The 115,343-nt window shown below is 33.0% G+C and carries 110 protein-coding genes, 2 tRNA genes, 2 pseudogenes, 1 riboswitch and 2 other annotated features (1 of these 117 only partly in view); of the genes and pseudogenes, 58 read left to right on the top strand and 56 right to left on the bottom strand.

What is annotated here, in order from left to right; translation table 11 throughout:
* Positions 1 to 85: 85 nt before the first annotated feature.
* The 24 genes and pseudogenes from ACZ267_RS06740 to hutH all read right to left on the bottom strand — a co-directional run bounded on the left by ACZ267_RS06740 (position 86) and on the right by hutH (position 26,477).
* On the bottom strand, positions 86 to 1,729 hold the full coding sequence (locus ACZ267_RS06740; RefSeq protein ID WP_079449219.1) for a DUF5906 domain-containing protein: 1,644 nt from the start codon (positions 1,727 to 1,729) through the stop codon (positions 86 to 88).
* Positions 1,726 to 2,097, bottom strand: a complete 372-nt coding sequence (locus ACZ267_RS06735; protein WP_060545223.1) for a hypothetical protein — start codon at positions 2,095 to 2,097, stop codon at positions 1,726 to 1,728. The genes ACZ267_RS06740 and ACZ267_RS06735 overlap by 4 nt, the downstream gene beginning before the upstream one ends.
* Positions 2,090 to 3,190 (bottom strand): DNA polymerase family A protein, encoded by a 1,101-nt coding sequence (locus ACZ267_RS06730; protein WP_060545225.1) that lies wholly within the window; start codon positions 3,188 to 3,190, stop codon positions 2,090 to 2,092. Before ACZ267_RS06730 ends, ACZ267_RS06735 begins: the two co-directional genes overlap by 8 nt.
* A 227-nt stretch (positions 3,191 to 3,417) precedes the next feature.
* The gene (locus ACZ267_RS06725; RefSeq protein WP_060546705.1) at positions 3,418 to 4,893 is read right to left on the bottom strand and encodes a DUF6038 family protein; all 1,476 of its coding nucleotides are present in this window, start codon (positions 4,891 to 4,893) and stop codon (positions 3,418 to 3,420) included.
* Positions 4,894 to 4,978: 85 nt separating this feature from the next.
* A pseudogene (locus tag ACZ267_RS06720) lies at positions 4,979 to 5,842 on the bottom strand (LEM-3-like GIY-YIG domain-containing protein).
* Between the two features lie 197 nt (positions 5,843 to 6,039).
* Positions 6,040 to 6,345 carry a hypothetical protein gene (locus ACZ267_RS06715; RefSeq protein WP_000677988.1) on the bottom strand — a complete coding sequence of 102 codons (306 nt, stop codon included), beginning with the start codon at positions 6,343 to 6,345 and terminating at the stop codon, positions 6,040 to 6,042.
* Positions 6,346 to 6,590: 245 nt separating this feature from the next.
* The gene (gene rlmH / locus ACZ267_RS06710; RefSeq protein ID WP_047210580.1) at positions 6,591 to 7,070 is read right to left on the bottom strand and encodes a 23S rRNA (pseudouridine(1915)-N(3))-methyltransferase RlmH; all 480 of its coding nucleotides are present in this window, start codon (positions 7,068 to 7,070) and stop codon (positions 6,591 to 6,593) included.
* 365 nt (positions 7,071 to 7,435) lie between these two features.
* Entirely contained in the window at positions 7,436 to 8,236 is an 801-nt protein-coding gene (locus ACZ267_RS06705) for an MBL fold metallo-hydrolase (RefSeq protein WP_047210721.1), read from the bottom strand.
* A gap of 474 nt (positions 8,237 to 8,710) precedes the next feature.
* Positions 8,711 to 9,502 (bottom strand): two-component system regulatory protein YycI, encoded by a 792-nt coding sequence (locus ACZ267_RS06700; protein WP_047210581.1) that lies wholly within the window; start codon positions 9,500 to 9,502, stop codon positions 8,711 to 8,713.
* Positions 9,503 to 10,840: a two-component system activity regulator YycH gene (gene yycH, locus ACZ267_RS06695; RefSeq protein ID WP_002466408.1), complete on the bottom strand. Its 1,338-nt coding sequence runs from the start codon at positions 10,838 to 10,840 to the stop codon at positions 9,503 to 9,505. It abuts the gene before it with no gap.
* Positions 10,833 to 12,659, bottom strand: coding sequence for a cell wall metabolism sensor histidine kinase WalK (gene walK, locus ACZ267_RS06690; protein ID WP_047210583.1), 1,827 nt, complete (start codon positions 12,657 to 12,659; stop codon positions 10,833 to 10,835). The genes yycH and walK overlap by 8 nt, the downstream gene beginning before the upstream one ends.
* Before the next feature lie 12 nt (positions 12,660 to 12,671).
* Positions 12,672 to 13,373 (bottom strand): response regulator YycF, encoded by a 702-nt coding sequence (gene yycF / locus ACZ267_RS06685; protein WP_002451565.1) that lies wholly within the window; start codon positions 13,371 to 13,373, stop codon positions 12,672 to 12,674.
* A gap of 470 nt (positions 13,374 to 13,843) precedes the next feature.
* Positions 13,844 to 13,916: transfer RNA gene (locus ACZ267_RS06680), tRNA-Asp, on the bottom strand.
* A gap of 7 nt (positions 13,917 to 13,923) precedes the next feature.
* Positions 13,924 to 13,998 (bottom strand) — tRNA-Glu (locus ACZ267_RS06675).
* A gap of 219 nt (positions 13,999 to 14,217) precedes the next feature.
* Positions 14,218 to 15,501 (bottom strand): adenylosuccinate synthase, encoded by a 1,284-nt coding sequence (locus tag ACZ267_RS06670; protein ID WP_002451564.1) that lies wholly within the window; start codon positions 15,499 to 15,501, stop codon positions 14,218 to 14,220.
* Positions 15,502 to 15,786: 285 nt separating this feature from the next.
* Entirely contained in the window at positions 15,787 to 17,187 is a 1,401-nt protein-coding gene (gene dnaB / locus ACZ267_RS06665) for a replicative DNA helicase (RefSeq protein WP_047210585.1), read from the bottom strand.
* 31 nt (positions 17,188 to 17,218) lie between these two features.
* Complete coding sequence (rplI, locus tag ACZ267_RS06660) at positions 17,219 to 17,665, bottom strand: 50S ribosomal protein L9 (protein ID WP_047210586.1); 447 nt, start codon at positions 17,663 to 17,665, stop codon at positions 17,219 to 17,221.
* Positions 17,662 to 19,629, bottom strand: coding sequence for a DHH family phosphoesterase (locus tag ACZ267_RS06655; RefSeq protein WP_047210587.1), 1,968 nt, complete (start codon positions 19,627 to 19,629; stop codon positions 17,662 to 17,664). Before ACZ267_RS06655 ends, rplI begins: the two co-directional genes overlap by 4 nt.
* A gap of 14 nt (positions 19,630 to 19,643) precedes the next feature.
* Positions 19,644 to 20,582 carry a YybS family protein gene (locus tag ACZ267_RS06650; RefSeq protein ID WP_015364553.1) on the bottom strand — a complete coding sequence of 313 codons (939 nt, stop codon included), beginning with the start codon at positions 20,580 to 20,582 and terminating at the stop codon, positions 19,644 to 19,646.
* A gap of 137 nt (positions 20,583 to 20,719) precedes the next feature.
* Positions 20,720 to 21,685: a homoserine O-acetyltransferase MetX gene (metX, locus tag ACZ267_RS06645; protein WP_047210588.1), complete on the bottom strand. Its 966-nt coding sequence runs from the start codon at positions 21,683 to 21,685 to the stop codon at positions 20,720 to 20,722.
* Between the two features lie 65 nt (positions 21,686 to 21,750).
* Positions 21,751 to 21,856, bottom strand: a riboswitch (SAM riboswitch).
* Between the two features lie 102 nt (positions 21,857 to 21,958).
* Positions 21,959 to 22,288, bottom strand: a complete 330-nt coding sequence (locus tag ACZ267_RS06640; RefSeq protein WP_002466396.1) for an AzlD domain-containing protein — start codon at positions 22,286 to 22,288, stop codon at positions 21,959 to 21,961.
* Entirely contained in the window at positions 22,285 to 22,977 is a 693-nt protein-coding gene (locus ACZ267_RS06635) for an AzlC family ABC transporter permease (RefSeq protein ID WP_047210589.1), read from the bottom strand. Before ACZ267_RS06635 ends, ACZ267_RS06640 begins: the two co-directional genes overlap by 4 nt.
* Before the next feature lie 331 nt (positions 22,978 to 23,308).
* On the bottom strand, positions 23,309 to 24,595 hold the full coding sequence (gene serS, locus ACZ267_RS06630) for a serine--tRNA ligase (protein ID WP_002466417.1): 1,287 nt from the start codon (positions 24,593 to 24,595) through the stop codon (positions 23,309 to 23,311).
* Between the two features lie 83 nt (positions 24,596 to 24,678).
* Positions 24,679 to 24,894 (bottom strand) — a binding site (T-box leader).
* Between the two features lie 83 nt (positions 24,895 to 24,977).
* On the bottom strand, positions 24,978 to 26,477 hold the full coding sequence (hutH, locus tag ACZ267_RS06625) for a histidine ammonia-lyase (protein WP_002466382.1): 1,500 nt from the start codon (positions 26,475 to 26,477) through the stop codon (positions 24,978 to 24,980).
* Positions 26,478 to 26,810: 333 nt separating this feature from the next.
* On the opposite strand from hutH, the gene ACZ267_RS06620 reads away from it, so the two are divergent.
* Positions 26,811 to 27,623 carry an NAD(P)H-hydrate dehydratase gene (locus ACZ267_RS06620; RefSeq protein WP_047210591.1) on the top strand — a complete coding sequence of 271 codons (813 nt, stop codon included), beginning with the start codon at positions 26,811 to 26,813 and terminating at the stop codon, positions 27,621 to 27,623.
* Between the two features lie 111 nt (positions 27,624 to 27,734).
* Here ACZ267_RS06620 and gyrA read toward each other — a convergent pair whose 3' ends face one another.
* From gyrA to dnaA, 6 genes are all read right to left on the bottom strand, one after another.
* Positions 27,735 to 30,413: a DNA gyrase subunit A gene (gene gyrA, locus ACZ267_RS06615; protein ID WP_079449095.1), complete on the bottom strand. Its 2,679-nt coding sequence runs from the start codon at positions 30,411 to 30,413 to the stop codon at positions 27,735 to 27,737.
* A gap of 36 nt (positions 30,414 to 30,449) precedes the next feature.
* A complete protein-coding gene (gyrB, locus tag ACZ267_RS06610) occupies positions 30,450 to 32,384 on the bottom strand; it encodes a DNA topoisomerase (ATP-hydrolyzing) subunit B (RefSeq protein WP_047210593.1) in 1,935 nt (644 codons plus the stop codon).
* 9 nt (positions 32,385 to 32,393) lie between these two features.
* Complete coding sequence (gene recF, locus ACZ267_RS06605; RefSeq protein WP_047210594.1) at positions 32,394 to 33,509, bottom strand: DNA replication/repair protein RecF; 1,116 nt, start codon at positions 33,507 to 33,509, stop codon at positions 32,394 to 32,396.
* The gene (gene yaaA / locus ACZ267_RS06600; RefSeq protein ID WP_015364547.1) at positions 33,506 to 33,751 is read right to left on the bottom strand and encodes a S4 domain-containing protein YaaA; all 246 of its coding nucleotides are present in this window, start codon (positions 33,749 to 33,751) and stop codon (positions 33,506 to 33,508) included. The genes recF and yaaA overlap by 4 nt, the downstream gene beginning before the upstream one ends.
* Positions 33,752 to 34,081: 330 nt before the next feature.
* On the bottom strand, positions 34,082 to 35,215 hold the full coding sequence (gene dnaN / locus ACZ267_RS06595) for a DNA polymerase III subunit beta (protein ID WP_079449094.1): 1,134 nt from the start codon (positions 35,213 to 35,215) through the stop codon (positions 34,082 to 34,084).
* Positions 35,216 to 35,536: 321 nt separating this feature from the next.
* Positions 35,537 to 36,901 carry a chromosomal replication initiator protein DnaA gene (gene dnaA, locus ACZ267_RS06590; protein WP_079449093.1) on the bottom strand — a complete coding sequence of 455 codons (1,365 nt, stop codon included), beginning with the start codon at positions 36,899 to 36,901 and terminating at the stop codon, positions 35,537 to 35,539.
* Positions 36,902 to 37,632: 731 nt separating this feature from the next.
* Between dnaA and rpmH the strand changes: the two genes are divergently transcribed.
* The 11 genes from rpmH to ACZ267_RS06535 all read left to right on the top strand — a co-directional run bounded on the left by rpmH (position 37,633) and on the right by ACZ267_RS06535 (position 46,370).
* Positions 37,633 to 37,770 carry a 50S ribosomal protein L34 gene (rpmH, locus tag ACZ267_RS06585; RefSeq protein WP_047210597.1) on the top strand — a complete coding sequence of 46 codons (138 nt, stop codon included), beginning with the start codon at positions 37,633 to 37,635 and terminating at the stop codon, positions 37,768 to 37,770.
* Positions 37,771 to 37,991: 221 nt separating this feature from the next.
* Entirely contained in the window at positions 37,992 to 38,339 is a 348-nt protein-coding gene (rnpA, locus tag ACZ267_RS06580) for a ribonuclease P protein component (protein ID WP_002466372.1), read from the top strand.
* A gap of 152 nt (positions 38,340 to 38,491) precedes the next feature.
* Positions 38,492 to 39,871: a tRNA uridine-5-carboxymethylaminomethyl(34) synthesis GTPase MnmE gene (gene mnmE, locus ACZ267_RS06575; RefSeq protein ID WP_002466383.1), complete on the top strand. Its 1,380-nt coding sequence runs from the start codon at positions 38,492 to 38,494 to the stop codon at positions 39,869 to 39,871.
* An 81-nt stretch (positions 39,872 to 39,952) separates the two neighbouring features.
* Entirely contained in the window at positions 39,953 to 41,830 is a 1,878-nt protein-coding gene (gene mnmG, locus ACZ267_RS06570; RefSeq protein WP_015365426.1) for a tRNA uridine-5-carboxymethylaminomethyl(34) synthesis enzyme MnmG, read from the top strand.
* Positions 41,830 to 42,549, top strand: coding sequence for a 16S rRNA (guanine(527)-N(7))-methyltransferase RsmG (gene rsmG, locus ACZ267_RS06565; protein WP_047210598.1), 720 nt, complete (start codon positions 41,830 to 41,832; stop codon positions 42,547 to 42,549). The genes mnmG and rsmG overlap by 1 nt, the downstream gene beginning before the upstream one ends.
* A gap of 42 nt (positions 42,550 to 42,591) precedes the next feature.
* Positions 42,592 to 43,431, top strand: a complete 840-nt coding sequence (gene noc / locus ACZ267_RS06560; RefSeq protein WP_002451543.1) for a nucleoid occlusion protein — start codon at positions 42,592 to 42,594, stop codon at positions 43,429 to 43,431.
* A 190-nt stretch (positions 43,432 to 43,621) separates the two neighbouring features.
* Positions 43,622 to 43,981 carry a DUF3147 family protein gene (locus tag ACZ267_RS06555; RefSeq protein ID WP_002451542.1) on the top strand — a complete coding sequence of 120 codons (360 nt, stop codon included), beginning with the start codon at positions 43,622 to 43,624 and terminating at the stop codon, positions 43,979 to 43,981.
* A 16-nt stretch (positions 43,982 to 43,997) separates the two neighbouring features.
* On the top strand, positions 43,998 to 44,393 hold the full coding sequence (locus tag ACZ267_RS06550; protein WP_002466371.1) for a DUF3147 family protein: 396 nt from the start codon (positions 43,998 to 44,000) through the stop codon (positions 44,391 to 44,393).
* On the top strand, positions 44,359 to 44,898 hold the full coding sequence (locus tag ACZ267_RS06545; RefSeq protein ID WP_047210599.1) for a TetR/AcrR family transcriptional regulator: 540 nt from the start codon (positions 44,359 to 44,361) through the stop codon (positions 44,896 to 44,898). Before ACZ267_RS06550 ends, ACZ267_RS06545 begins: the two co-directional genes overlap by 35 nt.
* 240 nt (positions 44,899 to 45,138) lie before the next feature.
* The gene (locus ACZ267_RS06540) at positions 45,139 to 45,708 is read left to right on the top strand and encodes a helix-turn-helix transcriptional regulator (RefSeq protein WP_047210600.1); all 570 of its coding nucleotides are present in this window, start codon (positions 45,139 to 45,141) and stop codon (positions 45,706 to 45,708) included.
* A gap of 83 nt (positions 45,709 to 45,791) precedes the next feature.
* Positions 45,792 to 46,370, top strand: a complete 579-nt coding sequence (locus tag ACZ267_RS06535; RefSeq protein ID WP_047210601.1) for an NDxxF motif lipoprotein — start codon at positions 45,792 to 45,794, stop codon at positions 46,368 to 46,370.
* A gap of 59 nt (positions 46,371 to 46,429) precedes the next feature.
* On the opposite strand, the gene ACZ267_RS06530 is transcribed toward ACZ267_RS06535, so the two are convergent.
* On the bottom strand, positions 46,430 to 47,086 hold the full coding sequence (locus ACZ267_RS06530; RefSeq protein WP_047210602.1) for a YIP1 family protein: 657 nt from the start codon (positions 47,084 to 47,086) through the stop codon (positions 46,430 to 46,432).
* A 233-nt stretch (positions 47,087 to 47,319) separates the two neighbouring features.
* Here ACZ267_RS06530 and ACZ267_RS06525 point away from each other — a divergent pair, with 233 nt between their 5' ends.
* From ACZ267_RS06525 to ACZ267_RS06480, 10 genes are all read left to right on the top strand, one after another.
* Complete coding sequence (locus tag ACZ267_RS06525) at positions 47,320 to 48,450, top strand: efflux RND transporter periplasmic adaptor subunit (protein ID WP_079449092.1); 1,131 nt, start codon at positions 47,320 to 47,322, stop codon at positions 48,448 to 48,450.
* Positions 48,447 to 49,133, top strand: a complete 687-nt coding sequence (locus ACZ267_RS06520; protein WP_002466413.1) for an ABC transporter ATP-binding protein — start codon at positions 48,447 to 48,449, stop codon at positions 49,131 to 49,133. The genes ACZ267_RS06525 and ACZ267_RS06520 overlap by 4 nt, the downstream gene beginning before the upstream one ends.
* The gene (locus tag ACZ267_RS06515; RefSeq protein ID WP_047210604.1) at positions 49,126 to 50,328 is read left to right on the top strand and encodes an ABC transporter permease; all 1,203 of its coding nucleotides are present in this window, start codon (positions 49,126 to 49,128) and stop codon (positions 50,326 to 50,328) included. Before ACZ267_RS06520 ends, ACZ267_RS06515 begins: the two co-directional genes overlap by 8 nt.
* 178 nt (positions 50,329 to 50,506) lie before the next feature.
* Entirely contained in the window at positions 50,507 to 50,575 is a 69-nt protein-coding gene (locus ACZ267_RS06510) for a type I toxin-antitoxin system Fst family toxin (RefSeq protein ID WP_107529205.1), read from the top strand.
* A gap of 411 nt (positions 50,576 to 50,986) precedes the next feature.
* Complete coding sequence (locus ACZ267_RS06505; RefSeq protein WP_047210605.1) at positions 50,987 to 52,024, top strand: 2,3-butanediol dehydrogenase; 1,038 nt, start codon at positions 50,987 to 50,989, stop codon at positions 52,022 to 52,024.
* Between the two features lie 490 nt (positions 52,025 to 52,514).
* Complete coding sequence (gene isaB / locus ACZ267_RS06500; protein ID WP_047210722.1) at positions 52,515 to 52,952, top strand: immunodominant staphylococcal antigen IsaB family protein; 438 nt, start codon at positions 52,515 to 52,517, stop codon at positions 52,950 to 52,952.
* A 152-nt stretch (positions 52,953 to 53,104) separates the two neighbouring features.
* The gene (locus tag ACZ267_RS06495) at positions 53,105 to 54,349 is read left to right on the top strand and encodes an aminoacyltransferase (protein WP_079449091.1); all 1,245 of its coding nucleotides are present in this window, start codon (positions 53,105 to 53,107) and stop codon (positions 54,347 to 54,349) included.
* A 26-nt stretch (positions 54,350 to 54,375) separates the two neighbouring features.
* Positions 54,376 to 55,176, top strand: coding sequence for a CPBP family intramembrane glutamic endopeptidase (locus tag ACZ267_RS06490; RefSeq protein WP_047210607.1), 801 nt, complete (start codon positions 54,376 to 54,378; stop codon positions 55,174 to 55,176).
* Positions 55,177 to 55,533: 357 nt separating this feature from the next.
* Complete coding sequence (locus tag ACZ267_RS06485) at positions 55,534 to 56,562, top strand: DJ-1/PfpI family protein (RefSeq protein ID WP_047210608.1); 1,029 nt, start codon at positions 55,534 to 55,536, stop codon at positions 56,560 to 56,562.
* 136 nt (positions 56,563 to 56,698) lie between these two features.
* Positions 56,699 to 57,301 carry a short chain dehydrogenase gene (locus ACZ267_RS06480; protein WP_047210609.1) on the top strand — a complete coding sequence of 201 codons (603 nt, stop codon included), beginning with the start codon at positions 56,699 to 56,701 and terminating at the stop codon, positions 57,299 to 57,301.
* 146 nt (positions 57,302 to 57,447) lie between these two features.
* Here the strand turns inward: ACZ267_RS06480 and ACZ267_RS06475 are convergent, their stop codons facing one another.
* A complete protein-coding gene (locus tag ACZ267_RS06475) occupies positions 57,448 to 57,783 on the bottom strand; it encodes an antibiotic biosynthesis monooxygenase family protein (RefSeq protein ID WP_002466328.1) in 336 nt (111 codons plus the stop codon).
* Between the two features lie 185 nt (positions 57,784 to 57,968).
* Between ACZ267_RS06475 and ACZ267_RS06470 the strand changes: the two genes are divergently transcribed.
* Positions 57,969 to 58,676 (top strand): SDR family NAD(P)-dependent oxidoreductase, encoded by a 708-nt coding sequence (locus ACZ267_RS06470; RefSeq protein ID WP_047210610.1) that lies wholly within the window; start codon positions 57,969 to 57,971, stop codon positions 58,674 to 58,676.
* A 31-nt stretch (positions 58,677 to 58,707) separates the two neighbouring features.
* Here ACZ267_RS06470 and ACZ267_RS06465 read toward each other — a convergent pair whose 3' ends face one another.
* Positions 58,708 to 58,920 carry a hypothetical protein gene (locus ACZ267_RS06465; RefSeq protein ID WP_047210611.1) on the bottom strand — a complete coding sequence of 71 codons (213 nt, stop codon included), beginning with the start codon at positions 58,918 to 58,920 and terminating at the stop codon, positions 58,708 to 58,710.
* Between the two features lie 214 nt (positions 58,921 to 59,134).
* Between ACZ267_RS06465 and lip the strand changes: the two genes are divergently transcribed.
* Complete coding sequence (gene lip / locus ACZ267_RS06460) at positions 59,135 to 61,201, top strand: YSIRK-targeted triacylglycerol lipase (RefSeq protein ID WP_047210612.1); 2,067 nt, start codon at positions 59,135 to 59,137, stop codon at positions 61,199 to 61,201.
* Positions 61,202 to 61,247: 46 nt separating this feature from the next.
* Here the strand turns inward: lip and ACZ267_RS06455 are convergent, their stop codons facing one another.
* The 3 genes from ACZ267_RS06455 to ACZ267_RS06445 are packed head-to-tail and all read right to left on the bottom strand — an operon-like array spanning position 61,248 to position 64,102.
* Positions 61,248 to 61,436, bottom strand: a complete 189-nt coding sequence (locus ACZ267_RS06455) for a VraH family peptide resistance protein (protein WP_002451605.1) — start codon at positions 61,434 to 61,436, stop codon at positions 61,248 to 61,250.
* Between the two features lie 37 nt (positions 61,437 to 61,473).
* On the bottom strand, positions 61,474 to 63,354 hold the full coding sequence (locus ACZ267_RS06450; protein WP_058714825.1) for an FtsX-like permease family protein: 1,881 nt from the start codon (positions 63,352 to 63,354) through the stop codon (positions 61,474 to 61,476).
* Entirely contained in the window at positions 63,344 to 64,102 is a 759-nt protein-coding gene (locus ACZ267_RS06445) for an ABC transporter ATP-binding protein (RefSeq protein WP_047210614.1), read from the bottom strand. Before ACZ267_RS06445 ends, ACZ267_RS06450 begins: the two co-directional genes overlap by 11 nt.
* Before the next feature lie 268 nt (positions 64,103 to 64,370).
* On the opposite strand from ACZ267_RS06445, the gene ACZ267_RS06440 reads away from it, so the two are divergent.
* The 4 genes from ACZ267_RS06440 to ACZ267_RS06425 all read left to right on the top strand — a co-directional run bounded on the left by ACZ267_RS06440 (position 64,371) and on the right by ACZ267_RS06425 (position 66,783).
* Positions 64,371 to 64,751: a hypothetical protein gene (locus tag ACZ267_RS06440; protein WP_002466315.1), complete on the top strand. Its 381-nt coding sequence runs from the start codon at positions 64,371 to 64,373 to the stop codon at positions 64,749 to 64,751.
* A 14-nt stretch (positions 64,752 to 64,765) separates the two neighbouring features.
* Positions 64,766 to 65,404 (top strand): hypothetical protein, encoded by a 639-nt coding sequence (locus ACZ267_RS06435; RefSeq protein ID WP_047210615.1) that lies wholly within the window; start codon positions 64,766 to 64,768, stop codon positions 65,402 to 65,404.
* Positions 65,405 to 65,431: 27 nt separating this feature from the next.
* A complete protein-coding gene (gene lepB, locus ACZ267_RS06430; RefSeq protein WP_047210616.1) occupies positions 65,432 to 66,010 on the top strand; it encodes a signal peptidase I in 579 nt (192 codons plus the stop codon).
* A 230-nt stretch (positions 66,011 to 66,240) separates the two neighbouring features.
* Positions 66,241 to 66,783: a GNAT family N-acetyltransferase gene (locus ACZ267_RS06425; RefSeq protein ID WP_047210617.1), complete on the top strand. Its 543-nt coding sequence runs from the start codon at positions 66,241 to 66,243 to the stop codon at positions 66,781 to 66,783.
* 121 nt (positions 66,784 to 66,904) lie between these two features.
* On the opposite strand, the gene ACZ267_RS06420 is transcribed toward ACZ267_RS06425, so the two are convergent.
* The 5 genes from ACZ267_RS06420 to ACZ267_RS06400 all read right to left on the bottom strand — a co-directional run bounded on the left by ACZ267_RS06420 (position 66,905) and on the right by ACZ267_RS06400 (position 72,828).
* Positions 66,905 to 70,072, bottom strand: coding sequence for a YSIRK-type signal peptide-containing protein (locus ACZ267_RS06420; protein ID WP_463680296.1), 3,168 nt, complete (start codon positions 70,070 to 70,072; stop codon positions 66,905 to 66,907).
* Between the two features lie 313 nt (positions 70,073 to 70,385).
* Positions 70,386 to 71,021, bottom strand: a complete 636-nt coding sequence (locus ACZ267_RS06415; RefSeq protein ID WP_002466347.1) for an ABC-2 transporter permease — start codon at positions 71,019 to 71,021, stop codon at positions 70,386 to 70,388.
* Positions 71,021 to 71,860: an ABC transporter ATP-binding protein gene (locus ACZ267_RS06410; protein WP_002466312.1), complete on the bottom strand. Its 840-nt coding sequence runs from the start codon at positions 71,858 to 71,860 to the stop codon at positions 71,021 to 71,023. Before ACZ267_RS06410 ends, ACZ267_RS06415 begins: the two co-directional genes overlap by 1 nt.
* 45 nt (positions 71,861 to 71,905) lie before the next feature.
* Positions 71,906 to 72,628 carry a DUF3169 family protein gene (locus ACZ267_RS06405; protein WP_002466345.1) on the bottom strand — a complete coding sequence of 241 codons (723 nt, stop codon included), beginning with the start codon at positions 72,626 to 72,628 and terminating at the stop codon, positions 71,906 to 71,908.
* Positions 72,625 to 72,828: a helix-turn-helix transcriptional regulator gene (locus ACZ267_RS06400; RefSeq protein ID WP_002466337.1), complete on the bottom strand. Its 204-nt coding sequence runs from the start codon at positions 72,826 to 72,828 to the stop codon at positions 72,625 to 72,627. The genes ACZ267_RS06405 and ACZ267_RS06400 overlap by 4 nt, the downstream gene beginning before the upstream one ends.
* A gap of 129 nt (positions 72,829 to 72,957) precedes the next feature.
* Here ACZ267_RS06400 and ACZ267_RS06395 point away from each other — a divergent pair, with 129 nt between their 5' ends.
* The 6 genes from ACZ267_RS06395 to ACZ267_RS06370 all read left to right on the top strand — a co-directional run bounded on the left by ACZ267_RS06395 (position 72,958) and on the right by ACZ267_RS06370 (position 77,807).
* Positions 72,958 to 73,485 carry a DUF3267 domain-containing protein gene (locus tag ACZ267_RS06395; protein WP_002466340.1) on the top strand — a complete coding sequence of 176 codons (528 nt, stop codon included), beginning with the start codon at positions 72,958 to 72,960 and terminating at the stop codon, positions 73,483 to 73,485.
* 25 nt (positions 73,486 to 73,510) lie between these two features.
* The gene (locus tag ACZ267_RS06390; RefSeq protein WP_015365415.1) at positions 73,511 to 73,711 is read left to right on the top strand and encodes a hypothetical protein; all 201 of its coding nucleotides are present in this window, start codon (positions 73,511 to 73,513) and stop codon (positions 73,709 to 73,711) included.
* Positions 73,695 to 74,216, top strand: coding sequence for a MepB family protein (locus ACZ267_RS06385; RefSeq protein WP_002466336.1), 522 nt, complete (start codon positions 73,695 to 73,697; stop codon positions 74,214 to 74,216). The genes ACZ267_RS06390 and ACZ267_RS06385 overlap by 17 nt, the downstream gene beginning before the upstream one ends.
* A 203-nt stretch (positions 74,217 to 74,419) precedes the next feature.
* Entirely contained in the window at positions 74,420 to 75,529 is a 1,110-nt protein-coding gene (locus ACZ267_RS06380) for an NAD(P)/FAD-dependent oxidoreductase (RefSeq protein WP_079449089.1), read from the top strand.
* Complete coding sequence (locus ACZ267_RS06375; protein ID WP_002466338.1) at positions 75,523 to 76,863, top strand: nucleoside recognition domain-containing protein; 1,341 nt, start codon at positions 75,523 to 75,525, stop codon at positions 76,861 to 76,863. Before ACZ267_RS06380 ends, ACZ267_RS06375 begins: the two co-directional genes overlap by 7 nt.
* 14 nt (positions 76,864 to 76,877) lie before the next feature.
* Entirely contained in the window at positions 76,878 to 77,807 is a 930-nt protein-coding gene (locus ACZ267_RS06370; RefSeq protein ID WP_015365414.1) for a CobW family GTP-binding protein, read from the top strand.
* Between the two features lie 62 nt (positions 77,808 to 77,869).
* Here the strand turns inward: ACZ267_RS06370 and ACZ267_RS06365 are convergent, their stop codons facing one another.
* The gene (locus ACZ267_RS06365; protein WP_002466326.1) at positions 77,870 to 79,594 is read right to left on the bottom strand and encodes a glycoside hydrolase family 3 N-terminal domain-containing protein; all 1,725 of its coding nucleotides are present in this window, start codon (positions 79,592 to 79,594) and stop codon (positions 77,870 to 77,872) included.
* Positions 79,595 to 79,609: 15 nt separating this feature from the next.
* The gene (locus tag ACZ267_RS06360; protein WP_015365412.1) at positions 79,610 to 80,446 is read right to left on the bottom strand and encodes an HAD family hydrolase; all 837 of its coding nucleotides are present in this window, start codon (positions 80,444 to 80,446) and stop codon (positions 79,610 to 79,612) included.
* Positions 80,447 to 80,497: 51 nt separating this feature from the next.
* On the opposite strand from ACZ267_RS06360, the pseudogene ACZ267_RS06355 reads away from it, so the two are divergent.
* The 10 genes and pseudogenes from ACZ267_RS06355 (at position 80,498) to ACZ267_RS06310 (ending at position 92,601) form a co-directional block, all read left to right on the top strand.
* Positions 80,498 to 81,675 (top strand): annotated as a pseudogene (locus tag ACZ267_RS06355) (AraC family transcriptional regulator).
* A gap of 407 nt (positions 81,676 to 82,082) precedes the next feature.
* On the top strand, positions 82,083 to 82,724 hold the full coding sequence (locus ACZ267_RS06350; protein ID WP_002466311.1) for a bifunctional 2-keto-4-hydroxyglutarate aldolase/2-keto-3-deoxy-6-phosphogluconate aldolase: 642 nt from the start codon (positions 82,083 to 82,085) through the stop codon (positions 82,722 to 82,724).
* 4 nt (positions 82,725 to 82,728) lie between these two features.
* The gene (locus tag ACZ267_RS06345) at positions 82,729 to 83,739 is read left to right on the top strand and encodes a sugar kinase (RefSeq protein WP_015365411.1); all 1,011 of its coding nucleotides are present in this window, start codon (positions 82,729 to 82,731) and stop codon (positions 83,737 to 83,739) included.
* A gap of 15 nt (positions 83,740 to 83,754) precedes the next feature.
* Positions 83,755 to 85,158: a glycoside-pentoside-hexuronide (GPH):cation symporter gene (locus ACZ267_RS06340; protein WP_015365410.1), complete on the top strand. Its 1,404-nt coding sequence runs from the start codon at positions 83,755 to 83,757 to the stop codon at positions 85,156 to 85,158.
* 15 nt (positions 85,159 to 85,173) lie between these two features.
* On the top strand, positions 85,174 to 86,586 hold the full coding sequence (gene uxaC / locus ACZ267_RS06335) for a glucuronate isomerase (RefSeq protein ID WP_002466319.1): 1,413 nt from the start codon (positions 85,174 to 85,176) through the stop codon (positions 86,584 to 86,586).
* Between the two features lie 3 nt (positions 86,587 to 86,589).
* Positions 86,590 to 87,636 (top strand): mannonate dehydratase, encoded by a 1,047-nt coding sequence (gene uxuA, locus ACZ267_RS06330; RefSeq protein ID WP_002451583.1) that lies wholly within the window; start codon positions 86,590 to 86,592, stop codon positions 87,634 to 87,636.
* 21 nt (positions 87,637 to 87,657) lie between these two features.
* Positions 87,658 to 88,500, top strand: a complete 843-nt coding sequence (locus ACZ267_RS06325; RefSeq protein ID WP_002466329.1) for an SDR family oxidoreductase — start codon at positions 87,658 to 87,660, stop codon at positions 88,498 to 88,500.
* A gap of 18 nt (positions 88,501 to 88,518) precedes the next feature.
* A complete protein-coding gene (uidA, locus tag ACZ267_RS06320; protein WP_015365409.1) occupies positions 88,519 to 90,324 on the top strand; it encodes a beta-glucuronidase in 1,806 nt (601 codons plus the stop codon).
* 371 nt (positions 90,325 to 90,695) lie between these two features.
* Positions 90,696 to 91,880 (top strand): acetyl-CoA C-acetyltransferase, encoded by a 1,185-nt coding sequence (locus tag ACZ267_RS06315; RefSeq protein WP_079449086.1) that lies wholly within the window; start codon positions 90,696 to 90,698, stop codon positions 91,878 to 91,880.
* 58 nt (positions 91,881 to 91,938) lie between these two features.
* Positions 91,939 to 92,601, top strand: a complete 663-nt coding sequence (locus ACZ267_RS06310; protein WP_019235755.1) for a putative quinol monooxygenase — start codon at positions 91,939 to 91,941, stop codon at positions 92,599 to 92,601.
* Positions 92,602 to 93,170: 569 nt separating this feature from the next.
* On the opposite strand, the gene ACZ267_RS06305 is transcribed toward ACZ267_RS06310, so the two are convergent.
* Together ACZ267_RS06305 and ACZ267_RS06300 are read right to left on the bottom strand one after the other, a co-directional pair.
* On the bottom strand, positions 93,171 to 93,887 hold the full coding sequence (locus tag ACZ267_RS06305; protein ID WP_002466540.1) for a CHAP domain-containing protein: 717 nt from the start codon (positions 93,885 to 93,887) through the stop codon (positions 93,171 to 93,173).
* 382 nt (positions 93,888 to 94,269) lie between these two features.
* Positions 94,270 to 94,572, bottom strand: coding sequence for a hypothetical protein (locus ACZ267_RS06300; protein WP_015365406.1), 303 nt, complete (start codon positions 94,570 to 94,572; stop codon positions 94,270 to 94,272).
* A gap of 139 nt (positions 94,573 to 94,711) precedes the next feature.
* Between ACZ267_RS06300 and ACZ267_RS06295 the strand changes: the two genes are divergently transcribed.
* The gene (locus ACZ267_RS06295; RefSeq protein WP_002466538.1) at positions 94,712 to 94,918 is read left to right on the top strand and encodes a DUF6440 family protein; all 207 of its coding nucleotides are present in this window, start codon (positions 94,712 to 94,714) and stop codon (positions 94,916 to 94,918) included.
* A gap of 263 nt (positions 94,919 to 95,181) precedes the next feature.
* Here the strand turns inward: ACZ267_RS06295 and ACZ267_RS06290 are convergent, their stop codons facing one another.
* Genes ACZ267_RS06290 through ACZ267_RS06270 form a run of 5 tightly spaced genes read right to left on the bottom strand, consistent with a single transcriptional unit; the run spans position 95,182 to position 102,257 of the window.
* On the bottom strand, positions 95,182 to 95,925 hold the full coding sequence (locus ACZ267_RS06290) for a cyclase family protein (RefSeq protein ID WP_002466542.1): 744 nt from the start codon (positions 95,923 to 95,925) through the stop codon (positions 95,182 to 95,184).
* Positions 95,926 to 95,946: 21 nt separating this feature from the next.
* Positions 95,947 to 98,193, bottom strand: coding sequence for a 5-methyltetrahydropteroyltriglutamate--homocysteine S-methyltransferase (gene metE, locus ACZ267_RS06285; protein ID WP_079449085.1), 2,247 nt, complete (start codon positions 98,191 to 98,193; stop codon positions 95,947 to 95,949).
* Positions 98,190 to 100,028, bottom strand: coding sequence for a bifunctional homocysteine S-methyltransferase/methylenetetrahydrofolate reductase (locus ACZ267_RS06280; RefSeq protein ID WP_079449084.1), 1,839 nt, complete (start codon positions 100,026 to 100,028; stop codon positions 98,190 to 98,192). Before ACZ267_RS06280 ends, metE begins: the two co-directional genes overlap by 4 nt.
* The gene (gene metC / locus ACZ267_RS06275) at positions 99,982 to 101,157 is read right to left on the bottom strand and encodes a cystathionine beta-lyase MetC (RefSeq protein WP_002466548.1); all 1,176 of its coding nucleotides are present in this window, start codon (positions 101,155 to 101,157) and stop codon (positions 99,982 to 99,984) included. The genes ACZ267_RS06280 and metC overlap by 47 nt, the downstream gene beginning before the upstream one ends.
* The gene (locus tag ACZ267_RS06270) at positions 101,154 to 102,257 is read right to left on the bottom strand and encodes a PLP-dependent transferase (RefSeq protein WP_002466535.1); all 1,104 of its coding nucleotides are present in this window, start codon (positions 102,255 to 102,257) and stop codon (positions 101,154 to 101,156) included. The genes metC and ACZ267_RS06270 overlap by 4 nt, the downstream gene beginning before the upstream one ends.
* 60 nt (positions 102,258 to 102,317) lie before the next feature.
* Positions 102,318 to 102,694: a binding site (T-box leader), on the bottom strand.
* 266 nt (positions 102,695 to 102,960) lie between these two features.
* Here ACZ267_RS06270 and ACZ267_RS06265 point away from each other — a divergent pair.
* The 4 genes from ACZ267_RS06265 (at position 102,961) to ychF (ending at position 106,174) form a co-directional block, all read left to right on the top strand.
* Positions 102,961 to 103,800, top strand: coding sequence for a ParB/RepB/Spo0J family partition protein (locus tag ACZ267_RS06265; RefSeq protein WP_002466534.1), 840 nt, complete (start codon positions 102,961 to 102,963; stop codon positions 103,798 to 103,800).
* A 147-nt stretch (positions 103,801 to 103,947) separates the two neighbouring features.
* A complete protein-coding gene (locus ACZ267_RS06260; RefSeq protein ID WP_079449083.1) occupies positions 103,948 to 104,841 on the top strand; it encodes a mechanosensitive ion channel family protein in 894 nt (297 codons plus the stop codon).
* Between the two features lie 20 nt (positions 104,842 to 104,861).
* Entirely contained in the window at positions 104,862 to 105,065 is a 204-nt protein-coding gene (locus ACZ267_RS06255; protein ID WP_002451525.1) for a DUF951 domain-containing protein, read from the top strand.
* Positions 105,066 to 105,076: 11 nt separating this feature from the next.
* Positions 105,077 to 106,174: a redox-regulated ATPase YchF gene (gene ychF, locus ACZ267_RS06250; protein WP_002451524.1), complete on the top strand. Its 1,098-nt coding sequence runs from the start codon at positions 105,077 to 105,079 to the stop codon at positions 106,172 to 106,174.
* Between the two features lie 165 nt (positions 106,175 to 106,339).
* Here ychF and ACZ267_RS06245 read toward each other — a convergent pair whose 3' ends face one another.
* Together ACZ267_RS06245 and ACZ267_RS06240 are read right to left on the bottom strand one after the other, a co-directional pair.
* Positions 106,340 to 106,531 carry a hypothetical protein gene (locus tag ACZ267_RS06245; RefSeq protein WP_002451523.1) on the bottom strand — a complete coding sequence of 64 codons (192 nt, stop codon included), beginning with the start codon at positions 106,529 to 106,531 and terminating at the stop codon, positions 106,340 to 106,342.
* A 61-nt stretch (positions 106,532 to 106,592) separates the two neighbouring features.
* The gene (locus ACZ267_RS06240) at positions 106,593 to 107,414 is read right to left on the bottom strand and encodes a GH25 family lysozyme (RefSeq protein WP_002466546.1); all 822 of its coding nucleotides are present in this window, start codon (positions 107,412 to 107,414) and stop codon (positions 106,593 to 106,595) included.
* Between the two features lie 375 nt (positions 107,415 to 107,789).
* Between ACZ267_RS06240 and rpsF the strand changes: the two genes are divergently transcribed.
* The 3 genes from rpsF to rpsR are packed head-to-tail and all read left to right on the top strand — an operon-like array spanning position 107,790 to position 108,910.
* Complete coding sequence (gene rpsF / locus ACZ267_RS06235; protein WP_002451521.1) at positions 107,790 to 108,086, top strand: 30S ribosomal protein S6; 297 nt, start codon at positions 107,790 to 107,792, stop codon at positions 108,084 to 108,086.
* A 21-nt stretch (positions 108,087 to 108,107) separates the two neighbouring features.
* Positions 108,108 to 108,623: a single-stranded DNA-binding protein gene (ssb, locus tag ACZ267_RS06230; protein WP_002466536.1), complete on the top strand. Its 516-nt coding sequence runs from the start codon at positions 108,108 to 108,110 to the stop codon at positions 108,621 to 108,623.
* 44 nt (positions 108,624 to 108,667) lie between these two features.
* The gene (rpsR, locus tag ACZ267_RS06225; RefSeq protein ID WP_002451519.1) at positions 108,668 to 108,910 is read left to right on the top strand and encodes a 30S ribosomal protein S18; all 243 of its coding nucleotides are present in this window, start codon (positions 108,668 to 108,670) and stop codon (positions 108,908 to 108,910) included.
* Positions 108,911 to 109,055: 145 nt separating this feature from the next.
* Here the strand turns inward: rpsR and ACZ267_RS06220 are convergent, their stop codons facing one another.
* From ACZ267_RS06220 to ACZ267_RS06205, 4 genes are all read right to left on the bottom strand, one after another.
* Positions 109,056 to 110,276 carry a tyrosine-type recombinase/integrase gene (locus tag ACZ267_RS06220; protein WP_002466541.1) on the bottom strand — a complete coding sequence of 407 codons (1,221 nt, stop codon included), beginning with the start codon at positions 110,274 to 110,276 and terminating at the stop codon, positions 109,056 to 109,058.
* A 226-nt stretch (positions 110,277 to 110,502) separates the two neighbouring features.
* Entirely contained in the window at positions 110,503 to 111,690 is a 1,188-nt protein-coding gene (locus tag ACZ267_RS06215) for a hypothetical protein (RefSeq protein ID WP_002466544.1), read from the bottom strand.
* Between the two features lie 22 nt (positions 111,691 to 111,712).
* Positions 111,713 to 111,946, bottom strand: coding sequence for a hypothetical protein (locus ACZ267_RS06210; RefSeq protein ID WP_002466547.1), 234 nt, complete (start codon positions 111,944 to 111,946; stop codon positions 111,713 to 111,715).
* A 367-nt stretch (positions 111,947 to 112,313) separates the two neighbouring features.
* Positions 112,314 to 113,234 (bottom strand): helix-turn-helix domain-containing protein, encoded by a 921-nt coding sequence (locus ACZ267_RS06205; RefSeq protein ID WP_050969315.1) that lies wholly within the window; start codon positions 113,232 to 113,234, stop codon positions 112,314 to 112,316.
* Between the two features lie 105 nt (positions 113,235 to 113,339).
* Between ACZ267_RS06205 and ACZ267_RS06200 the strand changes: the two genes are divergently transcribed.
* From ACZ267_RS06200 to ACZ267_RS06175, 6 genes are all read left to right on the top strand, one after another.
* On the top strand, positions 113,340 to 113,540 hold the full coding sequence (locus tag ACZ267_RS06200; protein ID WP_002467106.1) for a hypothetical protein: 201 nt from the start codon (positions 113,340 to 113,342) through the stop codon (positions 113,538 to 113,540).
* 38 nt (positions 113,541 to 113,578) lie between these two features.
* Positions 113,579 to 113,851 carry a hypothetical protein gene (locus ACZ267_RS06195; protein ID WP_031464128.1) on the top strand — a complete coding sequence of 91 codons (273 nt, stop codon included), beginning with the start codon at positions 113,579 to 113,581 and terminating at the stop codon, positions 113,849 to 113,851.
* A gap of 12 nt (positions 113,852 to 113,863) precedes the next feature.
* Positions 113,864 to 114,028, top strand: a complete 165-nt coding sequence (locus ACZ267_RS06190) for a hypothetical protein (protein WP_171991403.1) — start codon at positions 113,864 to 113,866, stop codon at positions 114,026 to 114,028.
* Positions 114,021 to 114,227 (top strand): TscA family type II toxin-antitoxin system antitoxin, encoded by a 207-nt coding sequence (locus ACZ267_RS06185; protein ID WP_079449082.1) that lies wholly within the window; start codon positions 114,021 to 114,023, stop codon positions 114,225 to 114,227. The genes ACZ267_RS06190 and ACZ267_RS06185 overlap by 8 nt, the downstream gene beginning before the upstream one ends.
* A 1-nt stretch (position 114,228) precedes the next feature.
* On the top strand, positions 114,229 to 114,567 hold the full coding sequence (locus ACZ267_RS06180) for a hypothetical protein (protein ID WP_002467122.1): 339 nt from the start codon (positions 114,229 to 114,231) through the stop codon (positions 114,565 to 114,567).
* 88 nt (positions 114,568 to 114,655) lie between these two features.
* Positions 114,656 to 115,343 carry the 5' portion of a primase alpha helix C-terminal domain-containing protein gene (locus ACZ267_RS06175; RefSeq protein ID WP_002467116.1) on the top strand. 182 nt of this gene lie beyond the right edge of the window, so 688 of the gene's 870 nt are visible here — the first part of the coding sequence; its start codon is at positions 114,656 to 114,658; its stop codon lies off the right edge, out of view.

Raw genomic sequence — 115,343 nt, 5'->3', positions numbered from 1 at the left:
TAGTACGTAATTAGATTACTTACCTTTATTGATACGTTCTTCTATGATAGGCACAAGCACTTCTACAAATGCTTCAATTTGTTCATTATTCATCGTCAAAGTCCTCCCAATCAAAATCCAAATTCTCTTCATCTAATGCCTCATCGTCTGTTATATTTTCATTTTTATCTAATGAAATAATATTATCTTTTTCCGAAATATCATGAATCTCTTTTTTATTGGCTTCTTTCCAACCTAAATCAATCCAATAATCGTAGCCATTGTATAGTTTGGTTTGAGTATTAAAGTTTGCTTGAATTAACTGATTAATAACCTGAGAACTCACCTTTATTTCTTCATTAATAACTTTATTTAACTCGGATACTTTGATTCGTGATCCTGATTTGATTTCTATAAGTTTTCTGAGTAAATTAATACATGCTTTCTGATTTGCAATACTTACGGACCTGCTAGAAACAAATTCATATCCAAAATTTAACCAATCGTGAGTAATTTCAGTGACACGGCTATTTTCAAGGTACTCGATATCTGCTTTTACAATCTGTTGATACACATACATCAAGTAAAGAAAGATTTCTTTCTTCTCACTCTGGAGCTTATCAATTAATGAAGTGTCCGCTTTTTCAACATAATACTCACATGGAATAATATTAATTCGACGCTCCAAAGCTTTCGCATGTTCAGGAGGAAAATTAAGTATCGCATTTGTACTAAAAATAAGTTTCAAATCCAAAATGACTTCCACTTGAGTTTTTCCTTTACGATCAACATGCATTGATTCTACAGATAATAACTTTTTGAAGTCATTTACAATCTTTTCTTGAATCCTAGATTGCCCAATTTCATGACTTGCCATTAGACTTTTGTCAATTAAACTTTCTTTGTCAAAACGACCTTCAAGCTCATTAAGTGGCTTAGACACAATATCTTTACTATAGAAAAATGATTTAACTAGTTCAATATATACAGATTTACCATTCTTAGCTCCGCCATATAATATGAGACCCCTACGGTATTTAGTATCAGCTGTAAGTAATACTGCTGTATGTTGGAAAAGAAAGTATTGTAAATCATCGTCATAATTCGCAAGTTGTAACATATATTGCTTAAAATAAGGCGGTATCTTATCAGTAATTACATCATTTGTACTTAATGATAAATTCAATCGTGTTTTTGGAAAGATATCGATTGAATTTTTAACGACTTGAAATGTATTAAGATCGAACATATTTTCACCACAACCAATATAGTGCTCATTCTCAACAAGTTCTTCTACATCTGTTGATTTTTGCAATCCATCTACGACATTTTTTAGAGTGCTTAGTGAAGGCTTATAATCTACAAGCAATACTTGTATCATTTTAGATATCAACCCTTGTAATTCATCTCCACTTATCTTTTGCCACCCGTTAGCTTTGAAAATAAACAGTTCTGAATTAAAGCGTTTGATATGAAAAACTTTTATCATCATTTCCATGAGTACGGTGTCATTAGGATTCTTCTTAATACCAAAATAACTATAGATGGTAGGTCGATAATCCGTATCTTTTGGGATATTAAGTCGTAACTGATCGATAAGTTCGTTATACACGGTTTCACCTTGAGCTGTTTCTTCTATTTCATCGTTATTATTAACAGGAATAGTTAGGATAGCAATCAGACCTTGACGGTCGATTGCCTCCTTGGCCACACTTAATAGCTTAGATAACATTTGTAATATATGATTCATGATAATACGCCTCCAAACGCATCTAACGATGCTACATCTTGTACATAATAGTTACCGCTATATTGACCTAATAGAATTAAATGTTTCTGATCAATATAAGGCTCATAGTTTTCATGACTTGCGCTATAGTTACTATGACGTTCGAGCCAGTCATTAATTGATAATTGTTGATGTGTCGCATTGACCACAACACTACGGTTCACATAGTATATTTGTTGATCTATCTCTATTTCATACGTAAATTGATGTTTTATGTCGCCTGAGTAATCTGTCTCAGTCACAGAATGTAATGTAGCAACGTATATAGATCCTTCTTTTAACAATGTACTTTGGGGAATTTGAAGACTTTTTCCTCTATCATTATTCATTGTCTATACCTCCTAAAGCTTCCACTGTCACATGTGCAAATTCACCATTAAACAGTTGATTAGCTGTATCTTTCATGAGCTGTGCTACACTTTGTGCAATCTCCTTATCATTACATTCAATCATAATCGCATCGTGTATCGGCACTATAATCTTGAACGTTTTTTGTTCGCACTGTGCTTTGTACACTTCCAACAAAATGTGCTTGAAAATATAGCTCGCTACCGTTTGTACGTAAATTGCCATAATACTACTACCTTGAAATGCGCTCATATCATGTTCAATGCCGTAGGGCATAGCCATGGTTTTATGCTCTTCGATTTGTTTCTTAAGTTCAATGACTTTTGTAAATTGGCTGATCGCATCCAACCATTGCACTTCACTTACATATTGTTTCAACTTAAATTTAGGACTATCGAAGTTGCCGCCAAATAGAAACGAACCAATAAATGCACGTTTAACGAACTTTTTCTCCTTTTTGGACAATGATAAATCTTCTAGTAATGCGTCATATAAACCTTCTTTATGATTCAAATAGTCAATCAGTTTAGAATCTTGCGTCATGTATCCAACAACCGAAGGGTCAAATGACTTGAAATCGATTGTATATACCTTTTTGAATTGTGAAGGTAAAATCATACGTTGGACTGATTTTGGTAAGCCTTGGATATTAAAATTTTTAGTTGTGATTCGATGTGTCCGTGTACCAATCAACGATAATTGCGTATATAATCGATTCGAACCATTTAATGCCTGTTCTAACCTATCAAATAGGTTTTCGATCTTATCAGAATGTTCATCAGTCTTGGCTCTTTCAAGCATTGTTGCTTTGATATCAGGTAATTTTTCAATATTAAATTTAATGGATTCTGATTCAATCTCTTCCTTTAATGCTTCCAATCCTTGATGTACTTCCACATATTGGTCTAACTTAGCTTGTTCGTCAGCTAAAAGTGCATTATATTTTTGATCTAGCAGTTGGCTGAATTGTTGTTGCAGCTGCTGAACTTCATCTTGATTTGAAAATTTGTTCATTAACCATTGCTGTGTTTTGTCACTTTGAGTCAATGACATCAGTTTGTCTCTTGTCTCCATATAAATCTGCTCCTTTATAGCAGAAAGTTGCGCGCTAACTTTTGCTTTAATTTTTTATTTGTCTTGGCCTCGACAATGTATAATTTAGCAATATTATCCTAAGATGTAATTGAGTTATTAAAAAATCACCAAAAAAAAATAAACCCAACAAACCTTGTTATATCAATGTTTGTTGGGTTTATTTTTTTATTTAAATTTATTCTTATGTTTAACTCTAAAAAACAATCTTAATCTTTTTTAGAACCAAATCTACGATTTTTAATCGCTTTTTTAAAGTCTTCTACGAAAGGTCCTACCATGAAATTATCAAAGCTGTAGCCAGACTCTTCTACCTTTGACAGTGTATTCAATGCCTGGGTTACAAAGTAGCTTCCTTGTTCTGTTATTTCGTTTCTCACTACCATTTTGGCATTTGAATAGTTTAACTTCACTTTATCGTTACTTATATATCTGTCAATTTTAATAATTGCATTATGTACATCTTCAATAGCATATCTTACGTAATCACTATTTATCTTATTAAAATATTTCGGATTAATGCTATATTTCATTAATTCACTTTCTAACCTCTCTAAATCAAACTTAGCTTGTAAAAAGAAATCTAAATAGCTCGGCTGTTTATTTGCACTCTCTAAATTAGCTTCGATAATTTTTATTTTCTTAATAATATTACTTTGATTCATTGTATGTAACCTATTCTTTTTGTAATATAAAATTCCAAAATTTTGAGAGCTACGTCTTAATGTACTATTATTCCAAAATTGTTGATTTTTATAAAATTCTGCTACGTCCCACTTTCTATTATTTTTAACTAATTCATGATCAATCAGCTTAGATATATTTTTAATGGAATCTTTATGAATATTTTTTCTCAATTTGTTTTTCTTCTCTAAACTTTCGATAAAATTACTATCAGCTCTTTGTGAACGTTTTAGCATATCTGCAATTAACCAATCAAGCTCAGTATACTCTGTTTCCTCATAGTCCCATATATCTTTTATTAGACTATCTAAGGGTAATTGATTTTTTTTATATAGGAGATGATTTAATTCATAATCATTTTTAGGATTTCTACCTTCTATTATTGCTTTTGTATATGCTTCTAATTCATTATTTTCTTCAATTTGATTATTTCTATGTTCTTTTGCGAGAAATTGAAAAATTGTTTCGTCTATAGATTTTAATACCTCATTTTGCAGTTCAACTCTTTTATGTAATGGTAAGGTTGTCATATATTGGTATAGCTCTTGTTCTTTTTTATTAATTGATTCACCAATATTTAACAATGCTTTTGTATTCTGGTACACATCTTTCATAAGTATATCAGCAATTAACCTTTTGTATTGAATTTCATTGATAGATTTCATTAACTGATAAATATATTTCATGTAACTAGAGTTATCTATATTTTCAATCATCTCTTTTTTAGATTTTCCGTTTTGTTTAAAAGCTTTGGAATTTATATCCACTGGGTAATAGTCAATACTTTTTAGTAGCACCTTTATTAATTCTTTTGCGACGCCATTAAATGTATATTGATTATTTTTATCTTGGCCTTTGTAATTGTGAAAAATTTTCATATCAATTTTAAAAAGCTTAGCAATAGTTTCCATTTTTTTATTAAACTTATGCGGAGTAAGTCCTAATTCTAATCGAATATCCTCTTTTGAGTATAGTTTTTTTACAATATCATCTGATGGCATAGCATTCTCTCCTTTAATTAACATCTATATATACGAGTATAAAATTTTCAAAGGCTAATTCAAGGAATTGGATGTTTTTATTCATTTAATCAACTTTCATTGTCCCATTATTTATATATGCTGTAGCGCTACCACTACCAAATCTTAAATCTGGTAGTGCTTTTTTGTATAAATTCAATTTTTTTAGAGTAGCATCTCTTTCTGAAAGCCCAATAAACGCATATCTCATTCTACCATTATTTGTTTCGATACTCTCCGCTTGTTCAAATGATACTTCATAAGCTGAGACAACTGCATTATTAGCACCTGTATTGATACCAATAATATATTTTATTTTATGTATTTTATCTTTTCCTATTATCCAACTACCTAATGTACGCGATTTAAGGTTATTTCTATCACGTTTACTTTCATTAATAGGATACTCTTTACTTTCATCCTTATCTAATAGAAATGCATCTCTGATTTTCACTGCTAAAATTAATTCATTCGTATTTATGTTTTCAAGATTAATTGAATCGTAGCCAAATTCATTTTCTAAATCTTCAACTAAGTATGCCTTAGATCCATGACCGTTAATCATATTTGTTAGTTTCGTTTTATTTGTTAGGTTAAGAAAGTTTATAAGAACATTTTCTGCGGAAAATGCTTAGGATTCGGTTAATCCATAACTGACTATATATCCTAAAACATTCAAATCATTGCTACAAATTTCGTTAATTCTATTAAATTTCAAGTTATCTTTATTTTCTTCTATAAATATATCTTCGTACAATACTTTTTTCTGCGCATCTTGTTTATGTTTAAATATTCTATTCCCCTTACCTTTACCAACATAAAAGCATTCATCATTTCTTGGGTCCATCAAACAGTATACATAAAATACGTGTTGTTGATCTTTTTCTAGTTGTGCTAGTGTCGATTCAGAAAATTGATTAATGTGTTTCAATAAAATCTCTCCTTCTTTGTAGACATATTCATTTTTATACTAATTAATATCATTCCCAAAAAAATTTCTATACAAAAGAGAAAAATATTATTTATCGTTTAACTTAAATCTTCAATATATAGGTGGGCCTATGTATCATTTTGTGCCAATTTGAAAAAACGGGAATCCAGTCTGTTTCTGAGTGTATTTCAACTTTCTTATAGTAAACATTGCCTTAATATGATGAACTTCAATAAAACTTTCCCTATGCCCCATAAAATTTTCTCAAAATCAAAAATAACATACCTTACAACTTTTACCGTCGATATCAATTGCTTTTTTCTTAATTTAGGATTGCTTTCAAATTTTGTACTATAACGTGAAACTACTTTTCCTTCTTTATAATTAAAATTTACTAATTCGCAATCATTTTTACTTCCATTTACAAAAACATCTACTGTTTCTAACACAAAATCTAATAAACTTCCTTTTATTAATCGTGGGCATTGTATATTTCCTTTCATTCTTTCTTGATTCCATTAGTTTAAATTTAAAATTTCATCATCAATTTCTTAATTGAATTGTAGTTCCATAATCAATATAATTTGTACAGTTATTATATATTCTAGATCATCAATAGTTGAAAAATGGTTTATTAAACACTCTATAAACATCGTATGATATTGCAAGGTATACTCCAATATTTCATATATGTAATTCCTCCACATCTCATTAAATTTTTAAATTATACACAATCTAATTTTTAGTTTTATTTATGATAAGCCTCGCCTCTCATTATCTTAAATGCTCGATATACTTGTTCTATCAATACAACGCGCATCATTTGGTGTGGGAAGGTCATCTTGCTGAATGATAGGGCGTAATTGCTGCGTTGTAAGACATCTTGATGTAGGCCGTTAGATCCGCCTATCACAAATACAAAGTCGCTTTGGCCTTGTGTCATGCGTTGATTTAGTTCTTTAGCAAGGCCTTCTGAGGACAACATTTTACCTTCAATTTCTAAAGTAATCACAGTTGCTTGTGTTTTGATTTTAGCTAATAGACGTTGTCCTTCTTTTTCTTTAACTTGTTCAATTTCTTTATCACTCATGTTTTCTGGTGCTTTTTCATCTGGCACTTCTATTATTTCAATTTTAGTATATGCACCTAATCGCTTTTCATATTCTGCGATTGCTTGTTTCCAGTATTTTTCTTTAAGTTTTCCAACTGACAGAATTGTAATTTTCATAATATCCTCCGAGATGTACTTGTTAGATTTATCCACAAGTTATCAACTTGTTCACACTATTCTCTCTTATTGTATCAGTTTATCCTCACAATTTTTATAAATTTTTATGATTTATGCACAAAATCTGTGGAATAACCTGTTATTTTGTGGATAAGTATGTGTACAATGTGGGTATTTCTGTGTGTATTGTACACAATTCTGGATAATTATGAACAATTCAGTGGATAACTTCCCGATAGTCTTAATTATTTTTATCAAGTTATCCCCTATAAATATGACTTTTAAGACTTACTTCTACCACTCTTCCACAGAAATAGCATTAAAAAAGAGCGGGATTTTCTGTCTCACTCCCGTCTAAAATTTCATTATATAGTATAAATAGGTGTCGCTTGTGCTTTATCCGTATCACATAACAATACTTCTTTTTCAGTATCTATATCATGTTGATTTAACACTTGTCCTACACTCATACGCGCTAAATCTTTCATATTATTATCTTGAGATAAATGTGAGAGATATATACGTTTGGTATTACCGGTAATCACATCAGTCATTGCTAAACCTGCATCTTCATTAGATACGTGTCCCATATCTCCTAAAATACGTTGTTTCGTCTTCCAAGGGTAACGACACATACGTAACATATCCACATCATGATTACTCTCAAAGATAAAAGCATCACTACCACGAATCATACCTTTCATTCTATCTGAAACATAACCCGTATCAGTTAAAATCGTAAATTTCTTATGATCATTATGGAAAATATAAAATTGTGGATCTATCGCATCATGAGAGACGTTAAATGACTCAATATCAAACCCAGCAATTGACTGCGTTTCATACGGATTAAAAATAAATTTCTGATCCATTGGAATACGGCTATCTTTCTTCTCAATTGCTTGCCATGTCTTTTCATTCGCATATATAGGCAAGTTATATTTACGTGCTAAGACTCCTAGACCTTTAATATGATCAATGTGCTCATGAGTCACTAATATACCGTTTAAATCTTTAATATTTCGGTCGATTTGGCCAAAGAGTTCTTCCATCTTCTTACCGGTTAGACCTACATCGACAAGGATACTTCCTTTTTCATTTTCAACAAATGTGGCATTACCAGTACTACCACTTGCTAATACACTCATGCGTATCAAGCGGCTCATCCTTTCTAATTTAAGCACTCATCCCTCTTAGTGACGTAAGAGTGCCTTCCGTATCATTTTTCTATTATTCTTTTAGTTAGTAATTAACTTTTTGAGCCGGAGACATAAACAAATGTTTCAGGCTATCATTTTGTATTGGCAGTAGTTGGCTGAATTGATTTTCACTTAACTCAAGTTTTTCAATTCTAGTCAACCTTGCCGTGGTGGAACAACGAAATCAATTTTAATAAAATGTTATTTCTGTCCCACTTCCACCCGTTCTTAAAATAGCTTATATTATACTATACCAATTCTTATATTAATCTGCCAATACTCCGTTTTTTAAACTACTCGCATAATGATAATTTTATTTTTTATCTTCACTATTTAATATTTCAAAAAAGCACAATCTTATTCATAACTTAAAAATATACATAAAAAAACTGCCGACAATGTTAAAAACGTTGTCGACAGTTTAATATTCAGTCTTGCTCCCTACTTGTCTATTACTTTTGGATTAGTGCTTGTGGCTTCGACGTAATAGGTTTGTGTGCTGTCTTTGCCGTTGTGTTTGACTTTGATTTCCCAGTTAGGTTGTAGTAGTTGCACGTTTGTTTCTTTAACGACTGAATAGTAGCCTAAACGTGCGTCCATCACTTCATCATGACGTTTGAGGTAACGGTTGTAATATAAAGCTTCTATAGCCTTTCTCGGGCCTATGACTTGGTTTTTACTACTGTTTGATCCTTTAGCCGCTTCGATGTTGTCCATCATTGTTTGTTTGTAGCTTGTTGCTTTGCCGTTATCTATATTGAAGCTAAGTCTAGCTCTACTGTTATTCATAATTGGATAACCTTGATAGGTTTGCACGAAGGTCATTGTATCTGAACCGAGTTTACTTAATTGATAATATTTACCTTTATAAACATTGTCTTTCATGTAATTCTTAATATCTTTAAGGTTTTTATCACTGACGTTAACGGTACTACCGATATCGCCATCAAGTAACTTTCCTGATTCCGATGCGCTCAAGCTTGAACGTTCTTTGGCATAACTTGAGAAATCTTTAGATTCTGCTGTGATTTGTTGCATATGCGTATCTTTCACATCTTTGTTCAAGACGTCGTCAGGGACTTTAATTTCTTCTTGTTGGAAGTTTACGCGATTATTACTTTCCGCTTCATTAATTTGTGATTTATTTACTTTATCAATATAAATCACGACGAGAAAAATATTCACAAGAATAAATACGAAAATGAATAAGGTCTTAGTCAATTTCCAGTTCATTTATTCTAGCCCCCCATCTTTATACGCATACCACTTACCGTCATATTCGACATACCAACGAGGTGTAAACTCACTATTGCGTTGTACTTCGATATCATCGTTGTTAGGTCGATCATCCATATCATAACCTACCGCGATGTTAGTCACACGCTCGAAGTCGATATTACTATTGTTTGCAAGTCCTGAACGAACAGATTCTGCACTTTCAAGTGACTTTTTATCGCCACTATTCAAGATAACATCTGTTCTTAGTAATGAGCGTCGGTAATCAAAGACACCTTTTTCACCCCAAGTAACTTGAATCTCATTTAAATCTTGTTTGTTAAACGTAGGATAACCATTTAAGAAGCGTTGATATGTTAATTCACCACTCATATTATCTGTGCTAAACAGACGGTAGTCTTCGCCTAAGAAGCCTCCATGACCATTGAGGAATTCGAATGTACCACCAATAGTATCTTCCATATTAGTTGAACTCTTCTCATCTTCTGATAAGTTTCTATAATGGTATTTCTCACTCTTATCATTGTAATTGGCTACACCTGTATTATTGTTGTAAGTTGTCACGCCACTTTGAGCACTACGGACAATCGTTGAATCATTGAATAATACGGAATTCATTTTTTCAACGTTAATAATATTGAATACCATACGATATGTCTTAATATCTTTTGGCTTTTTAGGTGCAAAAATGTGTGTGGCTTTATCAATTGTTTCTTTATTAGTAATGATTTCAGTATATTTCTCCATATCTGATTTCAGACTAGTTAATGATTGATTGACGTCTTGACCTTTAACGGATGTCTTCATTTTAACGACTTGATGTCTATCTTTACTAATTGCATATAATACGACGCGTCCTTCGTGGTCTTGATCTATTAGTAGTCGATTAAAGTTAAAATGACGCGGTGTCTTAGCATCAATATCTAAAACTTGGCTTAAATATGTTGATAACGGTAGATCATACGTAAAATCAAGAACGATAAAATTATCACTCAATTCTGGAATAATTAAATTGTGATTTCGTTTTAAATGTTGTACTGAAACAATATCTTTATCTTTTAAAGGACTAATTATTTTTGAAATTGCATGTCCTGTTGCTGGCATACCTTCTGTTTTCTCACCATTAGAATGAATAATTTGAAACGGTGTGATGGTACTATCCATTTTAGCCGTTCCTGGTTTACTAATGGGTTTAGTGTTGTCTCTCTTATTCTCCGGCGTACTATCTGCATTAGATAAGTCGGGCGAGAAATTCCAAACCATATAGGTTAAGACGATACTCATTAGTACGAGTAAGACGAGGATAATCGTTTTGATGTGCTCTTTACTATTCATCCCAATCACCGTCTTCAATGATTTCGCATGGTAGTGTTATGAAGATAGATGTACCTTGGCCTTCCACACTATTGGCCCAAATACGACCGTTATGTGCCTCAACAATTTCTTTTGAGATGGCTAGTCCAAGACCTGTACCGCCCATTTTACGTGTACGTGCTTTATCGACACGGTAGAATCTATCGAAGATTTTATCTACTTTATTAATAGGGATACCGATACCATTATCTTTAATACGAATTGTCATTCTATTGTAAAGTGCATTTTGTTTCACGTGGAACTCGACGCGTTTATCACCACGAGAATACTTCATTGCATTAGTAATGACATTATCAAATACTTGCGTCATCTTATCAGGGTCTATTTCAGCGAAAATCGTTTGTTGTGGAATTTCACGGACAAATATTGTATCTTTAGCAGCCATTTCATGTCGGTTAATAATCTTATTAATAAACATATTAAAGTCGACGATTTCTTTGGTAATTTGATCTGATTCATTATCCATTTTAGATAATTGAAGTAAGTCGTTAACAAGTCTAATCATTCGTTCTGTTTCTTCACGTGTTACGGATAAGAATTGTGGTGCTAAGTTATCATCTTTCCAAGCACCTTCTTCAAGTGCCTCAATATAACTGTTCATAGAAGTTAATGGTGTACGTAATTCATGTGATACATTAGCTACGAATTCACGACGTTCACGTTCTACTTGTTGTTGTTCTGTTACATCATGTAATACGGCAATGTAACCTGTCACAAAGCCTGTTTCTTGAACAATCGTACTGAAGTTTACACGCGCAATGATGCCTTCTTCTTCATTAATATCTAATAAGAAGCTGTCATTATTTTCTTGAATTTCATCTAATGAAAATTCTTCTTCTAAATTCAATACACTTAGCATGTAATAACCGATAAGGTCTTCTTTAGCCATGCCTAGCATTTTAAGTGCCATATCGTTAGCAATACGGACACGTCCACGTCTATCTGTCGCTAAGATACCATCACTCATATGTGTGATAACAGAGTCTAAACGACGTTTCTCACTTTCAGTATTCGCTTGTGCTTCTTGTACCCTCTTGGATAAATTATTGAATGCAAGTGCGAGTTCACCGATTTCGTCATTACCATAAATCTTAACACGCTGCGTATAGTTACCTTTAGACATCTCGACCGTCTGGTTACGCATGTCGGTAATAGGTTTGGTAATGGTTCGCGCAATGAAGAATCCGAGTATCACAGTAATAAATAATGAAATAGCGGTACCTACGATAAAGATTTGGTTAATATTGTTAAGTTGGTTATATACATCATTGATTTTCGATTCTATGTAAATATTACCTATCGTTTGTTTATCAACTTTAACTGGTATGTTATAAACCCAAACCCGTTCCTTACCATTACCATAGTCTTTTAACACCATATGGTTGTTACTTTGACCAAGTGATAATGCCTTTTGAACAGAACTATCGTTGGCTTTTTGATTGATTAAATCGCGGTTAGACTGCTTGGTTGTTGCCATAATAATTTGGTCTTTGTCTATAAAGCGGATTTCACCAATTTCTTGACGGTTGGCATACTCGCTCAAAAGATTTTGTATATCCTTTTGAGCGTTGACCGAACCTTTTTCGTTATATACTTTTTCAATGCTTACATCTAATTGTTTTGCATATTGTGTAATGTTCTTTTTAAAATTATCGAGTAATTCCTTTTCCAAACTATTAGTAAAATAGAGACCAATAATTTGCATACCAATAATAATCAGTAAGACATAGACAATGACCAGTTTCGTGTGAAGGGATTGGAGTTGTTTTAGCCACTTCATTCAACTAAACCTCTAATCATGTTGTTGGAGGAAGTATCCAACGCCTCTACGTGTCACAATGTATTCTGGGTGTGATGGATCGTCTTCGATTTTTTCACGTAAACGGCGAATCGTTACGTCTACTGTACGTACATCTCCAAAGTAATCATAACCCCACACAGTTTGTAATAAATGTTCACGTGTCATTACTTGGCCCATATGTTTAGAAAGATAATGGAACAACTCAAATTCACGGTGTGTTAACTCGATGTCATCACCACGTTTTTTAATTGAATACGCATCTGGATAAATGACGATATCTTTAATAGAAATTTCATTTGTTGCGTCATTGACTTCTTGCGCTGGTTGAGAATAATGACGACGTAAGTTTGCTTTTACACGTGCAATTAATTCGCGTGTACTAAATGGTTTCGTCACATAGTCATCTGCACCTAATTCTAATCCTAAAACTTTATCAATTTCAGAATCTTTCGCAGTTAACATGATGATAGGCATTTCGAATTTTTTACGTACTTCACGGCATACTTCCATGCCGTCTCTACCAGGTAACATAATGTCTAATAATACGATGTCTGGTTCTTCCTCATATATTAAATCTACAGCGTCGTTACCATCGTACGCGCAGAATACATCGTATCCTTCTTTTTTAAGATTAAATTCTAAAATATCAGCAATTGGTTTTTCATCGTCGACTACCACAACTTTTCTAGCCATATATATAAACCTCATTTCTCAAAGTATAATTCTACCGTTCGGCTTATCTTAATTCGTATCGCTTGAGACCTTTCACGAAGCTCAAACGCATGTGCTTATTCAACACAGTTACTACTATCTAATTTACCATTTATGAACGGTTAATTCTATTTTTGTATAAAAAATTATAGAATAATATTATATATAAGTTTACCACCAAAATTCTATATCACAAAATAAGTTGAATGCTTTCAGTAAGCTGAAAATTCAAAAGATATTAATTTCATAATTTTGTAATATTAAAATTTAGTATAAAACCGATTAATTCAATGTTTTTCATTTGCTTCTTACGATAATTAGGGAAATGTTAAGTTTCGATTGCCGAATGTCATCGACTTGTAAAATGAGGAATAATTATTAAATAAAATGGCATTGCTTTCATTGATAATAAAAGGACATAAAAAAATGCCTACCCTCTTGGGTAGGCAATACGGTCTCGACGGGAATCGAACCCGCGATCTCCTGCGTGACAGGCAGGCGTGTTAACCGCTACACTACGAGACCTAAAAAATGGTGACTCCTACGGGACTCGAACCCGTGTTACCGCCGTGAAAGGGCGGTGTCTTAACCGCTTGACCAAGGAGCCGTTCTTAAGCACAAGATAGATTATAGCACAGCCAATATTTGAATGACAAGATATTTTTTACATAATTTTAACATTATTTTTAATTAGGCCTGAGACAGTAATAATAAAGAACAACTGATTAGTTATTTTGTAGTATATTCAAGCATTTTTATCATCATATTAAATATAAAAAAAGCCGTTAAATAATTGTTATATCATTTAACGGCTTATCGGTATTAATTACCATAATTTTTCTAATAAGTTTGTTTGTTCACGATCTGGACCTACTGAGAAGATTGAAATGCGTACGCCACATAATTCAGAAATACGTTCTAAATATTTGCGTGCATTTTCAGGAAGTTCTTCTAAAGTGCGGCAACCTGTAATATCTTCTGTCCAACCTGGTAACTCTTCGAAGATTGGTTTACAACGTTGTAATTGATCTAGGTTAGCTGGATATTCAGTAATTTCTTTACCATCTAATTCATATGCTGTACAGATTTTAACTGTATCTAAGCCAGTTAACACATCAATTGAGTTGATTGATAAGTCTGTAATACCACTTACACGGCGTGAATGACGTAATACTACTGAGTCGAACCAACCTACACGACGTGGACGACCAGTTGTTGTACCGTATTCACGACCAACTTCTCTAATGTGATGACCATCTTCATCAAATAATTCTGTAGGGAATGGACCATCACCAACACGTGATGTATAAGCTTTACATACACCAATGACTTTTGATACGTATGTTGGACCTACACCAGTACCTACAGTAACGTTACCTGCTACTGGGTTACTTGAAGTGACGAATGGATATGTACCGTGGTCGATGTCTAACATCACACCTTGGGCACCTTCGAATAGTACTTTTTCATCTGCAACAATTGCGTCGTCTAAGATTTTAGGTGTATCTGTAACAAATTCTCTTAAACGTTGACCTGCAGCATAATATTCTTCAAATATATCATCAAAGCTTGGGCATGTTTCGTTAAACATACCTTTGAAATATGCATTTTTATGTTCAATATTTTGTTTTAATAGTCTTTCGAATGTTTCTTTTTCGACTAAGTCTCCCATACGGATACCAATTCGTTGTGCTTTATCTACGTATGCTGGGCCGATACCTTTTTTAGTTGTACCGATTTTATTATCACCGCGAAGACGCTCTTCATACTCGTCTTGTGCAATATGATAAGGTAAAATCACTTGAGCACGGTTAGAAATACGTAAGTTATCTGTTGAAATACCACGTTCATTTAAACCGTCTAATTCTTTAAGTAATGCAACTGGATCAACTACCACACCATTACCAATAACTGCTAATTTGTCTTTATAGAAGATACCTGATGGTACTAAATGTAATTTATATGTTTCTCCACCAAATTGGATGGTATGTCCTGCATTATTACCACCTGAAAAACGTGCAATCACGTCTGCTTGTTCTGCTAAGAAATCTGTAATTTTACCTTTACCTTCGTCTCCCCATTGTGTCCCAACTACTACGATTGATGACATAAGAGCACCTCCAAATTTTTCTCATTTAACCATGAAGTATTTTACCAATATAGATACTATAATGCAAATAAAAATCGAACATTGATTTCATACAATCAAATTCATCTATTTTTCTTTATAATGAAAGTCAAAAAGTATATAAAAGCTATCATGACGGTATTTAACATATTTATTCAAAAATTCAAGACACATACTTAGTGATTTTTAAATGCCTTTATACAAAACAAAAACCGTACAATAAAACTGTAAAGTTATTTATTGTACGTTTTTTATATTTAAAATATTTTATGACATTTCTGCATGAGCATAATCTATATCAGTAAATTTGTTGTATTGTTTCATGAAGTGTAATTTCACGGTACCTGTCGGGCCGTTACGTTGCTTAGCGATGATAATTTCAATTTCACCATTATCATCATTAGTTTGTGGTTCAAAGCTTGAATCATCATCGTCATCCTCATCTTCGCCACGATTATAATAATCATCACGATATAAGAAAGCAACAATATCAGCATCTTGCTCGATAGACCCTGATTCACGAATGTCACTCATCATCGGACGTTTATCTTGTCGTTGTTCAACACCACGAGATAACTGACTCAGTGCGATAACAGGACATTCTAGTTCACGTGCAATAGCTTTTAGCGTACGTGAAATTTCAGATACTTCTTGTTGACGGTTATCTGAGAAACGTGAACCACTACCTTGAATTAATTGTAGATAGTCAATCACAATCATATCTAAACCATGCTCTTGTTTAAGTCGACGACATTTAGAACGTAAATCATTGATTCGAATACCTGGCGTATCATCAATAAATATTTTTGTTCGAGATAGTTTACCAACTGCAATCGTGAATCGGTTCCAATCCTCTTCGGTCATTGTACCGGTTCTTAATCGGTTTGAGTCAACGTTACCTGAACTACATATCATACGTGTTGCTAATTGGTCTGCACCCATCTCAAGAGAAAAGATACCTACTGTATATAAATCTTCATGTGTTGCTACCTTTTGGGCAATATTAAGTGCGAAGGCAGTCTTACCAACAGATGGTCGTGCAGCTAAAATGATTAAGTCGTTTCGGTTAAAACCTGCTGTCATTTGGTCTAAATCTCTATAACCTGTTGGAATACCCGGTGTTTGACCACTATTTTGATCGAGTTCCTCAGCAGTTTCATACACTTGTCCTAATACATCTCGAATATCTTTAAAACCATCACTCTCACGTGTAGATGATAGTTCTAAAATACGTCGCTCTGCATCGCTCAAAATCGTATCTAATTCTAACTCATCATTGTATCCGTCATTGGCGATACTATCTGCAGTCTGAATCAGTTTACGTTTAATTGCATGTTTAAATACGATATCAGTATAATATTGAACGTTTCTTGTTGTAGGGACATTGGTAGATAATTCTGCAAGATATTGCGGGCCACCCGCTTCACTCAAGCTTCCTTCAGTCGTTAATTGATCCATTAACGTCACTACATCAATTTCTTTATTATCTTCATTTAAGTGCATCATCGCACGGAAAATATGTTGATGGGCGCCTCTATAAAATGACTCAGGAAGTAACACTTCCTGAGTTGTATTAATTAATTCCGGATCAATAATAATGGCACCTAAGACAGATTGTTCGGCTTCATTGCTATGTGGCATTTGATTTTGCTCGTACATACTATCCATTATTGATTACACCTCTATTTTCAATCCATCTTTATTGTTCTACTGTATGCACACGAATAGTACCTTCAACTTCTTTATCTAATTTAACAGGTACGTTTGTATAACCTAATGTGTGGATACCTTGTGGTAAATCCATTTTACGTTTATCTAATTTAATGTCATGTTGATCTTTAAGGGCTTGGGCAATTTGTTTCGTACTTACTGAACCAAATAATTTACCGCCTTCACCTGTTTTAGCAGATACTTCAACTTCGATGTTAGCTAATTTTTCTTTTAATGCTTTTGCATCATCAATTTCTTGTTGTCTATCTGCTTCAGCACGTTTATTTTGTTGTTCTAATTGTTTTAAGTTACCATGTGTTGCTTCTACAGCATAATTATTTTTTAATAAGAAGTTATTTGCATAACCTACTGGTACGTCTTTAACTTCGCCTTTTTTACCTTTACCTTTAACATCTTGTGTGAAAATTACTTTCATGCGTCTTCACTCCTACTCATTTGTTCTGTTATTGCTTGTTGTAATTGTACAATGGCGTCTTCGACTGAGACACCTTTTAATTGTGTCGCTGCATTCGTCAAGTGACCCCCGCCACCAAGGGCTTCCATTGTTAATTGAACATTAACTGAGCCTAATGAACGGGCTGAGATACCGACTAAATTATCTTCACGTTTGGCAACGACATATGAAGCTTCTATACCTTCTAAACTTAACAACTCATCGGCTGCTTGTGCAACTGTAACAGGATGATAAATTTTATCGTCTGAGCCATGTGCAATCGCAACACCGTTATCTTGTACTTCGACTGTTCTAATTAATTCAGAACGGTTAATGTACGTATCCACATCATCTTTTAAGAAGTGTTGTGTAAGAATAGTATCGGCACCATGTGCTCGTAAATAACTTGCGGCATCGAACGTTCTTGAACCCGTACGTAATGTGAAGTTTCTTGTATCAACAATAATACCTGCATACATAACAGTAGATTCAAGACGTGTTAAACGCTGTTCAGTTGGTTGATATTCTAGCAACTCTGTGACAAGTTCTGCTGTTGAACTTGCATAAGGTTCCATATAAACCAGTAGTGGATTGGAGATAAAGCTTTCACCACGTCTATGGTGGTCAATCACTACCTTACGATTTGCTTTATTTAAGACATTTTCATCTAGAACCATTTCTGGTTTATGCGTATCAACGACAACAACCGTTGTTTTCGATGTCATCATATCCCATGCATCGTCTGATGTAATAAATCGTTCTTTAAGTTCTGGTTTCTTATCAATTTCATCCATGACACGACGCAATGTTGGATCGATATCAGATTCATTTAAGACAACATATGCTTCTAGATTATTCATTAATGCGAATCTAGACACACCAATAGCTGCACCAATGGCATCTAAGTCAGGTCGTTTATGTCCCATCACGATGACTTTATCGCCTTCAGTTAAGATATCTTTTAATGCGTGTGAGATAACACGCGCTCTTACACGTGTACGTTTTTCCATCGGGTCAGTCTTACCACCATAGAAGCGTACGTTGCCGTTCATGTTTTTAATTGCAACTTGGTCACCACCACGACCTAGCGCTAAGTCTAGACCTGATTGCGATAATTCACCTAAGTCAATAAGATTTTCAGTACCTTCACCGACACCAATACTTAATGTCAATTGTGCTCGGTAACCAACACTTTTCTCACGTAATTGACTTAAAATGTTGAAATTTGAATCTTCGATTTCTGCTAAAATCTTTTGATTTAAATAGGCTACGAATTGATCTGAATTATAACGTTTGAAATAAATATTATATTCTGATGCCCAACGACTAATTACACGTGTAACCATTGAGTTAATTTCAGAACGCTGTGTATCGTTCATGTTTTGCGTGATTTCATCGTAGTTATCTAAGAATAATGTTGCAATAATGGGTTTTGAATCTTCATATAGTTGGTTCGTTTGTACTTCATCTGTAATATCGAAGAAGTATAAGCAATGTTCATTGCTTGAATAACGTACTCTATAATGATAATTTTCATGTTCAATTTCTACTTCTTGAACTTTCTCCAATTGCTTTAAGATATTAGGAAATATTTCGTTTACCGATTCTGAAATAACATTAGTTGTTAAATGTTCAGACATAAATTGGTTAACCCATTCAATATGGTCGTTCTCATCTAACACAATCATCCCGATCGGTAAGTGTTTAATCGCCTTATTACTACTTGTTGTAATATGACCACTTAAACCATCCACATAACTGTCCATTTTCATAAAAGCTTGTCTTAGCAAGAACCCACTAGCAATAATCATTACTAGTAATATTCCTGCAGCTATGCCTGCCACGATTTGGTTAAATATAAACCAAACGACGACTAATGCTATAGCAGTCAGTACCATTATGATAAATGGTATGAGCAAAGCTTTTTTAGTGGATTGACGGTTCATTCTTCCACCTCTCATCACTTTTTATTATTATTGTTCATTAGTTGTTTTAAATTGATACATAAATCGATGACACCTAATAACCCTACAATATGAGTCATTGGTGTTAATAATGTCCCTATAACCATTAATATGATAGTTACTACATTCGGTAGTCGCTTCGCTTTTCCGAAGAAATGTATCACGCTCATACCTTGAATGTACATCACTAATGATAACACAACTTCAAAGTTTAATACGATACTCTGGAACGTACTTGGTTGGGTTGCAAACATGACACAAAGTAAATCAATAATATAGATTGTTAATAGCGTACGATTCATTTGCCAAGCGAATAATGGTTTGAATATTGGCGTAGCTACTTTGAATTTGCGCAAGATTGGAAATGTTATGATCAGATTAATTAAAACGAAAAGAAAAACGATAATAATGAGATAACTAGGGAGTTGGACCGTCATTTGGCGGATACTTTCTTCAAGCATCTGTCTGTAATCAGCATCTGCTCCACTTGTTAATAACATGTTATGAACGGTTTCTTTAACTGGGTTAACTAATGCGGCTGCTCTTGGGATTTTTTCAAATACTTGTAATAACATGAATCCTATCAATGTCATTAAACTTAGAGATACCGTTGTTACATATAAAATTCTTTCTTTTGTTGCTCTTTCCTTAAGTAATTGTCCAATGATTAAACTCGTTAAAATCACTAAAACCATCATACTTAAGACGAATGTATTACCTAATAATGTTGTAATTATAACTGTTACTAAGGCACTAATTCCAAATGACTGAATAGATTTGTTCCATAATACGACACCTGGGATTGTTGCAAATAAACATAAAATTAAGCCGAGAATAGGTAATACATGTGTTACTAAAGCGACTATCACTAATGCTAATGTACCTATAATAGTTGCTTTAGGTTGTATTTTTGAAAACACACACGCCACTCCCATACTTTTTTTGACTATAATTACCATTTTAACCTCTTTGAAAAAAATAAACAATAAAGTACTACTGGTATTTATGTCGGTCAATTCTAGCAGTACTTTAGAGTGAAATACAACTTATTTTATGATTATAAAAATAGTCATTATCGTCGAATATGTTTCGCATTTAAAAAGTGATATAAATTAGGTGCCCAATCTTCAAAGTTAAGTAAGAAACCATCGTGCCCCACATTATCTGGTACAAAAAAGTGTCGATGATATTTAAAACGTTGTCCTGCCGCTAATACTTGATCATCTGGATATAACAAATCATCTATGAATCCCATCGTTAATACCTTTGTGTCTAATGATTTAAACACTTTATCAACATCATCTCTGCCTCTATCAATATTATGACTATCTAAGACGTCCAGCAGTGTTAAATAACATGATAAATCAAAGGATTCTTTGAACTTGTTCCCTTGATGTTGTTGATAACTAACTACCTCTTCAGGTGTGAAGCGTTGATCATAACTTTTAGAAGATCGATAGGTTAAAAATCCTAATTGTCGAGCAATACTTAAACCTTCTTTACCTCCGATATGAATCGCTTGTCTAGCAATCTCATTAAAGGCACAACTGTACGATGAGGTTTTATCTGTAGCAGCAAGTATAACCGCTTTATCTACTTGGAATCGTCGATTATAAAGTAATTCGAGCGCTTGCATACCACCTAAACTCCCACCGATTAAAATATCTATTTTATTAAACCCTAATGCTTCTATCCCCTTCTCAAGTGCACGTACGATATCTCTTAATGTTAAATGATCTGGAAAATGTGGATCATTATGCTTTGAACTTGAACCAAATGGACTCCCTATGACGTTGAATGTTAAAAATTGATAATCATTGATAGGCATATAACCACCATCAATAATTTCACGCCACCAACCTGGATGTTCATCTGTACCATATGTAAGATGATTGCCAGTTAATGCATGGCAAACTAATGCTAATGGTTGTCCAGGATAACCTACATGTTCATATTTTAATTTTAAGTTTTGTATCGTTTCTCCAGACTCTGTCGTGAATTGGCCTAATTCTAATGTATCAACTGTATAATTCGACATATATGAATCCATCCTCCTTTAAATAAAAAAGCTTCTTACTCTATGAGAAGTAAGAAGCGGTTCAGTACTTATCATTCGAGTGCTCGTTGGTTTTAGCACCGTACTCGTATTCTTTATAGCCGGTTACTGAAGCGTCTATGGGCCAAGTCCCTCAACTTCTCTGAATAAGATTTTATGATTAAGTTTTGAATAAATATATTAATTATCTAAATTTTCTAACTACTTAAATTTTAACTAACTCTATCACGAAATTCAATATGTAGACCTTGATTTCTATAGAAAGAATCTCAATAGAGCGATAAATGCAATACCGCCTAAAATGGTCCAGGTTAGGCTTCTCGTATATATGGCTAATAATACAGTTGGTATTAATGCAATAATGAATGGCACATTGAGTGTATAGCCTACACTACCTTCATGTTGTTGAATAATACCGTCCAAGACAAGTGCTGTAAAAAGTGTGATAGGTATAAAGGATAACCATTGAATAATAACATCTGGTAGATTTACTCGTGAAATCATCATAAATGGAATCACTCTGACTAAAATCGTAACAATACCACATAGAATAATAATGATTAACATATGTTGATCTGTCATCATCTGTCCATCACCACCCCTAATGTAGATGCGACAACCGCAGATATTATAATCGCTACATACGAGGGCATAACAAAGCTTAACGTTAACATCATCACAATGACGCATAGAATCAGCACAAGATAAATGTTGATCTTAGACTTTTTAACAGATTCAAATTGAGCAATACCTAAAAATACAAACATAGCTGTAATCGCAAAATCTAATCCTAACATCTCTGGATTCGAAATATATTTGCCGAATATAGCACCAACTACACAAGAAAAGGTCCAAAACAAATATGCTGTGATGTTTAAACCATGCAACCAACGATCGTTAATTGGCTCACCTTTTAAATAAGGCGTGATGGCTACACCAAATGTTTCATCGGTTACTAAAGAACCAAGTCCAATTCGATTCCATAAACCATAAGACTTAAAATTGGGTGCTAACGTCATACTTAATAAAAACATACGTGAATTAACAATAAATGTTGTTAACACTATCGCTGTTATGGGTGTTCCAGCTATAACTAACGCACATATAATAAATTGCGCCGCACCAGCATAAATAATCAAACAAAGTAATATAATTTCTAATAAACTAAACTTTTGAGATGCAGCAACGATGCCAAATGAAATACCAACACCTGCATACCCTAATAATGTTGGAATGCATTCTTTAACACCTTGTATAAATGTGAGATGGGTCATCTTGTCTCCCCCTTTCTAGTTACAAACGCATTTACGTTTAAATAATAAACTCAAGTCTAATATACAATGATGAAAACGGCAATCACTTTAGACGTCGGTATGTGTTACGTCAGACAACCCTCACTTTTAAAATTCCGTCATCACAATATTTTAAATATGACAGAATTTTCTATAAATAGTTAGACTCCCCCCCCACTATTTTGCATCTAAATTTTACTTAATGTCCCTCCCCTACCCTCATACTTTAGGTTATTGACATAAAAAAATACGCGGCAATGATGGCTCTTCATTACCGCGCATTGTATAGCTAGTCATTCGCTAACAATCTAAATTATTTAGTTGGCTTTTGAATATGAGTTTTACCACCCATGAATGGTACTAAGGCTTCAGGGATAGTTACAGTACCATCTTCATTTTGGTAGTTCTCAACAATTGCTGCGAATGTACGACCTACAGCTAAACCACTACCATTTAACGTATGCGCTAATTCAGGTTTAGCTGCATTATCACGTTTGAAACGGATATTGGCACGTCGTGCTTGGAAGTCAGTACAGTTTGAACATGAACTGATTTCTTTGTAGTCGTTATAGCTTGGTAACCATACTTCTAAGTCGTATGTTTTACTAGCACTGAAACCAATGTCTCCAGTACATAAGATAACACGACGATATGGTAATCCTAATTCTTCTAAGATTGCTTCAGCGTTTGTAGTCATTTCTTCTAAAGCATCCCAAGAATCTTCAGGTTTTTCAAAGCGTACCATTTCAACTTTGTCGAATTGGTGTAAACGAATTAAACCTCTTGTATCTCTACCAGCTGAACCCGCTTCACTACGGAAACATGCAGATTGTCCAGTGAATTTTTCAGGTAAGACACCTGGTTGGATGATTTCATCACGATAGAAGTTTGTTAAAGGTACTTCAGCAGTTGGAATTGTATATAGTCCTTCTTTTTCTACTTTAAATAAATCTTCTTCGAATTTAGGTAATTGACCAGTACCATACATTGTATCAGCGTTAACTAATTGAGGTACCATCATTTCAGTGTAACCATGTTGTGTTGTATGTTTAGTAATCATGTAGTTCATTAATGCACGTTCTAATTGTGCACCGTCTCTTGTTAGATAAACGAAACGTGCGCCAGAAATTTTAGCGGCACGATCGAAGTCAGCCATTTTAAGATCTTCTACGATATCCCAGTGTGCTTTCGCTTCGAAATCAAATTCACGAGGTGTACCCCATTTTTTAACTTCGATATTTTCTTCATCTGAAGCGCCTTGTGGTACATCATCATTGATAAGGTTTGGAATACGACATAGAATATCAGACATTTTATTATCAATTTCATTTAATTGTGTATCATATTCTTTAATGTCATCACCTAATTGACGCATTTCAGCGATAACATCATCAGCATTTTCTTTATTACGTTTTTTCTGAGCGATTTCTTCACTTACTTTATTACGTTTCGCTTTCATCTCTTCTGTCTTGCTTATTAATGTACGACGCTTTTCATCTAATTCTAATACCTCATCGACTACTTTAGGGTCGTCTCCTCTTAATTCAATTTTGCTCTTAACTTTGTCTGGCTCTGTTCTAAAAAGTTTAATATCTAACATGAAACCTTCATCCTTTCCCATAAAAAATATATATTTAGCATGCCAACTATGTATATAAAAGCATACAAAAAGACCACGCCCCGACAAGGGACGTGGTCTACGCGTTGCCACCCTATTTAACAAACAAAGCAAACATCTCAATGAAATGTAACTTCGTTTGCACTTAACTAAAATAACGGTTATTCGCCGATTGCTCACTAAATGTAGGTAGATTCATATTAAAGTGGATTACTTGTTCTCACTAACCACAAGCTCTCTGAAATCCATCAATAATACTACTTGGCCTACGAACAATGTTTTATTAACTTACTCACAATATAGCAAAGTTTTTTGTAATTTTCAAGTTATTTTAAAATTCAATCATTTTCATTTTATGAATGTATTAATGATATGCACTATCCTTTAAGTACTGTGCTACGGCTTCTATGTCCTTATGGAATTGTCTATCCTGTTTGATAGATGGCACAATGTTTCTAAATTCGTCATATTTGTCTCGTGTTTTAGGTGATAGTTGATTGACACCTTTTAACTCAACTGCTTGTAACGCAATAATACATTCAATCGCAATAACTCGTCGTGCATTTTCAATCATTTGATAACCATGTCTTGAAGCAATTGTTCCCATAGACACATGATCTTCTTGGTTAGCTGAAGATGGTATAGAATCTACACTCGCTGGATGTGCAAGTGTTTTATTCTCAGAAACTAGGCTCGCAGCCGCATATTGCATAATCATCGCACCACTTTGTAAACCAGGTTCTGGACTTAAGAATGCAGGTAGACCGTTATTCAATTGCGGATTCACTAGTCGTTCCACACGTCGTTCTGAAACATTCGCTAATTCACTGACACCTAATTTCAAATGATCAAGCGCAAAGGCGATAGGTTGTCCATGGAAGTTACCACCAGATATGACTGTTGTTTCACCGTCTTCATCAAAGATAAGCGGATTATCATTTGAAGCATTCATTTCAAACTCTAACTTTTCTTTTACGTAGTTAAACACTTGATAACTTGCGCCATGAATTTGTGGAATACAACGTAAAGAATAAGCATCTTGAACACGAATCTCAGCTTGTCTTGTTGTTAACTTTGAGTCTGCTAACCAATCACGCATACGTGCCGCGACATCTACTTGTTCTTGACTATTTCTAACTGCATGTACTCTATGATCATATGCATCAACAATACCATTTAACGCTTGATGTGTGAGCGCCGCAATCCACTCTGCTTGGTAACCTAAGTCTTCCGCTTCAATATAATTAATGACCCCTTGTGCAGTCATAGCCTGTGTGCCATTAATTAGTGCTAATCCTTCTTTAGCTTGTAGATGTAATGGTGCTCTTCCTAATTCATTTAAAACATAACGACTATCAACTTCTTCATTTTTAAAATAAACAAGCCCTTCACCAATAAGTGCTAAAGCTAAATGAGATAATGGTGCCAAATCACCTGATGCACCAAGTGAACCTTGTTGAGGAATCACAGGTATAATACGCTCATTGATGAAATATTTGAGCTGGTCGACCAATTCTAACGTTACCCCTGAATTTCCTTTTAATAATGTATTAAGACGTAAAATCATCATCACAAGTGATACTTCTTCAGAAAATGGTTCGCCCATCCCACAAGCGTGTGAACGTATTAAATTAACTTGTAAGTCATTATATTGAGTCGAATCAATACGCACATCGCTAAATAAACCAAATCCTGTAGTAATCCCATAAATGGTTTCTTTATCATTAATGATTCGTTCTACTACACTTCTACTTTTTTTAACTCTTTCTAATGCTTCCTCTGTGATTTCAATTTTTAAATCTTGGTGTAATAATTGTTTAATATCTTCAATCGTTAAAGCATCTCCATTTAAAAATAAAGTCATAGAAACAGCTCCCCTTTATGTAGAATTAAAACTTCCATTATCAAAAAGTATACGTTTTCATTTTTATATAAACAATACCTTTTACAATTTTTATAATACATTAACAATTTAATTATTTAATACGCTAAAATATTGTCATTGTTATACTTGGTATATATATCGTTACATTTCTTAAATTCCTATTGACGAAAGTGTATTACAGGTATAGTATTTTTTATTGTATTTAAAAGCACACACATCGTTGTGACTTATATTCAATATCAAATGAATCAATGAACATAAACCGGTTTGTATAATAGAAATAGATAATCCGGTAAAAGGAGGTTTAGGTAGATGGAAACTTTAGATACTATTAATATTCCTAAAAGAAAAGAAGAGTCTCATAAAGGTGATTACGGTAAAATCCTATTAATTGGTGGATCTGCTAATTTAGGTGGTGCAATCATGTTAGCAGCACGTGCATGTGTATTTAGTGGTAGTGGTTTAATTACTGTAGCAACACACCCAACTAATCATGCTGCATTACATTCTCGATGCCCTGAAGCAATGGTTATCGATATTAACGATACAAAGATGCTTACTAAAATGATTGAAATGACAGACAGTATCTTAATTGGACCTGGACTTGGTGTAGACTTTAAAGGAAATAATGCCATTACTTTCCTATTACAAAACATCCAACCTCATCAGAATTTAATAGTAGACGGTGATGCTATTACTATTTTTAGTAAACTTAAACCTCAACTACCTTCATGTCGAGTAATTTTTACGCCACATCAAAAAGAGTGGGAACGTTTAAGTGGTATCCCAATTGAAGAACAAACTTATGAACGTAATCGTGAAGCGGTTGATCGTATTGGCGCGACAGTTGTTCTAAAAAAACATGGTACTGAGATTTACTTTAGAAATGAAGATTATAAACTATCTATCGGTAGCCCAGCTATGGCAACTGGTGGTATGGGAGATACTTTAGCAGGAATGATTACTAGCTTCGTAGGCCAATTTGACAGTATAAAAGAAGCGGTGATGAGTGCCACATATACACATAGTTATATCGGAGAAAAGCTTTCTGAAACAATGTATGTCGTACCACCATCACGTTTAATCAATGAAATTCCATTCGCAATGAAACAATTAGAAGAATAGCTTATATAGGGAATATGGTCACATTTAACAGTCGCCATATCCCTTTTTATTACATAAAAATAAGACTCCCCTGATGATAGGGGAGTCTTATTTTCTACTTTATATTATGGTTTATTCATCTTCATTATCTTCTGAATCGTTTTCGATATCTTCATTTACACGATCCATAAAGTCTTGTCTTACTTCGATTCGTTCATCACCATCTTGAGTGTCTTCTGAACCTTGTTCTTCATCAGTAACTTCAGTTTGAATCGCTTTGCCTGGTGCGCCACCTTCGATAACTTCTTCGTTACTAGACTCACCTTGAGCATTATCACTTTCAATATCTGATTCTGCTTCATCAGCGTCATCTTCTTGTTTTACTTTAGCTACTGTTGAAACAAATTGGTCATCACCTAAACGCATAAGTCGAACACCTTGTGCAGAACGACCATTTTGTGAGATGTCATGTACATCTAGACGTATAATCACACCTGCATTCGTTACAACCATTAAGTCTTCTTCACCTGTAACAGTTGTAATACACACGATATTACCATTACGTTCTGTAATTGTTGCCGTCTTAATACCTTTACCGCCACGATTTGATAATCGGTAATCAGCAACTGGTGTACGTTTACCGTATCCATTTTCAGTAACAACTAATACTTCATCTTCACTATTCGCATGTGCGACATCTAAACCGACTACTTCATCACCTTCACGTAATGTGATACCTTTCACACCTGCTGCTGTACGGCCAAGTGGACGTAATGCTTTTTCAGAGAATCTAATCAATGAAGCATGTGCAGTACCAATAAGGATATCTTCTTCACCGTCTGTTAGTCTAACTGCAATTAACTCATCATCTTCTTTAAAGTTAATCGCAATTTTACCGTTCTTATTAATACGAGAGAAGTTACTTAATGATGATCGTTTAACGATACCTTTACGTGTTGCAAATACTAGGTAATCGTCTTCACTTTCAAGGTCTTTAACAGCAATCATTGTGCTAATACTTTCATCATTTTCAAGTTCAATCGCATTAACAATTGGGATACCTTTGGATTGACGAGATAATTCTGGTACTTCGTAACCTTTAAGTTTGTATACGCGGCCTTTATTCGTAAAGAATAAGACATTGTCATGAGTACTTAAAGTAACTAATTGACTCACAAAGTCTTCTTCTAATGTATTCATACCTTGTACACCACGACCACCACGGTTTTGGGCACGATATGTAGATACTGGAAGACGTTTAATATAATTGTTATGACTTAATGTAATTACAATTTGTTCTTCTGGGATTAAATCTTCATCTTCTAAATCATCTAATCCGCCAAGTTGAATTTCTGTACGACGTTCGTCACCATAACGTTCTTTAATTTCTGTTAATTCGTCACGAACTAATTGTAGTAATACTTCTTCATCCGCTAAAATCGCTTCTAATTCATCAATATAAGCTAATAATTCGTTATATTCTGATTCAATTTTGTCTCTTTCTAAACCAGTTAAACGTCTTAAACGCATATCTAAGATAGCTTGTGCTTGTCTTTCAGATAATTTGAAGCGTTCTTGTAAGCTTTCCATTGCCACTTTATCTGTTTCAGATTCACGAATCGTACTAATAATTTCATCAATATGATCAAGTGCAATTCTTAAACCTTCTAAGATATGGGCACGGTCTTTTGCTTTTCTTAAATTGTACTCTGTACGTCTTCGTACAACCGTTTTTTGATGTTCTAAGTAATGGACTAATGCTTCTTTAAGATTAATCAACTTAGGTCTGCCATTAACTAGGGCAATCATATTTACACCAAATGATGTTTGTAACGGTGTTTGTTTATATAAGTTATTTAAGATAACACTTGCGTTAGAGTCTTTACGAATATCAATAACAACTCTTACACCTGTACGTAAACTTGTTTCATCACGTAAGTCCGTAATACCATCAATTTTTTTATCACGTACAAGTTCAGCAATTTTTTCGATCATTCGTGCCTTGTTAACTTGGAATGGAGTTTCTGTAACAACAATACGTTGACGTCCGCCACCACGTTCTTCAATTTCAGCACGTGAGCGCATTTGTATAGAACCTCTACCTGTTTCATAAGCACGTCTAATACCACTTTTACCTAAGATAAGACCAGCAGTTGGAAAATCTGGACCTTGAATATCTTCCATTAATTCACTGATTGAGATGTCTGGTTTCTTACTTAAACTAAGTACGCCATCAATCACCTCTGTCAAATTATGAGGTGGTATATTAGTCGCCATACCTACGGCGATACCTGCCGCACCATTGACTAATAAGTTAGGGAAACGTGCAGGTAAGACTGACGGCTCTCTTTCGTTACCATCATAGTTATCAATAAAATCAATTGTATCTTTATTAATATCACGTAGTAATTCTAGCGTAATTTTAGTCATACGTGCTTCGGTATAACGCATGGCAGCTGCGCCATCACCATCCATGGAACCAAAGTTACCTTGTCCATCCACAAGTGGATAACGATAACTGAATTCTTGTGCCATTCTTACCATAGCCTCGTAAATAGATGAGTCACCATGTGGGTGATATTTACCCATAACATCCCCAACGATACGTGCGGATTTTTTATATGGCTTGTCTGGAGTCATACCTTGTTCGTTTAATCCGTACAGTATACGACGATGTACTGGTTTTAATCCATCTCTGACGTCTGGTAATGCACGAGAAACGATAACACTCATTGCATAGTCTAGGAATGATTCGCGCATTTCATTGGTTATATTTCGTTCATTAATTCTTGATTGAGGTAATTCAGCCATCAAGAGATCCTCCTTCAAAAGTTCAGTTCATAGTGCTTAGAAATCTAGGTTGGCATAGACTGCGTTATCTTCAATAAATTGTCTACGGTTTTCAACAATGTCACCCATTAACATTTCAAATGTTTGGTCGGCATCAATTGCATCTTCTAATGTTACTTGTAACATTGAACGATGTTCTGGATTCATCGTAGTTTCCCATAATTGGTCGGCATTCATTTCACCAAGACCTTTATAACGGGCAATAGACCATTTAGGTGTTGGATTTAATTCTGCTTTTAATTTATCTAGTTCTCTATCGTTGAAGACATAATATTTTTGCTTACCTTGCGTTAATTTGTATAACGGTGGTTGTGCAATATAAACGTATCCCGCTTCAATTAACGGTCTCATAAAACGATAGAAGAATGTTAATAACAATGTTCTGATATGGGCACCATCAACATCAGCATCTGTCATAATCACAATTTTATGATAACGTGCTTTACTAATATCAAATTCTCCACCGATACCCGTACCAAATGCTGTAATCATAGAACGAATTTCATTGTTATTTAAAATACGATCTAGACGTGCTTTTTCAACATTAAGAATCTTACCTCTCAATGGTAAAATCGCCTGCGTGCTTGAGTCACGGCCTGATTTAGTAGACCCACCGGCGGAGTCCCCTTCGACTAAGAAAATTTCACTTTCTTCAGGGTTTTTACTAGAGCAGTCAGCAAGTTTACCAGGTAAACTTGAAATCTCTAATGCTGATTTACGACGTGTCACTTCACGTGCTTTCTTTGCAGCAACACGTGCACGAGATGCCATAATACCTTTTTCAACAATAATTCTACCAACACTAGGATTTTCATATAAGAAACGTTCAAAGTGCTCAGAGAATAATTTATCTACAACTTGTCGCACTTCAGAGTTTCCTAATTTTGTTTTCGTTTGACCTTCGAATTGAGGATCACCATGTTTGATAGAAATAATAGCTGTTAAACCCTCACGTGTGTCTTCACCTGAAAGTCTATCTTTATCTTCTTTGATAATTTTACTATTCATACCATAACTATTTAATACACGTGTTAACGCACGTTTAAAGCCATCTTCATGCGTACCACCTTCATACGTGTGGATATTGTTGGCATATGTTAATAAATTCGTTGAATAGCCTTTATTATATTGGATCGCAATTTCAACTTCGATATCATCTTTAGATTGGTGAATGTAAATAGGTTCGCCATGGATAGGTTCTTTATTTTCATTCAACATTTCTACATAAGACTTAATCCCACCCTCATAGTGATAAGAGTCTTGTCTGATATCGTCTTCGTCTCGCTCATCCGTTAAAATGATTTGAATACCTTTGTTCAAGAATGCTAACTCACGAATACGTTGTTGTAATGTTTCATAGTTGTAAACAGTTGTTTCGGTAAAGATACTACTATCCGCTTTAAAACGAATTGCTGTACCTGTTTTATCTGTGCTACCAATTTCTTTTAAATCAAATTGAGGTACACCTTTTTTATAGGCTTGGTGATAAATCGTATCGTTACGATGTACGTATACTTCTAAATCCTCTGATAGGGCATTAACAACGGATGAACCTACACCATGTAGACCACCTGATACTTTGTATCCGCCACCACCGAATTTACCTCCGGCATGAAGTACAGTTAAAATAACCTCAACTGCTGGACGTCCCATTTTTTCTTGAATATCTACTGGGATACCACGACCATTGTCAGTAACTTTAATCCAATTATCTTTTTCAATTGTTACGTTAATTTCATCAGCATAGCCTGCTAATGCTTCGTCAATACTATTATCAACAATTTCCCATACTAAATGGTGCAAGCCTCTTTCTGAAGTTGAACCGATATACATACCAGGTCGTTTACGGACCGCTTCTAGTCCTTCTAATACTTGTATCTGCCCAGCACCATAATTATCTGTGTTGTTTACATCTGACAATGTATTCACCATCACTTTCTGTTACTTTATAATTTCACCTTGATTTATACGGTATAACTTAGCATTATTCATGATTTCATGATCAATACCGTCTACGGATGTCGTAGTTACAAATGTCTGTACTTTATGTTGAATTGTACTCAATAAGTGCGTTTGACGTGAGTCATCTAATTCACTCAACACATCATCTAGTAATAAAATTGGATATTCTCCAACTTCTATATTCATTAGTTCAATTTCAGCTAACTTAATTGACAATGCGGTTGTTCTCTGTTGACCTTGTGAACCATACGTTTGCGCATCCATGCCGTTAACATTAAAACCTAAATCGTCACGATGTGGTCCAAAAAGACACACACCACGGTCTTTCTCTCTTTGAAGATTGTCATTAAGTAATGTCAGAATCTCTTCTAACATTTCTGATTCCGTTTGGTCCTGATGACTTAATTTCAAACTTGGTAAATATTTAAGCGCCAATTTTTCACGCTCATTCGTAATACCTGCATGAATGGGTTGAGCTAATTGTTCTAGTTCTTTAATAAAATGTTCACGACGCAACGTCACCTTTAACGCATATTCAGCAAATTGTTGATTTAAGACTTCCAGCATAGTTGTGTCAGTCTTATTACCAATTTGTAGTTGCTTTAGGTAATTGTTCTTTTGTTTTAAAATACGTTGATATTGAGAAAGATCGTTTAAATAGACTGCTGATATTTGTCCTAATTCCATGTCTATAAAACGACGGCGTATTAGAGGTGATCCTTTGACGATATTCAAATCTTCCGGCGCAAAAAGAACCACATTTAGATGCCCGATATATTGTGTTAGTCTACTTTGCTCTAAGTGGTTGACCTTCACTTGCTTACCTCTTTTAGTAATGAACATCGTCAGTGGCATTGTGCCATGTCTATAATTTAGCTCACCTTCTATTTTAGCATACTCAGAATCAAAACGTATGAGTTCCTTGTCATTAGAAGTTCTATGGCTTTTTGCCAAAGCTAAAGTGTAAATTGATTCAAGGAGATTCGTCTTTCCTTGTGCATTCTCACCTATGAGAATATTCACTTCAGGATGACAATCGATTGTAACCTGTTCATAGTTACGATAGTTTTCCAATTGGAGTGTATTTAGTTTCATTGTTCACCTTGGTGAATGATTAAAAAAGCACCCGTATCTTCAGGTAATTCAGGTATATCAATTCGATCATGATGTTCTAATTTTTTGCCACGTCTAACTTCACGTTGACCATTAATTAAAACCTCGAAATCTTGTAGGAACCATTTTGCTTGGCCACCTGATTCAATAATACCTTCTGTTTTCAGAAATTGACCTAAAGTAATGTCACCTTCTACAACAACTTCTTGAATCAAATTCATCACTCCATTTCTTTTTATGTCATTAATATATTATACCTGTTTTGCGCTCAAATTTCATGTGAAACAAAGAATGTAAACGTTTACTTATTGTGATAATGTCTCTATTTTAAATTTAATGGCTATTTCCATTACTTTTTTTAGTTATGTATTAACGTCATTTTAATTTTAAAGGGCATATTAGCTCATTTTTCTATAAATCGATAAATTCCTCCTAAAAATATTTTCTTACGCTTAAAGAAAGGCTCACACACTTTAAAATGAATTTTAAATTAAAAATAGCCGAGACATTTAATCATGTCTCAGCTATTATTTATTTTCGCTTTTAAATATTGATTAGTAAGTACGGATTGGTAAGATCAATTGAGTGACTGAGTCATCGTCTTTAGGTTTTAAGATGAATGGTTTCATCGTACCAAAGAATTCGACTTCGACTTCGTCATTATCAATCGCTTTTAATGCATCCATCATATATTTTGAGTTGAACGAAATTTTAAGATTGCCACCTTCTACATCAGTTGCTGTTACTTCTTCTTTTACAGTACCAATTTCTGGAGACGTTGATGATAGTTCAACAACTTCATTACCAGTGCTTAATTTGATGACATTATTACCGCCTTCTCTAGCTAATAATGATGCACGATCAATCGCATGGTAAAACTCACCGTTGTTAATTCCTAATTTAATTTCATAGTTTTCAGGGAATAAACGCGTTGTATCTGGATAATGACCTTCTAATAAACGAGAAATGAAATTAACATGACCTACTCTAAATAATACTTGGTTAGATGCGAAGAAAATATCAATATCTTCATCACTATCGCTCATAATTTTATTCAATTCAGATAAAGCTTTACCAGGAATGATGACATTTTTATTTTCAGATGTATATTCTAATTTTAACTTTCTTACAGCCAAGCGGTGTGAGTCAGTTGCTGTGCATATTAATTCATTATCTTGTATAAGCCAATTCACACCAGTTAATACTGGGCGTGTTTCTGAGGTGGACACTGCAAAATTAGTTTGTGCGATGATATTTTTTAGTACTTTTACAGATAATTGAATAGCGTCATCTCTTGATACTTCTGGTAATAGTGGATATTGATCTGGATCTAAACCACTTAAGTTGAATTCAGAATGACCAGATGTAATGAGTGTTTGGAATTGCTCATTAGTAGATAATTTGACATCTTTACCTGGTAATTTTTTAATAATATCAACGAAGAAACGACCAGGAAGTACAACTGATCCTGTTTCTGAAATATCAACAATATCTTCACCATCTATTTGTTTTGGTATTGAGATTTCAATTGAGATCTCAGAATCTGATCCAGTTAAAATGACTTCATTTTCCTTAGCGTCAATTTTAATACCAGTAAGAATTGGTAAAGTTGTTCTAGGTGAAATAGCTTTTAATGTATCGTTTAGTTGATTAATAAAATAATCTCTTTTAATAGTGAATTCCATCATTAAAATTTAAACTCCTTCCAGTCGTTTATATATAATTATATAGGTTTTAAATTCATAGTAATAGTAGTAGGGCCTGTGAATTAGTGGATAAGTGACAATAAGTCTGAAATAGCAAAGTTATACACATGTGGATAAAGTGTGCATACTGTGTACACCTTTTCAACATTGTCCACAATCCACAAGTTGATTATTTTTTAGAATCATACAACGCCAACAAAATGATGAATGTTTTTTCGATGTAATTATTCCCTTTTATAATCAATTTTAATCTTCAATTCGAACTGTACTATAACAGCTCAAGTTTTTTTAATTATTTCCCAACTATTGATTTCTGATTTCTTTTTCTAAATTTTCCACTTCTTGTTTAAATGTAGGATCTGCTTTAATATCGTTTACAATTTTTTCGTGAGCATGAATCACGGTTGTATGATCACGCCCGCCAAACTCTTCACCAATCTTAGGTAATGAAAAATCTGTAAGTTCACGTGAAAGATACATCGCTATTTGTCGTGGATAGGCAATAGATTTCGTACGCTTTTTGGCACTAAAGTCCTCTATGCGAACGTTATAGTATTGTCCAACGACTTTTTGTATATCTTGAATGGTAATCTTTTTAGATTTAGGTGCTTGTATAATATCTTTTAAAGCTTCCGCAGCTAATTCAGTCGTGATAGGTTTACCTTGTAATTGTGAATATGCTAGTAAACGTGTTAAAGCACCTTCAAGTTCACGAATATTGGATTGAATTTGATTAGCAATGTAGTTTAAAGATTCCATTGGTATATCTAAATTCTCTTCTTCAATCTTTTTCTGTAGAATAGCCATTCTTGTTTCATAATCTGGTGGTGTAATATCCACAATTAAGCCCCATTCAAAGCGAGAACGAAGTCGATCTGATAATTTTGAGATCTCTTTTGGTGGACGGTCACTAGAAATAACAATTTGTTTATTATTGTTATGCAATTCATTGAAAGTATGGAAGAATTCCTCTTGTGTTTGCTCCTTATTTTGAATGAACTGTATATCATCGATTAGTAAAACGTCGATATTACGGTATTTCTCTCTAAAAGCATCACCTTGGTTATCACGAATTGACTTAATAAATTCGTTTGTAAACTTTTCACTAGATGTATAAATCACATTAGCATTAGGATTATTACTCAAAACATGATGTCCAATGGCATGCATTAGATGAGTCTTTCCTAATCCAACTCCACCATAAATGAATAATGGATTGTATGCTTCGGCTGGTGCTTCTGCTACTGCTAAACTCGCAGCATGTGGAAAACGGTTGCCTGGTCCGATTACAAATGTGTCAAACGTATTGTGTGTATTAAATTGTTCAATACCACGCGGGTTATCGACATTTTGATGTTGTTTAATTTCTTGAGCTGCAGGTTCTTCAGGTTGTTTTTGATCGGCGTTCATATATTTTGATAGTTCTTCTTCAGTTATAAAACGAGGTTCGACTTCATAACCGATCACTTCATATATGATGCTTTGCATAATCTCACTATATTTTTGATTGAGCCAATTCGCATTGAAAGATTCACTGACTAATACGATGGCTTTATCATTTTGGAGTGAATAGAGTTGCGTATCTTTTACGAAAGTATCAAAACTAATTTTTGAAATTCGTTCTTTGGCGAGGTCTAATACTTTTTCCCAAATTTCTTTTTCAGACATAAATAACTCCATCTTTCTCAAAATTTTTTAGTTATACACAAAAATAACACCCGTGGATAAAAATAAGCACAGCATGTTAATAATTATCCACAAGTTAATCACAGACAGTGGATAACTTAAAGCACACTATGATTTATGCACAGCTAATTTGTATATAAATCTAATAAATAAATCCTTATAAAATCAATGATTAAACGACTTATCCACACAATTATACTTTTTCAGTAATATAGATGTCAAATGACTGTGAATATGTTCGTAAAAGATGTGAAAACTTGTGAATATCAACCGAATTGTCCACAAATTTACAATAATGCTATGTTGATAAGTGGATAACTTCGCACAATATTCATAATCGTTAAAAAATGGAGATTATAACAGTTTGGGAAATAATTTATAAAGCTGTATGAAAAATGAATATCCAATAAAAGCTAAATAAATTTGGGAGTGGTTAGTTTGATAATTAATATAGAAGAATCAATTTAAAATGAGGTTGCTTTATAAGTGGTAATTTGTTATATTGTAGTAGTTGTTTGAAATATGACTAGATAATAAGTATATTAAACCAAGAATTTCTTATAGCAGTCAGTTAATAAGAGGAATCTCTTATGTATAAGTTTGTTGCTATTATATTAATAGTTACTCACTTTAACAATTATCTATCTATAAATTTAACAGGGCTTTGATCCTGGAGATGTTAGATAACTTAATAAAGATGGAGGTGTTTTTACATGGTAAAACGTACTTATCAACCAAATAAACGTAAACATAGTAAAGTTCATGGTTTCAGAAAACGCATGAGCACTAAAAATGGCCGTAAAGTCTTAGCGCGCCGTCGTCGTAAAAGCCGTAAAGTTTTATCTGCATAAGATCACTGACTCATCAGTGGTCTTTTTTTCGTTTTGAATACGGTAATTTTATTCAAACATTAACAATCAAATGTAGTATTGATTGTGTTAATTGATAGATGATAGAGAAAAACTTTTGACTGAAATCAGCGTTTTCAATATAAATGCTGGTTTATTTTTAGTTAAATTTTAGATGGTTTATAATACTAAGGTAAGAGAATTTGATAAGCGAGTGATGTTTGGTGGAAAAAGCGTACCGTATAAAGAAGAATGCAGATTTTCAAAAAATATATAAAAGTGGAAAGTCTGTCGCAAATAGACAATTCGTAGTATATACCTATGATAATAAAGAACAAGAACATTTTCGCTTAGGAATTAGCGTTTCAAAAAAATTAGGTAACGCTGTTACTAGAAATAAAATTAAGAGAGCGATAAGAGAAAACTTTAAAGTTCATAAACAAGATATTATAACGAAAGATATTATTGTGATTGCAAGACAACCAGCTAAAAAAATGTCCACTTTAGAAATTCAAGGTAGTTTAGAACATGTACTTAAAATAGCTAAAGTATTTAATAAGAAAATTCAATAGGGTAGGGGAGCTAGTTTTAGACGTACGTAAGTCTAACTTCAGACAACCCGAAGTCTAACCTATATATTTCGAACAAGATAATAGCTTTTTGAAATGAAACAATTTACAATATAATATTGAAAATTTACTTGAATAAGGAGGCCAGCCTAACAATGGACTTTGATACAATTACTAGTATTTCAACGCCAATGGGCGAAGGTGCGATTGGTATTGTGAGACTTTCTGGTCCACAAGCAGTTGAAATTGGAGATAAACTATATAAAGGTAAGAAACCATTAGCAGAAGTTGATTCACATACAATAAATTACGGTCATATTATTGACCCAGAAACAAATGAGACAGTTGAAGAGGTCATGATTTCCGTCTTAAGAGCACCTAAAACATTTACTAGAGAAGATATCATTGAAATCAATTGTCATGGCGGTATTTTAACTATCAATCGCATATTAGAATTAACAATGACGCATGGCGCTCGAATGGCTGAACCAGGTGAATATACAAAACGTGCATTCTTAAATGGAAGAATTGATTTATCTCAAGCAGAAGCAGTAATGGACTTTATTCGTTCTAAGACAGATCGTGCTTCAAAAGTAGCGATGAATCAAATAGAGGGGCGTTTAAGTGATTTAATTAAACGTCAACGTCAGTCAATATTGGAGATACTTGCTCAGGTTGAGGTAAATATCGATTATCCAGAGTATGACGATGTAGAAGATGCGACCACAGAGTTCTTATTACAACAATCTAAAAATATCAAACAAGAAATTAATCAACTATTAGAAACAGGTGCACAGGGTAAAATAATGAGAGAAGGTCTCTCCACTGTTATTGTAGGCCGACCAAACGTAGGTAAGTCTTCAATGCTAAATAACCTTATTCAAGATAATAAAGCGATTGTAACGGAAGTAGCCGGTACTACAAGAGATGTATTAGAAGAATATGTTAATGTCAGAGGTGTACCACTTCGTTTAGTAGATACAGCAGGTATTCGAGATACTGAAGACATAGTAGAGAAAATAGGTGTTGAACGTTCACGTAAAGCACTGAGTCAAGCTGACTTAATCTTATTTGTGTTGAATAATAATGAAGCACTCACGGAAGATGACCAAACGTTATATGATGTTGTTAAAAATGAAGATGTAATTGTAATTATCAATAAAACAGATTTAGAAACACATCTAGACATTAATGAAGTTAAAGAAATGATTGGTGACACACCACTAATCCAAACTTCTATGTTAAAACAAGAAGGTATCGATGAATTAGAAATACAAATCAGAGATTTATTCTTTGGTGGAGATGTTCAAAACCAAGACATGACTTATGTATCTAACTCACGCCATATTTCATTACTTAAACAAGCGAGACAATCAATCCAAGATGCGATTGATGCAGCCGAATCAGGTATACCAATGGATATGGTACAAATCGATTTAACACGCACTTGGGAGATTTTAGGTGAAATTATTGGCGAATCTGCAAGTGATGAATTAATTGATCAGTTATTTAGTCAATTCTGTTTAGGTAAATAGCGAATATAAATAGGGAAGTTAATCCAGTAGGGGTATATTTCTCAGACAAATAGATGAATGTTTAATAAGGAGGTTCAACAATTGGTTCAAGAATATGATGTAATTGTAATTGGTGCAGGCCATGCTGGAATAGAAGCAGGTTTAGCATCAGCAAGACGTGGCGCTAAAACATTAATGTTAACAATCAATTTGGATAATATTGCTTTTATGCCATGTAATCCATCAGTAGGTGGCCCGGCTAAAGGGATTGTTGTACGTGAAATTGATGCATTAGGTGGCCAAATGGCTAAGACAATAGATAAAACGCATATCCAAATGCGTATGTTAAATACAGGTAAAGGACCAGCTGTTAGAGCATTACGTGCACAAGCTGATAAAGTGCTATACCAACAAGAGATGAAGAATGTTATCGAGGATGAAGATAACTTAGATATTATGCAAGGTATGGTAGATGAATTAATTATTGAAGATGACGAAGTTAAAGGCGTACGTACAAATATCGGTACAGAGTATCGATCTAAAGCAGTGGTTATTACGACTGGTACATTTTTACGTGGTGAAATCATCTTAGGTAACATGAAGTACTCAAGTGGTCCAAACCACCAATTACCATCTGTCACATTAGCAGATAATTTAAGAGGATTAGGTTTCGAGGTGGTACGTTTTAAAACAGGAACACCACCACGTGTTAACTCTAAAACAATCGATTACTCAAAAACTGAAATCCAACCTGGCGATGATGTAGGACGTGCTTTCAGTTATGAAACAACAGAATACATTTTAGACCAATTACCATGTTGGTTAACTTATACTAACGACAAAACACATCAAGTAATTGACGACAACTTACATTTATCTGCAATGTACTCTGGAATGATTAAAGGTACAGGGCCAAGATATTGTCCATCAATCGAAGACAAATTTGTACGTTTCAATGATAAACCACGTCATCAATTATTCTTAGAACCAGAAGGACGTAATACTAATGAAGTATACGTTCAAGGATTATCAACAAGTCTACCTGAACACGTTCAAAGACAAATGTTAGAGACGATACCTGGATTAGAAAAAGCGGACATGATGCGTGCAGGTTATGCCATTGAATATGATGCAATTGTTCCAACTCAATTATGGCCGACGCTAGAAACTAAAATGATTAAGAATTTATATACTGCTGGCCAAATTAACGGTACGTCAGGTTATGAAGAAGCGGCTGGCCAAGGTATTATGGCTGGTATTAATGCAGCAGGTAAAGTATTAGGTAAAGAAGAGAAAATCTTAAGTCGTTCCGATGCATATATTGGTGTACTAATCGATGATTTAGTGACAAAAGGTACAAATGAACCATATCGTTTATTAACATCACGTGCAGAATACCGTTTATTATTACGTCATGATAATGCTGACTTACGTCTTACAGATTTAGGACATGAGCTAGGTTTAATTTCAGATGAACGTTATGCGCAGTTTAATCATAAGCGTCAACAAATTAAAGATGAAATCCAAAGATTAACAGATATCCGTATCAAACCCAATGACCATACTCAATCAGTGATCGAAGCAAATGGTGGTTCTAAACTTAAAGATGGTATATTAGCTATCGATTTATTACGTAGACCTGAAATGACATATGATACGATATTAGAAATCTTGGAAGAAGATCATCAATTACCTTCAGAAGTTGAAGAACAAGTTGAAATTCAAACAAAATATGAAGGTTATATCAATAAATCATTACAACAAGTTGAAAAAGTAAAACGTATGGAACAAAAGAAAATTCCTGAAGACTTAGACTATAGTAAAGTTGATAGTTTAGCTTCAGAAGCTAGAGAAAAACTAGCAGAAGTTAAACCACTAAATATTGCGCAAGCTTCAAGAATTTCTGGTGTTAACCCAGCTGATATTTCAATTTTACTTGTATATTTGGAACAAGGAAAACTTCAAAGGGTGAATCAATAATGAGTATAGAATGGCTATCTGAGAAATTAAAAGAACACAACATCGAATTATCGAACACTCAAAAAGAACAATTTCAAACGTACTATCAGCTACTTGTTGAATGGAATGAAAAGATGAATTTGACAAGTATTACGGATGAACATGAAGTGTATTTAAAGCATTTTTATGATTCAATCACACCAAGTTTCTATTATGACTTTAAGGGTTCATTATCAATATGTGATGTGGGTGCAGGTGCAGGTTTCCCAAGTATTCCATTGAAAATCATCTTCCCTGAGTTGAAAGTGACAATAGTCGATTCATTAAATAAGCGTATCCAATTTTTAAATCATTTAGCGGACGCTTTAGGTCTCCAAGATGTGAGTTTTGTGCATGATCGTGCAGAAACCTTTGGTAAGGGAGACTACAGGGAGTCTTACGATATCGTTACTGCCCGCGCTGTTGCGCGTCTAACTGTACTAAGTGAATTGTGTCTACCTTTAGTTAAAAAAGGTGGCCAATTCATAGCTTTAAAATCATCTAAAGGTGAAGAAGAGTTAGACGAAGCTCAATTTGCAATTAATGTATTAGGTGGTAATGTTAAAGAAACCTTTAACTTTGAATTGCCAGAAGAAGCGGGAGAAAGACAAATGATTGTCATTGATAAACGACGACAAACATCTAAGAAATACCCAAGAAAACCAGGTACACCCAATAAATCTCCTTTACTTGAGAAGTAAGATATGATGATATAGAAATGATTGAGAGGGAGCGAATGGATTATGAAGAAACCTTTTTCAAAATTATTTGGTTTAAAAAACAAAGATGACATCATGGGTTCTATTGAAGAAGACCGAAATAATAATGTTGAGTCCATTCATATTGAACGTATCGTACCTAATCGTTATCAACCTAGACAAGTATTTGAACCAAGTAAAATACATGAGCTTGCAGAATCAATTAAAGAGCATGGATTATTACAACCTATTGTAGTAAGACCTATTGAAGAAGATATGTTTGAAATCATTGCAGGTGAACGCAGGTTTAGAGCAATGCAATCTTTAAATATGTCTCAAGCAGATGTCATTATCAGAGATATGGATGATGAAGAAACTGCAGTGGTTGCATTAATTGAAAATATTCAACGTGAAAACTTATCTGTAGTAGAAGAAGCGGAAGCATATAAAAAGCTACTTGAACTTGGTGATGTGACACAGAGTGAGTTGGCGAAAAGTTTAGGTAAAAGCCAAAGTTTCATTGCTAACAAGCTACGTTTACTAAAATTAGCACCTAAAGTCATTACAAGATTAAGAGAAGGTAAGATTACTGAACGACATGCACGTGCTGTACTCGTATTATCCGAGGAGGATCAAGAAGCATTAATTGAACAGGTCATAGCTCAAAAGCTTAATGTGAAACAAACAGAAGATAAAGTACGTCAAAAGACAGGACCTGAAAAAATTAAAGCACAGTCATTCCAATTCTCACAAGATGTAACGCAAGCAAGAGATGAAGTAGGTAAAAGTATCGAAGCAATACAACAATCTGGCTTACACGTTGAACAAAAAGATAGAGATCACGATGATTATTATGAAATTAAAATCAGAATTTATAAGAAGTAAGTAGCACTCCTTTTGTCATTGAGATGAAGGGAGTTTTTATTATGATTTAATATTTATAGAGAGTTCAAACTAGCTAAGTAATAATTAGAAAATTAGGTCTATTGATTTTATTGTTTACAATTGATAAAGTGCGTTTTACACTAAAAGTAAACGAAACGTTTCGTTTAATAATTAGAAAAGAAGGATTATTGTGTTCGGAATATCTATATCAAGTGCGATACTTCATTTTGTAATCGGTGGATTTGCGGTTGCTTTAGCATCAATTATGGCAGAGAAAGTTGGCGGTAAACTAGGTGGTATTATAGCTACAATGCCCGCAGTCTACTTAGCAGCAGTGATAGCATTAACCATAGATCATGAGGGCGATGAACTCATTAAAATGTCTATGCATTTAAGTACAGGAGCGATAGTAGGCATTATATCGTGTATTTTAACTGTATTTTTTACCTCAATTTTTATTTATAAGAAAGACTATAAAAGTGGTACAGTATTTGCCATATTGTGTTGGCTTGTGATTTCTGTGGCGATTTTTGTAGTAAGACATATATAAAAGGAGGTACATTTTAATGAAATTAACAATTATTAAATTTTTAGTTGGTGGATTAGCAGTATTAATTAGTTATATCGTCTCAGTGGTACTTCCTTGGAAAGAATTCGGAGGAATATTTGCTACTTTCCCGGCAGTATTTTTAGTATCTATGTGCATTTCTGGAATGCAATATGGTAACAAAGTGGCAATGCATGTGAGTCGAGGAGCAGTCTTTGGTATGACTGGCGTTCTGTTTAGTATATTAGCAACATGGGCAATGCTCAACGTAACGCATATGTGGTTGCTTAGCATTATTGTTGGATTTATAGTATGGTTTGTAAGTGCATTTATAATATTTGAAATCGTGGAGTACGTAGCACGTAAAAGAAGGGAAAAATATGGCTGGAAGACCGAAAGACCCAACAGTAAATAAAAAAATTTATGAAGAAATTAATCGTTTATTAGAAACAACACATTTTAAAAATATGACGATAGATCAAATTGCAGAGAATACAAGTGTTTCTAAGGCAACGATATATCGTCGTTGGAAAGACAAAGAGTCAATGATTGTAGATATGTTTGTAGATCAATCACGAATCATTGAACCAGAATATGATAATCTGTTTGATAATCTATATGATTTCCTAATTAAAGTTATGAAAATCTATAAGACACCATTAGGAAGTGCTGTTATTGAAATATTGATAAGTAATCAACAGGCAGAAGCACGAGAAAAATTTATGAGAGATTACTTTGAACATAATAGAACGATTTTAAAATCCATCATTAGTCAACATATCGAAGAAGACAATCAAGATTTATTCATCGATATCATATTCTCTCCTATCTACTTCAATATATTAATCAAACCGCAGTCTCTGACAGAAGCATATATTGAGAAAATGTTAAAAATGATATTAAAAGCATATGAAGTATAGTTAAAGTTCGATAGCGTTCCTGAAGAAGGAGCGTTTTTATTTTGAAATAATATATAAAGGTAGTCTAAGGTAAGTATTTCAAATACTGTTATGACAAGGTGTAAAAACATTTTGACAGAACAATTAATGAAAATGTAAATCAAATTTGGTAGTTTTATTTTAAAGAAAACGTTTCTATATGAGTATCACTTTAAAGAAAAGTGAAATACTTTTTAACTAGAAAATTAAGGAGATAGAAGCATGAATATAAGCCATCAAATTAAATTATGCCGTGAAAATAAAGGATATTCTCAAGAATATTTAGCTGAGAAACTATATATATCTAGACAAACTATTTCGAATTGGGAAAATGAACGTAGTTATCCTGATGTCCATAATTTAATAATGATGTGTGAGTTATTCAATGTGTCACTGGATGATCTAGTTCAAGGAGAAATTCATATGGAGCAAAGAGAGTTAGTAAAAAAGAAGTTTGATTTTTGGACGTATATAATGTTAATACTTCTGATAGGTTCACTTATATTATTAGGACCCTTAATTGTTTTTTTTAGTTGGTGGGGCTTTGCTATATTTTTATTATTGTATTTGGTCGGGATATTTGCAGGTGGAAATGTTGATAAAATTAAATATAAAAATGGCATGGATAATTATGATAGAATTGTTGCTTTTATGAATGGAAAAGATCCTAATGAAGTAAATGTTAGTAAACGAAGAGCAGTCATAACTGATATTATCATTTTTATTTTGGTAAGTGGTGGCTATGGAGTAATAGGAATGCTAAGTATTTATTTAGCTTTTAAATTTTTATAAGTGAAATAGAAAATATTTTTACATTTTAAAAACCCTTTGATAGCATATATTTTAATAATAAATATAATATAAAGGATGGTTGCATGTGTTATAAAAAGCTAACAGCGATATTACTTACGTCATTTTTGATATTAGGAGCATGTTCCGGACACGATGATCATGAAAAGATAAATAAAAATGACGATGAAAAGTTACCACCTATTCCTAAGAAAGTGTTTGTAGATCAACAATCGAATAAGCAATTATCTGAAAAGGAATTAAAGAATAGTATTAAGACATACTTAAATACGAATAAGGATTTAGCAGACAATATTACTGATTTAGGCTCAGAAACTAAACTCAATAAAAAAGATAAAAAGAAACTAAATAAATTACAACATATGTCTAAAGAAAATGACCAAAACTTTGAAGATTATATTAGAAAAAATGAGTTACCAAAGGGATATAAAAAGGGCACGGAATTAACAGGAAAATATACTAAAGAAACCAATGAATATTTAAATCAATTAACTTCAAAATTACAAAAGTTAGATAAAAAAGATACAAAAGAAATCGATAAATTAAATTCAAAATATAAAGATAAAGTGAATGGTAAACAACAGAAGAAAGTAGAGAAGTTCTTAAAAGATAAAGATATTGAAACAAAAGCATTTGAAAAGTAATTCAATATAATCAATAAAATTCCCAGTTCCGAAGCGGTTCTGGGAATTTTTAATATTGATTACATGCCAGATAAACTTTGCATAGAATCCTGCATACCTGCACCAATTAAGCCAGAGCCAATAATTAATACTAAGGCAACTACTGCAAGAATAATAGATGCTTTCTTTGAGAGATGGCTAGTAGCGTAATAAAGTACACCGGTTAAGAATGCTTTTAATAAGTTAGTTAAATTGAAATTTGCTAAATAGGCATTACCTTTATTAAATATATTTAAACTGTCTAATTTATAATCAAAGAAATCAATGCCAAATAATAAATGGATAGCGGATACAATTAAAGTCCAAATATTAATAATGATTGAATAGGATAAAGTAGCAGAAATAAGGCTACTTGTTTTAACATCAGATTTAAATATTTTTGAAATGACTAAGAAAATTAAGAATGCAATCACTGAACTAAATAAAATTCCAAATATACCAGATATTATTGTAATAGTCATTACGGTTGTTTTATTCGAGTCATTGATACCATTCTCCTTCATAGTATCAGGTGTCAATTGGAGTTTACTTAACATGAAACTCATAATAATTGCTAAAACAATAAATATGATTAACTTTACAAGCCATTTTGGATTTTGTCGTATCTTTCTAAAATGGTCTACAAAAGGTAAGTTAGATTGTGATGCTTCAGGTTGTGTTGTATTCGTTTGTTCCATATATGTATCTCCCCTTATTGTTATTTTAATAACAGAATAACATTGTTAAATAATTTTTAAAATATCAATTTTTATTTTAAATAAGTATAAAAAATAGAGTAAGTAAAAGAAATACAAAAACTTTTTCATTATTATCAAACTTAAAATAAGCTTAAATCTCCTTAAATTAAATATATATAATAATTAAAGTATGTTATCATGCAAAATATAATACATTTTAAGGAGCATAGGACATGAAGAAAAACATATTATGGAGTATTATCGGCGTGGCAATCATTCTACTTCTAGTTATTGCAGCGTTCATCGTGAAACAGGCAACAGGCTCTGGTAATAAAGATAGTAAAGGTTACGATACATATACAGTTAAGAAAGAAACACCGATTAGTCTAGAGGGTAAGGCATCTCCGAAATCGGTCAAAACATATAACAACAATAGTCAAATTGGCACATTCCAGAGTCCAGCCGTTGATGACGGTCAAAAAGTCAAACAGGGGGATCGTCTCCTAAGTTATGATACGAACAATAGTAAGCGTCAACAGCTCGCAAACAAAGTGGATCAAGCGCAAAACAAAGTGAATGATGATTATCAAAAAATCAACCAAAGTCCTAACAATAATGAGCTTCAATCTAAACTGACACAAGATCAAAGTTCACTTAACGAAGCACAACAACAACTGGCACAACATGACAAACAAATGAATGATAGTATTTATGCGGCATTTGATGGTAAGGTCAATATTAAAAATGGCGAAGATGCTGGCGACGGTCAACCTGTCTTACAGCTTATTTCAGACAATCCACAAATTAAATCAACTGTCACGGAGTTTGATGTTGAGAAAATCAAAGAAGGTGACAAAGTTGATGTTACAGTTAATAGTAATGGCAAAAAAGGTAAAGGTAAGATCCTTAAAATAGATGAATTACCAACTAGTTATGATGATAGCGCTAGTGGTGAAGCAAGTGGTGCACAAGCAAGTGCAGGTAGCCAAGGTGACGAAGGTCAAGATGGTGGTAGTGCCGCACAAGCTTCAAATCCAACGGTAAATAATCCGTCTGGTGGCAAAGAAGGCGATACATCTAAATACAATGTCATTATTGGTGATTTAGATATTCCAGTACGTTCAGGGTTCTCAATGGACGCGAAAATTCCATTAAAATCTTTAAAACTACCTAACGATGTTTTAACAAAAGATAATGATGTTTTTGTATTAGATAAAAATAATAAAGTTCACAAACGTGATATTAAAATCGACCGCAACAATGGCCAAATTATTGTGAAAAAAGGACTTAAAGCTGGTGATAAAGTCATCAAAAATCCTAAAGGTAATTTAAATGATGGAGAAAAAGTTGAGGTGTCATCATGATTGAATTGAAAAAAATCAATCGACATTTCAAAAATGGAGACGAAACGAATCATATTTTAAAAGATATTGATATTCATATTGATGAAGGTGAATTTATCGCCATTATGGGGCCATCAGGGTCAGGTAAAAGTACATTAATTAATATTCTAGGATTTATTGACCGTGGTTATGAAGGCGATTACCTTTTTAACGGTGACAATTATAAAAAAGCATCAGATAATCGTCTCGCAACGATACGAAATCATACGGTAGGATTTGTGTTTCAAAACTTTAAATTAATTCAAAATAATACCATTCTTGAAAATGTCAGTATTCCACTTATTTATAATGGAATGAGTAGTAAAGACCGTAAAGCCAAAGTGTTAAAAGGATTGGAAGATGTTGGTCTACATCAGAAGGAAGACTTACTTCCTAATAAATTATCAGGTGGACAACAACAACGTGTCGCGATTGCGAGAGCCATTATTAACGAACCTAAATTTATCATTGCCGATGAGCCAACAGGGGCATTAGATTCGAAAACATCAAAAGATATTATGGATTTGTTTGTGTCGTTAAATAAAGAAAAAGGAACAACTATGATCATGGTAACGCACGATCGTGAGGTAGCGAATAAAGCTGATCGTATTATTCATATTTTAGATGGTCGTGTGAAAGAGGAAGAGGTGCTGACGCATGAATAATTTTTCTAATATTTTATCCGTCGCCTTTCGCTCTATTTTAAAAAATAAGCGTCGTAATATCTTTACGATGATTGGTATTATTATCGGTATAGCGGCCGTGATCACGATTATGGCCTTAGGTAATGGTTTTAAAAAAACAACAACAGAACAGTTTGACGATGCCGGTGCAGGTAAAAATCAGGCATCGATATCGTATATGACACAAGACATGAGCGCACCGAAAGACAATCCATTTAAACATGAAGATATTAGTGTTGTAGAACAAGTTAAGGGTGTTAAAAGCGCAAAAATCAAAGAAAGCGAAGATAGTACATACTCTGCCAAAGTAACGAATACACATGGTAGTGGTGAAATCAGTTTAAAAAAGGCTTCTCATGTGTCAGGGGTCGATGAAGGCCATGGTTTTACGAAAGATGATAATGATACACAGGAGAAAGTCGTCGTGATTGATAGTAAAGTGGCGAAAAAGGTATTCCACAATGCGAAAGCAGCTGTTGGCAAATCCATTTATATTAATGGAGAAGGATTTAAAGTGGTTGGTGTTGGTGATGCAAGTGGTCAAGACGCGAGTGGTATGCCACTTGAATCCGTGGTCCAAATGCCAACTAAAACAGCGAATCACTATATGAGCAACTTATCTCAAGGTACGCCACAACTATTAGTAACTGTTAATGATGGTGAAAATAAGAAAGATGTGGGTAAAAAAGTTGAAAAAGAGCTGAATAAAAAAGGGACAGGCGTATCTGATGGCCAATATAGTTTCGCGGATAATGAAGATATGATGAAAGGTATTGGCAAAGTATTAGATATGATCACCTACTTCGTTGCAGCTGTGGCGGGTATCTCATTATTTATTGCCGGAATCGGTGTTATGAATGTGATGTATATTTCTGTAACCGAACGGACAGAGGAAATTGCGATACGACGTGCCTTTGGTGCCAAAGGTCGAGATATCGAAATCCAATTCTTAGTAGAAAGTGTTGTGTTGTGTCTACTCGGTGGTATTATCGGACTGATACTCGGTATTATTATTGCCACACTTGTCGACTTAGCAACACCAGATATGGTTAAGAGTTCCGTCAGTCTCGGGTCAGTCATCTTAGCAGTGGGCGTATCCACATTAATTGGTATTGTCTTCGGTTGGATCCCAGCTAGAGCAGCTTCTAAAAAAGAATTGATTGATATTATTAAATAGTTAACATCATAAAGCACTCGTACCTATTGAAGTACGAGTGCTTTTTATCATTATTAAGATATTAATACAATTTTATTAATCAGAAGTTGTCTGTAGTTCATATAATATAGGTACTATAATATAAAAGTCGTCTAACTCTCAGGCGTCAAATCAGACGTAGAGAGGAAGTGCATATCATATGATCGAAGCTCTTGTTCACATCATAATCACAATTATTAGTGGTTGTATTGTTGCGCTATATACGTAGTGGCTACATACACGAAACAATAAGGCAAACTAGACGATAATAGCCAGTACTAAAAATCCCCTCACTACACGCAATAGTGAGGGGAATGGTGCATACAATACACGAAGCTCTTATTACATTCATTATAACACTCGTTAATAGAGGAATACAAAACTAAGATTTAACCAAAAGAGGGTATATTATAGAACTTCGAACAATAATCTTTTTTTATAAATAACTATAGTCCTATTTAAATATGAAGGTTTTGTATTTAGAAGAAACATATAGTGAAAAATTACAAATATTAGTTTTTTAATTTGAAAGACTATAAATAAATGAACTTTTAGAGTAAACTCTAATTGTAAAGTAATTTAGAACATTGTATTAAAAGGTTAGTTGATTTAGAAGTAACTAAACTAAGGAGTGTTAGCTATGAAAGCAGCAGTTTGGTATGGTCAAAAAGATGTAAGAGTTGAAGAACGTGAACCTAAAGAATTACAGGACAATGAAGTTAAGATTAAAGTATCTTGGGCTGGCATTTGTGGTACAGATTTACATGAATACTTAGAAGGTCCTATATTTATTTCAACAGAAAAGCCAGATCCATTCTTAGGTCAAAAAGCGCCAGTTACATTGGGTCATGAATTTGCAGGTGTGGTAGAAGAAACTGGTTCCAAAGTTACAAAATTTAATAAAGGCGATCGAGTTGTAGTTAACCCTACAGTTTCAAAACGTGAAAAAGAAGAAAATATTGACCTTTATGATGGTTATTCATTTATAGGCTTAGGTTCTGATGGTGGATTTGCAGAGTTTACAAATGCGCCGGAAGAAAATGTTTATAAACTACCAGATAATGTTTCTGATAAAGAAGGTGCGCTTGTCGAACCAACAGCCGTTGCAGTTCAAGCAATTAAAGAAGGTGAAGTTCTATTTGGTGATACTGTAGCTATTTTTGGTGCAGGACCAATTGGATTATTAACAGTCGTAGCAGCCAAAGCAGCTGGTGCAAGTAAAATATTTGTTTTCGATTTATCAGAAGAAAGACTAAGTAAAGCTAAAGCACTAGGCGCAACTCATGCTATAAACTCTGGTAAGACAGATCCAGTTGATGTTATTAATAAGTATACAGAAAATGGTGTAGATGTATCTTTTGAAGTGGCTGGTGTAGCACCAACACTTAAATCTTCTATAGATGTTACAAAAGCAAGCGGTACAGTTGTTATCGTTTCTATTTTTGGTCATCCTATCGAGTGGAATCCAATGCAATTAACTAATACAGGAGTAAAACTTACTTCTACAATTGCATACACACCTACTACATTCCAACAAACAATTGACTTAATCAACGAAGGTAATTTAAACGTTAAAGATGTAGTTACTGATGAAATTGAGTTAGAAAATATCGTAGAATCAGGATTTGAACAACTTGTAAATGATAAATCTCAAGCAAAAATTTTAGTTAAATTATAATATAGACTATAAAACTAGTAGAAGGAGAATCTTCAAATTAGAGATTCTCCTTCTACTAGTTTTTTTATAATTATTAGTTTTAACTATATCATTTTCATTATTAAATATTATGTTTGTTAATTGAATAAATATTAATTTAGAGGTGAAAATCAATGGTTGTAGGTTATGCTAGGGCTCTTCCATATCATTTTTGAAACATCTTTAAAATTAATATGTATTGTATAAATAACTAACTTAATTACTTTCGGTTCATGATTATTTACTGTTATGAATATAATTTCATTATTTTGTTTATAATAATAAGATTTAAAGCGACTTTACAATAAACAAGATTATACAAATAATAAAATTTGTAATAATTTGTAATATTCTGTAATATATTGTAATATTACTTTAGAAAGACATTTAACTATTAAAGGAGTGTTAATAATGAATACTTTATCAAAGAGTTTGTTAACAGGTACTTTAGCAGTTGGGGTGGCTTTGGGTGTTGGCGTTGAGGATCTTTCACATCAATGAAGCTCATGCGGCTACGCAACCATATTATAACTATCGTGGTTATACATCATCACAAAGTGATTTTATTTTAGATAAAAATTTTATTAATGCCATTAAAAATGACAATTTCACAATTAATGGATATAAAATTACTGAAAACAGTAAAGGTAATGATAATGATACAATTGAAAAATTTGATCAACAATTTTATTTACCTAGCAAAGGGAAAGCGGATGGTGTGTGGTTCCAATTAAAACCGGGTGTAGTTTCTAAAGCTGAATTAGTGAAAACTTATGGTAAGCCCTTAAATAAGCCATCTGGAACAGCCCATGGAAATGAATATTTATATCAATTTAATGAAAAACAATTACGCTTTTTAGAGAATAATGGTTATATTACTGAAGTCGGTATCCATAACGGAAAAAGTTAAGTGATAAAATAAAAATTTTATATGGAATTCATTTTTTACAATTTTACTAGCCTATTTATAGCAAAGTTGAGAAAAATTGAGTAATCGCAAACGGTTGGTGAGACAGGTCATCAGCCGTTTATTTTATATAAAGTGAATAAGGGGATTAAATTATGTATTTTACGCAACTAACAGAGACAGAATATGACAATTTTATTCAAAATAATAAGGTCCATTTTACTCAATGTATTGATCAATTTAAATATAGAAAAACAAATGGCGAAGAAGCACACTTAGTTGGTGTCAAAAATAATGAAAATGAGGTCATAGCAGCTTGTTTATTAACGGAATCTAGAGCGTTAAAATTTTTTAAGTATTTTTATTCTCAAAAAGGCCCGATATTAGATTTTAATCATCTTGAATTAGTAAAATGCTTCTTTAAAGGCTTAACAACATATCTACAAAAAAAACGAGCACTATTTGCTTCTATAGATCCGTATATTTTAGAAAATGTTCGGAATACTGCAGGAGATATTGTGACACCGATTAATAATAAAGAATTAATTCACACATTACATCAATTAGGTTATCAGCACCAAGGCTTAACGATTGGCTATTCTCAAAAGAGTCAAATTAGATGGCTATCTGTACTAGATATGGAAGGACAAAAAGAAGATGTCTTAAAAAATATGGAATATAAAACCAGGCGTCATGTTCAACATGCGATTGAAATGGGTGTTAAGACAATAACGTTAGACATATCAGAAATTGATCGCTTTTATCAATTATTTAAAATGGCTGAAGAACGACATCATTTTAAATATAGGGCAAATCCATATCAATTTTTTAAAGAAGTACTGTTAATGTATTCGAATGAGGCAATGATTAAGCTTTCATATATTAATTTAGATGATTATAAAAATCAATTAATTAAAAAATCATCTGAAATAGCTAAAGATATAGAAAACACAAAAGATAAGTTAAGTGGGCATCCTAATTCTAAAAAGAGTAAGAACAAGTTAAAACAGTTAGAACAGCAATGGAATAGTAACGAAAAGAAAATTACAGAAACACAAGACATCATTCAAACAGATGGACATGTAATTGATTTAGCAGCAGCCTTATATATAGCTACAAAAGATGAAGTTTATTATTTATCCAGTGGTTCAAATCCACATTACTATCAATATAAAGGTGCGTATGCTTTGCAATGGCATATGATTAAGTTTGCTATAAAACATGAGATTCCTAAATATAATTTTTATGGTATTACTGGAGATTTTAGCAAGACAGCAGATGATTTAGGCGTACAACAGTTTAAAAAAGGATTCGGAACCCACATTGAAGAATTAATTGGAGATTTCATTAAGCCTATCCACCCATTATTGTATAAAGTTTTCCGATTGTTAAATGAATAATATGATGAAAAAAGGTGGTATTTAATATGACTAATCATGATGAAATGAATGAACAACATAAGGAAAATCAGAATGAAGATTTATCAAAAAATCAAAGCGATGTTTTACCGAAAGGAAATATAGCATTAAATATCCTCATTTTTATAGGTTGGATGATTCTAGCGCAATTACCTATTATTATCATACTTACGATTACAAATTTATCGGTTAAAATGGACACTTTGAAAGCTACAATGTCCACCGTCTTATATCTTATTGTTGTATCAGTAGTGGTTTGGTTAATTAGACGGTACTATAGACGGCATACTTATGAACATACGGGCAAATTTACGACGAAAGATATTGGTATTAATATAGGGTGGGCAGTCTTACTTCGTATTATTGTCTATGCATTTTTGTTCCTTTTATACAAAGTCACAGGGTCTGCTCAAACAAGTAACGATAAGCTATTGTTTGGTGATATGAATCAACAAGCAACAAATGCAAGCCAACTTGCACAAGTATTTCCTTTTATCATTTTTGTAATTACCATCAGTTTTATTACACCATATCTTGAAGAACTTATATATCGAGGTATATTCAAAGAGACTTTATTTAAAAAGACTTCATTTTGGTTACCGTTCATTATTTCTTCAATCGTTTTTGGTTCACAACACGGTATTAATAATATTATTTCATTTATTATGTATACATCAATGGGTATGGTGTTTTATCTTGCCTACTCACGTAGAGGTAATATCAAAGATAGTATGATGGTTCATATGATTCATAATAGTATTATTGGAATAGCCATTTTAGTAGGATATTTATATATAATGTTCAAATGATATTAAAAAAAGAGTAATGAATTAAAAAAGAATGGATCCTTATCAAACGTCATCTAAGGAGAAATCAGTATTAAGTTATAAACCAACAAATCAAGGACCCGGCGTGATATTTAGTATAAAAAATAATAAAGTGACAAATATAAATATTACACATAGTGGTATTGGATTTTAAATAATAAATGTTATAAAAAATAGAAATTTGAATGATATAGGCCATCAAATGGTATTAGTTAAAGCCATTTGATGGCTTTTAACTTTTTAAGATTTGTTTAATTGAGGTCATTATAATAGTAAATGCAAATTAATATCGGTTAGTATGAAATATGCATTGATAAATAGATTTGAGGAGAGATAGAGATGAAAGTTCAGATTTTATTATTTGATGAGGTAGATATTTTAGATGTAATGGCACCATATGAGGTATTATTAGCTGCCACTGAATATACGGATGAAACGATAGATGTGAGATTTGTGAGTATCGATGAAAGACGAACATTTAAAAACGGTATTAGTAATTATGAATTACAAGCTGAAACAACACTTGATACTCAAACAACTGGATTAGTCTTAATACCAGGGGCTTCTGGTTCAATAAATATGAAAAGTGAGACCTCTATACCATTTAAATTGAATAAAATAGCAAATCAAGGTGTGACAGATAAAATTAAAGAGGTCCATCGTAACCCGAATATGACAATTGCTAGTGTATGTGGTGGTGGCGTATTATTAGCCATGGCAGATATTATTAAGGACAGACATGTTACAGCACACTTTATGGGACTAGATTTGCTTGAAGGGGCTGGTGCACATGTAGTTAATGCACGTGTAGTAGATGATGGCGACATTGTTTCAGGTGCAGGTGTAACGTCAGGATTAGATTTAGCATTTTATTTAGTTGAAAGAGAATTAGGACCACAAATCGCTTACGAAATTGAACGTTTGTTTCAATATGAAAAACGTGGCACGGTGTGGAAAAATGTCGGGCAGGCACCTAAGTTATCTGTAGATCAATCTACGGCAACAGAAGAAGATGTTAGTGGTCAAGCTCAACAAATTGATGGAGAAGAAGCGGATTATCATCATTTACTTGGCTATTGGAATGTAACTATTAAGACGCCAATCGCAGAATTAAATATTGAATATCATTTCTATGAAAAAGACCAACAAATATATGGAATTGCTATTGATCAAAGTGATAAAGATAATATTTCTGAACTTAACAATATTCAAATCAATCAAAATAATGTCACTTGGCAACAAAGTGTAAAAAAAACAATGAAACTCAACTTAAAATTTAATGTTTCTCTAGATAGTACCAAAATGAAAGGTAACGCTAAAATGGGATTTGTCTCTTCGAAATTAGAAGGACAAAAAATTAATAAATAATATGATCGAAGCAGATGATGAATAAATGGTGGATTATTTGCTTTTTCAGACCTTATAATTGAGCGTCTTACTTTAATTAAATATTGCGTGTGATACTGTGATTCATGAAAACGTTAAAATATACAGGAGGTATCTCATGAAGGTTATTGTTATTGGCGCAAGTGGAACTATTGGTAGTAAAGTAGCAGAAAAACTAAAAGAAAATCATCATGAAGTGATTGAAGTAGGAAGTCAATCTGGTGACTATCAGTTGGATATTACGTCTCCAGAACAAATCGAAAAAATGTATAAAGATATTGATAATATTGATGCAATTGTCAGTGCAACAGGCGGTGCTACATTCAAAGCGTTGTCTGAGATTAGCTTAGAAGAAAATAATGTAGCGATTCAAAGTAAGTTATTGGGCCAAATCAATTTAGTATTAATTGGTCAACATTATTTAAATGAAAATGGCAGTTTTACGTTAACATCAGGTATTATGATGGACGATCCTATAAAACTAGGATCTTCAGCAGCAATGGCTAATGGCGGTATCGCAGGTTTTGTGACTTCAGCTGCTGTAGAATTAAAACATGGTTTAAGAATTAATAATGTTAGTCCTAATGTAGTTGAAGAAGCATTAGATAAGTATGGAGAATTCTTTAAAGGTTTCACAGCAGTACCTGTCGATAAGGTAGCTAATGCATTTGTTAAAAGTGTAGAAGGTGCACAAACAGGGCAAACGTATAGAGTGTATTGATAGTTTATACCTTATCTGAAAAATGATGAGATTAATTTATTGATATTACTATTAAAAGAAAAAATTAGACAAAAAGGCGACCTCTATATTAAATCCATAGAAATCACCTTTTTATGTCAGTTAGAAAATTTTATTGTTAAAATGAGTTATTTTTCAGTTTCGCTAGAATATACAATGTGTGTGTCTATACGTTGAGGAATATCTGCTAATAATTCCATAATCTCATTTGTTTCGTCTTCAGTACTAGGTTTAGAGTAGTGATTGTCTTTAGCTTCATCACTTCTGAAAAATTCAAAGGCTAATAAAACATCATTATCTTCATCTGAACGACATAAAACCCAATCAGTAGGATCATCGATGCCCAATTCTTCTAAATGTTTAGCTTTTAAACATAAATCGAACAATTCTTGACCTCTACCTTCCTTAGCTTTCATTTTAATAACAACACCAGGTTGGTTATAAAATAGTCTTTTATCTTCCATATTTATTACCTCCTTTTTTAGCATTTTAGCAATTACTAATGAGAGAACCTAATAAATTGATTTATTTCAATTAATTACTTTAATCACCAATTGTAAATTTATGAATAAAAGGAAATAATGTGATTTAAAAGTATCAATATTGTATAGTGGGATTAACAATAAGACATATTAATAGGAGTATATATATGAGACAAAAAGTATTAATAACTGGCGCAAATAAGGGGATTGGTTTTGAAACGGTAAAACAACTAGGTGACAAAGGTTGGACGATATTATTAGGTGCACGTAATGAAGAAAGAGGTCGTGCTGCCGTTAAGACACTCGAAAATAAAGGTATAACAGCTGAATGGATACAAATTGATTTAAATAATATTGATACCATACATGCAGCCGCTGATTATATAGCAACACAACATTCTGATTTGAAAGCATTGATTAATAATGCGGGTATTTCAGGCAATATGAACGCATCACCACTGGATGTTGAACTTGATGAATTAAGGGAACTGGCAGAGGTCAATTTCTTTGGTAATTTCGAAATGATTAAGACATTTACACCTATTTTAGCTAAAAATCACGGAAGAATATTAAATTTAACGATACCTTTGAATCCTAATAGCTTTTTCCATCCATTTAGTTATATTGCAACTAAATCTCCATTAAATTCGATGATTAAATTATTCGGTAGACATTTTAAGAAAAATAAAATACCGGTTGAAATATTTGGTGTAATGCCCGGAGGTATTACGACAGACCTGAATAATCATCAAAAAGGATTTTTAATGCGTTCAGTAAATGAAGGCGCGCAATCCATAGTGAAAGTATTAACAGACAAACATAATCATAATGGTAAAATTTTATTAAGATTGATGCCATTTAAAATATTCAAATAAAGGGACACCATCATATCGGTGCCCCTTTTTATTAATTAATAATGACATATGAAAGACCTGTTAAAGTAAGGGTCAATACAGTAGTTAAAATAACGATTGTTAAGATTTTTTCTTTAAACGATACAGGTTTCAATCCAATAAATACAGTTAAGGTAAAGAAAAATAAACTTGCTATTAAATAGAAGATAAAAAGTATAAATATAAAACCACTTGGATTATTGAATAACTCTTGATATTGATCCATGAAAGGAACTCCTTAAATTAGAAAGATATTTTCAATATAACAAACATAACCATTAGTTATCTAATTTATCAATCTATATAGTATAAAATTAATAAAAAACTTTACCAAAATGTAAATAAAAAATTAAAGATGTTTAAGGATTATATGATGAAATTAATTAACAGTTATTTTTTTGAATCTATAAGTGAGTGAAATACTTATAGAGGTGATTTTTTTGAAAAATAATAATTCTAAAAGACAGTTTAGTATTCGAAAATTTACAATAGGTGTTGTATCAATTGTAGCTGGTATTACATTTTTTGTTTCAGAACATGACGTTCAAGCTGCTGAGCAACAATCCTCCCACTTATCACAAGAATCAGTTCTTTCTCACTCAAAGCCTTCCGACCAAGATGCTAATGTGTCTTCAAAAGAATCGGAAATCGACAAAAATATTAATAAAGTAGACGACGCGCAGTCTTATTCTCAACAAAATGAGCAACAATCCTCAAAAGCCGAAAATAAGGAAATACAGAAATTAACACAAGCAGAGCAAGTTGAAAAACAGGAACAACCTGCTTCTAATCAGACGGCTAATCACTCTTCAAAAGGGCCCTCCATTAATAATCAGGAAAGTCATAACAAACAGCAACCTAGTGATGACAAAACACCTAATACCGAACCAGAAAAAATTGAAAAAGTAGATAATCATAAGCGTATTCAAGATCAGTATCAAGATAAAAACAAGAAGGTTGATAATAAACAATCTAACAATTCGCAATTAAACCAAAAAGAACATCCTAATTCATCAAATAATAAACAACAAAAGCAACGTCTAGATGTTAAACCACAAAAAGATAACCAACAATTACAATCTCGAAATGATGTAAAAGAAAAATTAGATAACCAGCCAATTGAGCAAAAAGATACCAAGCAGCAAAGTAACAATAAAAGCAAAGACAACACAACTTCTGTAAAGTCACACAGCCAACAACATAAACCGCATTCATTAAAGACCCAATCCCATTCAACTCCAGGTCAAAAAGTTAACACAAATATTTCTACTAAACCAACACAACAACAAACTACAAATCAGAATATTAAACCTAAAAATACAGATGAAGCTACTATCAAAAGTAATCAATATAAAAACAAATATCCGGTAGTGCTAGTACATGGATTTTTAGGGTTAGTGGGTGACAATGCACCAGCTTTGTATCCTAATTATTGGAGTGGTACGAAATTCCCAGTTAAGAAACGATTAGAGAAACTAGGTTATGACGTGCATGAAGCGAGTGTCGGTGCTTTTAGTAGTAACTATGACCGCGCTGTAGAACTGTATCATTATATTAAAGGTGGAAAAGTAGATTATGGTGCAGCACATGCTGCTAAAACAGGACATGATAGATATGGTAAATTTTATCAAGGGATTATGCCAGATTGGGAGCCAGGTAAAAAGATTCATTTAATAGGTCATAGTATGGGCGGTCAAACGATACGTCTGCTTGAGCATTTTTTAAGACATGGTAATCAAGAAGAAATAGATTATCAAAAAGCACATGGTGGTGAGATTTCTCCTTTATTTACAGGTGGGAAAGATAATATGATTTCATCAATCACAACTTTAGCGACACCACATAATGGCACACCAGCTGCAGATAAACTTGGTAATACTGATTTTGTAAAAGGTGTATTTAATAGAATAGGTCGCTTAAGTGGAAATAAATATTCTCATATTGATCTCGGATTTTCACAATGGGGATTCAAACAACGTCCAGATGAAAGTTATATTGATTATGTGAAACGCGTTGCGAATAGTAAGATTTGGAAGACTCAAGATAGTGCAGTCTATGATTTAACGACTGAAGGTTCAGAGAAGCTAAATCAGATGACGTCACTTAATCCTAATATTGTATATACATCTTATACGGGATTAGATACACATACGGGACCATTAGGTAATGAAAATCCTAATATTAGACAATTTTTCTTATTTGATTTAACAAGTAGGTTAATTGGTAGAGATGATAATGTAAATGTAAGAAAAAATGACGGTATTGTGCCAGTGTCATCTTCATTATTCCCTACAAATCAAGCCGCTAAGACGGTAGGGATGACTTCCCCAACTACAGATAAAGGTATTTGGCAGGTCAAACCAGTGATGAATGGTTGGGATCATTTAGATTTTGTGGGATTAGATGCAACAGATTATAAACGTATAGGTGAAGAATTAAGTCAATTTTATTTAGGAATTATCAATAATTTAATTAGAATTGAAGACATAGATGGTATAAAACATTAAAAAAACAGTGTGTGCTCAATATTGGGCACACACTGTTCTACTTTATTTATTGTTTTTCATCACGACGTTTTAAGACATAGGCGCCACCTAGTAATCCAATTGGGATACCGGCTATCGGTGTTAAAGCGCTACTTAATACAATAACGATTAACGTTAACATAATAACGTTGAATACATTGACGTTTAAATTTTTCAAATCCTCGTATGATTGTTTAATTAAATCTTTAAATTTCATGATAAATCTCTCCTTATGTTTTTTATTTAAATAATGACTAAATTGCTTTTTTAATAACTCGACTAGAATGTAAGAATCCTATTAGTGCGAATGCAAAGTAGACAATCGTGTACACAATCATCACGATAATGATGGTAGTGTATGACACGTTTCCCATTAATTTCATAAAAGCAATTGCAGCAAATAAAGCATGTAATAATGCGATAATGAGTGGTAGGCCAAAGTTGAAAATGATTTTTAAAGTTAGCCCTTTTAACATGTCACGATGAGTAAAGCCTATGCGATTTAATATACGGAAATGATCAATTTCATCTTCAGTTTCATCTATCTGTTTAATATAAATAATACAACCCGCAGCAATTAAAAATGATAAACCGAGGAATGATGTAACAAATACTAAAATACCATTGGTCGCATCTAAGTCCTTTTTAATTTCATTTTGTGATTGAATATTAGGATCAATTGATCTTGCAATGTGTGTGGCTTGTTTCATGTCTTGATGATGGTCAAGACTAATACCGTATATATTGTGTGTGATATCAGCTGTCTTTAATTTATTAAATTCGGCACGACTGACTTCAATAGCTGGCATATTAGATGTGAGATCAAGTGGCAGTATTTTATTTTTATCCTCTTTAGTCACTTTAAAAGTTTGTTGTTGCTTACCTTTTACAGTTACCGTTTGATTAATATGAATCTCCATAATACCAGGTGTATTTTTCGTATTTGTAATAATTGCGTCAGTACCCTTCAGATTGTCGTTTGGTACAAGCACGTTGTGTATTGCCATACTTTTACTATCATTTTTTAATGTCAAAACCTTATCTTTTACTGATTTAGGAGATATGGATTCATACGTTTTGGTATGATAGTTGATATGATTTTTCTCCAATTGTTTTTTAAATAATTGAGCTTGCTTTTCAGTTGATAAGTTAAAATCTTGAGGTGCTATAGATTTAAAAGTATTGTTACTATTTTCTTGTGTAATTGTAGCGAAACAAAGTACAGAAACGGTAACAGCAGAAATAACTGCAATAATAGTTAGAGACATCGCATTTTTCTTCATTCTATGCATAATTGAAGCGGTGAATACGACATCTGTAATAGTGACATGGCCATGTTTAAAATGTTTAATTGATTTAAAAATCAGTGATACAGTACTTCGGAAAAATAAATAAGCACCTACGACAGTTAGAAATAATATAATAAACGGTGATGTCATAGATAATGTTAATTGTTTAAAAGTACCGAACATTTCTGTAGCCATGTAATAACCTAAAACAATCATCGCAATACCTAACAATCCGCTAATTACTTCTAAAAAGGTAATTTTAACTTTAGTGGCCTCAGTCTGACGGCGGTCTTTCATTAAAGCTAAAATACTACGCTTTTTTAAGAATATATAGCTTTGGAATAAGATAAGTGTAAAAGCAATGATTAATAGCAATAATGTTAAAGATAAAGCCATAGGTTCGAAACTAATAGTCAATTTGATTGTTAAATGCATTAATTTTGATGCGATATACAATAAAAGTTGAGAACCAAATATGCCTATCATCACACCTAGTACACCAGTGATTAGAAATATTGTTAGTTGTTCAATACATAGCATTCTTAAAATATTACTACGTGTTAAGCCTATAAGTTGAAATAAGGCAAACTCTTGTGTACGCCTTTTAATAAATAAATGATTCGCGTACATCAAGAAAATCACGATAATGATAAATAGAAATACTGATCCCACAGAGGCGCCTTTTTTAATAATTGCCAAAGCATTGTTATTATTAATACTGTGTGTGAATTGCAAAGTGGTAAAGCTAAAATACAAGATGATACTTAAAAGCAATGAAAATAAATAAATACCATAATGTTTGATATTCATTCGCAAATTTTTAAGTGTGATTTGATTAAATGACATGAGTCACACCACCTAAAGAAGATTGAAGTTGAATGATATTTTCATAAAAGGCTTGTTTACTATCTTCTCCTTGGTTAATTTCAGAATGAATATTGCCATCTTTTAACATAATGACACGCTTTGCAAAGCTAGCTGCGACTGGATCATGTGTGACCATTATGATAGTGGATTGAAATTTTCGATTCATTTCTTCAAGACGATTTAATAAATCTTGTGCGCTTTTAGAGTCTAGCGCACCAGTAGGTTCATCGGCGAAAATGATTTTAGGTTGATGTACGAATGCACGTGCACCTGCAGTACGTTGTTGTTGACCACCAGATATTTCATTTGGATATTTTTGGCTTAAATCATAAATGCCTAAAGCATCAGTAACCTCTTTATAATGTTGCTCCATTTCCTTCTTATTATGTTGTTGAACAGATAAAGGCAACATAATATTTTCCTTAACTGTTAACGTTGGTAGAACACTATAATCTTGAAAGATAAAGCCTAATGACGTCTTGCGAAATTGTGCAAGTTGTTTATTTTTTAATTGAGTTATATTGTAACCGTCAACAATCACAGAACCACTCGAAATAGTATCAATTGAACTTAAGACATTTAGAAGGGTTGTTTTACCGGATCCTGATGGCCCCATAATGGCAATAAATTCACCCTTTTCAACTGAAAAATTAATATCTTTAAGTGCTTGATATTGCTTCTTCTTGCCATAAATTTTTGATAATTGATTGACCTGTAAGATTGACATGTTATCACTCCTTATTTGCTTATATCTTTATTTTAGAAGTGATCTGTCATTCTAGCCTTTATCTAATCTTACAAATCATCGCCCTAAACTTACAGCTTTGAAAGGTTAAAGTGGTTGATGGGAATCATTTGTGATATTCAAAAATACGTATAAAAAATTAGAATTAATCATTTAATTTTTGTAAATGTAATTGAAATATTTAATTAAGTTATGTAATCATATAATTAATTGGTTTTACATATTTATAATTTAAAAGGAGTATCTGTTCATGAAAAAGATTTTGTTATTATTGAGCACATGTTTATTATGTTTAACTTTAGCTGCGTGTGGAGGTAATGGTGAACAAAAAGAGCCTTCCAAAGAAAGTAAAAAATCTGATAAATATGAATACGAATACTACGAAGTATTAAATGATGGTGATGAAGATACGCCAAATGTTGAAATCAAATATAAAGATAGTAAAGGGAAATCCCATTTGGAAAAAACAACTTTAGATCATGTTTACGAACATATCTTAAGTGATGGCAATAAGAAACCATATATTATTAAAGATGGTAAAAAGATTCATGTTTATCGTCCACCATATATGATGTACGGCGATGATGAAACAGAAGGTAAAGCAGTGTCTAAGGATGAAGTATCTAAATAAATAGAGGTGAGTTTATGAAGCGTTTATTATGTAAATTTAGTTTAATAACCATTACGTTTGTAACTATCACAACAATTGCTTTGTCTACTCAACTAGATGCGGCAAGTACTTCAGGTGGTTCTAGCTCTAGTAGTTCTAGTAGCTCATCATCTAGTTCGTCATCAGCTTCATCAAGAGGTGCTTCATCAACATCATCAAGTTCCTCTATGAGCCGTTCAAGTGCAGCTAATGTATCACGAGCAGCTCAACAATCAAGTCAACGAGCGTCTCAACAAGCAGCTAAATCAAGCCAATCTAAGTCAGCACAAAGCAAACAATATAAAACTAACTCGAGTACCAAATCATTAGTAAGTCCAAGACGTCCTTATAGTTCAAGTGCAGCATATCAAACTCAATTTATGTCGACGTCATTTTATAATAACTGGCTATATTTGTATCTCTTTTCTTCGGCATCTCAAGCCAGTCAGGAAAAGAAAAATAATGTTCAATATCAAATGAACATGTTGAAACATCAAATGAAAGACCATGAAAAATTATACACAGTAACACTTGATACGAAACAAGGTAAACGTGTTGTAGTTGTACCCAAAAAGCAATACGACAAAATTCAAAAAGGGCAACACGTCAAAATTAAAAATGGTGTTGTTCAATAAATAATCATTTGTAGTTAAGGAGTTTCTATGGGAAAAGAAATGATCGAGTGGATTGTTGCATTAGCAATGGGTATTATTATCGCTATCATTCTCACAGTATTTATCGGTACTTCTTATACTGTTTCAGGAGAATCGATGCATCCTACTTTTGAAGATAAAGATAAAGTGATAGTTAGTAAAATATCTAAGACATTGAATCATATTGATTCCGGTGATGTCATTATTTTTCATGCTAATTCTAAAAGCGATTATATTAAACGATTGATTGGTAAACCAGGAGATACGGTTAAATATAAGAAAGATCAATTGTATATTAATGATAAAAAAGTTAAAGAACCCTATTTGAGTGAAAATAAAAAGTATAAAAATGGTAAGTATTTAACAGAAGATTTTAATTCCAAAACACTTAATGGTGCGAATGGGAAAGCTAAAATACCTGAAGATAAATATCTTGTATTAGGTGATAATAGACAAAATAGTAATGATAGCCGATATAAAGATGTTGGTCTGATTGATAAAAAGCAAATTGTCGGTAAAGTGATGTTTAGGTATTGGCCTTTCGATAAATGGGAAAGTGGATTTAATCCAGGGACATTTCCCAATTAAGTATCAATAAAGGGTCTCTATCGTTGATTAAAACTTTGTAAAAAAGGTGAGTCAATGATAGAGACTTTTTTCGTGGATAAGTTTAGATGTTGTGGATAATTTTGAATTAACAATTTGATAAAACGATGCATATCAAGGGTTGGAGATTGATTGTAAGTTATCCACAACGTGTGTTATTATGTTGATAATTAACAGAATTGTGTGACAATAATGTAAATGGGGTGTAAAGTATGTTTGGATTTAAAGTAAATGAATACGTAACTTTAAAGATATTAGAAGAGAGAGAAGCGGATACATTATTTAATCTTGTTGATCAATCGAGGTCATATTTAGCAGAATGGTTACCATTTGTAGCTTATACTAACCAAGTTGAAGATAGTCGAAAATTTATTCAAGCAGCGTTACGCCAATTTGCCTCCGGTAATGGTTTTCATTGCGGCATATGGATAGAAGACCAATTGGTTGGTGTGATTGGATTACACTATATTGACAATGTAAACAAGAAAACATCAATTGGGTATTATTTAGGTGAAAATCATCAGAAAAAAGGAATCATGACACAGTGTACTAAAGCATTGATTGATTACGCGTTCAATGAATTAAAGTTAAATCGTGTGGAAATTAGAGCATCAGTTGAAAATAAAAAAAGCCAAGCGATACCAGAACGATTAGGTTTTACAAGAGAAGGTCGACTGAGAAGCGAAGAAAAAGTACAAGGTCAATTTAAAGATAGTTTTGTTTATAGTTTATTAAAATCAGAATGGCAATCATAAATAGAAAAAGACTAGATAATTATTGGTTATACATTATATATTCAGTGTTAGTTTGTGAATATATATGCATAAGCCATAAATAATTACCTAGTCTTATTTTTATTTAGTTAGTACGCGATGACTATTTTTGATTTTTTCGTCTTCTACCTAATAAGAGTAAACTTGCAATACCTGCCAAGATACCTCCCAAGATACCTCCCAATAAGGTCGTATTTGAAGATTCATTTTGTTGACCAGTTTCAGGTAGTTTATCTGTGTGATGATGTGAATCGACATGTAATGCAGAATGATGTTCTATATCGTTATGAGTTTCGGAGTCGCTATCCGAATCCGAGTCACTGTCGGAGTCCGAGTCACTGTCAGAATCAGAGTCACTATCGGAATCCGAGTCACTGTCAGAGTCAGAATCGCTGTCAGAGTCTGAGTCACTATCGGAATCCGAGTCGCTATCAGAATCAGAGTCGCTATCAGAGTCAGAGTCACTGTCAGAATCCGAGTCACTGTCGGAGTCCGAGTCACTGTCGGAGTCCGAGTCACTATCGGAATCCGAGTCACTATCGGAATCAGAGTCACTGTCAGAATCAGAATCGCTGTCAGAATCGGAATCGCTGTCAGAATCCGAGTCACTATCGGAATCCGAGTCACTATCCGAATCCGAGTCGCTATCAGAGTCCGAGTCACTGTCAGAATCAGAATCGCTGTCAGAATCGGAATCGCTGTCCGAATCCGAGTCACTATCGGAATCCGAGTCGCTATCAGAGTCCGAGTCACTGTCAGAATCCGAGTCACTGTCAGAGTCAGAATCGCTGTCAGAGTCACTGTCAGAATCCGAGTCACTGTCAGAATCACTATCGACTGGAATCACGGTTACTGTTTCAGTAGTAATATATGAAGCCCCTTCGCTATCTGTTACTTTAACTGTGATCGTATATTGTCCTGGTACATCAGCATTAAAACCACCGTTATCAATAATTTCAACTTTGTTAGTTAAATCTCCGTCTTCTTTATCAGTAGCACTTGTAACTACTTTTATCACTTCAAAATTATGATCACCTTCATGAATGACTTGTGGAGATGTTGTAATGGTTGGGGCCTCGTTTAATGGCATCATTTGAATGACTGGATATAATTTTGTATCTTTTAAAATTTTATCACCATCGCTATATGGTTGATCATTATCTGAATAGAACCATTTGACCGGATTACCATCCAATGTAGTTGGAGCTGATTTATCTACTAAACCAATTGTATTCCCTCTAGGTGTAATGACGTGGTCTTCAGTTATACTATTTTGATTATTTTGTGCATCATTTTTATCTTTAAAGAAATCAACTGTCACAGCTGGTGCCCATACATGTGCCGTTTGATCATGTAATTTATTTTCATTTAATCCATAGTTATATTCAGGGTGATTGATTGGATCATTAGGGTCACTCGTAATGGTTAAATCATATTTATTGTTTACATTTTTGTCTAAATTCGATTTATCAATTGCGAAATGAGTTAAAACTTCACCATTTTCATTAACAATTTGAGTCCCAGTAGGAACTTGAGCATTACCTTTTTCATCTAAAGGTAGGCTAACAGATCCACCGCTAATTATTATTTTAGGGAAATCAGTAGAAACATTTGAATTACTTGGTAAATCATGAAATTTATCAATTGTGACTTTAGAATCATCTTTGATATCGATTAATGAAGGCCATGCTAGACTGCTATTTAACGATGAGCCTTTATCAAATCCAACACTACGTAAATCAAGTGTACCGTTTTCAACAGTTAACGTTGAATGTTCTAATTCGATACCTTTTTCATCACCTGTGAATCCATTTATATTTTGTGAAATGGTACTATTATTCGTTACATTAAAATGTGTAAATTCAGAGTTAATACCTACTGCGTCTACTGGCACTTTGAATATCCATATAGATTTGTATGGATTAGCATCTGTAGGGGTATTCACTTTTAAATCAGTATTTGAGAAATTAACTTGTTGATCCCCACGTCGATGATCTGGATTAAAAATATTGAAATTGTAATGTGCTCGAGAAGAAGAGTAAATGTTACTATCATTAAAATTCACTATACCAGCATTAGATTCAATCGCATTACTCGTAGGGCTATCGCCATTGTTAACCAAATTGAGAGTTGAATGATTTACATTTAATTTTGAATCAAAACTATCTCCTAATAGTAAAGTTGATCCCGTAGAATCTCTTGTGGAATTGGTATTAATATGAGCATCTTGGATTGAAATCTCACCAGCAAATTTCTTACTAGCATCAATACCAGACTGATTAAAGTTATTAAAGTTTGTTTCGCCACCGTTAATGTTAAGTTGAGTAGTTGAATCTCCGCCATGAACAGCGATACCTTTATTGAAGTTATTGAAATTTAACTGACCATCGTTGTTAATTGTTAGCGCTTGACCATTACCAAGAGATGCATCAATACCGATAAGTTTCTGTGCTTGTCCAGGTGCAGCATTAAAATCTACTTTTTTACCGTTTGCGACATTAATGATGAGACCGCGATTCAATTTTAAACCTTCAGTAAACTCAAATTGATGATCAGAATTAAAATTAATTTGGCTCACATTAGCATCATTAAAAGCATTTTTTAAATCAGTAAATGTAAATGAGTCATCATCAACATTTACAATGCCATTATTTGCTACATAAGCTCTAGAAACAGGTTTAACAAATTGACGTTGAACGATATGATGTTGTGTTTGTGATTGTGTTGATTGAGTATTGAATGTCTTTGACTGAGGTACAGAAGGTTGAGCTTGTGATGGTTCTACATGAGTGTTGGCTTGTTGTGAAGTTGGTTTAGAAAGTGCTTCTGTGGCGTTAAATTTAGCTTCATTTTGTGTTTGCTTTTTATTAATTGTTTGATTGTTTTGATTTTGATCTTGAGTTGAATTCAACTGTTGTGTTGATTTAGTCATCTGACTTGTTTGTTGGTTTTGCATATCAGATGTGATATGTGAATCATTAGTTTGAGCAGGTTTAGTCTGACTTTGATTTTGGTCGTGTTTCAATACCGTTGAAGTTTTGTTTGTGTTTAATTTAGCATCGGGCGATGTAGCTTGTTGATTAGGTGTAGAAGATGCATTGTTTTCTTCAGTATTTTGTTGTGTTTTTGATTCTGAATTCTCAGCAGCGTGTGCGTGATTTTGCATACCTAAAAATAGAGTGACGCCAATAAGTGTTGACCCAATTCCTACAGAGAATTTTCGAATAGCATAGCGCTGACGTTGATTTACCTTAAATAAATGATTTTTCATTTGAAGCCCCCAAATTTTATTATTCCTATATAATAGTTATTTTACATGTACAATTCCATTATACACCATACCTAATAAAAAATAATTATTTTCCTTAAAATTATTCTTCATTTTCAAAAATATTTAAGTTTTAACAATTAAAAGTTATTTCATTAAATATAAAATTATTTAACTAATGAATCTACAGGTATAAATAATCTAAAAAGTATTAATAATAAGAGGGATAAATCAACTTGTTTATCAAATGACAGACGATATTATGGAAATAAAATTCCCGGCGATTTTAAATTAATCACCGGGGAAATAATATGAATTATAAATCTTGCTTTTTAAATGTTTTCATAGAAAGAAAGTAGGTTATAGCCAGAATAATTAATCCAAATAGCGCATAACCAATGCCAACTATCACGTTATGAAAAGTTGCAATGGCAGTTGCGAATGAGTCAGAATCCATCATGTTTGGCATTAAAAGGCCATACAATACAACAAAAAAGCTTAATATTAATATAATTGATGATGTTGTTAAAATGACATTAGAATTTTCAGATCCAAATTTAAATGTTAGTGGAAAAACAATAGAATAGGTTCCTACTGCGCCTATGCCTATACAGGCAGATAATAACATCATACTTATATTTTGTGTGAAAATTGCTGTAAATATAAGGCCTACCAATAATCCGGTAAGTATTAAAGATAAGAAAGCAACATAATAGCTATTAACATATATATTTCTTCCTTTTGGGAAAACAGAAACATAGTACATCCATTTAGAATCTTTTTCGTGTTTAATATTGTCAGTGATTGGAGAAAGCAAAAATACCATTGGCATAAAACAAGTCATTAAAGGATTAAGAAATGAAAAAATGACAGTTACTACAATAGATACTATAAAATAGCTAATAAGTGTCTTTTTTGAAGTATAAAATATACTTAATAAAAATCCCTTCATTACTGTTCACCTCGCATAATAATTTTTGTTGCATCGTCTATATTTGTTAAGGGGTGAGCGTCTTTAATTTGATGATAATTGTTGATTAAAGCAATGATTTTATTTTGACGAACACGTGAAGCTATAATCATCTCTGTGGGAACATTAAAATCAACTTGAGGAACTTCAACAATGCCGTAATTATTAAGTAAATTATCTTTGTTTTCTTCTAGTATAATTTTGCCATCTTTCATAAATATAAGCTTTGAAGCAAGCTTTTCCATATCATCAGATATATGTGAGGCTAGTAAAATAGCATTCCCTTTAGCTGTAAAATCTTCAAGTAATTCTATCACTTCTTCACGTCCTGATGCATCCATACCTGCTGTTGCTTCATCTAGAATTAATAATCGAGTGTCATGAGCTAATGCAATAGATAATGCAGTTTTCATTCTCATTCCTCTTGAAAATGTTTTAATTGCATTAGTAAAAGGTAATTCAAAATAATTTATGATTGAATGAAATGTCTTACTATCCCAAGATTGATAGATATTTGAAAATATTTTATCAATTTCTTTTAAAGATAATTTATTAGGTACACGTAAATCATCAAAGACTACGCCAATATGCTCTTTGTATTCTTCTTCATTTGAACTTGCTTTATTGAAGAATGTTACTTCTCCAGAGTCTAAATGACGGTTACCTACTAAGGTGTTAATCAGTGTAGATTTTCCAGACCCATTTTTTCCGATTAAGCCCACTACCTCATTAGAATAAATTGAAAAGTTAATATCGTGTAGATGGAAATCTGAGTCTTTATAAGATTTATTAAGTGATTGAACATTTAAAAGTGAAGTCATTTTACATCCTCTCTTTCTATATATGATAGGTATAAAATTATGGATTTAAGATTTATAAAATTTACGAACTTTTGATAGATAACCAAAGGCATTATAGATAAATAAAATGATAAGAATAATTATTCCTACAGATTGATTTGATTTAGAAATGATTGAGTATATACCTAAAAACATCACACTAATAAGGAGTAGTCCGATATTCATAAAAAATTGTTTGTAAATGGTAAGAAAGTTGATATGGCGTTCACCTTCGTCCATAATTTCAATTATTTTTTCTGTATATTTTTCTTCCCCCATTTTTGGGTAACGATCATCAAATTTTCTAACAAATAATCCTATCATAATAGCAGGAATGGCTGTAACTATAAATGGAAGAATAGATAGAAATAAGTATTTATCTGAAATATTGCCTAGTGCTAGTATAAAGATTGTTAAAAAACTTATTAGTATTTCTAGATAGAATATAAAACTGACAGATAGATATTTTAAATTTGCTTTACGCTCATATGTATCAGCAATGTCTTCATCCTCAAATTCTATCGATTTTGATTTCAAACGAAGTGAATCTTTTTGGTATTTTAATAATAATAACGTAAGAAAGATATTAAAAAATGTTGTTATTAAGGTAATACTAATAATTAACATGCTACTTTTAAAATGAAACTTAGAGAATAAGTTGTATTGATTAATAATGTCAAAAAGTTCAACGATTAATCCACCTATAATTCCACCTATAATCATAAGTAATAGATAGCGTCCTACTTTCATAAATCTTCCTCCTCGATGATAAAGATACTTTCTACGGGTTCATTAAATATACGAGCGATTTTCATAGCTGTAAGTATAGAAGGTGTGAAGTCATTACGTTCTATCAAAGAGACGGTTTGTCTTGATATACCAGCTTTCTTAGCTAATTGAGTTTGATTATATCCATCTCTTGCTCGTAATTCTTTAAGTCGATTTCTCAAGTTGATCAACTCCTTAACATTAATGTATATGATAAACGTCATTTTGACAAGTATATTTGTCAAAATGACATATATATTGTATATTACATATATCAACGAAATATAAATATATTCAAAAGAGGTGGTTTCATGCAACGCATTGATATTTTAGATAATCCTAAATTAATGAAACAGTTTTCTCAATACATGATTTTATTATTTATTGGTTTTGGTATTATTTTTTGGATTATAGAGAGAAGTACTAATACTGTATATATATTTCAATCAATTATAGGTAATATTGTACTTTTTATTATTTTATATTTCTTAATTTTTACAATTCACGAATGTATTCACGGTGTTTTTTTCAAAATATTTTCACCTAGACACAAAGTTCATTTTGGATATTCTAGTGGAATGATTTATTGTGCTATACCTGGTGGACAATTTACACCTATGACTTTTCTAATTAGTGCTATCGCACGATTTATAATTATAACAGTGATATTAATTACTACGCTTTATTTAGGTATATTACCAAAGTTTTTCTTTTTTATTTTGGCTACATTACATGCTGGTAGTTGTGTTGGAGACTTTTATTGGGTTCTTAAAATGATTCAAACTCCAAAAAACTCAGAAATTGAAACTACTGACAAGGGCATTATTATTTATGAATGATTAATAGAACAAAGGGGTTTTAAAAATGGAAAATAAAGGGTTTATGATTTCTAATCTATTAAATATATTGTTAATGTTTTTTGTTGCTTTAGGTGTGATTGATAATCATTTAATTTTAGCTATTGCATTTGCTATTGTGGCAATAATAAACGCAGGGTATTTACTTTATAAAAGCAATGAAATGAATAAACAGAATGAGGGTCAATCACATGGTAAAAAATCTTAAATCACTTCAATCTGTAGTGATATTAAATGAATTAGAACGAATATATCAGACCGCCATTTTGGATACAGTTGAACGAGAACCGTGGAACCACGAATATGAAGCATTGGAATTTAAATTATTTGAATATCGTTTCAAGAGCCGTTTGGCTAAAAAGACCCCAAAGAAAAAGGGTTACTTTGTCACTTTGTGGGAAAAAGATGCTAATCATCAAAATACCCCATTACATTTTGACAAAATGAGTGATTATTTAATGATTTATGTAAACGATCAAACACGTAAAGGCATATTTATTTTCGATAAAGAAACACTGTTAAATCATGGCATTTTAACTGATAATCATCACAAAGGGAAAATGGCATTTCGTGTTTATCCAGATTGGGAAACGGATTTAAATGTAACTGCTCTAAAAACACAACAATGGCAACAAATGTATTTTATCAATTTAAGTCATAGTGACACGGAGAATCAATTATCTCATATTAATACGATGATTCATTTGAATTAAATAACTGAAAAACGTCTACAAATAATATCACCCAATACTAAATTTACTTTACTAGTGGATTTAGTATTGGGTTATTTATGTTCATTAATCATAAAAGAATTGAGAGACGTATTGAATTTTTAATAGAATAGGTCTATAATTTATAAATCGTAATTATTTCGATTTAAAACCTAAAGATAAATATCTCAAGGAAGTGTTTAATAATGCAACAACATCGAAAGGTAGTCATTATTGGCGCAGGTGCTGCGGGTATCGGCATGGCTATCACATTGAAAGATTTTGGTATAGATGATTGTTTAATATTAGAAAAAGAAGAGATAGGTTCATCATTTAAACAATGGCCTAAGTCAACTCGTACCATTACGCCATCGTTTACATCTAATGGATTTGGTATGCCAGATATGAATGCTATTTCTAAAGAGACGTCACCTGCGTTCACTTTTAACCAGGAACATGTATCTGGGGAAACGTATGCGAAATATTTAGAAGTTGTGGCTTATCACTATGGTATCAGTATTCAAACTCACACTGCTGTAACGCAAGTCTCTATGGAAGAGGGTCTATATTTCATCAAGACAACTCAAGGTGATTACACGGCAGATTATATTTTTGTAGCGACTGGTGATTTTCAATTTCCTAACAAACCATTTAAGTATGGTATTCATTATAGTGAGGTGACTGACTTCAACGAATTCGATAAGGGAGACTATGTTGTGATTGGTGGTAATGAAAGTGGATTTGATGCTGCGATTCAATTAGCTAAAAATCAATCTACCATTTCGTTGTATACACGTACGACGAGCCTTAATGATGAGGACGCTGATCCTAGTGTAAGGTTGTCACCTTATACACACCAACGCCTAAGCCAAGCAATTCAACAAGGTGCGTTGATAGAAATGAATGTGCATTATAGTGTTTCAGATATTAACTTTCAAGACGGTAGGTACATTATTTATTTTGAAAATGGTCATGAAGTACAAACTGTGAATGAACCTATTCTTGCTACCGGATTTGATGTAACACAAAACCCTATCGTTCAAGAATTATTCGAAACGACAAAGCAAGATGTGAAATTAACGCTTCAAGATGAGTCGACACGCTATCCTAATATTTTCTTAATAGGTGCTACAGTTGAAAATAATCATGCCAAGTTATGTTATATCTATAAATTCAGAGCACGATTTGCTGTATTAGCACATGAGCTTGCACAGAGGGAAGGCTTACCGGTCAATCATCAAATGATAGAATCATATCAAATGAATCAAATGTACTTAGATGATTATACTTGTTGTGATGTGGCATGTTCATGTTAGAAGTGAAATATGATTTAAAACGGGGTTATTATGATCCAATTCCAGAAGACACACATCTTTTAACACTTCAGCATATATCAAGACTGACATCTGCAGAAAAGGCATTATTGAAATCAACGATTATCAGGAATAAATTGGATATATCTTTAATGGAAAGTGTAGTGTCTAGTTCTCAATATAGTCACTACGTTATTCAACAACTTGAGCAATTTCAGAAAGAGCGCAAAAATCAAACACCTAATATCTTACAAATGGTACTTGGCTGGTTGATTATATTACTCATGTTCGCATTGCCTATTGGCATGGCGTATCACTTTTCAGATTGGCTACAAAGTCATTATGTCGAACATTGCATTACTTTTTTAGGTTCATTCGAATATTTCCAAAATGGTATCATGCAGCACATTTTCTTTGGAGATTATGGTGTGTTATCGCTAGGAACATATTCATTTGTATGGGCATTACCTGTAGTGGTGTTAATCAGTTTGTCTTCAGCCATCGTTGAACAAAGCCATTTAAAGGATTGGATTACTTGGGCAATTGAACCGACGATGATACGCATTGGATTAAATGGAGAAGATATCATTCCTTTATTAGAAGGATTTGGATGTAATGCTGCGGCTATTACACAAGCAGGCCATCAATGTCATGCTTGTACCAAAACACAGTGCATGAGTTTGATTAGTTTTGGAAGTTCATGCAGTTACCAAATAGGAGCGACGCTATCTATATTTAGCGTAGCAGGGCATTCTTGGCTTTTTATACCTTATTTAATATTAGTATTGGTGGGCGGCATCATACATAATCGATTATGGATGAGGACAAATCATCACCCTTTTGCAATTCAAACTGTTAAAAAGTCCACCATTCACTTACCGTCAGGGCGACAATTGAGTCAACAAATTTGGAATAATATATGCATGTTTGTCATTCAAGCTATGCCTATCTTTATCACAATCTGTTTTATTGTTAGTATCATTTCCTTAACACCCGTTTTATCGCTCATTTCACATATATTTATGCCAATATTGATGTATTTAGGTATTCCAAATGAATTATCTCCAGGTATCTTATTTTCCATGATTAGAAAAGATGGCATGTTGTTATTTAATATGCATCAAGGTGCTTACATTCAACAATTATCTGTCATACAACTATTGTTATTAGTCTTTTTGAGCTCCACATATACAGCATGCTCTGTCACAATGACCATGGTATTTAAACAACTTGGATTGAATGAAGGATTTAAAATGATAGTAAAACAAATGGTGACATCACTAAGTATGGTTATCATTATTGCAACGATTGTTAAGCTTATAACAGTTATGAATTAAAAGGAGTGGCTAGGATGGAGATTATAATCATAGGAGGGTTTTTAGGCGGTGGCAAAACTACATTATTGAACCATCTCGTGTCCGAAGCGATGACACAAGGGTTACAACCAGCAGTAATTATGAATGAGTTTGGTAAACAAAGTGTGGATGGTCAATTAATCGATCAAGAGATCCCTTTAAATGAGCTCACTGAAGGCTGTATTTGTTGTGCAATGAAAGCAGATGTTTCAGATCAATTGCATCAACTCTATTTAGATTATCAACCTGATATTGTCTTTATTGAATGCAGTGGGATAGCAGAACCATTGGCAGTTGTAGATGCATGTTTAACCCCCATCTTAGCACCATTTACTAGGATTACATACATGGTTGGCATTGTAGATGCACATATGTATCAATCGTTAAAATCTTATCCAAAAGATATCCAAGGCTTATTTTATGAACAATTGAGCCATTGCTCTCACTTATTTGTGAATAAAATAGATTTAACACATGTGAATGTAACGAGCCAATTATTAAAAGAATTAGAAATCATCAATCCTGAAGCGGATATTCAAGTGGGGATGTATGGTCGAATCACTTTGCCTAAGTTTACACAAACTACCGATGACAATATTCAGACGAGAAAAAGTAAAGCAAATCACCAATCGCTACATCAAGGCATTCATCATCAGTACATAGATGTACCAGTGAAATGTAACAAACTACAGTTTATAGATTATTTAGACGCCTTACCGTCAAATATTTATCGTATGAAAGGATTTATTCAATTTATAGACGAACCGCATACTTATTTAGTTCAATATATGCAAGATCAGTTTGAATTAACACCAATAGCATTTGAAAAAGAAGTCCCCAATTATCTCGTGTTAATTGGAAAAAACATACAATATGACGATTATCGTCAATTATGTAATAGTAACAACGTTGAAGTAAGTTATTAAAGTATAAATCCCCATATAGACATGAAGATAACATGTGCTATATGGGGGTTCATCATATGCTATTATAACTTAGCTTGCCATTTATTAGTCCAAACTAAATCATTAGGTTTACCCTTGAAGTCAGAGTTACCCATGATTTTGTCTATAACAGTTTCTAAACTTGTTTTGTTTGAATGATATGCATTAATATACGCTTTTACCATTGTTGCATCGTGTAAATGCGTAGTGAAGTTGAGTGATGTGAAAACAGTAGGTACTTCGTGAACATACCATGGAATTTCATTACTCATTGCAGTTGACCAACGGATGCGGTAATTATTTTCTGCAGCATATCCAACGATATTAGCGAATACTAATGCTGCATCTACCCTTTCACGGTAATCTAATGTTTTACCTTTAATTCGTGTTGAACCATCATTTACTGTAACGTTAAAGCCTTTATTTTCTAATATACTTACAAGATGATCAGTCACTGAGTCATCAGATTTATAAATACCATTTTTTTCGCCTTCAATGACATAAAGTTGGATGTTTTTATGTGTTTCTGGACGAATAGGTAACTGGTTGAGCGTGTTTTTAACTAATGTAATACCTAAATCGGCAGCTTCTTTTTGCATGTCTATATGTTCATCACAACCGATGACATCTAATGCAGCCTCTTCTTTTTCTAACGTGTTTTGTGCTTGTTTATCATGTAAATGAATTTTAGCTTTGAGGCCTAAAATACGTTTAACCGCATCGTTAAGTCGTTCTTCTGTAATGACGCCTTTACGGTAACCTTGAAGCATGAAATTGAAGTCTTCTTCTATATCATTAAAGAATAAGAACATATCACAACCAGCTGCGATAGCTAACGGTACATAGTCCTCACGTTTCATTGAAGCTGTCATTCCTAACATATGACTTGCATCTGTTACAACTAATCCATTAAAGTTTAAATCTTGTTTTAATAAATCTGTGATAAGTTCTTTAGATAATGATGCAGGTAAAATATCTTCGTCATGCAATTTTGGATTTAATTTTTTAGAATAATGTGGCAAAGCAATATGTCCAGACATAATCATTTCTACACCATTATCGATATGGTTGGTATACACTTTACGGAAACTTTGATCCCATTCTTCAGGTGTCATTTCATTAACACCTAATACAAGGTGTTGATCGCGTTCTTCAGTACCATCACCCGGGAAATGTTTAATACAAGTAATCATATCTTTAGTTTCATTAAAACCTTCGATGAAAGCATTAGTATATTTAATTACAGTGTCAGCTGTTGTTCCGTATGCGCGAGTATTAACGATAGTATTACGCCAGTTTTGAAGAATGTCTACACAAGGATCGAAGTTGATATTAACACCTAAAGCTTGTGATTCTCGACCTGATACATAGCCTGCATGATAAGCAACTTTCGTATCTTGAGCTGCTTCGCATTGTGCTGCAGAGGCAATATAAGTCCCATCTTTACATGCACCATTACCACCAGAATCACAATTTGCTGCTATTAATAACGGTACTTTACTATTGTGTTGTAAGTCGTTGAGAAGGTTTTGAACTTGATGCTTATTACCGCCTTGGTATCGTGCACCACCTATATGATACTGATTTAAAATATCTTTATTTGTAAGGTCATTATTATTAAAATCTCCATCTTCTTCTAGAGAAAATAAGTTGAAAAATAATTGTCCTATTTTTTCTTCGTCAGTGAGCTGAGATAACGTATTTTCTACCCATTCAATTTGTTGATCATCAAGATAATAGGGTTTAGCTTTTAAGTCTACATTTACCATTATAACAACGCTCCTTTAGTCAAAATTATTATAAAATTGTTGAATTACTCGGTCCTGAATAGTATTATCAAACTGATTATTGATAAATAGTTTAAGGTAGGTTTGATCTAAGTTAGACCAAGATGTTGCTTCATTTCCAGCCAAAATAGGATAGAAATAAACTTGGTTGTCTTGGGCAGCTTGTAAATCGCCTCTTGCATCTCCAAGAACTAATATATGATCTGGTTTATAGTGTTGTTTAAGTTGTTGAATACAATGTTTTTTAGTACCTACCTCTTGTGCGAAGATACTAGTTAAAAATGGTGTTAGATGGTGTTCAGTCCATTCAGTTTCCACCGCTTTTAAATTTGCAGATGATACAATAACAATATCAGCATCGTGATGTGCATGTTTTAAAGTTGAATGCACATTCTCAAATGCGCCTAAACTAGGTAATCGACCGATTAATTCGTTAACTCGGTTTGACCAGTCTAAAGCTAAGCGAAGTCCTTTCTTTTGTGGATGCGCTTTCATATCTTGTTCTAATTGTGGATTTGAGAATGTTGAAGTATGATCGACCCACTCTTTAATATCATGATAGCCATCAACAGTGCGACCTTGCTCATGTAGTTCTGTGAGCATTTTTTCCAGACCTTGAAATCGATTAATCCCACGTGTGATTTCATATAGGTTAAATTGGTTCCAACGCTCTAAAACTTGTTCTTTCATATCATCTAAATTCCAAATATCTAATAAGGCAGGTCCAAATGCGCGTTCATGTTTGATTGTCATTGTATCCATGCCACAACCATCTGAATCTACGCAAATAAGGTAGTCATGTTGAGGTTGAAAATTTTCTAATGAATAATTCAAGTTTTTCAATCCTTTCTGTTCGGTTTATAGTCTTAAGTGAAGGTGATCATTATGTTAAATCAACAAATCTTTGATGTATTAAAAGTACATGCTTTTGAATTATTAATGATTGATTTAAATCATTACGATTTATCAGATATAAAAAATATTAGTAATCACTTAAAGTCGCCATTTACAAATACTAAAAGTAAAAAATACAAAGTAGAGTTAAAGAAACTTTTAGAAAATATGAATAGCGATCGTATTTATCATTATGTGAATCAATTTGATGTTAATTTTTTGTTGTTTAAATACAGAAAATATAATCGGGTAGTCATACTTGGTCCATTTCTACATCAACGACCAAATGAAAAAAGATGCCACGAAATGTTACAACAAGTACAAATTAAATATTCTAAATTATCGATATTAAAACAATATTTATTACAAATACCTGTTTGCCCGTACAGTCAAGCATTGAAAATGGCACATTTAACTGTACGATATTTAAAAAATCGAAACGTACATTATAAAGTTGAGACACTTGATTTTAGCTTTCATCGTAATACAGAATCTCATGCGCAAGATAAAGAGCAATATGAGTATACATTTAACAAGATTAAAATGTGTTATGACAATGAGAATAAAATGTTAACTGCTATTCAAAATGGCAATGTCGATGAAGCACTCAACTTATTTTCTGTAATGAATGTTTCAGTTGCAGGAATTAGGCGTGTTAAAGATGATTTATTAAACCATAAATATAAAGCATATCTACTTAACACACTGTGTCGTAAAAGTATTGAAAAAGCAGATGTGAATTTACTCATCATCAATGAAATATCTGCTAATTATGCAGCTGAAATTGATGACGCTACTGATGTTGAAACTTTAGAAATTATTACGAAACGGATGATATTTGATTATGCGCAAACGGCATTAAAAGTTAAATCATTAAATTATAGTTCTAATATCAACACAGTCATTCAACATATTAAGATTAATTTGGACCATCCTATCTTTCAAGATTATTTAAACAAGAAACAGGAAAGTCTTTATCTCAATATATTATGCAACTACGTGTTGAAAAGGGACGAGATTTACTACTTAATACGCCCATGACTGTAGAAGAAATATCCAGTTATGTAGGTTTCAAGCAGCAAAGTTACTTTTCAAAATGTTTTAAAATACAGTACCAACAGTCGCCCTTAGAATATAAGAAATCTTATAGTAATGAAAAGGTGACTTAAAATAATGGATTACGATTTACTATGACCTTTACATTACATTTTAAAATTATCACTCATTTTTAGATTTCACTAGCTCAAGTCATAGAAAATTTTGAAAATGGCCCTGATTTTGAAAATTGATGTCAAAATTTTATAAAAGAGTTTAAAAAATTACAAAAAATCATGTTAAATGATACTTTTTAAGTGTAATTTGGTACATGATAACTTACGTATTACTGCGATACACTGCAAAATTGAATAGATTTTAGAAACCCTTTGATACCAACTCTTATTAAAGATTGTATGAAAGGGTTTTATTTTTTTGTCAATTCAGACCTTTTTACACTGAATTGACGTTTTTTTAATTGGAAATATAATGAAGTTGGGTTGGCGAAGAAAACAATTAAAAATAGCGAGGAGCTGAGTAAATGAAAAAAATGCAGACATTAAATCGTTTACATGATAATTATCTCGTTGCTGTTGTCAGAGGCAAAAGTAAAGCAGATGCAATTGCAGCTGTAGAACATATGATTGATGGCGGCATATATAACATTGAAATTACCTTTACGACACCACAAGCAGAAGAAGTGATTCAACATTTAAGTCAATATGTAATAGACGAAAACGTGGTCATTGGTGCAGGAACGGTGTTAGATAGTACGACTGCCCGATTAGCTATTTTAAATGGCGCAGAATATGTGGTAAGTCCTCATTTTGATCCAGAGATTGCAAAAATGTGTAATCGTTACGCCGTACCTTATTTACCTGGATGTGGTTCGGTAACAGAAATTGTTCAAGCCATGGAAACAGGTGTAGATTTAGTGAAGTTATTCCCTGGTGATTTATTAGGTGCTAACTTTATTAAAAATGTGCATGGACCTATTCCTCAAATTGAACTCATGCCATCAGGTGGTGTGTCATTAGATAATTTAGAGGATTGGTATCGTAAAGGTGCATTTGCGGTCGGTATCGGTAGTGCATTAATGAAAAATGCAAAAGATGGAAATGATTCAGTAATTAAAGAGAACACAGAAAAATTTGTCGGAAAATTCAAAACAATAAGAGGGTGATGGTATGTCATTCATCACATTTGGCGAAATTCTAATGCGTTTAAGTACACCTAATCACCAAACGTTTAATCAAGCACAATCCTTTAATATTAATTACGGTGGCGCAGAGATGAATGTGGCGATAGGATTATCAGGATTAGGTGTCAAAACGTCGATGATTAGTGCTGTACCTGATAATGATTTAGGTAATCAAATTATTCAAAATTTAAAGCGATATAATGTCAATACTGAGCATATGAGTCAAAAGGAAGGCAGATTGGGCCTATATTATATCGAAAGCGGTTATGCTCAGCGTGCAAATCGACTTATTTATGATCGTCAAATGAGTACATTTAGTCAATTTTATCATCGAGATGATGATATCAAATCAATTTTAAAAGGTCATGATTGGTTTCATATTACTGGTATCACAGCAGGATTGAATCAAGAATTATTATTATTTTTGAAAAAAGCAGTCAAAGTTGCGAAAGAATTAGGTCTATTTGTAAGTTGTGACTTGAATTTTAGAGCAGCACTATGGGACTTTGATACGGCCAGAAAAGAAATGTCAGACATATTATATGATGTGGATTTAGTTTTTGGTTATGAACCGATAGCATTGCCAGATGACAAAGGTCACGACCAAAAAGATGGATTAGATAGAATGGCAGATATTGATGTCATACGACCATATTTAACTCAAATCCATAAGAAGTACAATGTTCAATATATTGCGTTTGTACAAAGAAAAATTTTTAACCATAAAAGAAACCGCTTACAAGGATTTCTATCTACAAAGGATCAATTAGCAAAAACTGAGCCTTTGGATGTTGATATTTTGGATAGATTAGGAACTGGGGATGCATTTAGCGTAGGTGTCATTTATGGGATTATGCAGAAATGGAATTTAGAAAAAATTGTTGAATTCGGTATTTATAACATGAGCTATAAACACAATATATTTGGTGATTTTAGTTATGCAAGTCTAGAAAATATTTACGCATCTATTCAAAGTAATCGAGATATCAATAGATAGAAAGAAGGCGGGATTATGGGAGATACAGTTGAAAAAAGAGAAAAACGAAAAATGCATAAATTTAATCATATCGAAGACGCTACATTAAGTTTTAAAGAAAAGTTATCATACGGATTTGGTGACTTAGGTAACGGTATGATGTTCGATATGGGTCAGATTTATTTAATGATGTTCTTTACAGATATTCTTGGTATTTCAGCTTTTTACGGTGGTCTTGTATTTTTAGTGGCAAAGATATTTGATGCCTTTGTAGATACAGGTGTAGGGACAATCGTCGATTCAAGACGAAATATCGGTCCTAAAGGGAAGTTTAAACCGTTTATCTTATACGGTACAGTTCCTTTAGCAATTGTAACGGTTTTATCATTTACAGCACCTGATTTTAGTTATACAGGTAAAGTCATTTGGGCATTTGCAACATATTTATTATTTAACGCAGCGTATTCTGTAGTTAATATTCCGTATGGTTCATTATCTGCAGCTATGACTTTGAATGCGGATGATAGAACACAATTATCAGTATTTAGAAACTTAGGGTCACAAAGTGCATTATTTATAGCAGGTATTGTGGTTGTGCCAATGGTATCTCAATTTGATAATCATGCTATTGGATATCCAGTAGTCGTTGCTGGTATGGCGATACTTGGTGTCATCTTCCACTTAGTTTGCTACAAAGGTGTTAAAGAACGTCACGTTATTGAACGTCCAAAAGAAAAAGGTGTGAACCAAAAAGCATTCTTTAATTTAGTGAAGAATGAAGCATTTGCAACATTGGCTATTTTTACATTATTAACAATTATGTCTATGTTCTTAATTCAATCTTGTCAGTTGTATTATTTTAAATATGTTTTAGATAAACCTAATTTAGTAGGTCTCGTAAGTACATTAAACTTTGTTGTCTTACTACCATCTCTATATGCAACGACATTAATTAGTAAAAAAATGGGCAAAAAAGCAACTGCAATGATTGGTGTAGCAGGATTTATCGTGTTTGAAAGTGTAAACTTCTTATTCTTTAGTGAAAACTACATTATGTTTTTAGTTATCAATACAATTGCACAATTTTTCTTAGTTATTCCTAATACAGTTATTTGGGCATTTATTGCCGACGTTGTGGAATATGGTCAATGGAAATTTGGTTTACGTTCTGAAGGTATTACGTATTCAAGCTACAGCTTTACAAGAAAAGTATCTCAAGCACTTGCAGGATTTGTACCTGGTTTAGCGTTAACATTAATTGGTTACACGCCAAATGTAGAGCAAACACCAGGAACGATTGCAGGACTTAAAATTTTATTCTTTGTTGTACCAGCAGTAGCAAGCTTAATCGCACTGATTGTCTTCTTCATTTGGTATCCATTAACAGACAAACGACACAAACAAATTGTTAAAGAACTTGCACTAAGAGAAGAACTATAGAGGAGTGGAGATAACATGGCTTTTATCAATGAAAACTTTATGTTGGAAAATGAAATAGCTAAACATTTATATCACGATTTTGCGAAAGATATGCCAATTTACGATTATCACTGTCATCTAGATCCTAAACAAATTAGTGATAATGTTAAATGCGATAATATCGCTGAACTATGGTTGAGTGGTGACCATTACAAGTGGCGTGCCATGCGAGCGCAAGGTATAGAAGAAAAATACATTACTGGTGATGCAGAGCCACTTGAAAAATTCAAAAAATGGGCTGAAGCATTAGAAAATTCTATTGGGAATCCTTTATATCATTGGTCACAATTAGAATTAAAAATGTATTTCAATATTGATGATTTACTTACTAGTGATAACGCAGAAGAAATATATCATCGTGCGAATGATTATTTGAAAGAACATCAGGTTACAACTCAATCTCTTATTAGTAATTCAAATGTCAATTTGATTTGTACTACTGACAATCCAACAGATGATTTAGCTTATCATGATGCGATTAAAGCACAAGATGATTTCAAAACGGTGGTTTTACCAGCATTCCGACCTGACGATGTTTTTAAAGTAGGCGAACCTGCTTTTCTTGAATTCGTACAAAAGTTAGAACGAACAACGCACAATATTGAAAATGCAACGCAATTTGTAGAAGCGCTTAATCAACGTATTCAATATTTTCATGACAAGGGTGGCCGTTTAGCTGACCATGGTTTAGAGGAAATCCATTTTGAAAACTATACAACCCAAGAGATTGAAACAATATTTACTAAGGCGCTCAATAAAGAAGACATATCTACACATGAACAATTCCAATTCCAGACATTTATGTTGAACGCGTTAAGTAAAGCTTATTATGAGCGTGGTTGGGTAATGCAAATTCATTTCGGGGCGATTCGTAACAATAATACTAAAATGTTTGAACAAGTAGGTAGAGATGCAGGATTTGATTCTATTCGAGATCAAAATAATCTTGCTTATCACTTAAATGCTACATTAGATATGATGGAAAAAGAAAATCATTTACCGAAAACGATTTTATATAATTTAAATCCAATCTATAACGATATTGTTGGATCTACAATTGCCAATTTCCAAACTGAACCAGGTATTCAAAGTAAAGTCCAACACGGTGCTGGTTGGTGGTTTAACGATACGAAACGGGGCATGTTAAGACAAATGTCATCATTGGCAGATCAAGGTTTACTTATGCATTTTGTAGGTATGCTAACAGATTCAAGAAGTTTCATTTCATATTCAAGACATGATTACTTTAGACGCATTTTATCTACATTTATAGGTGATTTAGTAGAAAAAGGTGAAATTCCGAACGATGACCGCTTATTACAAAAAATGATTGAGAACATTTGCTACAACAATGCATATCACTATTTCAAGCTCATTAAGGAGGACTAAACGATGAAAATGTCATTTAGATGGTATGGGAAAGATGATCCCATTAGCTTAGAATATATTAAACAAATCCCAGGGATGAAAGGGATTGTTACTGCGATTTATGATGTGCCAGTGGGTGAAGTTTGGCCATTAGATAAAATTAAAGCATTAAAACAAGAAGTTGAAGATGCAGGTATGGAAATATCAGTAATCGAAAGTGTACCTGTACATGAAGATATTAAATTAGGTAAACCAACAAGGGATCAATACATTGAAAACTATTGCCAAACATTACGTAATTTAGGTGAAGCGGGTATTAAAACTGTTTGTTATAACTTTATGCCTGTGTTTGACTGGACGCGTTCTCAGTTAGATTATCGATTAGATGACGGTTCAACTTGTTTAATTTACGATGAAAATGATGTCGAAAAAATGAATCCATTAAGTGGTGAATTATCACTTCCAGGTTGGGATTCAAGCTACACGAAAGAAGACTTAAATCAATTATTCGAAGATTATAAACAAGTAGACGAAGAAAAACTATGGGAAAACTTAAACTACTTTATTCAAAAAGTCATTCCAGTAGCCGAAGAGGAAGATGTTCTGATGGCAATCCATCCGGACGATCCACCTTGGAATATCTTTGGTCTGCCACGTATCATTACTAATAAAGATAATTTAGAACGATTTATTAACTTATATGATTCCAAGCATAATGGATTAACAATGTGTTCTGGATCATTAGGCGCTGATCGTCGAAATGACTTTGTTGAAATGTTACGTTACTTTGGTGAAAAAGGACGAGTACATTTTGTACATGCACGTAATGTTAAATTAATAGGTGACAAGTCATTCCAAGAATCTGCCCATTTATCAGAAAAAGGTTCAATCGATATGTATGAAGTAGTAAAAGCTATGTATGACTTTGGATACGAAGGCCCAATTAGACCTGACCATGGTCGAATGATTTGGGGCGAAACTGGTAAACCAGGGTATGGATTATATGATCGTGCATTAGGTGCAACATATTTAAATGGCTTATATGAAGCAGTAAGTAAAAGTAGACAATAGTTTTAAAGGGAGATGGAATTTATGGAATTGCCTTTCAATGTCGATTTATCAAATAAAGTCGTTGTGATTACTGGAGGTACTGGTGTACTTGGTAGTGCAATGTCTATGGCTTTAGCACAAAGTGGTGCTAAAGTCGCAATGATTGGAATCAGTGAAGACGCAGATGGTCTAGTAGATAAAATAGAAAAAGCAGGTGGCACTGCACGTGTGTTTTTAGGCGATGTAACTAAAAAAGCCGAAATGGAAAGAGTTAAAAAAGAAGTTAATGATGCATTTGGCAGTGTAGATATTTTAATCAATGGTGCTGGTGGAAACTCTCCTAAAGGCACAACAGATGATGAACGTTTTGAAGGTGAACTTGAGCAAGATGGTAAGACATTCTTTGATTTAGATGAAAAGAGTGTTGGTTTTGTGATGGATTTAAACTTCTTAGGTACGTTTATTCCTTCTCAAGTGTTTGCGACAGATATGTTAGACAAAGATGAAGCTACAATTATTAATATTTCATCTATGAATGCATTCACACCGTTAACTAAAATTCCAGGATACAGTGGTGCTAAAGCGGCAATCAGTAACTTTACACAATGGTTAAGTGTATATTTCTCTAAAACAAATATTAGAGTTAATGCCATTGCACCAGGATTTCTACTAACAAAACAGAATGAAGCATTACTATTGAACGAAGACGGAAGTTACACGGAACGCTCTAGAAAAATCATCAATGCTACCCCTATGGAGCGCTTCGGTAAACCGGAAGAATTAATTGGAGCATTATTATTCTTAGTAAATGAACAGGCATCTAGTTTTGTAAATGGTGTGGTATTACCAATCGATGGAGGATTTAACGCATATTCCGGTGTCTAATGATAGGAGGGAAACATTTTGTTATATCCAATATTAACTGAAACAAGACAGCTAGTTGATTTGTCAGGAACATGGAAGTTTAAATTAATCCAACATCAAGAAGCAATAGATGTTAGTCATCCGTTGGACACAGAGGACGTGATGGCGGTTCCAGGTTCGTATAATGATCAAGGTGTGATTCAGAGCATTAGACGTCATGTAGGTGAGGTCGTCTACGAAAGAACAATTGTCATTCCTAAACATCTTAACGGGGAACGTATTGTCTTACGATTTGGTTCTGTAACACATCATGCCACAGTGTATATCGATGGCCAAGAAGTCGTTACCCATTCTGGAGGTTTTCTACCTTTTGAAGCCGATATTTCCGATATTGCAACAGTAGGAACCCATCGATTAACTGTGAAAGTAAACAATGTATTAACACATAGCACATTGCCAGTGGGTAATTACAGTGAGCAAACACGAGAAGACGGGACAGTCATACCTATCAACGAGCCTAATTTTGACTTCTTTAATTATGCAGGTATTCACCGTCCTGTGAAAATTTATACGACACCTCACACATTTATTAGTGATATAGCCATTAACCCAGAATTAAAAGGGGTTGATGAGAGTATAGTTCATTATGAAGTATCGATGGTGAACGGTGGCGAAAAAGTAGACAGCGTTAAAATCACGATTCTGGATGAAAATGATCATGCAGTAGCCGAAAGCGAAGGCGCTAAAGGCGATGTAACTATTCAAAATCCTAAATTGTGGCAACCTTTAGATGCCTATTTATACAATATGAAAGTAGAATTACTCAACGATAATGAGTGTGTAGATGTTTATACAGAACGTTTCGGTATTCGATCTGTTGAAGTGAAGGATGGACAGTTTTTAATTAATGACAAACCATTTTATTTCAAAGGTTTCGGTAAACATGAAGATACGTATTATAATGGTCGAGGCTTAAACGAATCAGCTAACGTCATGGACATCAACTTAATGAAATGGATAGGTGCTAATTCATTTAGAACCTCTCATTACCCATATTCAGAAGAAATGATGCGTTTAGCAGATGAACAAGGTATTGTAGTGATAGATGAGACAACAGGTGTCGGTATACATCTTAATTTTATGGTTACCTTAGGTGGCGCAATGACACATGATACATGGAAAGAAATTGATACTCATCAAGCTCATCAAGAAGTCATCGAAGACTTGATTGCAAGAGACAAGAATCATGCATGCGTAGTCATGTGGTCAATTGCCAATGAGCCAGCGTCTAATGAAGCGGGTGCTAAAGCGTACTTTGAGCCATTTGTAAATTTAGCACGTGAAAAAGATCCACAACATCGCCCAGTGACTATCGTGACTATTTTAACGGCACAACCAGATGTATGTGAAGTTCAAGATTTAGTCGATGTGCTTTGTCTCAATAGATACTATGGTTGGTATACACAATCAGGTGATTTAGAAAGCGCTAAACAATCATTAGATAATGAGTTGGCAGAATGGTCGAAACGACAACCAAATAAGCCTATCATGTTTACAGAGTATGGTGCGGATACGCTTGCAGGTCTACATGCGATTGATGATCAAATGTTTACAGAAGAGTATCAACTGAATTATTATAAAGCCAATCATGAAATTATGGATAAATATCCACAATTCATCGGTGAGCAAACATGGAACTTTGCTGACTTTGAAACATCAAATGGTATTATCCGTGTTCAAGGTAATAAAAAAGGTATCTTCACACGAGATCGTAAGCCAAAAGCGATTGCCCATTACTTTAAAGAACGTTGGCAACATATACCTCATTTTGGTTATAAATCTTAATATTGAGATAGTTTATAATGTAAGCTAAAAGTAAATATCAGATAACGTATGGAAGAGGTCGGGACAGAAACCTGCTTTTCGGACGCCGTTAATCGGTTTCCGAGAGCACAAAAATTTATGTCTTAACCTCTTCGTTTTATATATATACATATTTAAATAAGTTATGACTGTTTCTCGTTATGGTCTTTGTGGTAAATTTGAATAGAATTTTGGTAAAATATGAATAATGAGTGAACAAGCGTGTTAATAACTATATTTCATCACCATTTATTAATCATCTAGGCATGTTTGTGATGAAAAAAGTTGCGTTATTCATTAATGAAATTGACATAGTATATCTTTATATAAATTAAAAGGAGATGAGCTAACTTATGTCTCGTATCGTATTAGCTGAAGCATATCGTACACCAATTGGCGTGTTTGGAGGCGCTTTTAAAGATATTCCTGCCTATGATTTAGGTGCTACTTTAATTAAACACATTTTAAAAACAACTCAAATTGATCCAAAAGAAATTAATGAAGTGATATTAGGTAACGTTTTACAAGCAGGTCAAGGACAAAACCCAGCTCGCATAGCATCAATTAAGGGTGGTTTACCTGAATCTGTTCCAGCATTTACAGTAAATAAAGTCTGTGGTTCAGGATTAAAATCTATTCAATTAGCGTATCAATCTATTTTAGCAGGTGACAATGACGTCGTATTAGCAGGTGGCATGGAAAGTATGTCACAATCACCGATGCTTATGAAAAATGCACGCTTCGGGTTTAAAATGGGTAACCAAGCGTTAGTTGATAGTATGGTAGCAGATGGATTAACAGATGTATTTAATGATTATCATATGGGGATTACGGCTGAAAACTTAGTTGAAAAATATAGTATTAGCCGTGAAGCACAAGATGAATTTGCTGCACAATCACAACAAAAAGCAGAAGCCGCTCAAAATAGTGGTGCTTTTGATGCGGAAATCGTTCCAGTCGAGGTACCACAACGCAAAGGAGAACCTATTGTCGTATTAGAAGACGAAGGTATTAGAAAAGGTACAACAGCTGATAAATTGAGTCACTTGAGACCTGCCTTTAAAAAGGACGGATCAGTAACAGCTGGTAATGCGTCAGGTATTAATGACGGTGCATCAATGATGTTAGTAATGACTGAAGAAAAGGCAAAAGAATTAAATATTAAACCTATCGCTATTTTAGACGGCTTTGGTACTAGTGGTGTGGATCCTTCTATTATGGGGATTGGTCCGGTTGACGCAGTGAAAAAAGCACTACAACGTACAAACCAATCTATTGAAGATATCGATGTCTTCGAACTTAATGAAGCATTTGCATCACAGGCTTTAGCAGTAAATCAAGAATTACAATTACCTGCTGAAAAGGTTAATACTAAAGGTGGTGCCATTGCTTTAGGTCATCCTATAGGTGCCTCAGGTGCACGTATATTAGTGACACTTTTACATCAATTAAACGAAGAAAAGCAATCAGGTATTGCCTCATTATGCATTGGTGGCGGACAAGGTATTGCGACAGCGGTGACACGTTATCAAGAGTAAGGGGGAAAAAGAGACCTAGAAATTGTCAATTAATAAAACGAATAGTGGAGGATATAAGATGACACAAATAAATAAATTAATCGATTCTCAACAACCTGGAACAGTTTTAAAGATGACAGCCAAAGAAGGTAAAGGTGAAGAGTTATTTAATCTAACAAATAAGATGCACTACGACGGAGATCCAGATGGCCCAATAGATTGGATATTGTGTAAAGATGATCATAACCCCAATATTTTGTGGGCATTCGAATTTTATAGAGACGATGCCTCATTCAAACGTCATTTCGATAATCCAGTTATAGATGAAGGTCATGATAAAGTTATTGAGCTTTTAGATGATGTGCCAACAAGAGTTGTAGTATATCCAGAATATTCAGGTAAGCAAAGCGAAAAAAATTCAGATTTATTGATTGATTCCCTACAACCTGGAACAGTTTTAAAGATGACAGCCAAAGAAGGAAAAGGTGAAGAGTTATTTAATTTAACAAATAAGATGCACTACAACGGAGATCCAGACGGCCCAATAGATTGGGTATTGTGTAGAGCCGTTGATGATCCAGATGTATTATGGGCATTTGAATTTTATAAAGACGATGCTTCATTTAAACGTCATTTTGATAATCCAGTTATAGACGAAGGACATGACAAAGTCATCGAATTGTTAGCGGATATGCCAATGAGAGTAGAAGTTCATGCTATGTATTCTAGTAAAAAAGTATAAACAATAGATTGAGGTTACAAATTATGAATATTGTTTTTAGAATTGCATCATAGCAAATCATTAAAGTATTATTTTTTATATGCATCACAACGTACAATTTCAAATTGTACGTTGTTTTTTTCGAAATCATACATCTTTTGGAAGGTAGAAGTAAATAATAAAATATGAAAGTAATGATATGAATATAATGTTTAAAATCCAGTTTAAATAAAAAATAAATAGATACTTATATTGGAATAAGTACTTATAAAAAATGAATATCGATTTAGAAATTGGACAATCATTGTTCAGTAAGTTATACTTTTACAACATTGTTTGCAAAATTTCAATTTTAGAACACTAAATTTAAAATTGAAATTATTTTAAGAATAAAATGAATTCGTATATACATTTTATAATTTTAATGTTATACTCACCATAGTTTGTTTGGTAAAAAATCTTGTTTTTTTAGCCTATGTATACCTGTTCAGTATACATAGGTTTTTTTATGTGTATTATGTTGAATAACAACATAAATACACACCCCACTAGATAGTAGGGTGTGTTTATTACATCTTTTCATCTCTCAATTATGATAAATGAATATAGTTATAAGATTTAGCTTGGCTTGCTGAAATGGTACGAGTGTCTGTTACAAATGGTCCTCCCGAATAGTTCATTTCTGAAACAGTTACTGAACCATCACTACTGACGCTTTCTACACATGCCACATGACCATAACTACCTTCAGATGTTTGTAAAATAGCACCTTTTTCAGGCGTATGATTCACAGTATAGCCATCTGATTGTGCTGCACTTGCCCAATTGTTTGCATTACCCCACGTAGTACTGATTTTGCCTCCGACTCTATCGTAAACGTACCATGTACATTGCCCAGCAGTGTATAAGTTACCAGATGTAGATGATGTCGTTTTTTTAGACGTAGATTGCGTAGTAGATGAATGACTTGATGATGAACTTGAAGAATTTAAGCTACTTGAACTATTACTTGTAGTTGTATTGTTATTTTGTTTGAATGATTGTTGTTTAAATTGTGGCTGTTTATAACCACTAGATTGATGATTAAATTGTGGATGCCATTGCCCATTCATTTGATTATAATTTTGGTTGTCTTGATGGCTAAATTGTCCATTAAATCCTCTGGGGCTTTGTTGGTGAAATGGCCCTTGTTGTTGAGGTGCTTGATGATGATTATATTCTGTAGCATCTGCATGATTGTCATTTATCCCAAATAATGACACGCCAATACCAGCAGTTAGGGTTGAAATTGTAGCGATTTTTTTCATAATAAAACGTCCTCCCAAAAGTTGTATGTCTACCATAGATTGAAGTAGCGAAAGGCAGCATACATCACCGTTTTTTATTTAAAAATTTCGTTGCGAACAACGATAAGCTACACTCTAACAGAACAATTGATAATGATGGTCAATGTTACGATTTCGTAATTGAAATTCAATTCACCTGAACAACACCGTAATAATAGAGTTGGCAATATTACTTAGTGTAATAAAACGTGAAGTTGTGATGTTTGCTATGTTAATTTTATGTTTTGTAATTATTGAATTAGCTTGAACGTTACAAATGATTGTAATAAATGTAGGAGGACGATTTATTATAAAAACACGATAATGAGCCGATATTCTGATTTGAAAAGTAAAAAAGCACTCATTAAAGAGTGCCGTTTGATTTAAAAGAATGTGAGTAGTATGAAGATGATGAAAAAATGCTAGTGAAAGTAACTTCTTTCCAATTTTTCTCAATGGTATATGCCCCCACGGAGAGTAATAGACCAATAAGGATAAAAATATTATCTACTGATTTTAAGTGGGCTCCTCCATAAATACTATCTAATATAATACGAAGAATAAAAATGAGCACGCCAATTATGATCAGCGCTATACTAACCAATTTTAAGTAACGGGATATTTTTGTACTATTTGTCTTTTTGTCATTGATATTGTTAGAACTCATATCCTCCACCCCCATACAATAAATTTACCACTCAATCATTATTAATATTCACAATAAAATAATGATTGAGTAATAAGATGTTTTAGATAATAGTTAAGTGAAATATATAATTAGAGAATGTTTGAGGAGGGCTTTGCACATGTTTAATAACAAGAAAGCAGATGATCGCTTTGATGTAGAAAAGGTCTCAAAAGATTCTACTATGCGTTGTTATGTATTAACTGATAAAGAAACAGGCATCCAATATCTTGCTACTTGGGTGAGTACAGGTGGTGGTATTACACCATTATTAGATGAAAATGGAAATATAACCAAAGTGGATACTACTTCATTGAAAAATGATTAATTTACATAGTAATTTTTTATAGGAGGTATTACTTTGGTACTTATGGTTATAAGCGGCTTCGTAACCATTTTTATTCTATTTAGTATAAGTAAATTTTTTAAAGAAAATGAGAAATAAAAACTGCAACGGCAAGCTTGTAATTCAAAACAAGTTGCTGCCGTTGCAGTTATTTATATATTAGAGAGTTTTCGTCTATATTAAGATGATTAAGTCATGTTGTATTTATTTCAATATCAACACTATGCATATGTCCTTTTAATAAATTAAGGTTTAATTGCAAATGCTCGAACTGGGAAACCAGGGGCATCTTTAGGCTTAGGACTTATCGCATAGATAACCGCACCTCGGGTAGGTAGTTGATCTAGGTTCGTTAACAGTTCGACTTGGAATGTATCTTGGCCTAAGACATAACGTTCACCAACGATATCACCATTTTTTGCAATGTCTACAGATGCGTCAGTATCAAATGTTTCATGACCGATAGATTTGATATGACGTTCTTCAATTAAAAACTTTAATGCATCTAATCCCCAACCAGGTAGGTGTTGTTGACCTTCAGCGTCTTTGTTTTCAAATGATTCAATGTCCGGCCAACGTTTTGACCAATCCGTACGTAAAGCTACAAATGTGCCAGGTTCGATAGTTCCATTATTAGATTCCCACTGTTCTAAATGTTCACGTGTAACAATAAAGTCAGCGTTTTGAGCGACTTCTTGTGAAAAGTCTAAAACAATCAGTGGTAATACTAATTCCTTTAAATCTAATTCTTCAAGGTATCTCTGATTTTCAACGAAATGAATAGGGGCATCGATATGCGTACCATATTGTGTGACGATATTCCATCGTTGAACATAAAAACCATGTTCTTGAACTGTGAATAACGTAGAAACTTCGCCTTTTTCAAAATCACTGAATCTTGGAATATCAGGGTCGAAAGTGTGTGTTAAATCGACCCATTTAGACTCTTTTAACTGATTTAATTGATCCCATAAAGGATAGTTTGACATAAGCATCATCCTCAATTTATTTTATGCTGTTGTAGCATTATTTTCTTCACGTTTCTTTCTAACAGCGTTAACTAATACAGTTAATGCTTCTTTAACTTCATCTTCTTTACGAGTTTTTAATCCGCAGTCTGGATTTACCCAGAATAATGAACGATCAATTTGTTGTAAAGAACGATTAATTGCAGTAGTAATTTCATCTTCTGTAGGGATACGAGGGCTATGGATATCATATACCCCTAATCCAATACCTAAGTCATAGTTAATATCTTCAAAGTCTTTAATCAAGTCACCATGGCTACGAGATGTTTCAATTGAAATAACATCTGCATCTAAATCGTGAATCGCATGGATGATTTGACCAAATTGAGAATAACACATATGCGTATGAATTTGTGTTTCATCTTTGACTGATGATGTTGCTAGTTTAAATGAATGCACTGCATCTTTTAGATATTGTTCATGGTACTCAGAACGTAATGGTAAACCTTCACGAAGTGCTGGCTCATCTACTTGAATGACTTTAATACCATTTTCTTCTAATGCTAGTACTTCTGCATTAATTGCTAACGCGATTTGATCTTGTACAGTTGTACGTGGAATATCAACGCGTTCAAATGACCAGTTAAGAATTGTGACTGGACCAGTTAGCATACCTTTAACTGGTTTGTCAGTTAAACTTTGTGCGTAGACAGTTTCCTTAACTGTTAATGGTTCAGTCCATTTAACATCACCGTATATAACTGGTGGTTTAACAGCACGAGAACCATATGATTGAACCCAACCAAACTTAGTAACTAGGAATCCTTGTAGTTTTTCTCCAAAGAATTCAACCATGTCATTTCGTTCGAATTCACCGTGTACGAGCACATCAAGTCCAATTTCTTCTTGAATTTTAATCCAACGTGCAATTTCGTTTTCTAAGAATTCTTTATAAGCTTCATCAGAAATACGTTGGTTCTTCCAATCTGCACGATATTTTCTAACTTCTCTAGTTTGAGGGAATGAGCCAATCGTTGTCGTTGGTAAATCCGGTAAATTTAATCTTTGGTATTGTGCTTGTTTGCGCTCAGAGAATGGTGATTGACGTTGTGTACGGACACTATCAAAATCATAGTCTAAGTTTTTGAATGATTGACTTTGGAATCGCTCATAGCGAGATTTTAAGTCGTCATATTTCGCACTATCGTTATCATTGAAAAGACGACGTAAAGCATCTAATTCGTCTAATTTTTCAGTGGCAAAGCTTAAACCTTCAGCGATAGATTCATCTAACGTTTCATCATCTAATGATACAGGCACGTGTAGTAAAGATGACGAAGGTTGAATGACAATATTTTGAGCATATTGTTGTAATGTTTCAATCAATGACTTTTTAGCTTCAATATCAGCAGCCCACACATTACGTCCATCGATAATACCTGCGTATAATGTTTTACTTGAATCAAAATCACCAGCTTTAACTTGCTCTAAGTTGTATCCATGATCATGAACGAAGTCTAATCCTAAGCCGCCGACTGGTAATGAGCTTAAGAATTTAAGATTCACACGTTCGAAATAAGTTTGAATCACTAAATGTTTGCCTAATCCTGTATCAGTTAATTCTTCATAAGCTTCTTTAGTAATATTTTCATAACTTTCACTTTCATCAGTAACTAATACAGGCTCGTCAATTTGAATATATTCTGCACCTGCATCAACAAGTGATTGTAATACTTCTTTATATAATGGCAATAATGTTTTTACTTTTTCTTCGAAAGATTGGCTACCACCTTTTGATAATTTAACAAAGGTAATTGGGCCTACAATGACTGGGTGTGCATTGACATTAATAGATTGTGCATATTTAAAGCGGTCTAATAACACATTACGATTTAGTTTAGGTTCTACATTATCCCATTCTGGCACGATATAGTGATAATTTGTATTAAACCATTTGATTAATGCACTTGCGACGTGTTGTTTATTACCACGTGCAATATCAAATAACAAGTCATCATTCACTTCTCGTCCTTGGAAACGTTCAGGAATAATATTGAATAGTAGTGATGTATCTAAGATATGGTCGTATAAAGAGAAGTCACCTACAGGAACGCTGTCTAGATTATAATTCTTTTGTAGTAATAGGTTTTCTTTGTGTAAGTCAGTAAGTGTTTGATCTAGTTCATTTTTATCAATTTTTTGAGCCCAATAGCTCTCGATAGCCTTTTTCCATTCTCTTTTTCTACCTAATCTTGGGAATCCTAAGTTTGAAGTTTTAATTGTTGTCATAATATTGCCTCCTTATGAGTGGTAATAGATTTTGAATACGCTGCAAGTTCTAGTGAATAATCGACTTTTTGGAAAGGTGTAATAATGTATAATCCATTAAAGTATTCATGCACCGTATCGATGAGTTCCTTTGAAAGTCTAAGACTAAGTTCTTTAGTTTTTTCTTTATCATCTTTAACTGCTTTGAATTGATTAAGTACGTCTTCTGACATTTTGATGCCAGGTACTTCATTGTGTAAAAATAGTGCATTGTTATAACTTGCGATGGGCATAATACCTATGAAGAAAGGTGTGTTTAAGTGCTTTGTCGCTTCATACACTTGTTTAATTTTTTCTTTACTATATACAGGTTGAGTGATGAAATAACTCATGCCACTTGCTACTTTCTTCTCAAGACGTTTGACTGCTCCATCGAGTTTTCTTACATTTGGATCAAATGCACCAGCGATGTTAAAGTTCGTATGTTTCTTCAGCGCATCACCGTCTGTGTTGATACCTTGATTAAAGCGAAGTGCGATTTCGGTTAATCCTTTAGAATTAACATCATAAACATTGGTTGCGCCAGGCAAATGACCTACTTTTGATGGGTCACCTGTAATGGCTAAAATTTCATTAACACCAATGAGTGAGAGACCTAATAGGTGAGATTGTAGACCTATGAGATTTCTATCACGACAGGTAATATGAACGAGGGGTTCAATATTAAATCGTTGTTTGATAATACTTGCTGCAGCAATGTTACTTACGCGAACAGTTGCTAAGGAATTATCTGCTAATGTCACTGCATCAATATCTGCGTCATCAAGCTTGCCAATATTGTTGAAGAACTGATCGGTATCTAAATGTTTAGGTGTATCTAGTTCTACAATGACAGTAGGACCTTGTTTGACTTTGGAAGTCAGTGATTGTTTGAAATTTAAGTCTTTTTTGCGATTTACTTTTTTATTAATTGGTATGACATTTTTATGGGTAACAGGTCTTAAATTCTTTACAGATGTTTTAATGTATCGAATATGTTCAGGTGTAGTACCACAACAACCACCAATCAGTCTGACACCTTCATTGATTAACTCTTGTGCCACATCACCAAAATATTGTGCGTTATCACTATATTTGAATTCGCTATTTTCAATATCTAACAAACTTGCATTCGGATAACAGGATAGAAATGCTTTATCTGGTAACTCGATATGTGAAAATGAGCGTTGCATATGATGTGGGCCATGATGGCAATTAAGTCCTACAATATCTGCTCCACATTCAACTAATTGTTTTAATGCATCATTGATTGGTGTACCGTCTACAAGATAATTTGTGTTAGAAGCGGTTAACTGAGCGATTATTGGAATGTGATGTTTCCTTTTAGTTGAAATGACGATACCTTTTAATTCTTCTAAGTCATAATAGGTTTCAAACAATAAAGCATCTACACCTTCATCAACTAAAGTATCTATTTGATGTTCAGTATGATATTGGATGGAGGAAAGACTTAGGTCATCTTGTTTTACACCTCTAAAGCCGCCAACTGTTCCTAAAATAAAAGTATCTTCATTGGCAGCTTTTTTAGCAATTTGAACAGCTACTTTATGAATTTCTTTGACTTTATGTTCTAGACCAAAGGCTTTTAACTTTTCAAAATTGGCACCGTACGTATTTGTTTGTATAACATCAGCACCAGCTTCAATATATGAACGATGAATATGTTCGACCTTTTCCGGGTGAGTTAAGTTATAAGCTTCTGGGCATGTATCTAAGCCTTCTGAATAAAAAATGGTTCCAATTGCGCCATCAGCTACTAAAACGTTGTTCTGTAATTTGTTCAGGAATTGACTCATTAAATGCCTCCTTTAAAGCGTAGTTAATGTCTGCAATAAGTTCGTCTGGATTTTCTAATCCCACACTTAATCGGAATAATCCAAAGGTAATACCACGTGCATTTCTAATGTCTTCTGGTATCGCTGCATGTGACATCGTTGCCGGATGAGATAAAATTGTCTCTACACCACCTAAACTTACTGAAACCAACGGAATAGTTAACGCATCTACAAACGCTTGTGCCTTTGTCTCATCTTTTAGTCTGAAACCAATGACAGCACCACCTGTTTTAGCTTGTTTAAGGTGTGTTTTGTTATTTCCTGGGTAATACACTTCTGCGATTTCATCTCTTTGACTTAAGAATGAAACAAGCTTTTCAGCATTCGCTACAGATTGTTTGAATCTAATAGGGAAAGTCTTAAGATGTTTAGCTAATGCCCAGCTATCATAGGTAGATAGGGCGTTACCAGTGCCGTTTTGAATTAGATATAATGCATCTGCCACATCTTCACGATTTGTAATAACTGCACCTGCTAGTAGGTCACTATGCCCACCTAAAAATTTAGTGGCACTGTGAATAACAATATCTGCACCAAGTGCTAAAGGTGATTGTCCTAAAGGTGTCATAAAAGTATTATCTACAGCTAATAACAATTGGTTAGCTTGGGCAATCCTTGCAACTGCTTGAATATCTGTCACTTTAAAACACGGATTAGAAGGTGTCTCTACATATATTAATTTCGTATTAGATTGAATTGCATTTTTAATATTTTCTGCTTGAGTCGCATCTACAGTTGTAAATTCAATGTTGAATCTTTTTAAAATATCTTCAGTTAATCGGAATGTGCCTCCATAAACATCATCAGGTAATATGACATGATCGCCAGATTTCAATGTAAGTAAAACTGCAGAAATAGCTGCAATTCCTGATGCAAATGCAAAACCATATTTACCTTTTTCTAGATGAGCTAATTTTTCTTCTAAAATTGTTCTGTTTGGATTACCACTACGTGCATAATCGTAAAGTGGACTACCACCAAGTTGGTCTTGATGAAATGTTGATGAATCATAAAAAGGTGGATTGGCTGAGATATAATCCTTTCCTCGACGTTCATCGAAAATTACTTCAGTATCTATTGATAAATTCATGAAATCACTCCTACTTTTGAATGCGTTAATGCTTGAATAATGTCTGCTTCAATATCAGAATAGTTTTCGATTCCTATTGATAAGCGAATTAAAAACTCATCGATACCTCGTTTATCTTTCTCTTCATCGGGCATATCCACATGAGTCTGTGTGTAAGGAAATGTAATAAACGTTTCTGTACCACCTAAACTCTCAGCAAATATACAAGTTTCTAAATTTTCCAAAAATTTAGGAACACTATATGCCTTGTTGAGTCGTAAACTTAACATGCCAGTTCTACCGCTATATAAAACCTCATCAATTGCTTCTAAATCTTGGCATTTAACTGCTAATTTTTGCGCATTTTCTTGTGAACGATCGATTCGTAAATGCAAAGTTTTTAGCCCTCTTTGTAGTAAATAGCTATCCAACGGTGATAGCGTAGCGCCTATCATATTGTGGAATTGTCCCAATTGTTCAGCTAACTTGTCGTCTTTTACTGTAACAACACCTGCTAGCACATCATTATGACCACCGATATATTTTGTAGCCGAATGTAAAACAATATCGGCACCTTCTTCTAATGGTGTTGAAAGATAAGGTGTTAAAAAGGTGTTATCAATGATAGTTAATAAATCATGTTTTTTACTGAGCACGTAATAAGGTGTCACATCGATATCAATCATTTGCGGATTAGAAATGGGTTCAATGAACAGTGCTTTTGTTTGTGATGTAATTTGATTTTCAACTTCTTCATAGTTTAGGAAATCTACGTACTTAAATTTCACTCCGTATTGCTGTTCGTAAAAATCAAATAGTCTAAATGTGCCACCATATAAATCAAATGCAACTAATACTTCATCACCAGGTTTAAAAAGGTTACATACAAGTTGAATTGCAGCCATGCCACTTGAAGTTGCAAATGATGCTACACCTTTCTCTAGTTTGGCGAATGATTCTTCAAAAGCTGTCCTTGTTGGATTCTTCGTTCTTGTATAGTCATAACCTGTTGACTGACCTAGTTGAGGATGTTGATATGCAGTTGATAAATATATTGGATTGGCAATAGCTCCTGTATGATCTTTAGTCAAAGAAATTTGTGCTAATTCTGTATCCTTCATTACTAGACCCTCCTTAAAATTAAAAAAAGCTTCCGTCCTTTAAACCCGATTCTTTCGGATGTAAAGGACGAAAGCTTTGATTTCGTGGTACCACCTTTGTTTGTTACTTTATTACTAAAGTAACCTCTATCAGTACACCATTTTGGTAAAAGGCACTGATAAAATGAAGAAATCACAAAATTATCGTTCATAAAAAAACTCATTCATTCAGAAATTGAAGAAATGAGTATTAACGATAAAATGTGCGTCTTTAATTCCAGTACGCCATTTAACAAAATGTTAATACTGTATCGCTATAACGGGCGAACCCGTTGACACCTCATATTGGCATCAACACTCCAAGGCCATTTTCAAACTTTCTTACAATATCTTCTCTCAGCTACGAAGATTCTCTGTATAAGCAGTGTAAGTTTTACTTTCCTTTTTACAGTGTGTAAAATGTTTCGTTTTGTAATTGTTAATACATAGCTTACAGATAGAAGAATCATTTGTCAACAATTTTTCTGAAAATTTAGATTAAACTTGCAATTCAGATTTATAGAATCGTTGATATCATAGCGTTATTTTAAAATAAAATTTTTTGAAGAAATTGTCGTAACTTGTGATTTCTACTTGTGAAAAAAGGGGCAAATTTTTAAAATAAAATAGAGATACAAATTATATTAATATCACGGTATTAATTTATAGAGAAAGATGTGAAAAAATGGCTCATCGAGAAGATCAAAGATTGCAATTAAACAAAGATGAACAAGTACATTCCGTTTCGTTAGACTTAATTAAAGCAAATCCTTATCAACCGAGAAAAACATTTGATGAATATAGACTAAATGACTTGGCACAATCAATTAAACAACATGGCATTTTGCAACCGATTGTAGTAAGAAAAACTGTTCAAGGTTACTATATTGTTGTAGGAGAGCGACGCTTTAGAGCATCCAAAAAAGCAGGTTTAACCGAAATTCCTGCAATCATCAAAGAATTGTCTGATGAAGATATGATGGAATTAGCCATTATAGAGAATTTACAACGTGAAGATTTGAATGCTATAGAAGAAGCAGAAAGCTATAAAAAGCTAATGGAAGATTTGAATATAACACAACAAGAGGTTGCAGAAAGACTTTCTAAATCACGTCCTTATATTGCTAATATGTTGCGTTTATTAAAATTACCATCAGACGTTGCTAAAATGGTACGTGATGGTGAGCTTTCAGGTGCACATGGTCGCACATTACTAGGTCTAAAATCTCCACAGAAAATGAAATCAATAGCGAAAAAAGCTGTGAAAGAATCGTGGAGTGTAAGATATTTAGAGAGCTATATCAATGATTATTTAGAAAAAAATGCTCCAAAGACTTCGGTTAATGAACAAACTTTAAATAAACCCAAATTTATTCAAAAGCAAGAAAGACAACTTAAAGAACAATATGGTTCTAAAGTTGATATATCAACACATAAAAATATTGGTAAAATTGCTTTTGAATTCAAATCAGAAGAAGAATTTAAGTCATTAATAAAAAAACTGAATCAAAATTATGAGATGTAAGTGTAGAAGGCATATAGAAATATATTGAAAATAAGCGTTGTTTGCTATATTAATCAGTTTTTAAATCTGAAGACTGATTTAATATAAGTGGTTTTAAGTTATAATGATTTAATTATGAAAAGTTTAAAGTGAGGAGGTAAATGCATAATGAATCAAGTCAAACATATCCTTTCTTCCTTAATAGAGCCACTTACAAAAGTTGAAACGTACGAAACGTTGGCTATTAAGATTATCATGATTTTGATTTATATAATTGCAGCAATTATAGTAATAAGTATTTTAAACAAAGTGATTGAACAAGCATTCAAAATTCAAAATAAGAGCAGAAAAGGTAATAAAAAACGTTCAAAAACATTAATTTCACTTGTACAAAATGTAGTTAAGTATATTGTCTGGTTTATCGTTATCACAACCATCTTAAGTAAATTTGGAATTAGTGTAGAAGGCATTATAGCGAGTGCCGGCGTAGTTGGTTTAGCCGTAGGTTTCGGTGCACAAACAATTGTTAAAGATATCATTACTGGCTTCTTTATCATATTTGAAAATCAATTTGATGTAGGCGACTATGTTAAAATCAATAGCGGTGGTACGACGGTTGCTGAAGGAACAGTTAAATCAATTGGACTTAGATCAACACGTATTAATACTATCTCAGGGGAATTAACGATTCTTCCAAACGGTAGTATGGGTGAAATTACTAACTTCTCAATTACTAACGGAACTTCGATTGTTGCGATACCAGTCTCAATAGAAGAGAATTTAGATCATGTTGAGAAAGAATTGAATAAATTATTCACATCACTTAGAAGTAAATACTACTTATTTGTGAGTGACCCTGTTGTGAGTGACCCTGTTGTAGAAGGTATTGATTCTATTGATAATAATAAGGTGACTATCAGAATCTCTGCAGAAACAATACCTGGAGAAGGTGCAGCTGGTGGTAGAATTATTAGAAAAGAAGTACAGCGATTATTTGTTAGAGAAAATATTAAAATGCCTAAACCCATTTTTGCTCCATATGACGAGCAAAAACGTGGCTAATTATCATTGGAGGTAATTTCATGACGTCAAATTACGGAATAAATGATATAGTAGAAATGAAAAAACAACATGCATGTGGAACAAATCGTTTTAAAATCATAAGAATGGGCGCTGACATTAGGATTAAATGTGAAAATTGTCAACGTAGTATTATGATTCCACGTCAGACGTTTAATAAAAAATTAAAGAAAATTTTAGTATCCAATGAAGATACAGAAAGTTAGGAGAATGATTAATGGCTTTAACAGCAGGTATTGTAGGTTTACCAAACGTAGGGAAGTCTACACTTTTTAATGCAATTACTAAAGCGGGGGCTTTAGCAGCTAACTACCCATTCGCAACAATCGATCCAAACGTAGGAATCGTAGAAGTACCGGATTCACGTTTGTTAAAACTAGAAGAAATGGTTCAACCAAAAAAGACGATTCCAACAACATTCGAATTTACTGATATTGCAGGTATTGTTAAAGGTGCATCAAAAGGTGAAGGTTTAGGTAATAAATTCTTATCACATATTCGAGAAGTTGATGCTATTTGCCAAGTTGTCCGTGCATTTGACGATGAAAATGTGACGCATGTGTCTGGTCGAGTTAATCCTCTAGACGATATTGAAGTTATCAATATGGAATTAGTATTAGCCGATTTAGAATCAGTAGAAAAACGTTTACCTAAGATTGAAAAAATGGCTCGTCAAAAAGATAAAACTGCTGAAATGGAACTACGTATTTTATCTAAAATTAAAGAAACATTAGAAGAAGGTAAACCAGTACGTAGTATCGAATTTAATGATGAAGATCAAAAATGGGTTAACCAAGCACAATTATTAACATCTAAAAAAATGTTATATATTGCTAATGTTGGTGAAGACGAAATTGGTGATGAAGAAAACGATAAAGTGAAAGCAATTCGTGACTATGCTGCTCAAGAAGACTCTGAAGTTATTGTCATCAGTGCAAAAATTGAAGAAGAAATTGCAACATTAGACGATGAAGATAAAGAGATGTTCTTAGAAGACTTGGGAATTGAAGAACCAGGTTTAGATCGCTTAATTCGTACCACATATGACTTGTTAGGTTTATCAACATATTTCACTGCTGGTGTACAAGAGGTACGTGCTTGGACATTCGTACAAGGTATGACAGCGCCACAATGTGCTGGAATTATCCACACAGACTTTGAACGTGGCTTTATCCGTGCTGAGGTTACAAGTTATAGTGATTATGTTGAACATGGTGGCGAAAATGGTGCTAAAGAAGCAGGTAGACAACGTTTAGAAGGTAAAGATTACATCATGCAAGATGGAGATATTGTTCATTTCAGATTTAATGTTTAATTATAATAAAGATTATCAAAAATTGATTAGATTTTAACTACTCTAGAGTAACTAGGGTAGTTTTTTTATGGGAGAAATTGCAGATTAAGATAGAAAAAGCAATGTAGTACATGGTCGGAGTTACTAAGTGACAAGACTACATTGCTTAAATACAACATTATTATATTAAAAGAAAGGAATAACCTCACTTGCTTTAAGAATATCTGTAGTTCTAAAAAATTGTTTGCCTTCACCAGTATAAGCAGGTACTAAAATCATATTAGCTTTGGCATTGTATAACCATTCAGGGTGCAAACCACAATTTAAAATATCTTGAAATTCTTGAAAGTCTTTATTCCAATCTAAATTTAAGTTCATGTTAAACACCTCACACCCATTATAGAACAAACGTTCGTATTTGTGAAGTGTTTTTACACATTTATGATGTAAACCAGTTTGTGCTTACATTTGAATCAACATAGTTAGCATCTACATTTTGATTTAGTTCTGATGAATAGAAACTATCTGTATATTGCCATAACACTTTTTCTCGAGTTGGCTCTTGAGCCTGATATGAAGCTAACCAATAACCGTCATATGAACTCACTGCATTAGCCACATTATTAACCATAAAGTTTTCGTATGAATAGAATAATACTTTCTTATTACCAGCTAGTTTTTTCATTTGATCAGCCCATGCTACTGTAGCAGTGTTCGCATCGCCAGAAGTAACCGTTTGTTGTTCATAGTCGTTGATATAAAATTCTGCTTTTGGCGCACGATTGTATAACATTCTCGCTTCATAACGAGCATCGTCAGCATTTTCGTACATACTATATGAATAAACACCGAATTTCATATTGTTTTTATCTAACAAGGCAGAATTGTGTTCTAAACATTTATCTACATATTCAGAACCATATTGTCCACGAATAATGATAAAATCATAATTTTTCTTCAATTGTTTTACTTGAGCATCGGTTAAGTTACCTTGCCATTCGGAAATATCAAGTACACGTTCACCACTATTAGTTGTTGCAGCGCGCGATTTAGTTGAAAAAGTAGATCGATTTTGTGTATCGTTTTTAGCTTTTTCTGGGTGCTTTTTCATATATTGTTGATAGCCGTAGCCCATTGTACCTTTTTTACTTTGAGTATCGTTTGTATTATTTGAATTTTCATCTGCATATGATAAATTAATGCCTGAAATTGTAGTAAACATTGTTGCAGCAAACATCGAGTAAGATAGTTTCTTTAACATAAAAGTTCTCCTTTATTTATAAAAAATTAAATGCAATTGAATTGAAAACGCAATGATGATGTTATTACAATTAATTTTTATTTACAATGATACGACTTACACAATATAAAGAATGATTTTATTATGTATATTCATATTGATTGTTATAAAAATTGGTTGAAAAAATTATATTAAAATCAGTTACTATATCGAGTGAATATCAAAAAGAGGATATAGTGCCTATATGTTTGTCATTTCGTTTATTATAATTTCAAATATGATTGTAAAAAGTAATACTCTGTGCTATAATTCTTGATTGTGAGTAATGAAAATTATTCCTTGCTTATCACAAAATGATGATAAGCCGTATAGACCACAAGGAGGTGCAAATATACAATGAGAACATATGAAATTATGTACATCGTACGTCCAAACATTGAAGAAGATGCGAAAAAAGCAGTTGTTGAACGCTTTAACGGTATCTTAGCTTCAGAAGGATCAGAAGTTTTAGAAGAAAAAGACTGGGGTAAACGTCGCCTAGCTTATGAAATCAATGATTTCAAAGAAGGTTTCTATAACATCGTACGTATCAAATCAGATAACAACAAAGCTACTGACGAATTCCAACGTTTAGCTAAAATCAATGACGATATCATTCGTTACATCGTTATCCGTGAAGACCAAGATAAGTAATAATTTGACGGGGGCGTTTAAATGTTAAATAGAGTTGTATTAGTAGGTCGTTTAACGAAAGATCCAGAATACAGAACCACTCCCTCAGGCGTAAGTGTAGCGACATTTACTCTAGCAGTTAATCGTACTTTCACGAATGCTCAAGGGGAACGCGAAGCAGATTTCATTAACTGTGTTGTTTTCAGAAGACAAGCAGAAAATGTAAATAACTACTTATCTAAAGGTAGTTTAGCTGGCGTTGATGGTCGCATACAGTCACGTAGTTATGAAAATCAAGAAGGTCGTCGTATCTTTGTTACTGAAGTCGTTTGTGACAGTGTTCAATTCCTTGAACCTAAGAATTCACAAAATGGCGGTGGCCAACGTTCACAAAACAACGAATTCCAAGACTATGGTCAAGGATTCGGTGGTCAACAATCAGGACAAAATACTTCGTATAACAACAATTCATCAAAACCTAATTCAAATCAATCAGATAATCCATTTGCGAATGCGAACGGACCTATTGATATTAGTGATGATGATTTACCATTCTAAAAAATAACTAATTTAAAAATACAATTAAAAGGAGGCAGTTAATCATGGCAGGTGGACCAAGAAGAGGCGGACGTCGTCGTAAAAAAGTATGCTATTTCACAGCAAATGGTATTACACATATCGATTATAAAGACACTGAATTATTAAAACGTTTTATCTCAGAACGCGGTAAAATTTTACCACGTCGTGTAACTGGTACTTCAGCTAAATATCAACGTATGTTGACAGCTGCTATCAAACGTGCACGTCATATGGCTTTATTACCATATGTTAAAGAAGAACAATAATATATAGTTTATTGTAAAACCCCGTAAGCATAGGCTTATGGGGTTATTTTTGTGTTTTTAAATATAGAAAAAGGGCAGAAAAAGGGCATTATATGACGATTTTGCTTTTTAAACCTAAAAAATACGCCTTTGATATAGACGTATTTCAAACAATATTGATAGTTTCCAATTTATCCATCATATCTTTAGCCATTTGATCAGTAACATGTGTGTATATCTCTAGTGTGGTTTTATAGTCTGAGTGTCCTACACGCTCTTGTATAGCTTTTAAGTTAATCCCTAATTGTGCAAGTGTGGATATATGCGTGTGACGTAATGTGTGCGTTGTAACACGTTTCTTTATTGAACTAATCTCAGTAGCCTCTTTAATAATGCTATTCACTTTGTTTAAGTCTATAGGACTACCAGCTGTATTAGTGAATACATATCCTCTATCAATAAAATCTTCATTCCACTGGTTTTCTTTCTTATTATCCAAAATAAGTGTTTTAAGTAAGTTAATACTTTGGGTAGTGAGTCCGATTGTTCTATAGCTTTTACTTGTTTTAGTCGTCTCTTTTACTCCGAATGCTCCCGTCTCTTTATCAGTTACCCAATTAATTGTACCGTCGATATCTAGCGTTTTATCTTCATAGTTTATATTTTCCCTCTTTATTGCAAGTAGCTCACCGATACGCATACCATTAGCAATTTGAAACTGTACTATAGCTTTGACCATTTTATAATTACGCTTTCTTGTTGAATGTTTTTTGTGCTTAATTAGGTAATCAAAGCAACTAAGTAACTCTTTAATTTCACTATCTTCTAAATAGTTATTACGTTTAGCTTGTAGTTCATCTCTAGTTTTAGCCTTTTTAGGAATATCTATTTTATCTAGTACACTTATATCTTGTAGATCGTAATATTTAAACGCATATTTGAAAACAGAACGAATGATAATAACAAGAGACTGAACGTGTCCTTTACTATGTATACTAGCCCAGTTGTTAATTATATCTTGTAGATAAGTATGAGTAATGTTGTTTATCAGCACTTCTTTATCTATAGCATTTTTAACTGTGTTTGAATTGCTTACCTTTTCTTTGATTGTTGTAGCCTTTGAACCAGAATGATTTTTATAATGTTCTAACCACTCATCACATGCGACATGGAAAGTTAGTGACTTTAACGTTGTCGGTGTCTTATCATTTAACTTCGCCTCTATACGCTCATTTAAGCGCTTTTGAGCCTCTTTTTGTGACTGCTTACCATTCTTATTAAGAACCACGCTAACACGCCGCCATTTGTTTGTGAGAGGGTCTTTGTACTTCTCATAATAGCGATATTGTACTTCGCCATGTTTGTTAGTGAATTTCTCATGCCACATTTGTTATCCCTCCTTATAAATTAGTACCAGGTGTCAAAAAATGTTATAATAAAAGAAAAAGTAGGTGAAAGCTTGAATTATATAAAATTTGTGATGACTCACATTGTTATTGTTATAGTGATTCTTAATTTGTCAATTAAAATTTCTATGTTATTTGATTTGAATTTTACTTTAAGTTTCTTAGTATTTTATATAATTTTTATAACTTTGATCAAAGTAGAGGTTATTAATTATTATCAGAATCGTTTTGGGATACGCTTTCATCTTCGTTTTTAATTTCGCTTTCAAATTTTTCGGGAACTTCTAAAATATTAGAATTAGTCTCATTATTTTTTTGTTCAAGTTTACGTAGTGATGCCTCTATTTGCATTCTTTCAAGTTCATATTTTGCAATATCGGTCTTTAGTTTCTCTCTTTCAGCGTCATTTCTTAATTCTTTAATATCATTTGGAACCTTTTCTTGAAACTCTATCCCACTTATAGATTTTATTTCTTTACCTTTAAATATTTGGTAAAAAAGAATGAAATTGGCTATCCAACTAGTAATACTAAACGCTTCTTCATTATCGAAATAAGCCTTTTTAATAAAATCAAATGGAATGAATGAAATGAATTCGATTATGCCAGGACTTTGTACGTCTATTTTCTGTGATTTAAATTGAAACGAAGTACTTTCAGTGTATAACTTTATTAAGTTATTAAATTCAAACCAAAGTTGGGGTGAAATATCTTCTTTTCTTTTTATATCTATATTTATGTGTAAATGATTGTTTTGAATATAGATTGGATTTATTAAGTAATTAATTGCTTCTTTATATTCAGATAAATTTATTATTGTTTGGTGCATTTGAAGCTTGTTTAATATTTTAGGATCAATGCGGTAACGAGACGTTTCTTTTAACCATTTTATCTTTCTATGAAGTTTGTTATTCGAATATTTATAATCTTGCTTCTTACTATCTGTTTTGAGTTGTTGGATTTCTTTATCGTTATACTCAATTGCATCGCTAATAACTATCCCAATAGAGAATTCGAAAGATCTGTAATTAGGGATAACTATGTAATCACCTATTTTAATTTCATGTATAAATTCAAATAGTCGCTTACTTAAATCAGTGATATTTCTTTTGGTTAAATTACTTTTTTCTAATATTTTTTCTCTTTCATTTTCAGATAAGTTTAAAAGTGCTTGTTTTAACTCTTTCTGCTTACTATCATTTTTTGAAGTTATTACTTTTTTGTAGTCTTCTAACTTATTAATTTCTTTTAAAGTGTTTAAATCTACAATGTTGTTAGTTATAGATACATGATCATTGTATTTAAAATCATTGTACCAACTTCCCCCATTTGTCCGTATTAGCCAATAGTTTGTATTGTCAGGAATTATATCAATCTTTAAATAGTTTTCTTTCACCTAACATTTCCCCTTTGTTTAATTATTCATCATCTTCTAGTAAGTTTGTTACATTAACTGTGATTTCTTTTGTTATAGGGTTAATGCTTACATCCTCTCCATAGCCTAATGATTTCACTTGAATGGTATCGTTTACTAATTTTAATGCTATTTCAACATGTTGATAATCTTGCAAAATTAACAAAGTATCTTCATTTGTCACAACATCATGTGATCCTTTTCCGTTAATAGTAACTTTCCAATCATTGAAGTACATTCTACATTTCTCCTTTATTTATATTATTCTTCTTTCTCTAATCCTGTAATTAGCATTATCAATAAACAAATAAGTATAAACTACCAAAACCAGAAGTCTTACCGACAATATCTCGAGTTTCTCCTTTCCGTTCCGGTCCTTGGTCCGTAACGGTGTCTTTATTTTGTTTTAAATTGGAACAAAATTATTCATTACTATCTTTAATTATTGAATTGTCATTTCAAATTTTGTATTTACCAAATTTTATAATGTCCTCCTAATTATTTGTATTTTGAAGTCTATGTTATGTGTTAAAAGAGATTATGTTGAACATCTCCTTATTACAAGCAAATTCATGATGCGAAATGTGAATTAACTTCCTTAAATATTATTGTGAGTTGTTATCGGGATTAACGGAATTTAAACCTTTTTCTAATTCCTCCATGTCGACGACAAGATGATTCTTTATATAATCAGATAAATAAGAGTTTTCAAGTAATGTGTTTTTAAAAAGTTCAGTTTCTAAATCAACTCTAATATTTGAGGCTAGAAAATTTTCTATCTCATCTATAATTTCTTGATCAATTTGATTGTTGTTAGATATATAAATGCTATATTTAATTAAATCGTTTAGTATATTTATTATTGGATAGTTTTCAGAATGCTCATGTTTATAAATTAAATTTTTTAATTCAAATACATTAATACGACCGAAGTTATTCAATTTTTCTGAAACAGTGATTTCTTCATTATTTAGATATTTTTCATATATAAAGTTATTGCCACTTACTTTTTTGATTTTTTCTGGATCTATATTCTCAAGACTTTTAAGAGAGTTATCAAATATTGAGATCATATTTTGGATAATTAATTCTAAATTATTATTTGAAAAACTTAGTAACTCACCGTAATCTTTTATTCCATCATTTTTTAATGATTTTAAATTTTTTTCAGTGGTTTTTGCTTTGAATTTTAAATATTCTTGAATGCACATTTGAACAATATACATTCGACCTTGAAAACTTAAGTCTGCTAAATTACCAAAACCATATTCATCATAAATATTTAAATTGTCAAATAAAAATGTTGATGGGTTACCATAAAGTAATTCATTTATAGATATATTTCCTAATTTTGCTATTTTACTTATTCGTTTTTTATTAGGAATCTGTTTGCCATTCTCCCAGTTAGATATTACGCCAGATTTTACAGGTGAAATTTCGTCTATTTGTTCACCGAATTTAATCATAGAAGATCCTAAACTCAATCTAATTTGCTTAATTCTTTTACCTATCTCACTTTTATTCATTATTTCACCTCATGATAATTATATAATAAAACGTTATGTTTTTCTATGTTAAATGTTGACTTTAAAATAATGTTATGTTTTACTATGTATAAGCGAGGTGATTGAATGAATAAAATTGTTGGTTACAGAAAAATGTTAGGCAAATCTCAAAAAGCTATGGCTAAAGAATTTGATATATCTGTTCAAGCATATCGTATGAAAGAAATAGGACAGGTAAATTTTAATCAAAAAGAAATGCTACATTTTAGAAATATGTTAAGACAAGAATTGTTTCCAAAAATTACTGTTGATGAAATATTTTTTTAATTTATATCTATGTTTTGCTATGTTTAGGAGGGTAATAAATGCCAAGAATAAAATTACAAGATCTACCAACTAAGGAAAATACCGCTCTAGAGAAAGGACAAATAGTATTTCCTATAAAATACGCTAAGCCCAAGTTACTAGGAGAAATATTTAATTGTAGTTATTCAACTATCCGGAGATTACTCATCTCATATGATGGAGATAATTTAGGGATTGATAATTTATACGTAGATATCAGTAGTACATTAACACTGGTGAATGTAGAAAAATTTGAGCAATTTCTCCAGAAAAAACACAAAAAATATTTATAAGGAGTGAAACAAATGAAGTTATATATTTTACTTTCAATACTAGCAACTGCTATTGGCACATTGTATGCAATGAACATAGATTTCTTACATGGTTTAGCGATTACGTTCTTGATACAAGTTTTAAGTATACCGGTAGCAAATCAATTTGAATATAAAGGAGATAACCAAGATGAATAAGGAACAATTAGCAATAATCAAAGAATTACATGAAATTTTAGAATCAGCTATAAATGATAAACGTACTGAATATACTCATACAGTAAGTGAGGGTAACCAAGAATGGACTGAAACAATTAATCGAGAAAAGCAACTTCAGTTTATATGTGAAGTAGTTTCTGAGAGATTAGTAAATAATTTTGAATGGGATAATGAATAAAATGGAAAAATTACAATATTATATTAATGAAATGGTGAATGATGTTATACACACGGATCTAAATATGAAATTACATGCTTTGATGCATTTAGTTGAGGATAATATGACTAAAAATGAAAAATTTCGAGAATCCTTGTTAAACAATAATGAGCGTATACAAGTTGAAATAGTTAAAGAGGCAATACAACACGATTATGTGTTATCTAGCGTTATAAAATCATTATTAAATGATGTTAAACACGTAAATAGCGATGTTGCAATAAATAGACATAATGCATTAGACGAAATAGACAAAATAAAAGCGTTACTTCCAACCGACCAAAGCGAAAGTAACGCATAGAAATTTAATAAATTAACAGAGCAGTTAATAAAATACTCTTTATATATTATATCATTTTCTGTCCTGTTAATCACTAGAGGTGAAGAAATTGAACAAAATAAAGCTAGAACACGATACCCAAATATCTGTGATTTGGTATAACAACCTAGATTCTCGTTCCTTTAAAAATTTTTCGCAACCTAAATGGAGTGAGTTAGTTAATAGGTTATCAATACCACAAAATAATACTAATAAGTATGCACGTGGTGTAGCTGTATATGGTGATATAAAAGATGGTATTGATGAAGATGGTAAAGAATACAAAAAGTACCGTAACAATGACAATGTGATTTATCGTGATGTCCTAGTGTTGGATTATGATGATATACCCAATTTGAGACCACTGCATGATGCAATTACAGACACTTTAAAAGGCGTTGCATGGTTTTGGCATACTACGTTTAATCATCAAACAGAAAGCCCTAGAATACGCTTGTATGTGCCATTAAATGAGCGTGTCAATGCAGATGATTACCGCAAGTATACAAAAGTGTTAGTAAGCAAGATAGGTCATAGGGTAGACGAGGGGAGTTTTCAACCTAGCAGAGCGATGGCGTTGCCCGTATATCAAAAAGATAAATATCCGTTCTTACATCAATATAATGACGCCCCAATTTTGGGGACTCAAAAGTTAGAAGAATGGTTAAAAGAATTAAAATCCGAATATAATGAATCAAATAAATTCAAATATCCTAAACGTCGAGATAATGAATTTTGGAAGTCTATCGCCTTTGGTG

This window comes from Staphylococcus sp. AC872, from assembly GCF_979255425.1.
This window is presented reverse-complemented; position numbering and strand designations above follow the sequence as displayed.

Excerpts from the sequence above, each read along its gene's own strand:
- ACZ267_RS06260 (WP_079449083.1), top strand. The coding sequence starts at position 103,948 with ATGAATCAAGTCAAACATATCCTTTCTTCCTTAATAGAGCCACTTACA.
- rpsR (WP_002451519.1), top strand. The coding sequence starts at position 108,668 with ATGGCAGGTGGACCAAGAAGAGGCGGACGTCGTCGTAAAAAAGTATGC.
- ACZ267_RS06700 (WP_047210581.1), bottom strand. The coding sequence starts at position 9,502 with ATGAACTGGAAATTGACTAAGACCTTATTCATTTTCGTATTTATTCTT.
- ACZ267_RS06395 (WP_002466340.1), top strand. The coding sequence starts at position 72,958 with ATGCAACGCATTGATATTTTAGATAATCCTAAATTAATGAAACAGTTT.
- ACZ267_RS06195 (WP_031464128.1), top strand. The coding sequence starts at position 113,579 with ATGCCAAGAATAAAATTACAAGATCTACCAACTAAGGAAAATACCGCT.
- ACZ267_RS06390 (WP_015365415.1), top strand. The coding sequence starts at position 73,511 with ATGGAAAATAAAGGGTTTATGATTTCTAATCTATTAAATATATTGTTA.
- rlmH (WP_047210580.1), bottom strand. The coding sequence starts at position 7,070 with ATGAAAATTACAATTCTGTCAGTTGGAAAACTTAAAGAAAAATACTGG.
- ACZ267_RS06205 (WP_050969315.1), bottom strand. The coding sequence starts at position 113,234 with ATGAATAAAAGTGAGATAGGTAAAAGAATTAAGCAAATTAGATTGAGT.
- ACZ267_RS06465 (WP_047210611.1), bottom strand. The coding sequence starts at position 58,920 with ATGGATCAATATCAAGAGTTATTCAATAATCCAAGTGGTTTTATATTT.
- noc (WP_002451543.1), top strand. The coding sequence starts at position 42,592 with ATGAAGAAACCTTTTTCAAAATTATTTGGTTTAAAAAACAAAGATGAC.
- uxuA (WP_002451583.1), top strand. The coding sequence starts at position 86,590 with ATGAAAATGTCATTTAGATGGTATGGGAAAGATGATCCCATTAGCTTA.
- rplI (WP_047210586.1), bottom strand. The coding sequence starts at position 17,665 with ATGAAAGTAATTTTCACACAAGATGTTAAAGGTAAAGGTAAAAAAGGC.
- rpmH (WP_047210597.1), top strand. The coding sequence starts at position 37,633 with ATGGTAAAACGTACTTATCAACCAAATAAACGTAAACATAGTAAAGTT.
- ACZ267_RS06495 (WP_079449091.1), top strand. The coding sequence starts at position 53,105 with ATGTATTTTACGCAACTAACAGAGACAGAATATGACAATTTTATTCAA.
- ACZ267_RS06550 (WP_002466371.1), top strand. The coding sequence starts at position 43,998 with ATGAAATTAACAATTATTAAATTTTTAGTTGGTGGATTAGCAGTATTA.
- ACZ267_RS06725 (WP_060546705.1), bottom strand. The coding sequence starts at position 4,893 with ATGCCATCAGATGATATTGTAAAAAAACTATACTCAAAAGAGGATATT.
- recF (WP_047210594.1), bottom strand. The coding sequence starts at position 33,509 with ATGAAACTAAATACACTCCAATTGGAAAACTATCGTAACTATGAACAG.
- hutH (WP_002466382.1), bottom strand. The coding sequence starts at position 26,477 with ATGACTTTATTTTTAAATGGAGATGCTTTAACGATTGAAGATATTAAA.
- ACZ267_RS06520 (WP_002466413.1), top strand. The coding sequence starts at position 48,447 with ATGATTGAATTGAAAAAAATCAATCGACATTTCAAAAATGGAGACGAA.
- ACZ267_RS06740 (WP_079449219.1), bottom strand. The coding sequence starts at position 1,729 with ATGAATCATATATTACAAATGTTATCTAAGCTATTAAGTGTGGCCAAG.
- ACZ267_RS06535 (WP_047210601.1), top strand. The coding sequence starts at position 45,792 with ATGTGTTATAAAAAGCTAACAGCGATATTACTTACGTCATTTTTGATA.
- mnmE (WP_002466383.1), top strand. The coding sequence starts at position 38,492 with ATGGACTTTGATACAATTACTAGTATTTCAACGCCAATGGGCGAAGGT.
- ACZ267_RS06650 (WP_015364553.1), bottom strand. The coding sequence starts at position 20,582 with ATGGGAGTGGCGTGTGTGTTTTCAAAAATACAACCTAAAGCAACTATT.
- ACZ267_RS06350 (WP_002466311.1), top strand. The coding sequence starts at position 82,083 with ATGAAAAAAATGCAGACATTAAATCGTTTACATGATAATTATCTCGTT.
- ACZ267_RS06370 (WP_015365414.1), top strand. The coding sequence starts at position 76,878 with ATGGAGATTATAATCATAGGAGGGTTTTTAGGCGGTGGCAAAACTACA.
- ACZ267_RS06345 (WP_015365411.1), top strand. The coding sequence starts at position 82,729 with ATGTCATTCATCACATTTGGCGAAATTCTAATGCGTTTAAGTACACCT.
- ACZ267_RS06670 (WP_002451564.1), bottom strand. The coding sequence starts at position 15,501 with ATGTCATCAATCGTAGTAGTTGGGACACAATGGGGAGACGAAGGTAAA.
- ACZ267_RS06245 (WP_002451523.1), bottom strand. The coding sequence starts at position 106,531 with ATGAACTTAAATTTAGATTGGAATAAAGACTTTCAAGAATTTCAAGAT.
- ACZ267_RS06470 (WP_047210610.1), top strand. The coding sequence starts at position 57,969 with ATGAGACAAAAAGTATTAATAACTGGCGCAAATAAGGGGATTGGTTTT.
- dnaA (WP_079449093.1), bottom strand. The coding sequence starts at position 36,901 with ATGTCTGAAAAAGAAATTTGGGAAAAAGTATTAGACCTCGCCAAAGAA.
- ACZ267_RS06450 (WP_058714825.1), bottom strand. The coding sequence starts at position 63,354 with ATGTCATTTAATCAAATCACACTTAAAAATTTGCGAATGAATATCAAA.
- ACZ267_RS06315 (WP_079449086.1), top strand. The coding sequence starts at position 90,696 with ATGTCTCGTATCGTATTAGCTGAAGCATATCGTACACCAATTGGCGTG.
- ACZ267_RS06485 (WP_047210608.1), top strand. The coding sequence starts at position 55,534 with ATGAAAGTTCAGATTTTATTATTTGATGAGGTAGATATTTTAGATGTA.
- ACZ267_RS06635 (WP_047210589.1), bottom strand. The coding sequence starts at position 22,977 with ATGACCCATCTCACATTTATACAAGGTGTTAAAGAATGCATTCCAACA.
- ACZ267_RS06405 (WP_002466345.1), bottom strand. The coding sequence starts at position 72,628 with ATGAAAGTAGGACGCTATCTATTACTTATGATTATAGGTGGAATTATA.
- ACZ267_RS06270 (WP_002466535.1), bottom strand. The coding sequence starts at position 102,257 with ATGAAGGATACAGAATTAGCACAAATTTCTTTGACTAAAGATCATACA.
- ACZ267_RS06300 (WP_015365406.1), bottom strand. The coding sequence starts at position 94,572 with ATGAGTTCTAACAATATCAATGACAAAAAGACAAATAGTACAAAAATA.
- serS (WP_002466417.1), bottom strand. The coding sequence starts at position 24,595 with ATGTTAGATATTAAACTTTTTAGAACAGAGCCAGACAAAGTTAAGAGC.
- ACZ267_RS06305 (WP_002466540.1), bottom strand. The coding sequence starts at position 93,887 with ATGAAAAAAATCGCTACAATTTCAACCCTAACTGCTGGTATTGGCGTG.
- gyrA (WP_079449095.1), bottom strand. The coding sequence starts at position 30,413 with ATGGCTGAATTACCTCAATCAAGAATTAATGAACGAAATATAACCAAT.
- metE (WP_079449085.1), bottom strand. The coding sequence starts at position 98,193 with ATGACAACAATTAAAACTTCAAACTTAGGATTCCCAAGATTAGGTAGA.
- ACZ267_RS06425 (WP_047210617.1), top strand. The coding sequence starts at position 66,241 with ATGTTTGGATTTAAAGTAAATGAATACGTAACTTTAAAGATATTAGAA.
- ACZ267_RS06735 (WP_060545223.1), bottom strand. The coding sequence starts at position 2,097 with ATGAATAATGATAGAGGAAAAAGTCTTCAAATTCCCCAAAGTACATTG.
- ychF (WP_002451524.1), top strand. The coding sequence starts at position 105,077 with ATGGCTTTAACAGCAGGTATTGTAGGTTTACCAAACGTAGGGAAGTCT.
- ACZ267_RS06290 (WP_002466542.1), bottom strand. The coding sequence starts at position 95,925 with ATGTCAAACTATCCTTTATGGGATCAATTAAATCAGTTAAAAGAGTCT.
- ACZ267_RS06415 (WP_002466347.1), bottom strand. The coding sequence starts at position 71,021 with ATGAAGGGATTTTTATTAAGTATATTTTATACTTCAAAAAAGACACTT.
- ACZ267_RS06515 (WP_047210604.1), top strand. The coding sequence starts at position 49,126 with ATGAATAATTTTTCTAATATTTTATCCGTCGCCTTTCGCTCTATTTTA.
- ACZ267_RS06540 (WP_047210600.1), top strand. The coding sequence starts at position 45,139 with ATGAATATAAGCCATCAAATTAAATTATGCCGTGAAAATAAAGGATAT.
- ACZ267_RS06420 (WP_463680296.1), bottom strand. The coding sequence starts at position 70,072 with ATGAAAAATCATTTATTTAAGGTAAATCAACGTCAGCGCTATGCTATT.
- ACZ267_RS06475 (WP_002466328.1), bottom strand. The coding sequence starts at position 57,783 with ATGGAAGATAAAAGACTATTTTATAACCAACCTGGTGTTGTTATTAAA.
- ACZ267_RS06220 (WP_002466541.1), bottom strand. The coding sequence starts at position 110,276 with ATGTGGCATGAGAAATTCACTAACAAACATGGCGAAGTACAATATCGC.
- ACZ267_RS06365 (WP_002466326.1), bottom strand. The coding sequence starts at position 79,594 with ATGGTAAATGTAGACTTAAAAGCTAAACCCTATTATCTTGATGATCAA.
- lepB (WP_047210616.1), top strand. The coding sequence starts at position 65,432 with ATGGGAAAAGAAATGATCGAGTGGATTGTTGCATTAGCAATGGGTATT.
- ACZ267_RS06640 (WP_002466396.1), bottom strand. The coding sequence starts at position 22,288 with ATGATGACAGATCAACATATGTTAATCATTATTATTCTATGTGGTATT.
- ACZ267_RS06325 (WP_002466329.1), top strand. The coding sequence starts at position 87,658 with ATGGAATTGCCTTTCAATGTCGATTTATCAAATAAAGTCGTTGTGATT.
- ACZ267_RS06440 (WP_002466315.1), top strand. The coding sequence starts at position 64,371 with ATGAAAAAGATTTTGTTATTATTGAGCACATGTTTATTATGTTTAACT.
- uxaC (WP_002466319.1), top strand. The coding sequence starts at position 85,174 with ATGGCTTTTATCAATGAAAACTTTATGTTGGAAAATGAAATAGCTAAA.
- ACZ267_RS06380 (WP_079449089.1), top strand. The coding sequence starts at position 74,420 with ATGCAACAACATCGAAAGGTAGTCATTATTGGCGCAGGTGCTGCGGGT.
- ACZ267_RS06445 (WP_047210614.1), bottom strand. The coding sequence starts at position 64,102 with ATGTCAATCTTACAGGTCAATCAATTATCAAAAATTTATGGCAAGAAG.
- ACZ267_RS06240 (WP_002466546.1), bottom strand. The coding sequence starts at position 107,414 with ATGTTAAAGAAACTATCTTACTCGATGTTTGCTGCAACAATGTTTACT.
- metX (WP_047210588.1), bottom strand. The coding sequence starts at position 21,685 with ATGTCGAATTATACAGTTGATACATTAGAATTAGGCCAATTCACGACA.
- ssb (WP_002466536.1), top strand. The coding sequence starts at position 108,108 with ATGTTAAATAGAGTTGTATTAGTAGGTCGTTTAACGAAAGATCCAGAA.
- ACZ267_RS06385 (WP_002466336.1), top strand. The coding sequence starts at position 73,695 with ATGGTAAAAAATCTTAAATCACTTCAATCTGTAGTGATATTAAATGAA.
- ACZ267_RS06340 (WP_015365410.1), top strand. The coding sequence starts at position 83,755 with ATGGGAGATACAGTTGAAAAAAGAGAAAAACGAAAAATGCATAAATTT.
- ACZ267_RS06180 (WP_002467122.1), top strand. The coding sequence starts at position 114,229 with ATGGAAAAATTACAATATTATATTAATGAAATGGTGAATGATGTTATA.
- ACZ267_RS06655 (WP_047210587.1), bottom strand. The coding sequence starts at position 19,629 with ATGAACCGTCAATCCACTAAAAAAGCTTTGCTCATACCATTTATCATA.
- ACZ267_RS06190 (WP_171991403.1), top strand. The coding sequence starts at position 113,864 with ATGAAGTTATATATTTTACTTTCAATACTAGCAACTGCTATTGGCACA.
- ACZ267_RS06200 (WP_002467106.1), top strand. The coding sequence starts at position 113,340 with ATGAATAAAATTGTTGGTTACAGAAAAATGTTAGGCAAATCTCAAAAA.
- dnaN (WP_079449094.1), bottom strand. The coding sequence starts at position 35,215 with ATGATGGAATTCACTATTAAAAGAGATTATTTTATTAATCAACTAAAC.
- gyrB (WP_047210593.1), bottom strand. The coding sequence starts at position 32,384 with ATGGTGAATACATTGTCAGATGTAAACAACACAGATAATTATGGTGCT.
- ACZ267_RS06210 (WP_002466547.1), bottom strand. The coding sequence starts at position 111,946 with ATGTACTTCAATGATTGGAAAGTTACTATTAACGGAAAAGGATCACAT.
- ACZ267_RS06505 (WP_047210605.1), top strand. The coding sequence starts at position 50,987 with ATGAAAGCAGCAGTTTGGTATGGTCAAAAAGATGTAAGAGTTGAAGAA.
- ACZ267_RS06545 (WP_047210599.1), top strand. The coding sequence starts at position 44,359 with ATGGCTGGAAGACCGAAAGACCCAACAGTAAATAAAAAAATTTATGAA.
- ACZ267_RS06525 (WP_079449092.1), top strand. The coding sequence starts at position 47,320 with ATGAAGAAAAACATATTATGGAGTATTATCGGCGTGGCAATCATTCTA.
- ACZ267_RS06715 (WP_000677988.1), bottom strand. The coding sequence starts at position 6,345 with ATGAAAGGAAATATACAATGCCCACGATTAATAAAAGGAAGTTTATTA.
- ACZ267_RS06705 (WP_047210721.1), bottom strand. The coding sequence starts at position 8,236 with ATGAGCCGCTTGATACGCATGAGTGTATTAGCAAGTGGTAGTACTGGT.
- walK (WP_047210583.1), bottom strand. The coding sequence starts at position 12,659 with ATGAAGTGGCTAAAACAACTCCAATCCCTTCACACGAAACTGGTCATT.
- ACZ267_RS06530 (WP_047210602.1), bottom strand. The coding sequence starts at position 47,086 with ATGGAACAAACGAATACAACACAACCTGAAGCATCACAATCTAACTTA.
- ACZ267_RS06265 (WP_002466534.1), top strand. The coding sequence starts at position 102,961 with ATGGCTCATCGAGAAGATCAAAGATTGCAATTAAACAAAGATGAACAA.
- metC (WP_002466548.1), bottom strand. The coding sequence starts at position 101,157 with ATGAATTTATCAATAGATACTGAAGTAATTTTCGATGAACGTCGAGGA.
- yycF (WP_002451565.1), bottom strand. The coding sequence starts at position 13,373 with ATGGCTAGAAAAGTTGTGGTAGTCGACGATGAAAAACCAATTGCTGAT.
- rsmG (WP_047210598.1), top strand. The coding sequence starts at position 41,830 with ATGAGTATAGAATGGCTATCTGAGAAATTAAAAGAACACAACATCGAA.
- ACZ267_RS06375 (WP_002466338.1), top strand. The coding sequence starts at position 75,523 with ATGTTAGAAGTGAAATATGATTTAAAACGGGGTTATTATGATCCAATT.
- ACZ267_RS06620 (WP_047210591.1), top strand. The coding sequence starts at position 26,811 with ATGGAAACTTTAGATACTATTAATATTCCTAAAAGAAAAGAAGAGTCT.
- ACZ267_RS06480 (WP_047210609.1), top strand. The coding sequence starts at position 56,699 with ATGAAGGTTATTGTTATTGGCGCAAGTGGAACTATTGGTAGTAAAGTA.
- dnaB (WP_047210585.1), bottom strand. The coding sequence starts at position 17,187 with ATGGATAGTATGTACGAGCAAAATCAAATGCCACATAGCAATGAAGCC.
- ACZ267_RS06410 (WP_002466312.1), bottom strand. The coding sequence starts at position 71,860 with ATGACTTCACTTTTAAATGTTCAATCACTTAATAAATCTTATAAAGAC.
- yycH (WP_002466408.1), bottom strand. The coding sequence starts at position 10,840 with ATGAATAGTAAAGAGCACATCAAAACGATTATCCTCGTCTTACTCGTA.
- ACZ267_RS06295 (WP_002466538.1), top strand. The coding sequence starts at position 94,712 with ATGTTTAATAACAAGAAAGCAGATGATCGCTTTGATGTAGAAAAGGTC.
- ACZ267_RS06730 (WP_060545225.1), bottom strand. The coding sequence starts at position 3,190 with ATGGAGACAAGAGACAAACTGATGTCATTGACTCAAAGTGACAAAACA.
- ACZ267_RS06185 (WP_079449082.1), top strand. The coding sequence starts at position 114,021 with ATGAATAAGGAACAATTAGCAATAATCAAAGAATTACATGAAATTTTA.
- ACZ267_RS06280 (WP_079449084.1), bottom strand. The coding sequence starts at position 100,028 with ATGAGTCAATTCCTGAACAAATTACAGAACAACGTTTTAGTAGCTGAT.
- ACZ267_RS06255 (WP_002451525.1), top strand. The coding sequence starts at position 104,862 with ATGACGTCAAATTACGGAATAAATGATATAGTAGAAATGAAAAAACAA.
- ACZ267_RS06455 (WP_002451605.1), bottom strand. The coding sequence starts at position 61,436 with ATGAAATTTAAAGATTTAATTAAACAATCATACGAGGATTTGAAAAAT.
- rpsF (WP_002451521.1), top strand. The coding sequence starts at position 107,790 with ATGAGAACATATGAAATTATGTACATCGTACGTCCAAACATTGAAGAA.
- ACZ267_RS06310 (WP_019235755.1), top strand. The coding sequence starts at position 91,939 with ATGACACAAATAAATAAATTAATCGATTCTCAACAACCTGGAACAGTT.
- ACZ267_RS06435 (WP_047210615.1), top strand. The coding sequence starts at position 64,766 with ATGAAGCGTTTATTATGTAAATTTAGTTTAATAACCATTACGTTTGTA.
- ACZ267_RS06490 (WP_047210607.1), top strand. The coding sequence starts at position 54,376 with ATGACTAATCATGATGAAATGAATGAACAACATAAGGAAAATCAGAAT.